This is a genomic window from Xanthomonas translucens pv. cerealis (assembly GCF_006838285.1).
Classification (GTDB): domain Bacteria; phylum Pseudomonadota; class Gammaproteobacteria; order Xanthomonadales; family Xanthomonadaceae; genus Xanthomonas_A; species Xanthomonas_A cerealis.
The window spans coordinates 1-115,343 of record NZ_CP038228.1 but is presented as its reverse complement, the minus strand read 5'-3'; the positions used below and the strand labels follow the sequence as shown (position 1 = coordinate 115,343).

Annotated in this window: 88 protein-coding genes and 9 pseudogenes (1 of these 97 running past the window's edge); 46 read left to right on the top strand and 51 right to left on the bottom strand. The window is 66.3% G+C overall.

What is annotated here, in order from left to right:
* The 4 genes in view from leuC to leuB are tightly spaced (each overlapping or abutting the next) and all read left to right on the top strand, a layout consistent with a single transcriptional unit that may run on beyond the window.
* On the top strand, nt 1-674 hold the end of the coding sequence (gene leuC / locus E4A48_RS00470; RefSeq protein WP_039005942.1) for a 3-isopropylmalate dehydratase large subunit. The gene continues 742 nt to the left of window position 1, outside the view; the window shows 674 of its 1,416 coding nt (coding positions 743-1,416); its start codon lies off the left edge, out of view; it ends in the stop codon at nt 672-674.
* Nucleotides 674-856 carry a hypothetical protein gene (locus E4A48_RS00465; protein WP_039005944.1) on the top strand — a complete coding sequence of 61 codons (183 nt, stop codon included), beginning with the start codon at nt 674-676 and terminating at the stop codon, nt 854-856. Before leuC ends, E4A48_RS00465 begins: the two co-directional genes overlap by 1 nt.
* On the top strand, nt 856-1,434 hold the full coding sequence (gene leuD, locus E4A48_RS00460; RefSeq protein WP_009606967.1) for a 3-isopropylmalate dehydratase small subunit: 579 nt from the start codon (nt 856-858) through the stop codon (nt 1,432-1,434). The genes E4A48_RS00465 and leuD overlap by 1 nt, the downstream gene beginning before the upstream one ends.
* Complete coding sequence (gene leuB, locus E4A48_RS00455) at nt 1,424-2,518, top strand: 3-isopropylmalate dehydrogenase (protein ID WP_039005945.1); 1,095 nt, start codon at nt 1,424-1,426, stop codon at nt 2,516-2,518. The genes leuD and leuB overlap by 11 nt, the downstream gene beginning before the upstream one ends.
* A 375-nt stretch (nt 2,519-2,893) precedes the next feature.
* On the opposite strand, the gene E4A48_RS00450 is transcribed toward leuB, so the two are convergent.
* A complete protein-coding gene (locus tag E4A48_RS00450; protein ID WP_142741677.1) occupies nt 2,894-5,902 on the bottom strand; it encodes a ligand-binding sensor domain-containing diguanylate cyclase in 3,009 nt (1,002 codons plus the stop codon).
* Nucleotides 5,903-6,307: 405 nt separating this feature from the next.
* Between E4A48_RS00450 and E4A48_RS00445 the strand changes: the two genes are divergently transcribed.
* The 3 genes from E4A48_RS00445 (at nt 6,308) to E4A48_RS00435 (ending at nt 9,070) form a co-directional block, all read left to right on the top strand.
* Nucleotides 6,308-6,898: a TetR/AcrR family transcriptional regulator gene (locus E4A48_RS00445; protein WP_142741676.1), complete on the top strand. Its 591-nt coding sequence runs from the start codon at nt 6,308-6,310 to the stop codon at nt 6,896-6,898.
* Nucleotides 6,899-7,027: 129 nt separating this feature from the next.
* Entirely contained in the window at nt 7,028-7,687 is a 660-nt protein-coding gene (locus E4A48_RS00440) for a protein-L-isoaspartate O-methyltransferase family protein (protein ID WP_058197116.1), read from the top strand.
* Nucleotides 7,688-7,705: 18 nt separating this feature from the next.
* Nucleotides 7,706-9,070 (top strand): TolC family outer membrane protein, encoded by a 1,365-nt coding sequence (locus tag E4A48_RS00435; RefSeq protein ID WP_058197117.1) that lies wholly within the window; start codon nt 7,706-7,708, stop codon nt 9,068-9,070.
* A 268-nt stretch (nt 9,071-9,338) separates the two neighbouring features.
* Here E4A48_RS00435 and waaA read toward each other — a convergent pair whose 3' ends face one another.
* Nucleotides 9,339-10,658 (bottom strand): lipid IV(A) 3-deoxy-D-manno-octulosonic acid transferase, encoded by a 1,320-nt coding sequence (gene waaA / locus E4A48_RS00430; RefSeq protein ID WP_039005950.1) that lies wholly within the window; start codon nt 10,656-10,658, stop codon nt 9,339-9,341.
* A gap of 71 nt (nt 10,659-10,729) precedes the next feature.
* On the opposite strand from waaA, the gene E4A48_RS00425 reads away from it, so the two are divergent.
* Nucleotides 10,730-11,674, top strand: coding sequence for an LpxL/LpxP family Kdo(2)-lipid IV(A) lauroyl/palmitoleoyl acyltransferase (locus E4A48_RS00425; protein ID WP_142741675.1), 945 nt, complete (start codon nt 10,730-10,732; stop codon nt 11,672-11,674).
* 119 nt (nt 11,675-11,793) lie between these two features.
* Here the strand turns inward: E4A48_RS00425 and E4A48_RS00420 are convergent.
* The 3 genes and pseudogenes from E4A48_RS00420 to E4A48_RS00410 all read right to left on the bottom strand — a co-directional run.
* Nucleotides 11,794-13,131 (bottom strand): annotated as a pseudogene (locus E4A48_RS00420) (O-antigen ligase family protein); the annotation flags it as partial.
* On the bottom strand, nt 13,112-14,224 hold the full coding sequence (locus tag E4A48_RS00415; RefSeq protein WP_142741674.1) for a glycosyltransferase: 1,113 nt from the start codon (nt 14,222-14,224) through the stop codon (nt 13,112-13,114). The pseudogene E4A48_RS00420 and the gene E4A48_RS00415, both read right to left, overlap by 20 nt.
* Nucleotides 14,225-14,235: 11 nt before the next feature.
* Entirely contained in the window at nt 14,236-14,433 is a 198-nt protein-coding gene (locus E4A48_RS00410; protein WP_039005953.1) for a zinc-finger domain-containing protein, read from the bottom strand.
* A gap of 184 nt (nt 14,434-14,617) precedes the next feature.
* Between E4A48_RS00410 and E4A48_RS00405 the strand changes: the two genes are divergently transcribed.
* On the top strand, nt 14,618-14,878 hold the full coding sequence (locus E4A48_RS00405; protein WP_229017634.1) for a helix-turn-helix domain-containing protein: 261 nt from the start codon (nt 14,618-14,620) through the stop codon (nt 14,876-14,878).
* Nucleotides 14,879-15,024: 146 nt separating this feature from the next.
* On the opposite strand, the gene E4A48_RS00400 is transcribed toward E4A48_RS00405, so the two are convergent.
* From E4A48_RS00400 to E4A48_RS00355, 11 genes and pseudogenes are all read right to left on the bottom strand, one after another.
* Nucleotides 15,025-17,127 carry a peptidase domain-containing ABC transporter gene (locus E4A48_RS00400; RefSeq protein WP_039005954.1) on the bottom strand — a complete coding sequence of 701 codons (2,103 nt, stop codon included), beginning with the start codon at nt 17,125-17,127 and terminating at the stop codon, nt 15,025-15,027.
* Nucleotides 17,128-17,149: 22 nt separating this feature from the next.
* Nucleotides 17,150-17,869, bottom strand: a complete 720-nt coding sequence (locus tag E4A48_RS20765; protein ID WP_260608018.1) for a S49 family peptidase domain-containing protein — start codon at nt 17,867-17,869, stop codon at nt 17,150-17,152.
* A 333-nt stretch (nt 17,870-18,202) separates the two neighbouring features.
* Nucleotides 18,203-18,483, bottom strand: a pseudogene (locus E4A48_RS20760) (hypothetical protein); the annotation flags it as partial.
* A 21-nt stretch (nt 18,484-18,504) separates the two neighbouring features.
* Nucleotides 18,505-19,119 carry a hypothetical protein gene (locus E4A48_RS00390; RefSeq protein ID WP_142741673.1) on the bottom strand — a complete coding sequence of 205 codons (615 nt, stop codon included), beginning with the start codon at nt 19,117-19,119 and terminating at the stop codon, nt 18,505-18,507.
* 76 nt (nt 19,120-19,195) lie between these two features.
* Complete coding sequence (locus E4A48_RS00385; RefSeq protein WP_142741672.1) at nt 19,196-19,942, bottom strand: hypothetical protein; 747 nt, start codon at nt 19,940-19,942, stop codon at nt 19,196-19,198.
* Nucleotides 19,943-20,641: 699 nt separating this feature from the next.
* Nucleotides 20,642-21,697, bottom strand: coding sequence for an MvdC/MvdD family ATP grasp protein (locus E4A48_RS00380; protein WP_142741671.1), 1,056 nt, complete (start codon nt 21,695-21,697; stop codon nt 20,642-20,644).
* 42 nt (nt 21,698-21,739) lie between these two features.
* Nucleotides 21,740-22,996 carry an HlyD family secretion protein gene (locus E4A48_RS00375; RefSeq protein ID WP_142741670.1) on the bottom strand — a complete coding sequence of 419 codons (1,257 nt, stop codon included), beginning with the start codon at nt 22,994-22,996 and terminating at the stop codon, nt 21,740-21,742.
* On the bottom strand, nt 22,993-23,271 hold the full coding sequence (locus E4A48_RS00370) for a hypothetical protein (RefSeq protein ID WP_003477529.1): 279 nt from the start codon (nt 23,269-23,271) through the stop codon (nt 22,993-22,995). The genes E4A48_RS00375 and E4A48_RS00370 overlap by 4 nt, the downstream gene beginning before the upstream one ends.
* A gap of 274 nt (nt 23,272-23,545) precedes the next feature.
* A complete protein-coding gene (locus tag E4A48_RS00365; protein WP_038232512.1) occupies nt 23,546-23,902 on the bottom strand; it encodes a helix-turn-helix domain-containing protein in 357 nt (118 codons plus the stop codon).
* 199 nt (nt 23,903-24,101) lie between these two features.
* Complete coding sequence (locus E4A48_RS00360) at nt 24,102-26,393, bottom strand: NADP-dependent malic enzyme (protein WP_142741669.1); 2,292 nt, start codon at nt 26,391-26,393, stop codon at nt 24,102-24,104.
* 144 nt (nt 26,394-26,537) lie between these two features.
* Nucleotides 26,538-27,875 carry a dicarboxylate/amino acid:cation symporter gene (locus E4A48_RS00355; protein ID WP_142741668.1) on the bottom strand — a complete coding sequence of 446 codons (1,338 nt, stop codon included), beginning with the start codon at nt 27,873-27,875 and terminating at the stop codon, nt 26,538-26,540.
* A gap of 474 nt (nt 27,876-28,349) precedes the next feature.
* On the opposite strand from E4A48_RS00355, the gene E4A48_RS00350 reads away from it, so the two are divergent.
* Both E4A48_RS00350 and E4A48_RS00345 read left to right on the top strand, forming a co-directional pair.
* Nucleotides 28,350-29,519 (top strand): OprO/OprP family phosphate-selective porin, encoded by a 1,170-nt coding sequence (locus E4A48_RS00350; RefSeq protein WP_058359996.1) that lies wholly within the window; start codon nt 28,350-28,352, stop codon nt 29,517-29,519.
* Nucleotides 29,520-29,775: 256 nt separating this feature from the next.
* Nucleotides 29,776-32,424, top strand: a complete 2,649-nt coding sequence (locus E4A48_RS00345) for a hybrid sensor histidine kinase/response regulator (protein ID WP_142741667.1) — start codon at nt 29,776-29,778, stop codon at nt 32,422-32,424.
* Nucleotides 32,425-32,602: 178 nt separating this feature from the next.
* On the opposite strand, the gene E4A48_RS00340 is transcribed toward E4A48_RS00345, so the two are convergent.
* The 5 genes from E4A48_RS00340 to E4A48_RS00320 form a co-directional block, all read right to left on the bottom strand.
* Nucleotides 32,603-32,944, bottom strand: coding sequence for a DUF5713 family protein (locus E4A48_RS00340; RefSeq protein ID WP_039005964.1), 342 nt, complete (start codon nt 32,942-32,944; stop codon nt 32,603-32,605).
* 94 nt (nt 32,945-33,038) lie between these two features.
* Nucleotides 33,039-33,677, bottom strand: a complete 639-nt coding sequence (locus E4A48_RS00335; protein ID WP_058197230.1) for a LuxR C-terminal-related transcriptional regulator — start codon at nt 33,675-33,677, stop codon at nt 33,039-33,041.
* A gap of 178 nt (nt 33,678-33,855) precedes the next feature.
* Nucleotides 33,856-34,956, bottom strand: a complete 1,101-nt coding sequence (locus E4A48_RS00330; RefSeq protein WP_142741666.1) for an ABC transporter substrate-binding protein — start codon at nt 34,954-34,956, stop codon at nt 33,856-33,858.
* Nucleotides 34,953-36,341, bottom strand: coding sequence for a sensor histidine kinase (locus E4A48_RS00325; RefSeq protein WP_039005967.1), 1,389 nt, complete (start codon nt 36,339-36,341; stop codon nt 34,953-34,955). Before E4A48_RS00325 ends, E4A48_RS00330 begins: the two co-directional genes overlap by 4 nt.
* Nucleotides 36,334-37,047 carry a response regulator transcription factor gene (locus tag E4A48_RS00320; RefSeq protein ID WP_142741665.1) on the bottom strand — a complete coding sequence of 238 codons (714 nt, stop codon included), beginning with the start codon at nt 37,045-37,047 and terminating at the stop codon, nt 36,334-36,336. Before E4A48_RS00320 ends, E4A48_RS00325 begins: the two co-directional genes overlap by 8 nt.
* Before the next feature lie 224 nt (nt 37,048-37,271).
* Between E4A48_RS00320 and E4A48_RS00315 the strand changes: the two genes are divergently transcribed.
* The 4 genes from E4A48_RS00315 (at nt 37,272) to E4A48_RS00300 (ending at nt 41,933) form a co-directional block, all read left to right on the top strand.
* On the top strand, nt 37,272-38,471 hold the full coding sequence (locus E4A48_RS00315; RefSeq protein ID WP_039005970.1) for an OprO/OprP family phosphate-selective porin: 1,200 nt from the start codon (nt 37,272-37,274) through the stop codon (nt 38,469-38,471).
* 143 nt (nt 38,472-38,614) lie between these two features.
* Complete coding sequence (locus tag E4A48_RS00310; protein WP_039005971.1) at nt 38,615-39,940, top strand: CitMHS family transporter; 1,326 nt, start codon at nt 38,615-38,617, stop codon at nt 39,938-39,940.
* A 133-nt stretch (nt 39,941-40,073) separates the two neighbouring features.
* Nucleotides 40,074-40,814 carry an acetoacetyl-CoA reductase gene (gene phbB / locus E4A48_RS00305; RefSeq protein ID WP_039005973.1) on the top strand — a complete coding sequence of 247 codons (741 nt, stop codon included), beginning with the start codon at nt 40,074-40,076 and terminating at the stop codon, nt 40,812-40,814.
* Nucleotides 40,815-40,901: 87 nt separating this feature from the next.
* The gene (locus E4A48_RS00300) at nt 40,902-41,933 is read left to right on the top strand and encodes a LacI family DNA-binding transcriptional regulator (RefSeq protein WP_058196501.1); all 1,032 of its coding nucleotides are present in this window, start codon (nt 40,902-40,904) and stop codon (nt 41,931-41,933) included.
* Between the two features lie 63 nt (nt 41,934-41,996).
* Here the strand turns inward: E4A48_RS00300 and E4A48_RS00295 are convergent, their stop codons facing one another.
* A complete protein-coding gene (locus tag E4A48_RS00295) occupies nt 41,997-43,322 on the bottom strand; it encodes an MFS transporter (protein ID WP_039005976.1) in 1,326 nt (441 codons plus the stop codon).
* Between the two features lie 307 nt (nt 43,323-43,629).
* Between E4A48_RS00295 and E4A48_RS00290 the strand changes: the two genes are divergently transcribed.
* The gene (locus E4A48_RS00290; RefSeq protein ID WP_142741664.1) at nt 43,630-46,071 is read left to right on the top strand and encodes a TonB-dependent receptor domain-containing protein; all 2,442 of its coding nucleotides are present in this window, start codon (nt 43,630-43,632) and stop codon (nt 46,069-46,071) included.
* A 78-nt stretch (nt 46,072-46,149) separates the two neighbouring features.
* Entirely contained in the window at nt 46,150-48,015 is a 1,866-nt protein-coding gene (locus E4A48_RS00285; protein WP_142743067.1) for an alpha-amylase family glycosyl hydrolase, read from the top strand.
* Nucleotides 48,016-48,470: 455 nt separating this feature from the next.
* Here the strand turns inward: E4A48_RS00285 and E4A48_RS00280 are convergent, their stop codons facing one another.
* The 7 genes from E4A48_RS00280 to E4A48_RS00250 form a co-directional block, all read right to left on the bottom strand.
* Complete coding sequence (locus E4A48_RS00280; protein ID WP_039005980.1) at nt 48,471-49,151, bottom strand: type 1 glutamine amidotransferase domain-containing protein; 681 nt, start codon at nt 49,149-49,151, stop codon at nt 48,471-48,473.
* A gap of 106 nt (nt 49,152-49,257) precedes the next feature.
* Nucleotides 49,258-50,511: a flavohemoglobin expression-modulating QEGLA motif protein gene (locus tag E4A48_RS00275; RefSeq protein ID WP_142741663.1), complete on the bottom strand. Its 1,254-nt coding sequence runs from the start codon at nt 50,509-50,511 to the stop codon at nt 49,258-49,260.
* Nucleotides 50,512-50,539: 28 nt separating this feature from the next.
* Nucleotides 50,540-51,655 carry a ribosome small subunit-dependent GTPase A gene (gene rsgA / locus E4A48_RS00270; protein ID WP_047325258.1) on the bottom strand — a complete coding sequence of 372 codons (1,116 nt, stop codon included), beginning with the start codon at nt 51,653-51,655 and terminating at the stop codon, nt 50,540-50,542.
* A gap of 234 nt (nt 51,656-51,889) precedes the next feature.
* A complete protein-coding gene (locus E4A48_RS00265; RefSeq protein WP_260608015.1) occupies nt 51,890-56,443 on the bottom strand; it encodes a calcium-binding protein in 4,554 nt (1,517 codons plus the stop codon).
* Nucleotides 56,440-56,979, bottom strand: a complete 540-nt coding sequence (locus E4A48_RS00260; protein WP_142741662.1) for a hypothetical protein — start codon at nt 56,977-56,979, stop codon at nt 56,440-56,442. The genes E4A48_RS00265 and E4A48_RS00260 overlap by 4 nt, the downstream gene beginning before the upstream one ends.
* 111 nt (nt 56,980-57,090) lie before the next feature.
* Entirely contained in the window at nt 57,091-58,512 is a 1,422-nt protein-coding gene (locus tag E4A48_RS00255) for an HlyD family type I secretion periplasmic adaptor subunit (protein ID WP_142741661.1), read from the bottom strand.
* Entirely contained in the window at nt 58,509-60,674 is a 2,166-nt protein-coding gene (locus E4A48_RS00250) for a type I secretion system permease/ATPase (RefSeq protein WP_142741660.1), read from the bottom strand. The genes E4A48_RS00255 and E4A48_RS00250 overlap by 4 nt, the downstream gene beginning before the upstream one ends.
* Before the next feature lie 268 nt (nt 60,675-60,942).
* On the opposite strand from E4A48_RS00250, the gene E4A48_RS00245 reads away from it, so the two are divergent.
* The 4 genes from E4A48_RS00245 (at nt 60,943) to E4A48_RS00230 (ending at nt 64,431) form a co-directional block, all read left to right on the top strand.
* Entirely contained in the window at nt 60,943-62,226 is a 1,284-nt protein-coding gene (locus E4A48_RS00245; RefSeq protein ID WP_142741659.1) for a pyridoxal phosphate-dependent aminotransferase, read from the top strand.
* 76 nt (nt 62,227-62,302) lie between these two features.
* Nucleotides 62,303-62,944 (top strand): SGNH/GDSL hydrolase family protein, encoded by a 642-nt coding sequence (locus tag E4A48_RS00240; protein WP_142741658.1) that lies wholly within the window; start codon nt 62,303-62,305, stop codon nt 62,942-62,944.
* Nucleotides 62,945-63,004: 60 nt separating this feature from the next.
* Nucleotides 63,005-63,676: a methyltransferase gene (locus E4A48_RS00235; protein ID WP_039005986.1), complete on the top strand. Its 672-nt coding sequence runs from the start codon at nt 63,005-63,007 to the stop codon at nt 63,674-63,676.
* Between the two features lie 413 nt (nt 63,677-64,089).
* A complete protein-coding gene (locus E4A48_RS00230) occupies nt 64,090-64,431 on the top strand; it encodes a hypothetical protein (RefSeq protein WP_009606686.1) in 342 nt (113 codons plus the stop codon).
* Between the two features lie 103 nt (nt 64,432-64,534).
* Here E4A48_RS00230 and E4A48_RS00225 read toward each other — a convergent pair whose 3' ends face one another.
* Complete coding sequence (locus E4A48_RS00225; RefSeq protein ID WP_185910688.1) at nt 64,535-65,326, bottom strand: polysaccharide deacetylase family protein; 792 nt, start codon at nt 65,324-65,326, stop codon at nt 64,535-64,537.
* Between the two features lie 45 nt (nt 65,327-65,371).
* Here E4A48_RS00225 and grxD point away from each other — a divergent pair, with 45 nt between their 5' ends.
* Together grxD and E4A48_RS00215 are read left to right on the top strand one after the other, a co-directional pair.
* Nucleotides 65,372-66,298 (top strand): Grx4 family monothiol glutaredoxin, encoded by a 927-nt coding sequence (grxD, locus tag E4A48_RS00220; RefSeq protein ID WP_142741656.1) that lies wholly within the window; start codon nt 65,372-65,374, stop codon nt 66,296-66,298.
* A 100-nt stretch (nt 66,299-66,398) separates the two neighbouring features.
* The gene (locus tag E4A48_RS00215; protein WP_230812649.1) at nt 66,399-66,746 is read left to right on the top strand and encodes a hypothetical protein; all 348 of its coding nucleotides are present in this window, start codon (nt 66,399-66,401) and stop codon (nt 66,744-66,746) included.
* 51 nt (nt 66,747-66,797) lie between these two features.
* Here the strand turns inward: E4A48_RS00215 and E4A48_RS00210 are convergent, their stop codons facing one another.
* Nucleotides 66,798-67,343, bottom strand: a complete 546-nt coding sequence (locus E4A48_RS00210) for a DUF924 family protein (RefSeq protein ID WP_039005991.1) — start codon at nt 67,341-67,343, stop codon at nt 66,798-66,800.
* Between the two features lie 173 nt (nt 67,344-67,516).
* Between E4A48_RS00210 and E4A48_RS00205 the strand changes: the two are divergent.
* The 3 genes and pseudogenes from E4A48_RS00205 to E4A48_RS00195 all read left to right on the top strand — a co-directional run.
* Nucleotides 67,517-68,776 (top strand): annotated as a pseudogene (locus E4A48_RS00205) (amidohydrolase); the annotation flags it as partial.
* Nucleotides 68,773-69,282 (top strand): annotated as a pseudogene (locus tag E4A48_RS00200) (amidohydrolase family protein); the annotation flags it as partial. The pseudogenes E4A48_RS00205 and E4A48_RS00200, both read left to right, overlap by 4 nt.
* A 313-nt stretch (nt 69,283-69,595) precedes the next feature.
* Nucleotides 69,596-71,200 carry a rhamnogalacturonan lyase B N-terminal domain-containing protein gene (locus E4A48_RS00195; protein WP_142741655.1) on the top strand — a complete coding sequence of 535 codons (1,605 nt, stop codon included), beginning with the start codon at nt 69,596-69,598 and terminating at the stop codon, nt 71,198-71,200.
* 100 nt (nt 71,201-71,300) lie between these two features.
* On the opposite strand, the gene E4A48_RS00190 is transcribed toward E4A48_RS00195, so the two are convergent.
* Nucleotides 71,301-72,110: a GH12 family glycosyl hydrolase domain-containing protein gene (locus E4A48_RS00190; RefSeq protein ID WP_142741654.1), complete on the bottom strand. Its 810-nt coding sequence runs from the start codon at nt 72,108-72,110 to the stop codon at nt 71,301-71,303.
* A gap of 315 nt (nt 72,111-72,425) precedes the next feature.
* Here E4A48_RS00190 and E4A48_RS00185 point away from each other — a divergent pair.
* A pseudogene (locus E4A48_RS00185) lies at nt 72,426-72,772 on the top strand (DsbA family protein); the annotation flags it as partial.
* Between the two features lie 75 nt (nt 72,773-72,847).
* Nucleotides 72,848-73,186, top strand: coding sequence for a hypothetical protein (locus E4A48_RS00180; protein ID WP_039008964.1), 339 nt, complete (start codon nt 72,848-72,850; stop codon nt 73,184-73,186).
* A gap of 151 nt (nt 73,187-73,337) precedes the next feature.
* Here the strand turns inward: E4A48_RS00180 and E4A48_RS00175 are convergent, their stop codons facing one another.
* Both E4A48_RS00175 and E4A48_RS00170 read right to left on the bottom strand, forming a co-directional pair.
* Complete coding sequence (locus E4A48_RS00175) at nt 73,338-74,267, bottom strand: DMT family transporter (protein ID WP_058196584.1); 930 nt, start codon at nt 74,265-74,267, stop codon at nt 73,338-73,340.
* Nucleotides 74,264-75,055, bottom strand: coding sequence for a PhzF family phenazine biosynthesis protein (locus tag E4A48_RS00170; RefSeq protein WP_142741653.1), 792 nt, complete (start codon nt 75,053-75,055; stop codon nt 74,264-74,266). The genes E4A48_RS00175 and E4A48_RS00170 overlap by 4 nt, the downstream gene beginning before the upstream one ends.
* A gap of 127 nt (nt 75,056-75,182) precedes the next feature.
* Between E4A48_RS00170 and E4A48_RS00165 the strand changes: the two genes are divergently transcribed.
* Nucleotides 75,183-76,592 (top strand): aminotransferase-like domain-containing protein, encoded by a 1,410-nt coding sequence (locus E4A48_RS00165; RefSeq protein ID WP_142741652.1) that lies wholly within the window; start codon nt 75,183-75,185, stop codon nt 76,590-76,592.
* Between the two features lie 293 nt (nt 76,593-76,885).
* Here the strand turns inward: E4A48_RS00165 and E4A48_RS20755 are convergent, their stop codons facing one another.
* From E4A48_RS20755 to E4A48_RS00145, 5 genes are all read right to left on the bottom strand, one after another.
* Nucleotides 76,886-77,020: a hypothetical protein gene (locus E4A48_RS20755; protein WP_256055989.1), complete on the bottom strand. Its 135-nt coding sequence runs from the start codon at nt 77,018-77,020 to the stop codon at nt 76,886-76,888.
* Between the two features lie 324 nt (nt 77,021-77,344).
* On the bottom strand, nt 77,345-78,175 hold the full coding sequence (gene fghA / locus E4A48_RS00160) for an S-formylglutathione hydrolase (protein ID WP_142741651.1): 831 nt from the start codon (nt 78,173-78,175) through the stop codon (nt 77,345-77,347).
* Between the two features lie 22 nt (nt 78,176-78,197).
* Nucleotides 78,198-78,770: an S-(hydroxymethyl)glutathione synthase gene (gene gfa / locus E4A48_RS00155; RefSeq protein WP_142741650.1), complete on the bottom strand. Its 573-nt coding sequence runs from the start codon at nt 78,768-78,770 to the stop codon at nt 78,198-78,200.
* A gap of 69 nt (nt 78,771-78,839) precedes the next feature.
* Nucleotides 78,840-79,949 carry an S-(hydroxymethyl)glutathione dehydrogenase/class III alcohol dehydrogenase gene (locus E4A48_RS00150; protein WP_039006002.1) on the bottom strand — a complete coding sequence of 370 codons (1,110 nt, stop codon included), beginning with the start codon at nt 79,947-79,949 and terminating at the stop codon, nt 78,840-78,842.
* 42 nt (nt 79,950-79,991) lie between these two features.
* Nucleotides 79,992-80,267, bottom strand: a complete 276-nt coding sequence (locus E4A48_RS00145; protein ID WP_058196790.1) for a metal/formaldehyde-sensitive transcriptional repressor — start codon at nt 80,265-80,267, stop codon at nt 79,992-79,994.
* Between the two features lie 365 nt (nt 80,268-80,632).
* Between E4A48_RS00145 and E4A48_RS00140 the strand changes: the two genes are divergently transcribed.
* The 3 genes and pseudogenes from E4A48_RS00140 to E4A48_RS21510 all read left to right on the top strand — a co-directional run.
* Nucleotides 80,633-81,349, top strand: a complete 717-nt coding sequence (locus E4A48_RS00140) for a response regulator (protein ID WP_058196796.1) — start codon at nt 80,633-80,635, stop codon at nt 81,347-81,349.
* Nucleotides 81,346-81,673, top strand: a pseudogene (locus E4A48_RS21515) (two-component sensor histidine kinase); the annotation flags it as partial. The gene E4A48_RS00140 and the pseudogene E4A48_RS21515, both read left to right, overlap by 4 nt.
* A gap of 274 nt (nt 81,674-81,947) precedes the next feature.
* Nucleotides 81,948-82,904 (top strand): annotated as a pseudogene (locus E4A48_RS21510) (ATP-binding protein); the annotation flags it as partial.
* Nucleotides 82,905-82,908: 4 nt separating this feature from the next.
* Here the strand turns inward: E4A48_RS21510 and E4A48_RS00130 are convergent.
* The 3 genes from E4A48_RS00130 to E4A48_RS00120 all read right to left on the bottom strand — a co-directional run bounded on the left by E4A48_RS00130 (nt 82,909) and on the right by E4A48_RS00120 (nt 85,950).
* Nucleotides 82,909-83,892 carry a hypothetical protein gene (locus E4A48_RS00130; RefSeq protein WP_142741649.1) on the bottom strand — a complete coding sequence of 328 codons (984 nt, stop codon included), beginning with the start codon at nt 83,890-83,892 and terminating at the stop codon, nt 82,909-82,911.
* Complete coding sequence (locus E4A48_RS00125) at nt 83,892-84,446, bottom strand: nucleoid-associated protein (RefSeq protein WP_142741648.1); 555 nt, start codon at nt 84,444-84,446, stop codon at nt 83,892-83,894. Before E4A48_RS00125 ends, E4A48_RS00130 begins: the two co-directional genes overlap by 1 nt.
* Before the next feature lie 139 nt (nt 84,447-84,585).
* On the bottom strand, nt 84,586-85,950 hold the full coding sequence (locus E4A48_RS00120) for a glutamate--cysteine ligase (RefSeq protein WP_039006008.1): 1,365 nt from the start codon (nt 85,948-85,950) through the stop codon (nt 84,586-84,588).
* A 220-nt stretch (nt 85,951-86,170) separates the two neighbouring features.
* Between E4A48_RS00120 and E4A48_RS00115 the strand changes: the two genes are divergently transcribed.
* The 3 genes from E4A48_RS00115 to E4A48_RS00105 all read left to right on the top strand — a co-directional run bounded on the left by E4A48_RS00115 (nt 86,171) and on the right by E4A48_RS00105 (nt 89,006).
* Nucleotides 86,171-86,866: a VIT1/CCC1 transporter family protein gene (locus E4A48_RS00115; protein ID WP_142741647.1), complete on the top strand. Its 696-nt coding sequence runs from the start codon at nt 86,171-86,173 to the stop codon at nt 86,864-86,866.
* A gap of 218 nt (nt 86,867-87,084) precedes the next feature.
* On the top strand, nt 87,085-87,915 hold the full coding sequence (locus E4A48_RS00110) for a helix-turn-helix transcriptional regulator (RefSeq protein WP_142741646.1): 831 nt from the start codon (nt 87,085-87,087) through the stop codon (nt 87,913-87,915).
* 98 nt (nt 87,916-88,013) lie between these two features.
* Nucleotides 88,014-89,006: an MBL fold metallo-hydrolase gene (locus E4A48_RS00105; protein ID WP_142741645.1), complete on the top strand. Its 993-nt coding sequence runs from the start codon at nt 88,014-88,016 to the stop codon at nt 89,004-89,006.
* Nucleotides 89,007-89,408: 402 nt separating this feature from the next.
* On the opposite strand, the gene yihA is transcribed toward E4A48_RS00105, so the two are convergent.
* The gene (gene yihA / locus E4A48_RS00100) at nt 89,409-90,032 is read right to left on the bottom strand and encodes a ribosome biogenesis GTP-binding protein YihA/YsxC (protein ID WP_039006013.1); all 624 of its coding nucleotides are present in this window, start codon (nt 90,030-90,032) and stop codon (nt 89,409-89,411) included.
* 129 nt (nt 90,033-90,161) lie between these two features.
* Here yihA and E4A48_RS00095 point away from each other — a divergent pair, with 129 nt between their 5' ends.
* The 4 genes from E4A48_RS00095 (at nt 90,162) to E4A48_RS00080 (ending at nt 93,441) form a co-directional block, all read left to right on the top strand.
* Nucleotides 90,162-90,983, top strand: coding sequence for a c-type cytochrome (locus tag E4A48_RS00095; protein ID WP_142741644.1), 822 nt, complete (start codon nt 90,162-90,164; stop codon nt 90,981-90,983).
* A gap of 85 nt (nt 90,984-91,068) precedes the next feature.
* Nucleotides 91,069-91,710: a thiol:disulfide interchange protein DsbA/DsbL gene (locus E4A48_RS00090; RefSeq protein WP_142741643.1), complete on the top strand. Its 642-nt coding sequence runs from the start codon at nt 91,069-91,071 to the stop codon at nt 91,708-91,710.
* A gap of 116 nt (nt 91,711-91,826) precedes the next feature.
* Nucleotides 91,827-92,645 (top strand): thiol:disulfide interchange protein DsbA/DsbL, encoded by an 819-nt coding sequence (locus tag E4A48_RS00085; protein WP_039008968.1) that lies wholly within the window; start codon nt 91,827-91,829, stop codon nt 92,643-92,645.
* Between the two features lie 28 nt (nt 92,646-92,673).
* Nucleotides 92,674-93,441 carry an endonuclease/exonuclease/phosphatase family protein gene (locus E4A48_RS00080; RefSeq protein WP_039006016.1) on the top strand — a complete coding sequence of 256 codons (768 nt, stop codon included), beginning with the start codon at nt 92,674-92,676 and terminating at the stop codon, nt 93,439-93,441.
* A gap of 483 nt (nt 93,442-93,924) precedes the next feature.
* Here the strand turns inward: E4A48_RS00080 and E4A48_RS00075 are convergent, their stop codons facing one another.
* Nucleotides 93,925-96,810 (bottom strand): TonB-dependent receptor, encoded by a 2,886-nt coding sequence (locus tag E4A48_RS00075; RefSeq protein WP_142741642.1) that lies wholly within the window; start codon nt 96,808-96,810, stop codon nt 93,925-93,927.
* 654 nt (nt 96,811-97,464) lie between these two features.
* On the opposite strand from E4A48_RS00075, the gene E4A48_RS00070 reads away from it, so the two are divergent.
* From E4A48_RS00070 to E4A48_RS00055, 4 genes are all read left to right on the top strand, one after another.
* Complete coding sequence (locus E4A48_RS00070; protein WP_142741641.1) at nt 97,465-99,420, top strand: transglycosylase SLT domain-containing protein; 1,956 nt, start codon at nt 97,465-97,467, stop codon at nt 99,418-99,420.
* An 88-nt stretch (nt 99,421-99,508) separates the two neighbouring features.
* Nucleotides 99,509-100,744 carry a multifunctional CCA addition/repair protein gene (locus E4A48_RS00065; protein WP_142741640.1) on the top strand — a complete coding sequence of 412 codons (1,236 nt, stop codon included), beginning with the start codon at nt 99,509-99,511 and terminating at the stop codon, nt 100,742-100,744.
* Between the two features lie 173 nt (nt 100,745-100,917).
* Entirely contained in the window at nt 100,918-101,796 is an 879-nt protein-coding gene (locus E4A48_RS00060) for a hypothetical protein (protein ID WP_142741639.1), read from the top strand.
* A gap of 54 nt (nt 101,797-101,850) precedes the next feature.
* Entirely contained in the window at nt 101,851-102,222 is a 372-nt protein-coding gene (locus E4A48_RS00055) for a hypothetical protein (RefSeq protein WP_142741638.1), read from the top strand.
* Nucleotides 102,223-102,355: 133 nt separating this feature from the next.
* Here E4A48_RS00055 and nagA read toward each other — a convergent pair whose 3' ends face one another.
* The 7 genes from nagA to E4A48_RS00020 form a co-directional block, all read right to left on the bottom strand.
* On the bottom strand, nt 102,356-103,501 hold the full coding sequence (nagA, locus tag E4A48_RS00050; protein ID WP_039006021.1) for an N-acetylglucosamine-6-phosphate deacetylase: 1,146 nt from the start codon (nt 103,499-103,501) through the stop codon (nt 102,356-102,358).
* Nucleotides 103,501-104,529: an SIS domain-containing protein gene (locus tag E4A48_RS00045; protein ID WP_142741637.1), complete on the bottom strand. Its 1,029-nt coding sequence runs from the start codon at nt 104,527-104,529 to the stop codon at nt 103,501-103,503. Before E4A48_RS00045 ends, nagA begins: the two co-directional genes overlap by 1 nt.
* Before the next feature lie 8 nt (nt 104,530-104,537).
* Nucleotides 104,538-105,605, bottom strand: a complete 1,068-nt coding sequence (locus tag E4A48_RS00040; protein WP_039008971.1) for a LacI family DNA-binding transcriptional regulator — start codon at nt 105,603-105,605, stop codon at nt 104,538-104,540.
* A 42-nt stretch (nt 105,606-105,647) separates the two neighbouring features.
* Nucleotides 105,648-106,928 (bottom strand): sugar MFS transporter, encoded by a 1,281-nt coding sequence (locus E4A48_RS00035; protein ID WP_039006022.1) that lies wholly within the window; start codon nt 106,926-106,928, stop codon nt 105,648-105,650.
* A 38-nt stretch (nt 106,929-106,966) separates the two neighbouring features.
* Entirely contained in the window at nt 106,967-107,689 is a 723-nt protein-coding gene (locus E4A48_RS00030; protein ID WP_176717096.1) for a GntR family transcriptional regulator, read from the bottom strand.
* A gap of 104 nt (nt 107,690-107,793) precedes the next feature.
* Complete coding sequence (locus E4A48_RS00025; RefSeq protein WP_142741636.1) at nt 107,794-108,948, bottom strand: acyltransferase family protein; 1,155 nt, start codon at nt 108,946-108,948, stop codon at nt 107,794-107,796.
* Nucleotides 108,945-110,642 carry an alpha-N-acetylglucosaminidase gene (locus E4A48_RS00020; protein ID WP_260608014.1) on the bottom strand — a complete coding sequence of 566 codons (1,698 nt, stop codon included), beginning with the start codon at nt 110,640-110,642 and terminating at the stop codon, nt 108,945-108,947. Before E4A48_RS00020 ends, E4A48_RS00025 begins: the two co-directional genes overlap by 4 nt.
* 32 nt (nt 110,643-110,674) lie before the next feature.
* Between E4A48_RS00020 and E4A48_RS00015 the strand changes: the two are divergent.
* The 3 genes and pseudogenes from E4A48_RS00015 to E4A48_RS00005 all read left to right on the top strand — a co-directional run.
* A pseudogene (locus tag E4A48_RS00015) lies at nt 110,675-111,273 on the top strand (alpha-2-macroglobulin family protein); the annotation flags it as partial.
* 404 nt (nt 111,274-111,677) lie between these two features.
* Nucleotides 111,678-114,575 carry a TonB-dependent receptor gene (locus E4A48_RS00010; protein ID WP_142741635.1) on the top strand — a complete coding sequence of 966 codons (2,898 nt, stop codon included), beginning with the start codon at nt 111,678-111,680 and terminating at the stop codon, nt 114,573-114,575.
* A gap of 29 nt (nt 114,576-114,604) precedes the next feature.
* Nucleotides 114,605-115,343: pseudogene (locus E4A48_RS00005) on the top strand (glycerophosphodiester phosphodiesterase family protein); the annotation flags it as partial.

The window sequence follows — 115,343 nt, the reverse complement described above, 5'->3', positions numbered from 1 at the left end:
TCGACTGGATGGCGAACACGCCGCGCGGACCCAAGGGTGCGGAGTTCGACGCTGCCGTGCAGCGCTGGTCGCAGCTGCGCAGCGATCCCGGCGCGCGCTTCGACGTGGACGTGCGCATCGACGCGCGCGAGATCCGCCCGACCCTGACCTGGGGCACCCACCCGGGCACCGCGATCGCGGTGGACGTGCCGATTCCGGCGGCGCAGGACGCGGCGGCGCAGAAGGGCCTGGACTACATGCATTTCGAATCCGGCCACGCGCTGATCGGCACCCCGGTGGACGTGGTGTTCGTCGGCTCGTGCACCAACGGCCGGCTCAGCGACATGCGCGAAGTGGCGCAGGTGCTGCGCGGCCGCCGCGTCGCGCCGACCGTGCGCATGCTGGTGGTGCCGGGCTCGGAGATCGTCAAGCGCCAGGCCGAGGCCGAGGGCATCCACGAGGTGGTGCGCGCCGCTGGCGCCGAATGGCGCGAGTCCGGCTGCTCGATGTGCATCGCGATGAACGGCGACCTGGTCGCGCCGGGGCAACTGGCGGTGAGCACCAGCAACCGCAATTTCGAAGGCCGCCAGGGTCCCGGCTCACGCACCTTGCTGGCCTCGCCGATGACCGCGGCCTGGGCCGCGGTGAACGGCAAGGTCAGCGACCCGCGCACGCTGTTCGCGGAGGTCGCCTGATGGTGCCGCACATCGCCACGTTCGCGGCCACGCTGACCTTCGTGGCCGCCACCACCCGCGCCTTCGCCCATCGCGGCAAGCCGTTGCTGGCGCCGCACTTCCCCACCCCGGCGCTGCCGCCGGCGACGCTGCCCGACGCAGCCGTCGCCGCCCCCGCCATCGTGTCCCAGGAGACCTGCTGATGGCCGGATTCGCCGCCCTCACCTCGGCAAGCGTGGTGCTGCGCCAGACCAACATCGACACCGACCAGATCATCCCGGCGCGGTTCCTGTCCACCACCGAACGCGCCGGCCTCGGCCGCAATGCGTTCAACGACTGGCGCTGGCAGGCCGACGGCACGCCGAACCCGGAGTTCGCATTCAACCAGCCGCAGAACGCCGGCCGCCAGATCCTGCTGGCCGGGCGCAACTTCGGCTGCGGCTCCTCGCGCGAACACGCGCCGTGGGCGCTGACCGACCTGGGCCTGCGCGCGATCGTCAGCAGCGAGATCGCCGACATCTTCCGCAACAACAGCCTCAAGAACGGGCTGCTGCCGATCGTGCTTGACGAGGCCGACGTGCAGACCCTGATGCAGCGCCCGGACGACGCATTGACCGTGGACGTGGCCGCGCGCGAACTGCGCACGCCCGATGGCCGCGTCTATCCGTTCCCGCTCGACGAGTTCTCGCAGACCTGCCTGCTCGAAGGCGTCGACGAGCTCGGCTACCTGCTGCTGCGCCAACCCGCCATCGACCAGTACGAGGCCACCCATGCACGCTGACATCGTCGTCCTTCCCGGTGACGGCATCGGCCCCGAAGTCGCCGCCGCCGCCGTCTCGGTGCTGCGCACCATCGCCCGCCGCTACCAGCACAGCTTCGAGTTCCATGAACACGACATCGGCGGCATCGCCATCGACCGCCATGGCGAGCCGCTGCCGGCGGCGACGCTGGCCGCCTGCCAGCAGGCCGATGCGGTGCTGCTGGGCGCGGTCGGCGGGCCGAAGTGGTCCGACCCCAACGCCAAGATCCGTCCCGAGCAGGGCCTGCTGGCGATCCGTCGCGGCCTGGGCCTGTTCGCCAACCTGCGCCCGGTCAAGCCGCATCCGGCGGCACTGGACGCCTCGCCGATCAAGCCGCACCTGCTCACCGGCGTGGACATCGTGGTGGTGCGCGAGCTGACCGGCGGCATCTATTTCGGCGACAAGACCCGCACCGCCACCGACGCCAGCGACCTGTGCCGCTACAGCGTCGAGGAGATCGAGCGGGTGCTGCGCAGCGCGTTCCGCCTCGCCCAGCAGCGCCGCAACCACGTCACCTCGGTGGACAAGGCCAACGTGCTGGAGACCTCGCGGCTGTGGCGCGACGTGGCCGCGCGCATCGGCCGCGACGAATTCCCGGACGTGCGCCTGGAGCACCAACTGGTCGATTCGATGGCGATGCACCTGCTGGCCAAGCCGCGCGAGTACGACGTGATCGTCACCGAAAACATGTTCGGCGACATCCTCACCGACGAGGCCTCGATGCTGGCCGGCTCGCTGGGCCTGCTGCCGTCGGCGTCGCTGGGCGAAGGCCGGATCGGCCTGTACGAGCCGATCCACGGTTCGGCCCCGGACATCGCCGGCAAGGGCATCGCCAATCCCTACGCCACCATCCTCAGCGCCGCGCTGTTGCTGCGCCACTCGCTGGGCCTGAACGCCGAAGCCGAGGCGATCGAACAGGCCGTGGACGCCGCGCTCAACGCGCACGCCTTCACCGCCGACCTGGCCGCACCCGGCCAGGGCATTTCCACCAATGCGGCCGCGCGTGCGGTGGTGGAACGGTTGCAGGCGCATGGCTCGGTGCCGGCCGAGGAAGCGCACGAGTGAACCGCACGCCGGCCTGCCAGCCATCGGGCTGCGCAACGCCGGATTCGGGAAACGCACCGGCGGCCGCTACGGCCGCCGCCGGGTCCGCAGGCCGCCGGAGTCCGTAAGGACAACCGCTTCGTTCGTCGCGGCTGAAATCGCTCTGCAGGGGACTTGCGGCCTGTCCACCCAGTGCATTGCGGGAGGGAGTGCCGACGCTATCCGATCGCGGCACATCCACTGTGTGGCTCGTGGCGACGATCCCTCAGGGGGTTTGCGGCGCGCAGGCTTTGTGCACTGGGAAGGGACTTCAGTCCCGACAGGATGCAACCGTCGCTTTCTCCCGGTACCGAACAGGCGGCGCGATGCAGCCGCTGCCACGCACCGCCGCTCCGCCTAGCCGATCACCCGATCGCGGCCTTCGTGCTTGGCCTGATAGAGGCGCTGGTCGGCCAGTACCAGCAATTCGCGCCGGCTTTGCAGCGCCGAACCAAGACAGGCGAAACCGACGCTGGCCGTGCACTGCACCATTCGCCCATCGACGTCGTGGACCACCACCGCGGCGACGCGGTGGCGCAGTTGGTCCAGCCGCGCGCGCGCTTGCTCGCGGTCCAGGCCTGGCAACACCAGCAGGAATTCCTCGCCGCCATGGCGCGCGGCGAAGGCATGTTCGCCGAGCGTGGCGCGCAACACCTCACCGACCCGGCGCAGCACCTCGTCGCCGATCTCGTGGCCGTGCGTATCGTTGATCCGCTTGAAGTTGTCGATGTCCAGCAGCGCCACGCACAGCGGCGATTGCGTGGCCCGCGCATGCTCCAGCGCCGCGGTCAGGTGAGGATCGGCAGTGCGCCGGTTCGGCAGGCCGGTCAGCGCGTCGTGGCCGGCCTGGTAGGCGAGCTTGCGCACCAGCTCCTCGCGTTCGAAATCGGCCAGCTTCAGTGCCAGATTCTTCGCGCGCAGCTCGTGGGTGCGCTCGGCGATGATGCGGTTGAGCCGGCGCTGGCGGCGCAGGTGGCGGTGGCTGCGCCCGCGGTACCACCAGAGCAGCAGGCCGCTGAGCGCGATCGCCGCCAGCGCCACGAACGGGCCGCGCAGCCAGAACGGCGGCACCACGTCCAGCTGCAGCGAGGCGCGCCCGACCAGGTCGCTGCGCGACCAATCGGCCGAACTGGTGGTCGCCTGTACCTCCAGGCGATAGGCGCCCGGCGGCAGGTTGGTATAGACCGCCGCCTCGCTGCTGCCGGCATCGATCCACTCCCGGTCGAAGCCATACAGGCGATAGCGGTAGCGCACCTTCTCCGGCGAGCGGAAGCTCAGCCCGGCATAGTCGACGCTGAGCCGGCCGACGCTGCCGGGCAGGCGGTAGTCGCCGCGCAGCGGCTGCGCGTGGCCATCGACCTGCAACCGCTCGATCACCACCGCCGGTGCGCGCAACGCATGCCGGCTGGGCAGCGCCGGGTCGATCAGCGCCAGGCCGGCGGAGGTCGGGATCAGTAGGTTGCCGTCGCGGCTCAACCAGCCGGCCGGCGCGCTGCTGCCGTTGCTCTGGTTGCCGGGCATGCCGTCGCTGCGATCGACCACCTCCACCGCCAGCTGCGCGCGGCGGCCGGCATCGAGCTGCGCGATGCCGGCGCGGGCGATGCGGAACACGCCCTGGTTGCTGGTCGCCCACAGATGGCCACGGGCATCGTCGATGATCCGGAACAGCTTGTCGCGCGGCAGCCCGACACGATGGTCGTAGACGCAGAAGCGGCCATCGCGCAGGCGCAGCAGGCCGCGGTCGCTGCCGATCCACAGGGTGCCGTCGGCGTCTTCCAGGAAGTCGAAGGCATTGTGCGCCGGGAAGCCGGTGCCGGCCGGCCAACGCCGCAGCGTGCCGTTCGCCGCCAGCGCCGCGATGCCGTCGCTGGTGCCGATCCACAGCACGCCGGCGTGATCGCGGTACAGCGCCTGCACCTGCAGCGCCGGCAGGCCATCGGCCAGGGTGTACAGGCGGGTATGGCCGTGGTTGCGGTAGGCCAGACCGGCATTGCTGCCGATCCACAGCCCGCCGTCCGCATCCTGCAGCAACGCGCGCACCATGGCCTGCGGCAGGCCCGCTTCGCTGCCCAGCCGTTGCCGGACCGCGCCGTCGGGTGCCAGCAGCAGCACGCCCTGGTCATAGGTGCCGGCCCACATGCCGCCGTCGTTGGCGGCGGCCAGCGCCAGCACTGACGGATCGCGGCCGCTGGCGGCGATGCGCAACGCCGTGATGCGGCCGTGCTGCCAGCGATCCAGGCCGGCGGCATGGCCGATCCAGATCGCGCCATCGGCGCTCTGCTGCACCACCCGCACATAGTCGCTGCCGAGGCCGTCGTGCCGGGTCAGGCCGCCGGCATCGCCGGCCGCGATGCGGAACAGGCCGTCGGTGCTGCCGGCCCAGACCAGGCCTTCGCGGTCCTCGATCAACGCCGAGCTGACCACGCCGGAGATCGACAGCATCTCCTCATTGGCGCCGCTTGGCGAGCGCCGCAGCAATTGCCCGCTGGACAGGCTGGTCCACAGCTGGCCCTGGCGGTCCTGCAGCGCGGCATCGACCCGCTGGCCCTGGCGCAACCATTGCAATTGGCCGTCGGCATGCAGCCAGAACACGCCGGCGTCGCCGGCCACCAGCAGCCCGCCGTCGCGGTCGTGGCTGAGCCGCCGCACCGCCGCCGTGCGCATCGCCGGCGTGCGGCCCCAGCGCCGCGCGCGGCGCATGGCCGGGTCGAGGCGGAACAATCCCTGCGCGGTGCCGACCAGCACCCCGCCATCAGGCTGTTGCAGCAATGCCGTGATCCGGCCGTTGGGCAGCGCGACGGCGGTGGCGCTCAGGCGGCCATCGGCCTCGATCCGGAACAGGCCATCCTCGCTGCCGACCCACAGCGTGCCGTCGCGGCCGCGCAGCATCGACGCCACCCGCAGGCGCTGCGCACGCGCATCGCCCAAGTGCTCCCAGCGGCCGCCGTAATAGCGGAACACGCCGTCGTAGGCGGTGCCGATCAGCACCCCGCCATCCGCTTCGGGCACGATCGCGAACACGCCGGACATCTCCATGCCGGGCGTGTTCTGCCGGTCGAACACGGTGAAGCTGCGGCCATCGAAGCGCGCCACGCCTTCCCAGGTACCGACCCAGAGCAGGCCGTCGCGGTCCTGCGCCAGCGCGTGCACCAGATTGTGTGGCAGGCCTTCATACGTGGTCCAGCGGGCCAGCGTCGGCCGCTCTGTGACAGCGCGCTCGGACACGGGCAGCGCCGCCTGCGCCAACGGGGCGCCGGTCGCGCAACAGGCGCACAGCAGGATCATCAGCAGCAAAGCGTTGCGCAGACGCCTGCGCAGCACATGCACGCCGCTGGCAACGATGTGACGCTGCTCCCCCTGCTTCATTGCGTTCCGAATCTGGCCCTCGGCAGCGCGTGGCATCCAAACCGTCCAAGAAAACCAATTTATCACTGCGCGTTCGCCGCCGATGTCAGGATGTTCCTTACACCACACGTTGCATAGCAGCCGCCAACAAGGCTAGCCCGAACGTGCGTGGGCGCAGTGTGCACGGGCCGGTATAGCGACCACTGTGACCGCCTTTCCGATGAAGGCAATCCGTCAGAAAGATGCACCCGTTACATTCAGCAAGATAACTGCGAGGCGCGATACTGACACACTAAATAATATACTTCACGGTATATTATATATATCGAACCGACTGGTCTAGTATTGCCCCATGGTCAGCAAACCCTCCGTCGCCCCCCCCCCAAATCCTCCTCCCGCGCCGCCGGGCCGGGCCGTCCCAAGGACATGGGCAAGCGCGCGGCAATCCTGGAAGCAGCCAAGCAGATGTTTACCGAACTGGGCTTCGGCGGCGTCAGCATGGACGGCATCGCGGCCCGCGCCGGGGTGTCCAAGCTCACCGTTTACAGCCATTATGGCGACAAGGAGACCCTGTTCGCCGAGGCGGTGCGCGCGCAATGCCAGGCGCTGCTGCCCGACGACCTGTTCGGGCACGCGCTGAAGGGGCCGCTGCGCACGCAGTTGGTGGAGATCGGCCTGGCGTTCTTCGCGATGATCAGCAGCGAGGCGGCGATGGCCACACACCGCATGATGCTGGCCCCCGGCACCGGCGACGAGTATGTGCGCGAGATGTTCTGGAATGCCGGCCCCAAACGCACCCAGCAGGACCTGGCGCAGCTGCTGCAGGTGCATGTCGCCGCCGGCGCGCTGGAGATCGCCGACCTGGGCCAGGCCGCCTCCCAGTTCTTCTGCCTGGTCAAGGGCGAACTGCACTCGCTGATGATGTGCGGCCTGTGTCGCGATCCCAGCCGCGCGCAGATCCAGGCCCATGTCCAGGCCAGCGTGGACTTCTTCCTGCGTGCCTATGCGGTGCGCTGAACCCACGCCGGCCGGGCGGCCCGATGACTTCCGGCACTGCGCGCGGCGGCAACGCTGCGGCGATGCTGCGGCGTACGCACGGCCCTTGTGCCGGCTAAAATGCGCGACCCACCGCGTTGGATGCCCCAGATGACGATCGACTACTCCCAAGCCCGCGAAAAGATGGTTGAACAGCAGGTGCGTCCCTGGGACGTGCTCGACCTGCGTGTGCTCGACGTGCTGGCGCGGCTGCCGCGCGAGACCTTCGTGCCGGAAAGCCACCGCGCGGTGGCCTATGCCGACCTGGAAATTCCGCTGGGCCACGGCCAATTCATGATGAAACCGGTGATCGAGGGGCGCATGCTGCAGGCGCTGGACCTGCAACCGGGCGAGGATGTGCTGGAGATCGGCACCGGCAGCGGCTTCATCAGCGCCTGCCTGGGAGAACTGGGCCGAGAAGTCGTCAGCCTGGAGATCGAGCCGCCCCTGGCCGCCGCCGCGCGCGCCAATCTGGAGGCAGCCGGGCTGGGCAGCAACGTGCGCATCGAGAGCGCCGACGCGTTCGGCTGGCACAGCGACCGCCGCTTCGACGTGGTCTGCATCACCGCCCCGGTCACCGAGATCCCGGCGCAGTTCCTGGCCTGGCTGCGGCCCGGTGGGCGCCTGTTCGCGATCCGCGGCCGTGCCCCGGTCATGGACGCGGTGCTGGTCCACGCCGAGGCCGGCGCGCCGCGCGTGGAATCGCTGTTCGAAACCGACCTGGCGTACTACCTGCGTGGCGCCGCGCCAGTCCCCCAGTTCACATTCTGATCCATCAAGGAAGCCGCAATGATCCGCCGATCCCTCGTTCTGGCGCTGACCGCCGCGCTGTTTCCGCTGGCCGCCAACGCCACAGACCTGCTGCAAGTCTACGAAATGGCCCGCAATAGCGACCCGCAGCTGGCCAGCGCGGAATCGAACCGGCTTTACGAAAAGGAAGGCGCGGTGCAGGCGCGCGCGGCGCTGCTGCCGCAGATCAACGGCTCCGCCTCGCTGCAGCGCAGCCACAGCGAGATCGAGCGTGGCAGCGGCGAACTCGCCGGCACCGGCAAGAGCCGCAGCTACGCGATCCAGGGCCAGCAGACCCTGATCAACTTCGCCCAGTTCTCCACCCTGCGCGCGCAGAAGGCGCGCAGCCTGGCCGCCGACTACTCGCTGACATCGGCCAACCACGACCTGATCGTGCGCACCTCGGCGGCCTACTTCAACGTGCTGGTCGCGATCGAATCGCTGGTCGCCGCGCAGACCAACGAAGCCGCCGCCAAGAAGCAGTTCGACTACGCCGACAAGCGCCTGGAGGTGGGCCTGGCGCCGATCACCGACGTGCACGAAGCGCGCGCACAATACGATCAGGCGCGCGCCGACACGATCACCGCGCGCAACTCGCTGCAGGACCTTTACCAGGCGCTGACTGAGATCACTGGGCAGCCGGTGCACGACCTGCGCAGCCTGCCCGAGGACTTCCGTCCGCAATTGCCGGCCGACAGCGGCAACATCGACGGCCTGATCGCCTCGGCGCTGGACAAGAACCCGTCGCTGCGCGCCAACCAATACCAGGTGCAGCAAGCCGAAGACAACGTCTCCACCGCCCGCGCAGGACACCTGCCGACGCTGAACCTATCGGCCAGCGCCGGCCGCGATGCCAACTGGGGCGACGGCGTGTCCGGCAGCAACTCGCCGCGCAGCGACAGCAACGTCATCGGCCTGACCTTGAACGTGCCGATCTTCGCCGGCGGCGCGACCCAGTCGGCGGTACGCCAGGCGCTGGCACAGCGCGATATCGCCCAGGACACTTACGAACAGCAGAAGCGCGCGCTCGACCGCAATACCCGCAACGCCTACCAGACCGTCGTCGCCGGCATCAGCGAAATCGAGGCGCGGCGCCTGGCGGTGGTCTCGGCACAGGCCGCGTACGACGCCTCGCAGGTCGGCCTGGAAGTGGGCACACGCACCGTGCTGGACGTGGTGCAGAACCAGCGCACCCTGTACCAGGCGCAGCTGAACTACGCGCAGTCGCGCTACAACTTCCTGCAGAACCGACTGCTGCTGAGCCAGGCACTGGGCACGCTGGACGTGGCCGAGGTGCAGTCGATCAACGCGCTGCTGACGCAGAGCGCCGAATCCAAGCTCAACTCCGGCACCAGCACCCAGTAACGCTGGCGCCGGCGTCGGCGCGACACCGCGAACGGCGGGCCTTCGGGTCCGCCGTTTTTGCATGGGAGCGACCGAATTGCAGAGGGACGCCGCGTGGCAGTGGAACCTTCGATCAAGCCAGGCATCTTCGATCAAGACGAGGCCACTTGTGGGAGCGACTTCAGTCGCGACGGACTTCACCGGTAAAGCCGTCGCGCCTGATGGCCCGAGGCCACCCGAAGCCGACCCCACCACACCCCGCCAACTGCGATACCTGCGTCGAAACGCCCTACTCGTCCGCCTGCGCATCGTGCGCCACCGGCGGCAGATGCTCGGCGATCAGCTGCAGCGCCCGCTGCAGCGCGCCGCGGCCATTGGCGACCAGCGCGCAGCCGGCTTCGGCCATGCGCGCGCGCGCGGCCGCATCGCCCAGCAGCTCGCGCAGCGCCGCGCACACCGCCGCGGCGTCCTCGCAGATCGCCACCGCCCCGGCCTCGCGCATGCGCCGCGAGATCTCGGCGAAATTGTGCAGGTGCGGCCCGCTCACCGCCGGCGTGCCGACCGCGGCCGGTTCCAGCAGGTTGTGCCCGCCGATCGGCTGCAGGCTGCCGCCGACGAAGGCGACCTGGGCGCAGGCGTAGAACATCATCAATTCGCCCAGCGTATCGATCACGAACACGCTGTCCTCGGCGCCGGGCCACTGCTGCTGGCGACGCGTGACCACGCGCCAGCCCTGGTCGCGCGCCAGCGCCTCGACCCTGGCGAAGCGTTCCGGATGGCGCGGCGCCCACAGCAGCAGCAGATCCGGCCAGTGCCGGCGCAGTTGCCGGTGCATCTCGATCACCGCCGCCTCTTCGCCCTCATGGGTGCTGGCGGCGATCCACACCGGCCGCGCCGCGGCCACGCGTTCGCCGAACGCGGCAACGAACTGCGGCAACTGCGCGGGCACAGCGATATCGAACTTCAGGTTGCCCAGCGCGCGCACCTGCTGCGGATCGGCGCCGAGCTCGATGAAGCGCTCGGCATCGGCCTGCGACTGCGCCGCCACGCAGGTCACCGTGCGCAGCGCGCGCCCGATCAACGGTCGCAGCAGGCGGTAGCCGCGCAGCGAGCGCGCCGACAGCCGCGCATTGAGCACATAGACCGGGATGTTGCGGTCGCGGCAGCCGAACAGCATGTTCGGCCATAGCTCGGTTTCCAGGATCAGCGCCAGGCTCGGGCGGAAATGCTGCAGGAAGCGGCCGACGCTGCCCGGCACGTCGTACGGCAGGTAGACGTGGTCCAGCGCATCGCCCCACAGCGCGCGCACCCGCTCCGACCCGGTCGGGGTGATGGTGGTGATCACCCAGCGGATGTCCGGGCGCTGCGCGCGCAGCGCGTTGACCACCGGCGCGGCGACGTTGACCTCGCCCACCGACACCGCGTGCAGCCACACCCGCGGCCGCCCGCGCGCCTGCGGATACGAGGCGTAGCGCTCGTCCCAGCGCTGGAAGTACTGGCGCACGCGGAACCCGCGCCAGACCAGGTGATAGACGGTGACCGGCAACAGCATGTACAGCACGGCCGAGTACAGGCCGCGCAGCAGCCGCTCGATGAAATCGTTGCGCATCGCGAAAGCATAACGCGCGCGCGCCGCCGCCAGGCGACGCCGCCGCGCCCATGCCCGGCTAAACTTGGCGCATGTCCGATTCCGCCCCCACTCTTCCGTCCGCCGCCACCACGGTCGCGCCGCCGCCGTGCTCGCCGAAGCACTGGCCGACCTGGCTGCTGCTCGGCATCGCCGTGGCTGCCGCGCGGCTGCCCTGGCTGCTGCAACGCGCGCTCGGCCGCGGCGTCGGTTGGCTGGCGCTGCGCCTGGCCGGCACCCGCCGCCATGCCGCCGAGACCAACCTGAAACTGTGCTTCCCCGCACAGAGCGAGGCTTGGCGCACGCGCCTGCTGCACGACAGCTTCGATGCGCTGGGGGTGGGCGTGTTCGAGTTCGCGCGCGCCTGGTGGGGCAGCCTCGGCCCGATCCGCCGCCGCACCCGCATCGAGGGCCTGGAGCACCTGCGTGCGCTGCAGGCGCAGGGCCGCGGCGTGCTGTTGGTGTCGGGCCATTTCATGACCCTGGAGATGTGCGGCCGCCTGCTGTGCCAGTACGTGCCGCTGGCCGGCATGTACCGCCGCCACCGCAACCCGGTGTTCGAATGGGCGGTCAAGCGCGGCCGCCTGCGCTACGCCATCGCCATGTTCGCCAACGAAGACCTGCGCGGCAGCGTGCGCCACCTCAAGCGCGGCGGCTTGCTGTGGTACGCGCCGGACCAGGACATGCGCGGCAAGGACACGGTGTTCGTGCCGTTCTTCGGCATGCCCGCCTCCACCATCACCGCCACCCACCAGTTGGCGCGGCTGACCGGCTGCGCGGTGGTGCCGTATTTCCACCGCCGCGAAGGCGCCGACTACGTGCTGCGCATCGCCCCGCCGCTGCAAGACTTCCCGTCGCAGGACATGGTCGCCGACACCGCGCGGGTCAATGCCGCGATCGAGGCCATGGTGCGCGAGGCGCCGGCGCAATACTTATGGATCCACCGCCGCTTCAAACGCCAGCCCGAGGGCCGCAGCGCGTTCTACGAACGCGACTGAGCGCGATATGCGGACGGGCGTAGCCTGGCGCGCTCCAATTCCGCGAGACGCTGCGCGCAGGATCCTCCCCCCAACCCATCTCCCGGTGGGAGAGGGGCTAAGGCAGCAGGCAAAACAGTCCCCGCAGCGCCCTCCGCGTCACCCTCCTCGGCCAGCAGCGCGCCGACATACAGCCCCACCAGCATCAGCGCCAGCGAGCCCCAGAACGACGAATAGAACGCCAGGTGGGTGTTGAACGGGAACACCGTCGCCAGCAGCGCCAGCAGCGCCGGCCGCGCCCGCTCGCGCGCCTGCGGCGAGGCGTAGCGCCACGCGCGCCACGCCTGCGCGGCACCGGCCAGCCACAGCAGCAAACCGATCGCGCCGGTCTCGCTGAGCACTTCCAGCACGATCTGGTGGGCATGGAAGGCCGGCTCGCGGCCCCAGGCACCCTCGTGCGCCGGATCCGGATCGCAGGCGACATAGGCTTCGCGGAAGCCGCGCACGCCGACCCCATTGAACGGATGCTGGCGGATCATGCACCAGGAGGCGTCCCAGATCTGGGTGCGCCCGGCCAATGCCGCGTTCACGTCGGCCGGGCGTCCGCTCAGCGCCAGCGTGGTGCGCGAGAAGCGTTCGCGCACCTGCGGCGAGAGCGCGCCGAGCAGGCCCGCGACCAGCACCGCGGCCACGCCAAGCGCCAGCATCCGGCGCAAGCCCAGCAGCCGCCAGCCCGACAGCAGCAGCACCAGCGCATAGGTGATCCACGACGCGCGCGATCCGGCCAGCACCAGCACCACGCCCACCGCCGCCGCGGCGAGCAGCCAGCCCCACGCGCCGCCGCGACGCCCGGCCGCGAACAGCAGGAACGGCGACAGGCTGGCCAGGACCTGGCCGAACTTGAGGTTGCACGGCCCGAACACGCCGCTGAGGCGGTCGGCCAGGGCGATTTCCTGCGGCGTGCAAAGGCCGTGGTGACTGATCGCCCACTTCAGCTGGTCCATCGACCAGAACAGCGGGCTGGTGCCGCACAGCGCCTGCGCCAGCGCATCCACGGTCCAGAGCGCGGCGATGACCGCCAGCCCGTCGAAGGTGGTGCTGCGCGCGCCTGGCGTCGCCACCGCCATCGCCACCAGCCACAGGAACGGCAGGAAACGCAGGTCCACCGCCGATTCGCGCAAGGCCAGCGGCACGTCCACCGCGTCCAGCGCCGACAGCGGCTGCGGCAGCCAGTAGCTCAGGAACAGCAGTGTGGTCAGCGCCCACGCCGGGCCGCTGAGCAGGCTGGCGCCACCGCGGAAGCGGCTGTGCAGCAGTTGCACCAGGGTCGCCAGCGCGCCCAGCGCGAGCACGCTCGCGGCCAGACCCGGGGCCGGCCACAGCGCCACGAACGTCAGCACCCACACCGGCGCCCAGCGTTCGCTGCACACCGGCGACAGCGGCGCAGGCAGGGAGGAATCAGGACCTGAGTTCGTCATACACCGCCAGGGTCGCGTGCTGCATCGCCTGCAGCGTGTAGGGAATCTGTGCCGGTGATGCCGGCGGTTGCGCCAGCAGGCGCGTCGCCGCCGCGTGCAGGGCCACCGGATCGAACGCCGCAACCGCACCGGACGGCTGCAGCTGCGCCAGCAGTTCGCCGACGCCGCCGTGCGCCCAGCCCAGCACCGGCCGCCCCACCGCCAGCGCTTCGACCACGGTGCGGCCGAACGCTTCGGGCTTGCGCGACAACTGCAGCACCAGATCGCTGGCGGCATAGGCCTCGGCGATGCGCGCGGTAGGCGCAGTGAACGCCACCGCGTCGGCGATGCCCAGCGCCGCGGCTTCGGCCTCCAGCTCCTGCAGGTAGGCCTCGCGCCCGGTCTCGCGCGCGCCCGGCAGCCACAGCCGTGCGTCGCGGCCGTCGGCACGCAGCGCGGCGAGCAGACGCAATGCGTCGGCGTGGCCCTTCAGGCGGGTGCCGCGCCCCGGCAACAGCAGCAGAGGACCGCCGCCCGCCGTGGCCGGCGCCAGCGTCGCGGCCCAGGCGCGCGCGGCCGGATCGGGCTGCGCACGGCGCGGGAACTGCGCCGGGTCGATGCCGCGCGGGATCACCCGCAAGCGCGCCGGGTCGGTGTGCGGGTAGTGGCGCAGCACGTAGTCCCGCACCGTGGCCGACACGCAGATCACCCGTTCGCCGCGGGCCATGATCGCGCTGTAGCGGCTCGGCGAATTGAGCCCGTGCACGGTGGTGACGAAGCGCGGCCGCTGCGCCGCCGGCAGCCCGCGCAGCGCGTGCCAGCCCAGCCAGGCCGGCAGCCGCGAGCGCGCGTGCACGATGTCCACCCCCTCGCGCACGAACAGCCGGCGCAATGCCGGCACGTGGCGCAGGCTCAGCAGCGACTTGCGGCCGATGTCCAGGGCGATGTGCTCGGCACCGGTCTGCGCCAGCGCCGGCAGCAGGCGGCCGCCGGCCGACACCACCAGCGCGCGGTGTCCGGCGGCGACCAGCGCCGCGGCGATTTCCAGGGTGGAGCGTTCGACGCCGCCGGACTCCAGCGCCGGCAGCAGCTGCACCACGGTCAGGCGGTGCATCGACCCGGCGGTCAGTCGACCAGCACGAAGACCGCTCCGCAGTAGGGACACTTGGCCTCGTGGCTGGGTTCTTCCTCCAGCGGCAGATAGACCCGCGGGTGCGAGTTCCACAGCGCCATCTCCGGGGTCGGGCAGCTCAGCGGCAGGTCGGCGCGGTGCACGTTGTAGCGCGTCTCTGTATTGGCGGGCGCGGTGGCGTTATGGCTCATGGCGGTGGGACACGGCGGGAGGAGACAGCCAATTCTAGCAGCCCGTCCCGCGACCGCGCCGGGCCGGCGTCCGCCGCGCCGGCGCTGTCCTGGGCTTGTCCACTCACTGTCCGCTTGATGCAAGGCAATGACATCCACTATGCTCGGGGGGACGCGGTGCCAACATGCCGCTCTGAGGTGTCCCGTGGATATAGGTGTGCGATTGATGCAGGCGCGGCGCAATGCCGGTTTCACGCTGCGCGAACTGGCGGCCCTGCTGGGCGTGGCGCATAGCACCCTGGGTCACTGGGAGAACAATCGTTCCGTCCCCAATGCCCGGCATTTGCTGAAGATTGCCGAACTCACCGGCGTCGATGCCTACGTGCTGCTGACCGGCAAGCCCTCCAAGCTGAACCAGAGCGAGCACGAAAGCCTGCCGCTGCCGATGGGTAAGCGTCTGGCCTGAAGGGTCTGCGGTGCCGGCAGCGCTGCGGCGTACATCCCGCGGCGTTGCTTTTTACGTGTTCATTCCTGGCTCGCGGCACCCGAATCGGCAGGATCTTTTGTCTCGCTCGAATCCGCTGACGCGTCCTAGACAACCGATAGCGACAGTCAGGCGCTGGCTGTTGTCACTTCGGCAGGTGATGTCTGTGGCCGTAGTTCCTGCACGATGCGCCCCTGTTCCATCACCAACACGCGGTCGGCACTGGCGATGGTTTCCGGCCGATGCGCAACGATCACCTTGGTCAGCTTCAACTGCTTCACCGCGTCGTTGACCAGACGCTCGCGCAACACATCCAGATGGCTGGTGGCCTCATCCAGGAACAGCAGCTTCGGTTGCCGGTACAGCGCACGCGCCAGGATCACCCGCTGCTTCTGCCCGCCGGACAGCGAACTGCCCATGTCGCCGATCAGGCTGTGATAGCCCATCGGCATCGCGGCAATATCCTCATGCACCGCCGCCAACCGTGCCGCCGCCTCGACCCGTTCCAGGTCGAAATCGGGATCGAAGAACCCGATGTTGTCGGCGATGCTGCCGGCGAACAATTGATCGTCCTGCATCACCGCACCGACGATCGCGCGCACGTTTCGCGGCCCTAGCTTATGTAGATCGTGACCACCGATGCGGATTGTCCCTTCGCTCGGCTTGAGCAATCCCAGCAGCAGTTTGACCAGCGTCGTCTTGCCGCAACCGGATGCACCGATGATCGCCACCGACTCGCCTGGCTCGATCGCGAAACTGCACTCCTTGACGACCCACGGCTCGCCCGCGGCGTAGCGAAACGACAGCCCCTCGACCTCGATGCGCGGCTCGGCCGGAGGCAACGCCTCGGGCAGCGCGTGGTCGTCCTCGGGCGGCGTCAGCACGATATCCGCCAACCGCTCGCCATGCAGGCGCAGCATGCGGAACTCGACCCACTTGTCGATCAGGCCACTCACGCGCATGGCGAACTGATCCTTGTAGGCCAGGTAGGCGACCAGCATGCCGACCGAGAACACATTGTCCAGCGCCAGCCTGGCCCCGATCCAGATCACCGCGATGCGCTCAATGCCGAACACCAGCTGGCTGGCCGTGTTGAACCCCAGCGACATCCGCGCCAGTTTGACATCCTGGTTGACTGTCTCGTTGAGCAGATTGTCGTAGGTGGAACGGCGCAGCGGCTCCTCACCAGCGATTTTCAGGCTCTGCATGCCGCGCAGCGATTCCAGCAAATGGCTCTGCTGCTTGGCCGCGGCGACGAGCTGCTGCTCAGTGCGATCACGCACCGGCCGGTAGGCGATTGCCCGAATACACAGATAAAGTACTACCGCCAGCAGCGTGACCAGCGCCAGCTTGCAGCTATAGACCAGCATCAAGACCAGCGTGACCACTGCCATCAGTCCGTCGATGATCGCCTCGACGAAGCTGGTGGTCAGTGTGTGCTGGATCGTCTGCACCGATGACATGCGTGAAGTCACATCGCCCAGATGACGCTTCTCGAAGAAATCCAGCGGCAATTTGAGCAAGTGCGCGAACACGTTGCTCATCCATTGCAATCCGAGCCTGGAGGACAGATAGACCACCGACCAGCCGCGCAGCAAGCCGATACCCACTTGCAGCAGCAGCGCCAATCCGAAACCCAAACCGAGTACCACCAACAGGTCGCGATCCGCCGAAACCAGCGCCTGGTCAACCACCCATTGCATGTAGAACGGCGCGAGCACGACAAAAACCTGTAACGCAACCGACAGTAGGAATATTTGAAAAAGAGCGTTCCACAATCCATTGATCGGCCCAGTGAGTTGCCGCGCGGAAATCGTAGGGGACACCTTCTGCGGCTTGAATTCTGCAGCGGGGGTCAATTCTAGCGCCACACCGGTAAAGTGCTGAGAGACTTCATGGATCGACAGCTTTCGCTCCCCTATCGCGGGATCGAGTATAGTGAATTTTGACTTCCCGACCTTTGCAAGCACCACAAAGTGGTTGAGGTCCCAATGCAAAATGCAGGGCAGCTTGAGTTGCCCGAAGTGCTCCATGTCTAGCCGAAGCGCTCGGGTGGAGAAGCCGAGTTGTTGGGCAATCTGAATAAGACCACTGAGCTTAATACCTTTCAGCGACAGTGGAAAGCAACGGCGCATTTCCGGGAGACTGACATGACAACCATAGCCGCTGGCGACCATCGCCAATGAAGCCAGGCCGCATTCGGAGGCCTCGCTCTGTAAATAGACATCCATCAATGCATACCCACGCAACGCCTTACTGATCCAGCACAAATGATGACTTCACACCCGCCTTCTCCATTACATCCTGTACAATCTTAACCGTATATTTCTGGCAATACCGCTCACCATCAACTCCATATTTCTCCAACGTCACACGCTGAGGCACCCAGACAGAAGGCGTACTAGAATACGAATATTCCCCTGTCTTCTCATCAAACGTGTACTCATCCATCTTTCCGGAAATTATTTTCACTTGTTGATTGGCATATTCCAATATTTTATAGTCCACGCCAGCGCGACTGTAAAAACTGTGTTCGTCCGCATGAAACTTCTCCAGCCAATCACGATACTTATCCACCAACGCTTGGGGCCCACCCTCCGCCGCCAGCGAAACAGCTCCTTCTTTCCCAGGCGGCAGCGTTCCATGCCAACCGAGAACAGCGCCGCAATCGACGGTCAGCGATGAAGCAGCCATTGCGATATAACTAGCACACGCCGATAGACATACACCATCCACTTTCACTTCAATCGGACGGCGCCGAACAATGTCTTCGGCAATTCTAAGTGCAACCAAGGGGTAACCTCCTAGACTATGGACGATAATTTTTGAATAACCGTCCTTTGCGATCTTGAAATATTCGACGTCTGAATTCGAATCGATATCGCCACGCAGCTCTATGAGATCCGGGGAAATCCTCCTCCAACCTGCATGCACATTTCCACAAAAAAAAACTGTTGCAAGAAGGGCGATCATCCGGATTGTAGAATTAATCATTCACGTAGCTCTTAATGAATTTCCATAAAATGAGGCATCGGCACCAGACCGATGCCTCATGGCGAATTAAAAATCAGCCTTTTGCGTGACACTCAACCGTTTTTGTGGTCGTCGTGCTGCCATCAGCGTTTTTGGTAACAGTCTTAGTGTATGAGCAACCAGCTTCAAGCCCCCCAGCAACAGCAATTGTTTCTTCAACAGTCAACTCACGCATATATCACCTCTAACAGTCAATTTGACGCACACCCTGCGCCTGGGAAAAAACTTCAGCGTGCTATCAGTTAGAATATCGGCATCTTACGGACTGGATCGCCTGCCCGACTTAGCCATCGTAGTAGCGACCACCCCAGTGCTGGAGCAGTTACGGCGAGTTCACTGTTGGCCTGAACCTCAACCTGCTGCTCCTCCAACGTGGAATTATCGTGCCTATAATCGACCTGAACACTCAAACGCTGCAAGGACAACAACCGCAGTTGCCACTCGATTTGCGCCACATTACGTCGCATCTCGGTCGCTTGTCACTGCAAGGCTTGCATCCGGCTGGTGTAATCCGGCGCACTGGATTCCTGTCGCTTAATCTGTAGCACGCTTAAAATCCATAAAATAATTGGAAGTCATGAAAATCTAGAGAACGCCATCACAATCAAATTAAATGCACTATGAAGCAAGACCGAGGCCAAGAATCCAACTATCCGATCATGGACATTAGCCAATAAACAACAAATTGCAAAAAATACTACGCAAATCGCCATGTAGCGTATCTCCCAATTAAATAAAGAATGAAAGACTCCCGCAATTAGCGATACCACCAACGGCCCTTTCCACCAATGCCACTTTCTATCGGAAAATACAAAACGCAACCAAACAAAACAAATAAAATTCTCCAGTATCGGAGAAATTAGCAAAGGAGAAATCCAGGGCCTTATCGCCTGATCTTCTTTTATAAAATCAAGCCTGCTTGGCATCCCTATAAACGTCAAAATCCAATCCAAAGATGCTTCACACAGATTTTCAAGAGCAAAACAAAAAACTGCCAAGACCAATGCAGCCAAGAACACTTGTGATGCGCCAGCATCCCAAATATTGCGATTTAACCAGTGATATCCGCACATAATTCTCATCAATTTTCTTATGGAATTTTTTTGAGAAGCTAAACGGCATATGCGCGCGATCACCGCCAATGAAGCAAGAGCGCATTCAGAAACTTCGGACTGAATAATAACACGCATCTTTTCCGGAGCCGCTGCTGCCTGCCACTAGCAATTTCCATTATTGATGGTCAAGGCTAATCAGGAATTTTGATGACTACTCGTCCAATGCAAATTTCAACTCGCGCTGATACACGAATTCCCCTTTCCCGAGCGATGGATCGGGAGGGAACAGCGACATATAGCCAGCCACAATTGCACGATCTTCTATTCTCTTACCAACACCTTCAGCCACCTCAACTTCGACCTTGGTGACATCACCACTTGCATTTACATGGATGTTCCAAACCAGCCGCCCCTCCCATTCCGAGGAAGGAATGGAATCATCGTAATTTGGTCGACCTAGGACGTATGGCACCTTTGGATTGGAATAAAATGAGGCTTTTTCGATATCACGAGCAACTTCTATCTGATTTTCATCCACATATTTTTCATTCAAATAGACCTTGTAAGTCCAAACCCCTGGACTAACAGATGAGCCATGAGGAATGGCAGAATAACACTTTTTATCGCCCATAAACCTTTCGTCCGCACGACTGAAAATCAATCTACCATCCTGGCCCAATGCATCAATCCGCAGCTTATAGGGCGGCGACGCAGAAGATTTAAAAACAGCAACGCAGACCTGATGATTTTCCTTCCCATCCAGCAGGAACCCTATGGTCGGCTGCCGCGCTATGGCACCGGCCGGAATCGGCCTCCAGAGAAACTCTATATAAACCTTATCCTGCCCCGCACAAGCCTTGAACCCAAAAAATAAAAATATCAATAAAAACCACTTCATTACCCTAGCCTCCAATTGTACCCCACCCCAACGCTCACCGTATTTATCATAGATCAGCATATCTTTTCGATCCAGATAATAAAAACTTTTACACTAACCACGTGACGAGTAGTTGAATCAATTCACCAGCCATATCAATCATCAATCATCAATCAATAAATTTAACTCGCGCAACGACGAAAACTAAAATTAATTTAAATTAATTCAATTGACCAAAAATCCAATAAACCACAAATACCGCCATAAATATTATGTTCAAGCCAACCAAACGCGCAATTGCAATATAATTCTTAAACTAGCCACTTGGCAGCTTTTATTTTTGGCAAGTTAAAAATCATATAACTGAAGAGCTCCTAGGAAAATTTAAAAATCCGCCTGACACTTAATCGTCAGGCGGAGGTAATCTTTCTAACTAAGACTCTTAATTCTAGATGTCTTAACCCGTAGAGATAGGTGCCCCAGGCTCCCCCTTGTCAGATGTCCTCGTGCATGTACCGTTATCCTTCCAACTGTCCGTTTTTGGCTTATCTTCCCCCCCAGCCACCTGAGAGATCTCTTCCCTTGACAGCAACCTGCCGAGAACCCGGCTTTCGATACTCATTTCTTTTTCTTTCATGCTGACGCTTTTCATCTTACATCTCCTATGCGTGGAGATCACCACGCTCTGACGTATGGCCAATCCATACGAATTCTTCAAAACTAATCACCACGATTGACAGTCTAAATTCATCTAACCTCACTCCATTGAATGGAAAAATCTCAAGAAACGATGCCAGCCTGTGCGGCGAGCTCGCATGCTTTGATATAACTAAATTTATACAAGCCAGGATCATAAACGAAGTCCTCGCTCGCCATTTCTACAAATTGGCAGAATGCATCAAGCAAAGGTAGTTTCTGGCACCATGCTTCGACAAATAGGAATTGACCAGCCTCATTGACTTCCATAAAAAACCAACGACCGCTAGTATCCACGATAAAATCAAACGCCCCGCTGACAATCCCAAGTGCTTTCATAAGGGAACGGCATGATTCAAAAACCTCCTGCGGCAATTGCAGAGGAGCACAAAATGAAATGGAATCTTGATCTATCCTCCAGTCCAGATCTCCATCTCGAAGACTTGAAGACTCGATCCGAATCGCGCCGTAAAAATTTCCAAAAAACTGAACTCTAACCTCAAACGACTTAATTATCTTTTCCTGGAATATACCTGGTGTGGATTGTAAAATTTCGTCTCCCGGCAAGGATTCAACATCAACTTCTGCAGTATATGCATTAAGCAGTCGCCCTCCTTCATTCCATAACCCTCCGCCAAGAGGCTTATAGATGCAAACCTTAACCGAGCCTATAAAATCCCTTATCTCGACAGGATCGTTACTTACCAAAGTGGAAGGAATATTCAAACCAGCCGAAGTCGCAAGATTTAATTGAACCGGCTTGAGGTCACATAGGCTTGCTGAAGAGTGCGTATTTATCCAAAAATAACTTTCAAGAAAATTAAAGTTTGCATAATTAGCCGTGCGTAATTCGCTGGTAGAGAACTCGCTATCGCGCCTATCAACAATTGCCGGCGCTTCGGGCAACATGCGTCGACGAAACCACACAACGTCGACATCATCGCTAGACAATTTAAAATCTGACATTTTCAATATAACGTCAGATTTTTTATCGTGAAACGATATACTCGCAGTAGAACTTTTTGGATACTCCTCACCCACCCACCTGAAAACATGATTACCACGCAATTTCAATGCATTACCAATAACACTAGCGTGGAAATCATTTCCAACCGTATAAACAAGTACATTTCTGCTCATACTTTAACCTGTTGCTCTTGATCAGGATATATAATTCATTAATCATAACTTATGGATTGACAGCAGAGGCTCGAATATCCATTCGATTAAGGTTCTCCGCTCCCCTATTACATCGGCTTGTAGCAACATACCCGGCTTAAGCATCTCGGGTTTGCCATACACTGTTACGCTCTGCCGCGCCAAGACGACAGTTGCACGATAATACTGATCGCCCTGCTGGACACTACTGTTAGCCAATGCCCCCAGTTCCCCCGAACTCAGAGCGCTGCGGGTTATCCGACCCAGGCGGCCTTGCTGATGGCCAAACTTCTGATATGGGAAAGCCTGATAGCGCAGTAATACGGAGTCACCTGTAGCAATAAAACCAATCGCACGACTTGGCACCATCAATTCGGCTTCCAGGCGTCCATCCCCGGGGAGCAAGCTCAGCAGCGGCTGCGCGGCCTGAACAGCTTGTCCCTGCTTGACTGTTTGCGTGGCAATTACGCCGGCCACCGGAGCAGTGACGACCAGCGCGCCATCAGCCTGAGCCTGCACTTGCTGCTGCTCCACGATGGCATTGTCACGTCGATACTCCGCCAGGACGCTCCCACGCTGCCCTGGCAGAACGCTCAGCTGTTGCTGGATCTGCGCAACACTGCGCCGGATCTCGGTAGCCTGCCGTTGCAGTGCCTGCATCTGGCTGGTGTACTCCAACGCGTTAGATTCCTGCTGCTTGACTTGCAGCGCGCTGACGTAGTTCCCGTGCTGCAATTGACGCCAGCGTTGCAGCACTTCGTTGGCAAGCGTAACTTGGCTTCGGCGGGTCGCGATTTCGCCCCCCACCTGCGCCAGCTCCCTTCGCAGAGTGTCCAGTTCCGCATGCAAGCCCCGCTCCTGCGCGTCTAGCTGCAGCAGTCTGGAATGCTCGGAAGATTTCAGACCCTCCCCTTGCTGACGCAATTGGTTTCGCATGGCGGCCTCAGTAGGTCCGCTGGCCAGCGTCGCACGCAGCACAGTTACCACACCAAGCATCTGCCCGGCTTCGACATGCTGGCCTTCGCTGACATCGAGCAAAGTAATCACACCTGTTGCTGGCGCCATTACCGTGGCTAGGCCCTTGCTCGGCACAAGTTGCCCAGTCACGGTGGATCGATGTGTATATGTGCCGACACACAGAAAGGCCAGCACGGAGGCGGCTACGATTCCTGCGGCACTCGTAAGCACCCACATCCGCAACGGCTGCACCAAGGAGATACCACCTAACCAACTGGTGCGGCGAGCCTGCATGACTTCTTCACGGAACAGGCCCTGGCTCATTCCATATCCCCGCGGAATTTGCCGCGCGCCACCCGGCCCTTGGAGCGCGATATCGCCAGCAAGACGCATGGCACGATCAACGCACCGCACAAAACCGGAAAGACCTGCTCGGGCAACGTGACGCCGGCCTGGACGCTGCGCGCGATTGTCAGGCAAGCCAGGATCGCGGCCAGCATCGTCCAATTCAGCTTGCCGCCGCCAAGCGGGACGACGAGCGCGATCGGTATTACGAGCGCAAGGCCGTCGAGAAACTCCTTGTTTATGGGGTGAAGCACGCTGCGATCCTTCGAAACGGGCGACGGGGCTTTAAAGCATCCATGCACACCGGATGTTCCCGCCTTCGCCTCCATTAGGCTGGTTGGTTGTGTGCGATGCAAGCGCGCAGGTGTGCCAGACCTGACATTTTCCAGCCTGCATGTCGGATCAACGCGACATGCGCCATCGCTCCGCGCCACACCCGCACACCCGCACCGCTGGCAATCGCGACACCGAATGACCACAAACAGACAGGGTGACTGACGAACCAAGCTACCGCGCTGGCGATAGCCATCACTCCAGATAAGCGCTGGCGTTCTCCAGGAGCGCAATGACGGTGGCAAGAAAGGACACCGGGACATGCCGTGAGAGCTGTAGCAGGCGCGACTCGAGGTCACGGCGTGAACTTGGCACAGCACTCAACGGCAACACCTTGCCGGCGATACCCCCAACAGCCAGCCATTCGAACTCGACCTGGAGTTCTTCACTGAGGACACGCAGGTTGCCGACGCTGGGCACGCAACCGCCGGCACGCTCCCAATGGGCGATAGTGGTGCGATGCACCCCCAGCCTACTCGCCAGTTCGCATTGCGACAGGCCGAGCGCTTTGCGCGCCGAACGGATACGCGCCGCTAATGCACCATGATCCATATCGCACACCTGTCCTTAGGAGCACCATGGTGATGTACACACCAAACTAATGAATGTGTCGCACGCATTTTGCTCGAATCGGAAGGGCTGTCAATACTTGTCCCAGCGCCTTCGATCAACCGAGGCGAGCGCGCTTATGTGAGCCGTAGACACAGTGGCAGCGGCGCGCTCTGCCGGCGAACGCGCCTCCCAAGCTGGCTCAGCCCGCCTTCTCCGCTTCCAACTGCTTGCGAATCTGCGCATCGACCGCGGCGATGGCGGTCATGTTCATCACCCGGCGCGAGGTGGCGCTGGTGGTGAGGATGTGCACCGGCTTGGAGATGCCCATCAGGATCGGGCCGATCGCCACGCCGTCGGTGAACACGCGCACCAGGTTGTAGGCGATGTTGGCCGCTTCCAGGTTCGGCAGCACGAACAGGTTGGCGCGGCCTTTCAAGGTGCTGTTGGGCATGATCTGCTTGCGCAGCGCCTCGTCCCAGGCGGTGTCGCCCTGCATTTCGCCGTCGATGTTGAGCTCGGGCTTGCGCTTGAGCAGCGCTTCGCGCACCTGGCGCATCTTCAGCGCATCGCGCGAGTCGTGGCTGCCGAAGTTGGAATGCGACAGCAGCGCGATGTTCGGCTCAATGCCGAACAGCTTGAGCCGGTAGGCGGCCTGCAGCGTGGCCTCGACGATCTGCTCCACGCTCGGGTCTTCCTGCACGTGCGTGTCCAGGAAGAAGAACGCGCCCAGCTGGTTGATCACCCCGGTCATCGCCGAGGTCGAGCTGACCCGCGGTTCCAGCGGGATCACGCTGCGCACGTAGCCGAGCTTCTTGTGGAAGCGGCCGACCACGCCGGTGAGCAGCGCATCGGCTTCGCCGCGCGCGACCATCACCGCGGCGATCAGGGTCGGCCGCGAGCGCATCAGCTCCTTGGCCGCGGTGACGGTGACGCCGCGGCGTTCGGTCAATGAATGGTAGTACTGCCAGTAGTCGTTGAAGCGCGGATCGTCGTAGATGTTGGTGATCTCGAAGTCCACGCCGGCAACGATGCGCAGGCCCAGGCGCTGGATGCGCGCTTCGATCACGTCCGGGCGGCCGATCAGGATCGGGAACGCCAGGCCTTCGTCGATCACGCTCTGCACCGCGCGCAGCACCACTTCCTCTTCGCCCTCGGCGTAGACCACGCGCTGCTTGTCGGCGCGGGCGCGGTCGTAGACCGGCTTCATCATCAGGCTGGTGCGATAGACGAACTGGCCGAGCTTGTCGCGGTAGGCCTCCATGTCGGCGATCGGACGCGTGGCCACACCCGAGTCCATCGCCGCCTGCGCCACCGCCGAGGACAGCTCCACCAGCAGGCGCGGATCCAGCGGCCGCGGGATCAGGTAATCGGGGCCGAAGCTCGGGGTCTCGCCGCCATAGGCCGCGCCCAGGTCGGAGGCCTCGCGCCGTGCCATCGCCGCGATCGACTTGACGCAGGCGATCTTCATCGCCTCGTTGATGCCGGTGGCGCCGACGTCGAGCGCGCCGCGGAACAGGTACGGGAAGCACAGCACGTTGTTGATCTGGTTCGGGTAGTCCGAACGGCCGGTGCCGATGATCGCGTCCGGGCGCACCGCCCTGGCCGCCTCCGGAGTGATTTCCGGATTCGGATTGGCCAGCGCGAAGATCACCGGCTGCGCCGCCATCGTCGCCACCATCTCCGGCTTGAGGATGCCGGCGGCCGACAGACCGAGGAAGATGTCGGCGCCCTCGACGATCTCGGCCAGGGTGCGCTTGTCGGTGTCGCGCGCGTAGCGTTGCTTGTCCGGGTCCAGATCGGTACGACCGCTGTGGATCACCCCGTCGCGGTCCAGCGCCAGGATGTTCTCCGGCTTCAGGCCCAGCGACACCAGCATGTTGACGCAGGAGATGCCGGCCGCGCCCATGCCGGTAGTGGCGAGCTTGACGTCCTCGATCTTCTTGCCGGTCACCACCAGCGCGTTGAGCACCGCCGCGCCGACGATGATCGCGGTGCCGTGCTGGTCGTCATGAAACACCGGGATGTTCATCCGCTCGCGCAGTTTGCGCTCGACGATGAAGCATTCCGGCGCCTTGATGTCTTCCAGGTTGATGCCGCCGAAGGTCGGCTCCAGGCTGGCGATGATGTCGACCAGCTTGTCCGGATCGTTCTCGTTGATCTCGATGTCGAACACATCAATGCCGGCGAACTTCTGGAACAGCACGCCCTTGCCTTCCATCACCGGCTTGGACGCCAGCGGGCCGATGTTGCCCAGCCCCAGCACCGCGGTGCCGTTGCTGATCACCGCGACCAGGTTGCCGCGCGCGGTCAGCTCGCTGGCCTGTTGCGGATCGGCGACGATCGCTTCGCAGGCGAACGCCACGCCCGGCGAATAGGCCAGCGACAGGTCGCGCTGGGTCAGCATCGGCTTGGTCGCCGACACCTTGATCTTGCCCGGCGGCTGCTGGCGGTGATAGTCGAGGGCGGCCTGTTTGAAATCGTCGTTTGACATCGAGGCTTCTATAGTCGAAAGGCGCGAGGACCCAGGATTCTACCCCCTGGGCCATGGCCAAGCCTGTCTTGCGGCTGTCGCCGCGCAGGCCGAGGCCGGAAACGCGACGCGCCGGCAAGGCCGGCGCGCGCAGGGTGATGACACTCAGCGGATCGCGGCAGGCTCGGCCCCGACCGCCGGCAGCGCCTCTTCGCCGCCGTCCAGGGCGATGCGCAGGCGGTCGCGGTCCAGCGCGTTCTCCCAGCGCGAGACCACCACGGTGGCGACCGCGTTGCCGATGAAGTTGGTCAGCGAGCGGCATTCGCTCATGAAGCGGTCCACGCCCAGGATCAGCGCCATGCCTGCTACCGGCACTTCCGGCACCACCGCCAGCGTCGCCGCCAGGGTGATGAAGCCGGCACCAGTCACGCCCGCGGCGCCCTTGGAGCTGAGCATCGCCACCAGCAGCAGCGCGATCTGGTGCCACAGAGTCAGTTCGGTGTTGGTCGCCTGGGCGATGAACAGCGCGGCCAGGGTCATGTAGATGTTGGTGCCGTCCAGGTTGAACGAATAGCCGGTGGGCACCACCAGCCCGACCACCGACTTTTCGCAGCCGGCCTTCTCCATCTTCTCCATCAGCGACGGCAGCGCCGATTCGGACGAAGAGGTGCCCAGCACCAGCAGCAGTTCCGCCTTCAGGTAGCGGATCAGCTTGAAGATCGAAAACCCGCACAGGCGCGCCACCGCGCCCAGGATCACCAGCACGAACAGCAGCGCGGTCACGTAGAACGAGCCCACCAGCCAGGCCAGGTTGATCAGCGATTCCACCCCGTACTTGCCGATGGTGAAGGCGATCGCACCGAACGCGCCGATCGGCGCGGCCCGCATCAGGAGGTGCACCAGCTTGAACACCGGCGCGACCAGCGCCTCCAGCAGGGTCAGCACCGGCCTGCCACGCTCGCCGACCAGCGCCAGCGACACGCCGAACAGCACCGCCACGAACAACACCTGCAAGATGTTGTCGCCGACGAACGGGCTGAGCAGCGTCTTCGGGATGATGTCCATCAGGAAGCCGACCAGGGTCAGCTCATGCGACTTTTCAACGTAGCTGTGCACCGCGCTCTGGTCCAGGTCGGCCGCATTGATGTTCATGCCGGCGCCGGGCTGCACCACGTGCGCGACGACCATGCCGACAATCAGCGCCAGCGTGGAGAAGAACAGGAAATACACCATCGCCTTGACGAACACCCGGCCCACCGCCTTCAGCTGGGTCATGCCGGCGATGCCGGTGACGATGGTCAGGAAGATCACCGGCGCGATGATCATCTTCACCAGTTTGATGAAGGCGTCGCCCAGCGGCTTGAGCTTCTCAGCGAAGGCCGGCTCGAAGTGGCCGAGCAGCGCACCGAGCACGATGGCGACCACCACCTGGAAATACAGCTGCCGGTAGAACGGCACGTGCCGATGCACGAGGCCGCCGGCCGGGGAAGTTGGGATATGCATGAGTGCGCTCCGGAGCAATAAGTAGACCAGCAATCAGACGCAGATCGCGGAATGCTGTCTTTGTACGCGGCACCGGCTTCTAAGCAGATAACCCATTGGTAGTAGTCCCCTGGTCGCAGTGCCGTCGACGCAGTTACAGTGTCCCCGCACGCTGGTGGGAAAGACGATGCGACGCGCGACGCCGGCCATGTGCATGGCCCTTCGACGCTGCGTCGCATACTGTCCCGCCGCCGGCGCTGCCGGGGTCGCATGCGTATTCAGGGGCCATGCGCCGTCGCAGGACCGCAACATCGCTGTAAAGAACCGCCGGATGCGTCCGCTATTGCATGCGGGCGGCGCGTTGTTCCGGCGATATGCCCACACTGTGGCCGGGGGACGGTCGCGACACCACGCTGCACCGCCCGCACAAGCCTTGCCGTCCTTTCAGTCGAGTGCCGAAGCGCTTTTTTCCTCATCAAAGAAGACATCACGACCATGCGCCATACCCTCCTCTTCGCTGCGCTGTGCCTGACCGCCGCCGCTCCCGCCGCCGCCAGCGGATTCGACGACTGGCCGACCAAGGTCGCCTTCAACGACGGCACCGAACTGGCCGTGACCGGCAACTACGGCTACGACTGGAACAACTTCTCAAACGACGATGCGCGCCTGGAGGACGACAACACGTTCCGGCGCAAGGAATTCGGCGCCACGCTGAAGAAGAAGGGCGTGTACGACGCGATGGTGTACTTCGACTTCCAGTCCAAGCTGTGGCTGGACGTGTTCTTCCGCTTCGAGACCAAGGCGCTGTTCGGCAGCGACTACGGCAAGGTGCGGCTGGGCTACATCAAGGTGCCGGTCGGCCTGGAAGGCGTGACCAGCTCGCGCGCCGACAGCTTCATGGAAACCGCGCTGCCGATCCAGGCGATCTACCAGGGTCGCCGCACCGGCGTGGAGTGGACCTTCGAGCGCCCGCAGTACCTGCTGCAGGCCGGCGCGTACGGCGGCAAGGATCTGCAGGGCGACAACCCCGGCACCACCCAGGCGGTGCGCGGCGTGTGGACCCCGTTCAAGGCCGACGGCGACGTGCTGCACCTGGGCCTGGCCTACTCGCAGGAAAACCCGCGCGGCTACCACAACGGCCTGGACGTGAGCTTCAGCCCGCGCGTGCGCCTGCGTGCGCGCCCGGAAGCCGGCCTGACCGATGTGCGCCTGGTCGACTCCGGTACCCTGGTCGATGCCGACCAGGTGCGCCGCACCGGCCTGGAGGGGATCTGGATCAAGGGTCCGTTCTCGATGCAGGGCGAAGCGCTGCGCGCCGAAGTGACCCGCGACAACGGCCGCCCCGACTACACGGCCGACGGCCAGTACGTGTTCGCCAGCTATGTACTGACCGGCGAGTCGCGCCCGTACAGCGCCGGCAACGTGGCCAACGTCAAGCCGGCCAACGCCTACGGCGCGGTCGAGGTGCTGGCGCGCTACAGCCGCCTGGACCTGGACGACGGCAGCGTGCTCGGCGGCCGCCAGCACGACTGGACCCTGGGCGCCAACTGGTACCTGACCAGCCACTTCAAGTTCCAGGCCAACTACGTGCGCGCCGATGCCGAGCGCGCCGGCGTGCACACCAAGCCGAACTCGATCGACCTGCGCGCGCAGGTGCAGTTCTGATCGGCGCGGCCTGATCGGCGCCCCGCTCGGCACTGACCGCCCGGGGCGCGTTGGAAAGCAAGACCCGGCGCGGCAGCGCCTGCACACATGGGCAGGCGCTGCCGTTCTGCGTTCAGCCATCCGGCCATCCGTCCATCGCGGCCGCTTGTGCGATCGCAATGCCGCCGCCGAGAGCGCCCGCGCAACCAATTGCCAGCAACGCATGCGCCGCTGCCGCTAAGCTGGCGGGACACCATCCCGGCCGCACCCACTGCGCATGTATCCCGCTTCGCGCTATCGCCACGTCGCCCTGCTCCTGCTCGCCGTCCTCGGCGGCATGGTGCTGGCGATGCTGTCTGCAGGGTATTTCGCCGAACAGCGCGCGCTGCGTGCCGAGAGCCGGCAACTGCGGCAGCAGCTGGAGCTGTACGCGCAGACCCTGCGGCAGCGCATCGACCGCTACCGCGCCCTGCCGCAGCTGCTGGCGCTGGACCCGGAGCTGCGCCAGGCGCTGACCCGGCCGCTGGACCCGGCTGCGCACCAGCGACTGAACCTGAAGCTGGAACGCGCCAACGACGTCACCCGCTCCTCGACGCTGACCCTGATCGATGCCGGCGGGGTGGCGGTGGCGGCCAGCAACTGGCGCCTGACCAGCAGCAACGTCGGTGCCGACTACGGTTTCCGCCCCTACGTGAAGCAGGCGCTGGCGCAGGGTAGCGGTCATTTCTACGGCATCGGCATGACCACCGGCATGCCCGGTTATTTCCTGTCGCAGGCGATCCGCGACAAGGACGGCCGCATCCTCGGTGTGATCGTGATCAAGATCGAGCTGGCGGAACTGGAACGCGAATGGCTGCGCGTACCCGACGTGGTGCTGGTCAGCGACCGCCACGGCGTGGTGTTCCTGTCCAGCCGCGACGCCTGGCGCTATCGCCAGCTGCAGCCACTCAGCGCACGCGAGCGCGAGGAACTGCTCGCCACCCGCCAGTACGCACGGCAGACCTTGTTGCCGGCGCAGCGGCGCCGCCTGGCCACGCTGGATGATGGTGGCCAGGTGATGCGCATTGCGGCGCCGGCACAGCGCGCGCCGCTGCTATGGCAGAGCATGGCGCTGCCGGAGAGCGGTTGGCGCCTGCACCTGCTGCACGACATCGGCAGCAGCCGCGCCGCCGGCCGTGCCGCCGCGCTGGCCGCGGCCGGGATCTGGCTGGCGCTGGTGTTCCTGGGCCTGCTGTTCCAGCAGCGCCAACGCCTGACGCGGCTGCGCCAGCGCAGCCGGCGCGAACTGGAATCGCTGCTGCAGCAGCACGCGCAGGAGCTACGCACCGCGCAGGACGGCGTGGTGCAGGCCGCGCAGCAGGCCGATACCGGCCTCAGCCGCAGCCTGGAGCATCTGCCGCAGGGCGTGGTCATCATCGACGCGCAATTGCGCCTGGTTGCGTGGAATTCGCGCTACCTGGAGATCTTCCGTTTCCCGCCGGAACTGATCCGCATCGGCCGCCCGATCGAGGACGTGTTCCGCTACAACGCGCGCCGCGGCCTGCTCGGTCCCGGCCCGGTGGAGGCGGCGATCCAGCGCCGCCTGGACCATCTGCGCAGCGGTCGTCCGCACATGCGCGAGAGCGAGAAGGACGACGGCACGGTGCTGGAGATCCGCGGCAACCCGCTGCCCGACGGCGGCTTCGTCACCAGCTATGCCGATATCACCAGCTACAAGAACGCCGCGCGCGAGTTGCGCTCCTTGGCCGACGCGCTGGAGCACCGCGTGGCCGAGCGCACCCGCGACCTGGCCGACGCCAAGCGCGAGGCCGAGAACGCCAACCGCTACAAGACCCGCTTCGTCGCCTCGGCGGTGCACGACCTGCTGCAACCGCTCAACGCCGCGCGCATGTTCGTTTCGGCGCTGCGCGGCAAACTGCACGATGACGACGCACGGCAGATCGCCGGCCATGTCGACAATGCGCTGGTCGCGCAGGACGCCATCCTCAACAGCCTGCTGGACATCTCGCGACTGGAAGCGGGCACCCTGAAGACGCAGGTGCGCGACTTCGCGCTGGGGCCGCTGCTACAAACCCTGGCGCACGAGTTCGGCATCGTCGCGCAGGACCGCGGCCTGCGCCTGGACTACGTGCCCACCGGCGCCACGGTGCGCAGCGACGAGACCCTGCTGCGGCGCATCCTGCAGAACTTTCTGTCCAACGCGGTGCGCTACACCCCGCGCGGACGCGTGCTGCTGGGCTGCCGACGCGACGGCGCGCACCTGCGCATCGAGGTCCACGACCAAGGCCCTGGCATCCCCGAGGCGCTGCAGCAGGAGATCTTCGAGGAGTTCCGCCGGCTCGGCGACGGCGTCGCCCACGACCGCGGCGCCGGGCTGGGCCTGGCGATCGTGGAGCGCATCGGCCGCCTGCTCGGGCACCGCATCGAGCTGCGCTCGCAGCTCGGCCGCGGCAGCGTGTTCGTGGTCACCGTCGCGCTGGGCGACGCTGCCGCCGCGGCGCAGGCGCAAGCGCCGACCGCGGTGGCCAGCGACAACGGCGACGACCCGATCCTGCACGGCTGCCGGGTGTGGTGCATCGACGACGACCCGCGCGTCTGCGAGGCCAGCAGTGCGCTGCTGGAACGCTGGGCTTGCCGGGTAGAACTGGCGGCCGGCCCGGAGCAGGCGCTGGCCGCGGCGCAAGCGGCGCAGGCGCCGGAGCTGGTGCTGCTGGACGCGCGTATGGGCGAGCGCGCCGGCCCGGCCCTGTTCGCCCAGCTGTGCGGGCGCTGGAACGCAGAACCGCGGGCGATCCTGGTCAGCGCCGAACCGGATCCGGCGCTGCGCGCGCTGGCCCAGGGCCAGGGCTGGGGCTTCCTGTCAAAGCCGGTGCGCGCGCCGGCGCTGCGCGCGCTGATGACGCAAATGCTGTTGCGCCGTGGCTGAGTTTCTCTCCTGCCACGGCATTAGCCCCTCTCCCGCCGGGACACGGGTTGGGGTGAGGGTTGGCGCGAAGCGACTTGCGGAGTTTGGGCGCACCAGGCTGCGCCCGTACCCTCATCCGACCCTACGGGCCACCTTCTCCCGGTGGGAGAAGGGAACAGCTCGTGCGGGGCCGCCTCGCTCACCACTCGCGCGGCGCGATCAACTCCTCGGCATCGGCAGCATCGAAGCCATAGGTCTTGGCGATGTACAGGAAGTCCACGCCGATGTTGTCGCGCGCGGCGGTCTCGATCTCGCTGTCGTGCGCCTCGAACTCCAGCGCCAGCGCGTTGAATTCCTCGGTGGCGGCGTGGGTGAGCCGGTATAGCGCCGGCAGGTCCGGCGGTGCCTGCGCCTCAATCGCCTCGCACAGCCGCAGCAGGATCTTTTGGCCCTTGCCGACCAGGAAGGGAGGAAAATACGCGTCGTCCAGCATTTCCTGCAAGAACGGGTAGTAGGCGATCTGCTCGTTGCGGATAGGCATGGTTGGGGATCCCTTTCCGCCCGCTGGAAGCGCGGGCGCCAGTGCATAGCATCGCGTATCCGGGCGCGGCAGCAAATGCTCCCGCCGCGGCGGTTCACCCATCGCCTTCCGGCTCCAGTGCCTTGACCAGCACCGCGGCCTGGGTGCGGCTGTGGCATTCGAGCTTCTTCAGGATTGCCGTCACATGCACCTTCACCGTGTTCTCGGCCAGGCCCAGTTCGTAGGCGATCTGTTTGTTGAGCAGGCCGTCGGCCAGGCACAGCAGTACACGGAATTGCTGCGGGGTCAGCTGCGCCAGGCGTGCGGCCAGTTGCGCATCGGCCTCCGAACGCGCCGCGGTCAGCGGCGGGAACCAGGTGCCGCCGTCGAGCACCGCCGCCACCGCGATGCCGATGGTCTCGGCCGGCGACGACTTGGGGATGAAACCGGCCGCGCCGAACTGCTGCGCGCGGCGGATCACCCGCGGGTGGTCGTTGGAGGAGATCACCACCACCGGCACGTCCGGGCGTTCGCCGCGCACGTGCAGCAGCGCCGAGAAGCCGCGTGCGCCGGGCATCGCCAGGTCCAGCAGGACCAGGTCGACGTCGGCCTGCGCGGCCAGTGCGGCGTCCAGCGTGGCGGCGCTAGCCGCTTCGGTCACCCGCGCGCGCGGCAAGGCCTGGCGCAACGCGTGCAGCACCGCGGCGCGGAACAGGGGATGGTCGTCGGCGACCAGAATCGTAGGCGCATCCATCCCTACAGTCTGGCATGCGCGGCCGCCCGCGTGCCGCTGCGGTGCCGTTGCACGCTGCTGGCGGCGCTGCCGACGCCGCGCATGGCCGTGGCCTGCCGGCAGCCAATGCCAGCGCCGCCGCGGCCCCAGGCATGCGCAGCCGCCCACTGCCGCTTGCTCCTGGCGGACCCGGCGCCGCCTACTTGGGAACGGCAGACACGCCCTGGCGCGGCGGATGGCGGCGCATGCTGCTGCGCCAGGCATCCAGGAACTGGCGGCGCTTGAGCGCATCCAGGTACACCAGCAAACCCGGCCCCAGCGCGATCGGGCGCAACGCTGGCGGCGGGGCCGGCGCTGCGCCAGCGCCGCCGGGCATCGGCAGGATCGGCTTGAGCTGCGCCTCGCGCGACAGCACCTGCTGCCCGCGCGGCGACAGCAGATAGTCCAGGAACCGCCGCGCCTCGGCCGCGTGTGGCGTATCGCGCGGAATTACCGCGGTGCGCAGCGCGACCAGGGTGTAGTCCTCCGGTTGCACGATCGCCAGCGGCGCGCCGGCGTCGATCCGCGCCTGCGCGTAGGAGCCGAGCACGTTGTAGGCCAGCAGCAGTTCGCCGCGGCTGACCCGGTCCAACAGCACGCCTGTGCGTTCTTCCAGCACCACCTGGTTGTCGCCCATCGCCGCCAGCAGGGCGCCGGACATGCTGCCGATCTGGCCGTCCTGGGTCGCGAACAGATAGCCCACGCCGCTGCGCTCCACGTCGTAGGTGCCGATCCTGCCGCGCAGCGGCAGGCCAGGCGCGCGCAGCAGCTCCAGCAACTGGCGGCGCGTGCGCGGCACTTGCGCCGCCGGCAACCGCGCCTTGTTGTAAACGATCGCCACCGGCTCGTAGCTGATCCCGAACGCCTCGTGCCGCCATTGCGCCCAGGCCGGCAGCGCCTCGGTCTGCGGAGAACGGTGCGCGAGCGCGTGGCCGTCGTTCACCAGCTTGGTCTGCAGGTCCATGCTGACGCTGATCAGCAGGTCGGCGCAGCGCGCGCCAGGCCGTGGATGCAGGTAGCGCTGGTACATGTCCCAGGCGATCGCGTCCTGATACACCACCTCGGTGCGCGGGTGCAGCCGCTGGTAGTCGCCGATCACCGCGGCGAACACCTCGATGTCGGTCGACCCCTGGATGCACAGCTGCGCTGCGGCGCCGCCCTGCGCCGGAAAGCGGCGGATGTCGCCGGGCGCGGCCAGCGCGTCGTGGAACAGAACGCAGCCCAACAGCAGCGCGGCGCGAAGCGATCGAAGCGGGGTCATGGATGCAACCTGGGCAGGTGCAGGCTGGCGATCAGGCCGCCGCCGACGCGGTTGGACAAATCGATGCGCCCGCCGTGGCTGTCGACCACGCGTTTGACGATCGCCAGGCCGAGCCCGGCGCCGCCGGAGGCCGCGCCCTCGCCGCGCACGAAGCGCTCGAACACGCGCTCGGCATCGGCGGCGGCGATGCCGGGACCGTGGTCGGCCACGGTCACCACGCAATCGCGCGCCGCGCAGGTCAGCGCCACCTGCAGCGCGCCGTCGCCGCCGTACTTGCAGGCGTTGTCGATCAGGTTCTTGATCGCCTCGCGCAGCAGCAGCGTATCGCCGCGCACCAGCGCCGACTCGCTGGCGATGGCCAGCTGCACGCGCTGCCGCGGTTGCGACTGCGGCAGCGCCTCGTGCAAGGCCTGGTGCACGACTTCGGCCAGATCCACGCTGGCGTAGCGCTGCATGTTGGCGCGGTGGATCACGCTGGCATCGCTGAGCAGCTGGTTGAGCAAGCGGCTCATGTGCGTGGCGTTGCGCTCGATCGCCTCCAGGCTGCGACGCATGTCGCGCGGGTCGTCGTCGTCCAGCGCCAGTTGCGCCTGCGCGCGCAATGCGGCCAGCGGCGTGCGCATCTGGTGCGCGGCCTCGGCCATGAACGCGCGCAAGGTCTCGTTGCTGCTCGCCAGGCGCGCCATGAAGCGGTTCAACGCCGCCACCATCTGGTGCATTTCCTGCGGCGCGGCCACCGCCAGCGGCTTCAGTTCCGACGGCTCGCGCCGCGACAGGTCGCGCTCGATCCGGTGCAGCGGGCGCAACGCGCGATACACCCCCAGCCAGACCAGCGCCAGCGACAACAGCGACAACACCGCGATCGCGACCAGCGCGTGCAACACCACATCCTGCGCCAGCGCTTCGCGCGCACGCCGGGTCTGCCCGACCTGCACCCACAGCTCGTCCTGCGCCGCGGCCGAGGACACCCGCCGCGCCACCACCGCGAAGCGCACCTGCTCGCCGCTGTAGTACGCATCGAACAGCTGCGGCGGCGCGCTGGCGCGCGGCAGCGACGGCGCCTTCGGCAGATCGCCGTAGCCGGTGATGGTGCGCCCGCGCGCATCGAACACGCGGTAGAACACCCGGTCTTCCGGCGCCATCGCCAGCAGGTCCAGCGCCGCGTACGGTAAGTCCACCTGCCATTGACCCCCGGCCAGCGCCACCGAATCGACGATCGACAGCGCCGAGGACACCAGCAAGTGGTCGTAGGAACGGTTGGCGGCGCGCTGGCCGTAATCGCGCGCGGCGAAGAACAGCGCCACCGCGCCGAGCAGCGACAGCCCGCCCAGGTACAGCAGCAGCGTGCGCCGGATCGACGGCGCCGGCAGCGCGGCCTCAGCCATCGTCGCCAGCCTCTTGCGGCGTGGCTGGCGAGGTATCGATCGCGGCCGCTTCCAGCTTGTAGCCGACCCCGCGCACGGTGACAATGCGCAGCGGCGCACCGACCAGCTTCTTGCGCAGGCGCCCCACGTAAAGCTCGATCGCATTCGGCCCGGCCTCGTCGTCGAAGCCGAACAGCCCGTTGCCGATCTCGTCCTTGCCCACCACCTGGCCGAGCCGCCCGATCAGGATCTCCAGCAGGCGGTATTCGCGATTGGGCAGTTCGATCGGCATCCCATCCAGGCTGACGGTGTGTGCGGCGTTGTCGAAGGCGAACCCCCCCAGTTGCAGCACCTCGCTGGCGTTGCCGCGGTTGCGCCGCAGCAGCACCCGGCAACGCGCCTCGAACTCGCGGAAATCGAACGGCTTGCCCAAGTAATCGTCGGCGCCCACGTCCAGCGCCTGCACCCGGTCCTCGATGCCGTCGCGCGCGGTCAGCATCAGCACCGGCGTGGTGTCGCCGCGCTCGCGCAGCCCGGCCAGCACGCGCAGCCCATCCAGCCCGGGCAGGCCGATGTCCAGCACCACCAGATCGAAGCTCTGGTAGCGCAGCACGCTGGCCGCGCCCAGCCCATCGCTCTGCCAGTCCACCGCGTGCCCGCTGCGGCGCATGCGCCGCACGATCGCATCGGCCAGATCGGCGTTGTCTTCGACTAACAAGAGACGCATTGAGGATTCGGGATTGGGGATTGGCAAAAGCGATTCGGCCGGCGGATGCTAACCCGCCGACGGCAAAGGCGACAGCGACGCAACCCGCTTTTGCCAAGCCCCCATCCCGGCTCCACCGACAGGTCGATGACAGCTACGTCGCACTAGGCTGCAGCCACGCCGGCCCGCGCCTTCCGCTGCGAGCCACCGATTCATCGACGCGCTACGCGCACCTGGGAGGGTACGTGAACCTGAAGAAATTGAGCCTGTGCGGCGCCTGCGCCCTGCTGTCGCTGCCCGCGCTGGCGCAGGCCGCCGACGGCGACGACGGCGACGCAGGCCCGGTCACCGCCAAGATCGGCGGCCGCCTGCACTGGGACTTCGCCCAGTTCGACAACGACAATCGCGGCACGCCCAATCCCGACGACACCGAGATCCGCCGGCTGTGGATCGACGTGTCCGGCAAGTTCTTCGGCTTCGGCTACAAGGTCGAAGGTGATTTCGCCGGCTTGCAGGACGATTTCAACGGCAAGGGCATCGAGGCCAAGGACGTCTACCTGACCCGCACCTTCGACGCCGGCACGCTCAGCGTCGGCCAGTTCAAGCAGTATTTCACGCTGGACGACCGCACCGGCTCCAACTTCGGCCAGTTCCTGGAGCGCAGCGGCGCGGCCAGCACGCTGGCGCCGCTTTACCGCAAGGCGGTTTCATGGCAGGCGGCCGGCAAGGACTACACCTGGGCCGCCAGCGTCTACAGCCTGGAAAGCATCGACGTGTCCAACATCAAGGGCGATGCGTTCGGCGGCCGCGGCACCTGGGCGCCGGGCGCGCGCGAGGGCGACGTGCTGCACCTGGGCCTGTCGCTGGCGCACGAGCGCTACGACCACCCGGGTGCCAACGGCGCACCGGCGCTGAGCATCCGTCCGCGCCCGGCCGGGCACCTGTCCGACGACAGCCGCATCACCCTGGCGCGCTTCGCCGATGGCCGCGATACCGACGTGGACAAATGGTCGCTGGAATACGCGCAGGTGCGCGGCCCGCTGTCGTGGCAGAGCGAGTTCAGCGGCGGCCTGTTCGACGACGGCGCGCAGCGTGCCGACGTGATGTCCGCGTATGGCTTCGTCAGCTGGTTCGTGACCGGCGAATCGCGCCGCTACGACAGCAAGACCGGGCGCTTCACCCGCATCAAGCAGGTCAACAACCCGCGCGGCGCGTTCGAACTGGCGCTGCGTTACGACCGCATGTGGGGCACGCAGCACCTGGATGGCCAGGCGGATTTCCTCGACGCCTCCACCGCGTCGTGGACGCTGGCCGGCAACTGGTATCTCAAGCCGAACCTGCGGCTGATGCTGAACCTGATCGACAGCCGCAACCGTGATCATCTGGCCGGCATTACGCTCGATCACACGCGTGCGGTTACTGGGCGTTTTCAGTATGACTTCTGATTTGCGGGACTCGGGACTCGGGACTCGGGACCCGAAGAACGGAAGTCGGTAACGCTTCAGACCGCGACGTCGCGCTTTTCCGGGTCCCCGGTCCTCGGCCCCCGGTCCCGGCCCTTTTTCCCGCACCACCCAAGGAACTCCCCATGCTGACCGCGCTCGGTTTCGGAATGGTCATCACCTTCATGTACCTGATCATGAGCAAGCGGCTGTCGCCGCTGGTCGCCCTGATCATCGTGCCGATCACCTTCGCGCTGGCCGGCGGCTTCGGCACCGGCATCAACGACATGATGCTGGAAGGAATCAAGAAGATCGCGCCGACCGGCGTGATGCTGATGTTCGCGATCCTGTACTTCGGGGTGATGATCGACGCCGGGCTGTTCGATCCGCTGGTACGGCGCATCCTGCGCCTGGTCAAGGGTGACCCGATGAAGATCGTGGTCGGTACCGCGGCGCTGGCCTTTCTGATCTCGCTCGACGGCGACGGTTCGACCACGTACATGATCACCGTGTCGGCGATGCTGCCGCTGTACCGGCGCATCGGCATGAACGCATTGAACCTGACCTGCGTGACCATCCTCGCCGGCGGGGTGATGAACCTGACCCCGTGGGGCGGGCCGACCGCGCGCGCGGCCACCGCGCTGCACGTGGATCCGGCCAACGTGTTCGTGCCGCTGGTGCCGGCGATGGCGCTGGCGATCGCCGGCATCCTGCTGCTGGCCTGGTACTTGGGTATCAAGGAGCGGCGCCGGCTCGGCGTGGCCGCGCTGCCGGGCAACGCCTGGCTGGACAGCAGCATGGCCGACGATGGCGATGCGCTGCCGACCGTGGAGGACGCCGAGGAAACCAAGCGGCCGAAACTGCTGTGGGTGAACCTGGCGCTGACCCTGGTGCTGATGGCGGCGCTGGTGGTCGGCGTGCTGCCGATGCCGGTGCTGTTCATGATCGGTTTCGCGCTGGCGCTGCTGATCAACTATCCGAACCTGGCCGAACAGCGCCGGCGTCTGGTCAACCACGCCGGCAACGTGCTGTCGGTGGTATCGCTGATCTTCGCCGCCGGCGTGTTCACCGGCATCCTCTCTAACACCGGTATGGTCGAGGCGATGTCGCGCAGCTTCCTGGCAGTGATCCCCGACGCGTGGGGCCCGCACCTGGCGGTGATCACCGCGCTCGCCAGCATGCCGTTCACCTTCTTCATGTCCAACGACGCGTTCTATTTCGGCGTGCTGCCGATTCTGTCCGAGGCGGCCAGCCACTACGGCATCACCCCGGTGGAAATGGCCCGCGCCTCGCTGGCCGGGCAACCGGTGCACCTGCTCAGCCCGCTGGTGCCATCGACGTATCTGCTGATCGGTTTGGCCAAAGTCGATTTCGCCGACCACCAGCGCTTCACCCTGAAGTGGGCGGTGCTAGTGTCGTTGCTGTTGATGGGCGGCAGTTTGTTGTTCGGATTGTTTCCGTTGGCAGCTTGATATGCCGGGACCGGGGACCAGGGACCCGGAAAAGCGCAGCGATCTGAAGCGTTACCGACTTCCGTTCTTCGGGTCCCCGGTCCCTGGTCCCGGATCCCCGGCCCCGCCTCCAACCAAACCACAGAGGTTACAGATGACTCTAAGAATCGCCTACGTCACCAGCGGCATGGGCAGCATCGGTACCGCGATCTGCCAGAAACTGGCGCGCAACGGGCATACCGTGGTCGCCGGCTGCGGCCCCAATTCGCCGCGCAAGTCGGCGTGGCTGCGCGAGCAGCGCGAGCTGGGCTTCGACTTCGTCGCCTCCGAAGGCAACGCCACCGACTGGGACTCCACCGTCGCCGCGTTCGCCCAGGTCAAGGCCGAGGTCGGCGAGATCGACGTGCTGGTCAACAACGCCGGTGGCAGCCGCGACACGCTATTCCGGCAGATGAGCCGCGAGGACTGGCAGACGGTGATCGGCAGCAATCTCAACTCGCTGTTCAACATCACCAAGCAGGTGGTGGACGGCATGACCGCGCGCGGCTGGGGCCGTATCGTCAACATCGGCGCGGTCAGCGCACAGAAGGGCCATATCGGGCAGATCAACTACGCCACCGCCAAGGCGGCGATGCAGGGCTTCAGCCGCGCGCTGGCGCAGGAAGTGGCGTCGCGCGGGGTCACCGTCAACACCGTGTCGCCCGGCTACATCGCCAGCGCCGCGATCAGCAGCTTCCCTCCCGACGTGCTCGACCGCCTGGCCACTTCGGTGCCGCTGCGCCGGCTCGGCAAGCCAGAGGAAGTGGCCGCGCTGTGCGGCTGGCTGACCTCCGACGAAGCGGCCTACGTCACCGGCGCCGACTACGCGGTCAACGGTGGCCTGCACATGGGCTAGGCCAGCACTGCCTCAGGTGTTGGCGCTCACGTGGCAGCGGCTGGCATACACTGCCGGCTCCGCTCCCTGCGCCAGCGCCTACACTGCATGCCCGACAAACCCGACCGCGCCGCGCCCGGCGCGCGCCTGCAGATGGCCGACATCGCGCGTATGGCGGGCGTGTCCGAATCCACCGTCTCGCGCGCGCTGTCCGACAACCCGGTGGTCGCCGAACGCACCCGCGCCTACATCAAGCAGCTGGCCAGCGAGGCCGGCTACAGCGTCGATCCGGTCGCGCGCAGCCTGCGTTCGCGGCGCTCCAACATCGTCTGCGTGGCGGTGCCGCTGATGCACGCGCACGAGCAGCCGCTATCGGACCCGTTCATGATGACCATGCTGGCGCTGCTCGCCGACGCGCTGACCGCGCGCGGCTACAGCATGTTGCTGTCCAAGCTGGACCGGCACCAGGACCATTGGGTCGAAGACTTGGCGCGCGGCAGTCGCGCCGACGGCGTGATCATGCTCGGGCAGAGTTCCGAGCACGCCGCACTGGACGCCGCCGCACGCGGCGGCCTGCCGATGGTGGTCTGGGGCAGCCGCATCGACGGCCAGGCCTACGTCAGCGTCGGCAGCGACAACCTGCGCGGCGGCGAGCTGGCCACCGCGCACCTGATCGAGATCGGCCGCCGCCGCATCGCTTTCCTCGGCGACGAGCAGCTGCCGGAGGTGGCGCCGCGCTTCGCAGGCTACCGGCGCATGCTCGAGCGCCACGGCCTGGAGTTCGATCCGCGGCTGCACGCGCGCAGCCGCTTCCTCAGCGAGGACGCCTACCGGTTGACGCGGGCGATGCTGAAGAAGGCCGATCCTCCCGACGCGGTGTTCGCCGCCTCCGACGTGATCGCGCTGGGTGCGATCCGCGCGCTGACCGACGCCGGCCACCGCGTGCCGCAGGACATCTCGCTGGTGGGCTTCGACGACATCGCGCTGGCCGCCTACAGCCAGCCGCCGCTGACCACGGTGCGCCAGGACCTGGCGCAGGCGGCGACGCTGCTGGTGGATGGCGTGCTCGGCCTGATCGCCGGGCAACCGCTGCAATCGTTGGAACTGGCGGTACGCCTAGTGGTGCGCGATTCGGCGTGAATTATCGGGACCCGGGACCCGAAGAACGGAAATCGATAAAGCTTCAGATCGCGGCGCAGCGCTTTACCGGGTCTCCGGTCCCCGGCCCCCGGTCCCAAGCCGCACCAACAACATCGCCCCCGCCGCCATCACCATCAACGCGCCGGCCAGGCGGATCACGTTGCGCGGGTCGCCGCGCAGCCAGGCGTCGAAGTACAGCGGCAGGGTCACGATCTGGATCAGCATCGGCAGCACAATGAACAGGTTGAACAGGCCCATGTACACGCCGGTGCGCTCGGGCGGGATGCTGTCGGCCAGCATCAGGTACGGATTGCCCATCATGCTCGCCCAGGCCAGGCCGATGCCGATCATCGGCAACAGCAGCAGCCAGCGGTCGTGAATCGCCGGCAGCAGGCACATGCCGATGCCGGCGGCGAGCAGGCACGCTGCGTGGGTGACCTTGGGGCCAACGCGGCGCGCCACCGGCACCATCGCGAACGCGGCGACGAAGGCGACGAAGTTGTAGAAGCCGCCGATCTGGCCGTTGACCAGGCCGGCTTCGCGGAAGCCGTGCGAATCCGGCTCGGTGGTGCCGAACAGCGTGGTCGACAACGACAGCACGATGTACTGCCAATAGCAGAACATCGCATACCACTGGAACAGCATCACCGGCGCCATCTGCTTCATCGTCGGCGGCATGTGCCGCACTGCATCGGCGATCTCGCGCAGCGTGGCCAACGGCCCGACCGGCGCGGCGCGCAAGCGCTCCAGCTCCAGCGGCGGCGGCACCGGCTCGCGCACGCTGCGCGCGGTGAGCAGGATCGAGGCCGCGGAGAATCCCGCGCCGATCGCAAACGCGGCGATGGTGACGTAGGGAATGTGGTGCGCATTGGCCGCGTCCTGGTTCATGCCGAACCACACCAGCAACGGCGGGGTCACGTAGGCCAGGGTCTGGCCCAGCCCGGTGAACGCGCTCTGGGTGAGGTAGCCCAGCGGGCGCTGACGCGGCGCCAGCACGTCGCTGACCAGGGCGCGATACGGCTCCATCGCCACGTTGTTGGCCGCGTCCAGCATCCACAGCAGGCTAACCGCCATCCATAGCGCCACGCTGAAGGGCATCAGCAGCAGGCACAGGCTGCACACCAGCGCGCCGACCAGCATATACGGCATGCGCCGACCCCAGCGGGTGACGGTGCGATCACTCAGCGCGCCGACCACTGGCTGCAGCACCAGCCCGGTGATCGGCCCGGCCAGCCACAGGTACGGCAGGCTGGCGTGATCGGCGCCCAGGTAGTTGTAGATCGGGCTCATGTTGCTTTGCTGCAGGCCGAAGCTGTACTGCACGCCGAAAAAGCCGGCGTTGAGCGCCAGCACGCGCGACAGAGGAAGCAAGGGGCGATCGGAGCGCATGGGCATCAGCCTGACAGGAAGCCAAGGGCACCGCAGGCGGCGTGCCACCGCGGCGGAGCGGATGTTCGGAGTAATGCAATCGATTGTAACGCTGCGCTGCACCATTACCTGCCGGGTGAAAACTGTATTTAAACGTTGTCTACAGCGAAAGCAGCAATTTGCTGCAATGCAAATTGCAATCGATTGCAGAACGCCGTATCACTGCGCAACCCACCGTCTGTCCGGCATGGGCGCCGCGCCGGTCGATGCCGTCGCACGCTGCATGCAGGGCCTATCCGCGTCACCCCTCGCTTCGGGAGAGATAGCGATGCACCCCCCTTCGATCCGCCTGCATACCCTGACCTGGGCCGTCGCCGCGGCCCTGGCCGCCCCCGCCGCCTTCGCCCAGGACGCCGCCGCGCCCGCGGCCCCGTCCACTCCCGCGCAAGGCGACGTGGTCAGCCTGGATTCGGTGTTCGTGACCGGTACCGCCAGCGCCAAGAGCAAGCTCAAGTCCAGCGTGTCGGTCAGCACCGTCGGCGCCGAAGCGATCGAACAATCCACGCCGCGCTCGACCGCCGAGATCTTCCGCAACATCCCCGGCATCCGCTCCGAATCCAGCGGCGGCGAAGGCAACGCCAACATCGCGGTGCGCGGCCTGCCAGTGGCCTCCGGCGGCGCCAAGTTCCTGCAGTTGCAGGAAGACGGGCTGCCGGTGCTGGAATTCGGCGATATCGCCTTCGGCAATGCCGACATCTTCCTGCGCGCCGACTACAGCCTGGAGCGCATCGAGGCGATCCGCGGCGGCTCGGCCTCGACCTTCGCCAGCAACTCGCCCGGCGGCATCATCAACTTCATCAGCAAGACCGGCGACAGCGCTGGCGGCAGCGTCGGCCTCAGCCGCGGCCTCGGCCGCTTCGACAACACGCGCCTGGACTTCGACTACGGCGCGCCATTCGCTGAGCACTGGCAGTTCAACGTCGGCGGCTACTACCGCCGCGGCGACGGCGTGCGCGACGCCGGCTACGCCACCGACAAGGGCGGCCAGCTCAAGGCCAACCTGACCCGGCTGTTCGACAACGGCTACGTGCGCGTCTACGCCAAGTACCTCAACGACCGCGCCGCCGCCTATACCCCCGTGCCGACCCTGGTCAGCGGCAGCGACGGCGCGCCGCACTTCCACGACGTGGGCAGCTTCGACCCGGGCCGCGACACCCTGTACAGCCCGTATTTCCGCAGCAGCAACGGCCTGGACGGCAGCAACCTGCTCACCCGTGTCGAGCTCGGCGACGGCATGCACCCGGTGTCGCGCGCGATCGGCGCCGAGGCGCAGTTCGACATCGGCGGCGGCTGGACCCTGACCGACAAGTTCCGCATCGCCGACACCTCCGGCCGCTTCGTTTCGCCGTTCCCGGCCGAAGTGGCCGACGCCGCCAGCCTGGCCGCGCAGATCGGCGGCGCCGGCGCGAGCCTGCGCAATGCCGACGGCCAGACCTATAGCGGCCAGGCGGTGCGCACCCACCTGTTCAACACCCGCATCAACGACCTCGGCAACGCGGTCAACGACCTGAGCCTGGCGCGCGACTTCGGCAACGGCGATGGCGGCAACGTCAATCTCAAGGCCGGCCTGTACAGCTCGCGCCAGGTCATCGACATGGACTGGACCTGGAATTCCTACGTGCAGTCGGTGTCCAGCCGTTCGCGCCTGCTCGACGTGGTCGCGGCCGACGGCAGCCTGCTCTCGCAGAACGGCCTGTATGCCTACGGCGTGCCCTCCTGGGGCACCGACAACACCCGCCACTACGATGTGCGTTACACCATCAACGCGCCGTACGTGGCGCTGGGCTGGGACCAGGGCCCGCTGAGCGTGGACGCCAGCGTGCGCTACGACATGGGCCGCGCGCGCGGCCACACCGCCGGCGGGCTGCTGGTCGACAATCTCGACGTCGATGGCGACGGCATCATCCAGGCGCCGGAGCGCAGCGTGGCGACGATCGACTACACCAACCGCAAGCCCGTGGACTACGACTGGAACTACCTGTCGTACTCGCTCGGCGGCAACTACATGCTCAACGACGATCTGGCCGCGTTCGCCCGCTACAGCCGCGGCGCGCGCGCCAACGCCGACCGCCTGCTGTTCGGCGTGGTGCGCGACGACGGCTCGGTGTCCTCCGACGAGGCGGTGAACTTCGTCAAGCAACTCGAGGGCGGACTGAAGTGGCGCGCCGGCGGCCTGAGCGTGTTCGCCACCGCCTTCGCCGCGCGCACCCAGGAACAGAACTACGAGGCCACCAGCCAGCGCTTCTTCAACCGCACCTACAAGGCGCACGGGCTGGAACTGGAAGCGGCCTACCGCGCCGGCAGCTTCGGCATCAACGGCGGCGCGACCTGGACCGATGCGACCATCGACAAGGACCAGATCACCCCGGCCAACGCCGGCAACACGCCGCGCCGCCAGGCCAGGTTCGTCTGGCAGCTGACCCCCAGCTACCGCGGCGATCGCTACGAGGTGGGGGTCAACGCGATCGGCACCAGCTCGGCCTACACTCAGGACAGCAATCAGTTGAAGATGCCCGGCTACACGCAGGTGAACCTGTTCGGCAACTACCGCGTCACCGACGCGCTGACCGTGTCGCTGAACATCAACAACCTGTTCGACGCCTTCGGCCTGACCGAAGCCGAGGACGCGAGCATTCCGGACAACGCCATCATCCGCGCCCGCTCCATCCCCGGCCGCACCGCCAGCGTCAGCGTGCGCTACGATTTCTGATCCCAAGGAGCCCGCCGCGCCCGGTCGCCGGGCGTGGCCCATCATGAACGCCGCTTCCCCCCCTTCGATCACGCCGGCTTGCAGGCGGCACTGGCCGCCCAGCCCGGCGCGCACGCGCGTTACCGCGCCCATGGCGCACGCCTGTTCGCCGCCCTGCACGCCCTGTACGGCGCGCATCCGCACTACGCACAATGGCTGCCGCGCTGGCTCGACACGGTCGCCGCCACGATCCGCGCACGCCCGCCGGCACTGGCCGAACTGGATGCGGCGCGCGCGCCGGACTGGTTCGGCGATCCATCGATGCTCGGCTACAGCGCCTACGCAGACCGCTTCGCCGGCACCCTGGCCGGGGTCGGCGAACGCGTGCCCTACCTGCAGGAACTGGGCGTGCGCTACCTGCACCTGCTGCCGTTCCTGCGCATGCGCGAAGGCGACAACGACGGCGGCTTCGCGGTCAGCGACTACGGCCAGGTGGAGCCGCGGCTCGGCGACAACGCCGATCTGCTCGCCCTGACCGCGCGCCTGCGCGACGCCGGCATCAGCCTGTGCGCCGACTTCGTGCTCAACCACACCGCCGACGACCATCCCTGGGCGCTGGCCGCCAGACAGGGCGACGCGCGCTACCTGGACTACTACCACCACTTCGCCGACCGCGACCTGCCGGACCGCTACGAACGCACCCTGCGTGAAGTGTTCCCACACACCGCGCCGGGCAACTTCACCTGGGTCGAGGACGCCCAGGCCTGGCTGTGGACCACGTTCTATCCCTATCAATGGGATCTGGACTGGAGCAACCCGGCGGTGTTCGGCGAGATGGCATTGGCTCTGCTGCACCTGGCCAACCTGGGCGTGGAAGTGTTCCGGCTGGATTCCACCGCCTACCTGTGGAAGCGCGAAGGCAGCGACTGCATGAACCAGCCCGAGGCGCACACCATCCTGGAGGCGCTGCGCGCGCTCACCGACATCGCAGTGCCGGCGGTGCTGCTGAAGGCAGAGGCGATCGTGCCGATGGCGCAGCTGCCGCCGTACTTCGGCAGCGGCCAGGCATGCGGCCACGAATGCCACCTGGCCTACCACAGCACGCTGATGGCAGCCGGCTGGGTGGCGCTGGCCGCGCAGCGCGGCGACATCGTGCACGGCGTGATCGCGCAGACGCCAGCGCTGCCGCCGGCCTGCGCGTGGCTGAGCTACGTGCGCTGCCACGACGACATCGGCTGGCACGTACTGCAGCACGAAGCGGCCGGCGGCGGCGGCGGCAGCGCGCCGTTCGACCTTGCCCAGGCCGCACGCTTCTTCGCCTGCGAGGTGGCCGGCAGCTACGCGCGCGGCGAAGCGTTCCAGAGCAGCGGCGACGGCGTGCACGGCAGCAACGGCATGAGCGCCGCGCTGGTCGGCATCGAAGCGGCGCTGGCCGACGGCGATGCCGAAGCGCTGGAACTGGCGATCCGGCGCCTGTTGTTGCTGTATGGCGTGGCGCTGGCGATGCCCGGCATCCCGTTGCTGTACATGGGCGACGAACTGGCGCTGGGCAACGACGCGGACTATCGCCGCGACCCGCTGCGCCGCCACGAAGGGCGCTGGCTGCAGCGTCCGGCCATGGACTGGGAGCGCGCCGCGCGCCGCGGCGACCCGGACAGCGTTCCCGGCCAGGTCTACACCCGCCTGCGGCGGCTGATCGCCGCGCGTGCGGCGACCGCCGCGCTGGGCGCCGGGCAACCACTGCGGGCGTTGCCGCTGGGCCATCCGGCCCTGCTCGGGATCGCCCGCGGCACGGACTTTGTCGCGGCCTACAACTTCAGTGAGCAAGCGGTGGCGGTGGAGCATGCCGCATTGGGCGATGGCGACTGGCAGGCCATCGCCGACGGCGGGCGCGACGACGCCGCGCTGCAGGAATGGGATGGCCTACTGCCAGCCTACGGCCTGCGCTGGTGGCGGCGCGGCTGAGCGCCGAGGCGTCCTGGCGGCGTCGCGAATTCGCGAAAGATCTGCACGGGAGCAGCTCTTTCGAGGATGCGACCGCACCGCACGAAACCGCAGCCTCGGATTCAGCTCCCATGCCGTCGGGACTGAAGTCCCTCCCACAAAAAGCAGCGATGCCTACCCGGCAAGGCCCCCTGTAGGAGCGGCTTCAGCCGCGACGAACGAAGCCGCAACCTGGCCGATCCAGGAAGCGGTCGGGACTGAAGTCCCTCCTACACAAAGCAGCGATGCCTGCGCGGCAAAGCTCCCTTGTGGGAGCGGCTTCAGCCGCGACGAACGAAGCCGCAAGCTAGCCGATCCGGGAAGCAGTCAGGACTGAAGTCCCTCCGACAGAAAGCAGGCAGGCGCCTTGCCTCGGCATCGAGCCAGCATCGCGACGCGCGTCCAGCATCCGCCGACAAACGCGCGCCGCAAACCCTTCACTTGCGCAACAACCCCAGCAACGCCTTCGCCGCCTGCTCGGACGAAGCCGGGTTCTGGCCGGTGACCAGGTGGCCGTCCACCACAACGTGCACGCCCCAATCGGCGCCCTTCTCGTACAGGCCGCCGAGCCGCTGGAACTCGTCCTCGATCAGGAACGGCACCACGTCGGTCAACCCGACCGCCGCCTCTTCGCCATTGGTGAAACCGGTGACGCGGCGGCCCTTGATCAGCGGCGCGCCATCGGCGGCGCTGACCCGGCGCAGCGCGCCTGGCGCGTGGCAGACGAAGCCGATCGGCTTGCCGGCGCGATCGAACGCCTCGATCAGTGCGATCGACGTACGGTCCTCGGCAAGATCCCACAGCGGGCCATGGCCGCCGGGGTAGAAAACGCTGTCGTAGTCGGCCATCTGCATCTCGGCCAGCGGCCGCGTGCTCGCCAGCTGCCGCTGCGCATCCGCATCGCCTTTGAAGCGCTGCGTGGCGGCGGTTTGGGCGTCGGCCGCATCGCTCTTCGGGTCCAGCGGCGGTTGCCCACCCTTGGGCGAAGCCAGCGTGATCTCGGCGCCGGCGTCCTTGAACACGTAGTACGGCGCGGCGAACTCCTCCAGCCAGAAGCCGGTCTTGTGGCCGCTGTCGCCGAGGCGGTCGTGCGAGGTCAGCACCATCAGGATCTTCATGCGGATGTCCTTCTTTTGCGTGGAAACGGCGGCCATGCGCAGGCAGGCCAGGCGCGCAGTATCGGCACGCGCGCATTCGCGACAAGTGAGCGCGACGCGGTGGCGTTCAGGCGCCTTCGGCGCTGTCCAGCTGATCCATGCGGATACGGTTGGCGAACAGCGAGAACGCCAGCATGCCGGCCAGGCCGCTGGCACGCGCGACCCAGGTCGGCAGCCAGCGCGGCGGCGCCAGCACGCCGGCCTCGAACAACGGCGCGAACGCGGCCACATCCTCCAGCGCCATCTTGCCGGCGAACAGCCAGCGGCACAGCGGCAGGCGATCGCGCTGCAAGGCCTGGCGGAAGAAGGTGTGCACCGAGACCAGCCCGCGCAGATACACGGTGTCCTTGGTGAAGGCGGCACCGCCGCCGGTCGGCACGCCGCGGAACACCCGCTGCGCCGAAGAGAAGCTCTCCGCCGGCGACTGCCCGGCCGCATCGAAATAACGGAACACCTCGACGAAATCGGCACCGCCGCGCGCCAGCGCGATCGCCTCGATGCGCAGGCTGATCCGCTTCATCCGCGCAATGTCGATGCTGCCGGTGATCTGCTCGGCGAAGGTCGCCAGGCCCTCCTGCGTGGCGGTGACCCGCGGCGACGACAAGGCCAGGCTCGGCAGGTGCGCCTGCTCGCGGCCGTTGAGCGCGGTCAGCGAATGCACCAGCGCCTCGTGGTGGAACAGCTGCGCGCGGTCGTAGTCGCTGAACGATGCGCCGGAGCGCAGGCGGATGCGGTGGGCGCCGGCCGCGGCCTTGGCCAGCAGTTCCGGATCCAGTTCGACCGCGATCACCCGCGCGCCGAAGAATTCGTCCAGGTCGCGCTGCAGCAACAGGCGCAGCGCGCTGGCCGACACCGGTACCTGCTCTTCGGCCGACAGCAGTTCGCGATCCAGCTCCTGTGCGATCCGGATGAAGTGACCGGCGGCGTCGCGGGTGGTCGGGCCATGCCCGGGCATAGGGTCCTCCGGCACGCCGAACAACTGCGCCGCATACGTGCCGACCGCCGCCGTGCCCAGCGACTCCAGCAAGGCCGCGGCCAGGTCCCAGCTATGCGCAGAGGCTTGCAGATACGCGCCCAGCGGATGCGTCGGATCGGCCGCCTGCGCGATCGCCGCCAGCTCGCGGCGCGTGTCGGCGAAATCCAGCCGCGGGTACGGCACCTGCGGCAGCTGCGGCTGGCCGCGTGCCACGCTGTCCAGGAACGGCGCCTGCACTGCCGCCGGCCAGCTCGCCAGCGCCAGCAGGCGGATGCCGCGCACCGCCTTGACCAGGCGCGCATCCAGCGCGGCGTGGTGCAGGATCTCGGCAGGCAGCGCGGTCATCGCGAGCGTGGCGGGCGGACGCGGCCGGTCAGCGGCGCTGGTTGCGCGGCGTCGGCCGCTTGCCGCCCGGCTTGCCCGCGCCGGGCCTGCCCGACCTGGCCGCGTCCGCGTTCTGCGCCTGGCGCTGCGCCAGTTTGGTGGCGGCGCCGGCGACTTCGTCGCGCAGCTTCATGTAGTTGGCCAGCCGCGCCTCCTCGATGTCGCCGCGCTCGATCGCCGCCTGCACCGCACAGCCCGGCTCGGCCTGGTGCGCGCAATCGTTGAAGCGGCACTGCGCGGCCAGCGCCTCGATGTCGGCGAACCCGCCTTCGGCCAGGTCTTCCTCGCCGGTGGGCTTGAGCTCGCGCATGCCCGGCGTATCGATCAGGCAGGCGCCGGACGGCAGCGGCAGCAGCGCCCGGTGCGTAGTGGTGTGGCGGCCGCGCGAATCGTTCTCGCGCACCGCCGCAGTGCGCATCTTCTCCACCCCAAGCAAGGTGTTGGTGAGGGTGGACTTGCCGGCGCCGGACGAGCCGACCAGCACCGCCGTGCGCCCGGCCCCCAGCCACGGCCGCAGCGCCGCCACGCTGTCGGCGTCCTTGGCGTTGACGGTCAGCAGCGGGATCGACTGCGCGGCCAACTCCTCCAGCACCGCCAGCGCATCGTCGGCGTACTCGGTGAGATCGGCCTTGGTCAGGATCACCACCGGCTCGGCGCCGCCGCCGCCGACCAGCAGCAGGTAGCGCTCGATGCGCCGCGGATTGAAATCCGCATCCAGGCCGCAGACGATGAACACCGTATCGATGTTGGCCGCGATCACCTGCTGGTGATAGTGCTCGCCGGCCGCGCCGCGCTTGATCGCGGTGCGCCGCGGCAGCAGCGCCACGATGCGCTTGTCGTCCTCCAGCAGCACCCAGTCGCCGACCGCGGCGCGCTCGTGGCTGGGGAAGCGCGGCCGCTGCCATTCCGGCAACGACTCGACCTTGAAGCCGGCGTCCACCGCATCGGCCACAACATAGCCGGTGCGGTGCTGCTCGCTGACCCGGGCCGGCCGCGCCAGCGGGTGCGCGGCCATCGCCGCCAGCCAAGTTGGTTCTTCCGGCATGCCGGGCCAGGGCCAGCCGATGGGGCGCAGCGCGTCGAAGTCGATCTGGGGGGAAGTCATGGGCGGATTCTAGAGGGTGTCGTGTGCTTGTGGTGCTATCGAGACTCGAAGACCGCCGGAATCGTGAATCGGGGAGGATCACGGCAATGGCAAGAATCCCTGGCGAAAAGCTTGTTATCCGTGATTGCTTACCGCGGATGCCGATCCCAGTAGAGGAAGCATCCATAAAAAAGAGGCCCCGCGTCAGCAGGGCCTCTCTAGATACAACTCAAGCAAGGACTAAGAAAAGCAGTTTCAAACTATTGAACTGGCAACCAACAGCTTCGCTTCTTGAGAGTTGGAAGATACCAACGGTGCGGACGAGGAACTGGTGGTCGCCATTGCAGCGATCAAGGCGGCCACTTCGCTAGACGCGACAGTCTTGTCCTTGAACTGCAGATACTCGACCTGGGAGGAGCTGGAAGCAAACCAACCAGATACGGTCAGCTGATCGTCGCTTCCCCGAATGGCGATGGACAGATCGTCGCCTGACCTACTGAAAAATGTGTCGTCTACAGCGAGATCCTTGTCAAATACAATACGATCCTTAGCACCACTGTACGTGGAGGTCTCCAATACCGTGTCGCGACCGTCTCCCTTGTTGAACAGGTACGTGTCCGAGTTGTAGCTACCGGAGAGCGTGTCGTTGCCCGTTCCGCCAGCTAGCACGCTATTTTGTGCATCCCCAGACACGCTCAATACATCATCACCCGCACCACCTTCCAACCGATCCGTACCCGTGCCGCCGCTCAGTGTGTCGTTGCCGGCACCGCCAAACAGGATGTCGTTACCGTTCCAGCCGGTCAGCTTGTCATCTCCGCTCGTACCCAGCGTCGTCAGGCCCTTCGTCTTCAACGTCGCAGGCGTCCAGATCGTGCCATCGGCAAAGACGAACTGTTCGATACTCACGGAACCGTTCTCTGCACCACCGCTCGTCAACCAGTTCTTCAAGCGCACCGAGTCTGCGCCATCGCCGATGGACAACACCACGTCCAGACCCTCGCGGAAAACCTGCACCGTGCTGGCCAAGATCCCTTCGCCGAATACCACCTTGTCCACTGCACCGCTGTTGTAAGAGGTCTCCACCACGGTATCGTGACCATCGCCCTTGTTGAACAGGTACGTGTCCGAGTTGTAGCTACCGGAGAGCGTGTCGTTGCCCGTTCCGCCAGCTAGCACGCTGTTTTGTGCATCCCCAGACACGCTCAACACATCATCACCCGCACCACCTTCCAACCGATCCGTACCCGTGCCGCCGCTCAGTGTGTCGTTGCCGGCACCGCCAAACAGGATGTCGTTACCGTTCCAGCCGGTCAGCTTGTCATCTCCGCTTGTACCCAGCGTCGTCAGGCCCTTCGTCTTCAACGTCGCAGGCGTCCAGATCGTGCCATCGGCAAAGACGAACTGTTCGATACTCACGGAACCGTTCTCTGCACCACCGCTCGTCAACCAGTTCTTCAAGCGCACCGAGTCTGCGCCATCGCCGATGGACAACACCACGTCCAGACCCTCGCGGAAAACCTGCACCGTGCTGGCCAAGATCCCTTCGCCGAATACCACCTTGTCCACTGCACCGCTGTTGTAAGAGGTCTCCACCACGGTATCGTGACCATCGCCCTTGTTGAACAGGTACGTGTCCGAGTTGTAGCTACCGGAGAGCGTGTCGTTGCCCGTTCCGCCAGCTAGCACGCTATTTTGTGCATCCCCAGACACGCTCAATACATCATCACCCGCACCACCTTCCAACCGATCCGTACCCGTGCCGCCGCTCAGTGTGTCGTTGCCGGCACCGCCAAACAGGATGTCGTTACCGTTCCAGCCGGTCAGCTTGTCATCTCCGCTTGTACCCAGCGTCGTCAGGCCCTTCGTCTTCAACGTCGCAGGCGTCCAGATCGTGCCATCGGCAAAGACGAACTGTTCGATACTCACGGAACCGTTCTCTGCACCACCGCTCGTCAACCAGTTCTTCAAGCGCACCGAGTCTGCGCCATCGCCGATGGACAACACCACGTCCAGACCCTCGCGGAAAACCTGCACCGTGCTGGCCAAGATCCCTTCGCCGAATACCACCTTGTCCACTGCACCGCTGTTGTAAGAGGTCTCCACCACGGTATCGCGGCCATCGCCCTGATTGAACAGGTACGTGTCCGAGTTGTAGCTACCGGAGAGCGTGTCGTTGCCCGTTCCGCCAGCTAGCACGCTGTTTTGTGCATCCCCAGACACGCTCAATACATCATCACCCGCACCACCTTCCAACCGATCCGTACCCGTGCCGCCGCTCAGTGTGTCGTTGCCGGCACCGCCAAACAGGATGTCACTGCCGTCACCGCCGAAAAGTGAGTCATCGCCTGAACCACCAAACAACCTATCGTTTCCAGTGTCGCCGTATAAGGTATCGGATCCAGCACCGCCGCCGATAAGATCGTTACCCCCGCCACCATGGATGATATCGTTAACCGACTCTCCCCAAACCAGATCATCTGCAGACGTGCCTGTAAAACTTCCTGACACCGTCTTGATGCCCGCGAACGCGATGGCTTCGAGTCCGGCAGAGGTCGTACTGGCGCTTTCGATCCAGTCGTTCAGCAACGCCGGGCCATCCCAGCCAGCCTCGGCGAGAAAACTTCCCGCATATTTATAGAGATCAAGAGCGTCCTGAAGCCCCTCTCCGAGATTACTCCGGGCCTTACTTTCTAGCATGGCAGCTAGACCAGAAATATCGAATTGCAATTTTCCATCGACGACGCGCATGGCCAGACTATCAACGTAGTCATGAAGACGAGTCTGCGTCACGAGCCCCGCATACACAGACTCCTTCAAATTGGCGTAAGCACTGAGCAGAGCACTGATCTGCTCGGGCTGTAACACGACATTCATCACCTGCTCAACACTACCGTCGGCTCGCGTAACATTCTTCCAACTGTAGGTATTGCCACCCGTCGAAACCTGGTCGTTCTGGTAGCTGATCAAACTTGAGCCATTGAACTTTTCCAGAATCGCGACGATCGATGCCAACTGCGCATGCTGCTGCTTCTCCCATGCTTCGACTGCGGCAGCGCCCTGGGCGGTTACGGAAGCTGGTACCGCGCCATGGTAATAGACGGTGCGTTTTGTCGAGCTAGAAGTTTCGAGAATATCCTCACTGCTCTTCATGGTCGACGTACCTGCCCAATCCGCAAGCATCGTGTCCAGTGCAGCTCGCATTGCCTCGCGTGAAGTACCAGGCGTCAATGCTTGGACATCAGCCAGCAAATCCTGCGACAGGCTTGCGGCTTCTTCCAGATCGCGCACAGCGCCGCTTCCCTTGAGATTAGGCAAGTGCGCTGCTTCGTCCGTGACCGTCACCGGATCCAACGAACCGCTGAAATCACGGAAGAAGTTGTTCACCGCCAGCTGCAAGTCGCCGGCCAGACCCGTAGTGCCGTCAAGCCGGGTGTAGGCGCCGCGGTTATCAACAACATTTCCGTTACCTAGATCAAGATCTGCTGTCGTAGTGGGTTTCAAAGTGATCGAGGCAATTCCGAGCTCAGACAGCCGAAACAGCTCTCCTGCCTGGGAAATGCCATCTTGGTTCAAGTCACGCCAAATTCTAACGTCGTTAAAATGCGCATCCGTCTTACTAAATATACCATCACCATTTTCATCCAAATCTCGCAAGGCCTCGAAGCCCGAACCAGCCTTACGCCCGTCTGCAAGAATGGTATCAGCGCCAAACAGCTCTCCACCACCGTCTATGGTGCCGTTTCCGTTGCGATCCATGACAAGGAGCCCGTCATCAGCCGCAACCCACCCAGACCCACTCTTTACTCCATCCCCATCATGATCGAACAACACACCATTATTTGCCGATACAGTTTCAATTCCATCCCCATCAAGGTCAAGCGTCAATGGGTCTCTGCGCGGCACAAAATTAGCGGCGTTACGAAAATTTTCATTGACATTATTCGCAACGCCATTCTGAGATGGATGTAGTAGATCGTATAGCTCAATTCCTAGCCAACCTCCGAATTCACCAAGGCCTTGTATAAAGGCGCCAAGCCCGTTATCCATGGCTTTCTCAATCAACCAATTTAGGCCGATCGCTTCGGTCAGACCGCTTTCATAGGCAGCCGTACCAAGTAGCCCTCCTACAAATCCCGCAGCGATAACGGCTGCACCAGCTGTCATACCGGCTGTAGTTGCACCAACTCCCAAACCCGCCATATAAGACGTAATTAGCGGCGCAACATAAACTTCCGCCAACGCTCCAGCAGCCAAACCACCTAATATGTTCGCACCGCCTTCACCAACGCCCTGGAGCCCATCGTTAATACCACCCATCGCCAGCCCGTAAAGGGCAGCTGCAGCACCAAGCTTTTCGCTTACGGCCCTAATTGCCTTTGCTGATGAGCCACTATCCAATGCATTGCCTATATAACCATTCGCTTCAGCCAACAAATTATCTGCCCGCCGAAGATTACCAATTATCATTGATTCTTGCGCAGTAGACGCTCCGCCTGATTGGGCGATAGCATCAGACATCCTATTGGCGAGACTCCGCATGAAAGCTGCCGATTCACTGGTCTGGGCCGCCATTTTGGACCAACGGGTCTTTTCAACCAAGGCCGCTTGCTCCGGAGATAGCAATGCAGCTTGAGCAAGCGATGCTGCACCATCGGAATATGCACCACTTATTTTTTCTTTTATGTATTTCTCAACGTCTTTTGGATCTTGTCCCGGCGTGACACCGGGATCCACACCAGTAGCGCCCTTATATTCAATGACGACTGCCGAGTAAACTTCATCTCTAACCGACGCATTAGAAGTCATTCAAATCCCCTTAGTTTAAAATAGGCCACAAGCCAGAATAAAGCACAACCATTGCAGATATAAACAAGGCAGAGCAGCATGTTTTGCGAAATAATAAACATCCAAGGATCTCTTGAAATACATAAACCACTAGAACACATTATCCCCATATCCACTGGACCGAAAACGAAGACAGCGATCGTCGTCAAAGAAAATAAAATAGCCATTGCCAATGGGCCAAACCTGTATGGCCGCCCTTCCTTGTGAATCGACCACATTACTGAATCTCTAAATATTGCAAGCTTATCCATAGAGACCTGCAAAATTCCAAAGACAAGTGGAACATGTGAGATCAACAATGCCAGTAATCCAAAAAAGATGAAAAGCGATGCGCTTTTCGGGAAGCTTGTCCTCAATGCTCTATCGATGAAGGCTGATTCAATCAATCCATCGCCCCAAAAAAAAGAACATAAAAATGCCACAGTTGGGAAAGTTACCACCACAAAAAGTCCGCAAATAAATCCTCTATTTACGCGAGAAACATTATCCAAATCCATTTCGCACCCAGGCTAGTTATTGATTGCTTACATTAATGCCATGTTATATTTAAAAATATTTTGATATTTCTTATTGCCCCAAAAATACCAAATAACGATGCTGACTAGAAATTAGCGCTCACGTAGTGACTCAGAAGCATGCCGCCTTAAGGGACTAAACAGATAGTCGATCACCCTTCGCTTTCCGGTCTTAACCTCGGCACTCAAACTCATCCCCGCACTCATCCGAACTTTCACTCCCTCGATCTCCAACATACTACCATCGAGCTTGATTCGCGCAGGAAATACCAAACCAAGCTTTTCATCCTGCGCAGCATCATGCGAAACGCTCGCTACGCTCCCAGTCAAATAACCATAGCGCGTGTAAGGAAAGCTATCGATCTTCACCGTCACGGGCTGCCCAGGACGCATAAATCCGATGTCCTTGTTCAACACGGTGACTTCCACCTCCAACGCCTCCTCGGCCGGAACCACGACCAGCAAGGACTGCGCCGGCGTCACCACACCGCCAACGGTGTGCACCGCGAGCTGCTGGACCGTTCCATCCACGGGAGCTCGTAATGCCATCAACTTGTCGCGTTGACCCGTCTTTGCCACATCCTGCGTCAGCTGCCCGACTTGCTCGTTCGCCTGGCGCACAGCGTCCAGCGCCTGTTGCCGGGTCTCTGTCACCAATACCCGTAGTTCCTCTTGCGCAGCGCTGATGGCTGAGCGGATCTCCTGCAGGCGATTGCGCTGAGTCGCGAGCTGGCTTTCCGCAGAGATGCGTTCCTGTTCGCGCAGCAGGTACTCATGGCGCCCCACGTACTTGCCCTCTAGCAGACGGTTGTAGTCCTCCGCGCGGATTTTGGAAATGCGCGCAGACTCAGCCAACGGGCCGATCTCATCTTGTACGGTGCGCAGTTCGGCCTGCCGTTGCGCGATGCTGGCCTGCAGGTTGTGACGGCGAGCCTGGAAGGCATCGAACTGGCTGACGACCAGCTGCTGTTCGGTTGCTACCCGCTCGGCGTTCAAATCGGACGCTGCATCCAACTTCGGCGACTGGCCATCGGCGATCGCACGGGCAAGTGCCGACTGCCGTAGAACCGTGAGACGCGCATTGACCAGAGAGTCGCCAGCCTGAACGAACTCCGCTCCGGTTGCCGTGGCATCCAGCTCGACCAGAAGCTGGCCCCCCTTCACTGCCTGCCCATCGCGCACCAGAATCCTGCGCACCACGGCTGTTTCCGCCGTCTGCACCACCTTGGTCCTCGAATCGACCACGGTCTTGCCCGGCGCGACTGCCACGATATCCAGCTTGCCCAGGCAGGCCCACAGCAACGCAACGCAAAAGAACGCGATGATGATGCGCATGGTCCAGCGTGCAGTGGGCGATGTCGGCGACTCGATCAGTTCAAGATGCGCGGGAAGAAAAGCGCGCTCGTCTGCCGTCCTGTCCAGCGCATCGAGTTGCTTCCGCACGGACCAGACAGACTTGAAAACATTGAAGTAGCGAAGGAAAAAATCGCGCCATCCCTGCAGCAAATGCTTCATGGGGTTCCCTGCTGAAGTCGAAATAGATGTGCATAGTGGCCGTCTGGACGATCCACCAATTCATTGTGCGATCCGCTTTCGACGATGCGTCCTTTTTCAACGACGACGATTCGATTGGCCTGGCGTACCGTCGATAGCCGATGGGCAATGATCAGGACAGTACGGCCCTTGCAAATGGAACGCATATTGCTCATCACCGCATGCTCGGACTCATAGTCCAGGGCGCTGGTCGCCTCATCCAGGATCAGGATCCGTGGATCACCGATCAGCGCGCGCGCAATTGCGATTCGCTGGCGCTGGCCACCGGACAGGCCCGCACCGTGCTCGCCCACCTTGGTGTCGTAGCCTTCCGGCAACTCGACAATGAAATCGTGTGCACCCGCCAATTTGGCGGCATTGATCACCCGATCCAGCGACATGCCAGGGTCGGATAGTGCAATGTTCTCGCGAACACTGCGGTTGAACAGGAAGTTTTCCTGCAACACAACACCCAGTTGCCGACGCAGCCAAGCGGGATCGGCCAACGCTAGGTCCTGACCATCGATCAGCACTCGGCCACGCTCGGGCGTGTAGAGCCGCTGCACCAATTTGGTCAAGGTGCTCTTGCCGGACCCGGATCGCCCTACGATACCGATGACCTCGCCTGGGCGGACGTCCAACTCAATGCTGTTCAGCACTTCCGGCGCATCGGGGCGATAGCGGAACGTCACGCGTTCGAACGTTACCTGCCCGCGTATCGGGGGCAACGCCAGACGGCTACCGGGTACTTCGGTACGCGTATTGAGGATATCCCCCAACCGCTCGACCGAGATGCCGACCTGCTGGAAGTCCTGCCACAGCTGAGCCAAGCGGATGATCGGCGCAGTTACCTGACCGGACAACATATTGAATGCGATCAATTGCCCGACCGACAGCTTGCCTTCGATGACCAGCTTGGCGCCCCAGAACAACACGGCGACCGCAGTCAATTTCTGCACTATTTGTACGCTTTGCTGACCGAGCGTGGCGATCCTGGTAACGCCGAAGCCCGCATTGACATAGCCGGCGAGTTGATTGTCCCAGGTGCGAGTGACGCGCGGATCGACCGCCATTGCCTTGACTGTACCGATGCCGCTGATGGTTTCCACCAAAAAAGATTGGTTGTCCGCACCGCGGGCGAACTTTTCGTTCAGGCGGGTGCGCAATACCGGGGTCACTAGTGCCGAGATCAGTGCGTAAAGCGGCAAGGACAGCACTACGATCAAGGTGAGCCAGCCGCTGTACCAGAACATCACCGCCAGGAAAACCACGGTGAATAACAGGTCCAACAGCGAGGTAAGCGCCTGCCCGGTTAAAAAGTTACGGATATTCTCCAACTCACGCACGCGTGCGATGGTGTCGCCTACACGCCGCGATTCGAAGTAGGCCAGAGGCAGGGCGAGTACGTGACGAAACAGACGCGCCCCCAGCTCCACGTCGATCTTGCTGGTCGTGTGGGCGAATACATAGGTACGCAAACCCGACAGTAATACCTCAAACACGCCCATCGAGACCAACCCGATCGCGATGACGTCCAGCGTGGTCAATCCATGGTGCACGAGCACCTTGTCCATCACGACTTGATAGAACAAAGGTGTTACCAGCGCGAACAGCTGGATGAAGAACGAGACGATGAATACCTTGAGCATCAGCTTCCGGTATTTGACTACCGCAGGAATGAACCAGCTGAAATCGAACTTGGCCAAGTCGCCGAGCACAGAAGCGCGAGATGCCACCTGCAATAACCGGCCTCGATAGCGCGCCTCGAATTCGGCAATTGAAATCGAACACGGCCGTTTCTCGACCAGATCATGGATCAGGATTTGCTCGCCATTGATCTTGGCGACAATGAATGACTCAGCGTCCGGCACCAGCGCAAGCGCCGGAAGTGGTGCCATGGCGATCCGCGAAGCAGGTTGCGCCACGACCTTGGCTTTCAGCCCAAGTTGTTTGGCCGCCAATAGCAGCGTCGTTTCGTCGAACGGTTCGCCGACGCGTGCGAAAGAGTGCGCGAGCTGTGCAGCATCTGCCGCAACCCCGTGAAACTGCGCCAATAGCACTAATCCATGCAGCCCCAGATCCGGACGATCTTGCACCGCATCACCGCCCTCGACGACCGAGAGCGACGCCATTCCCCCTGACATAGCACAATCCTTTGCGTGTGGACCCAAGTTAGGTCTAATTCCCTGCCTAGGATCCTTCGGCCCGAACGCTTCGTCAATCCGGCTATCGCCATATCGACTCGGTTTTGCCTCTCCCTACCGCCGAAGATAAAGCGTGGCAAATGCTTGAGCTCCTAGCGGCTGGTACCCAATGCCCCCAGGACATCTCTCTGCTGGAGAGTCACTGCCTGCGGCACAACCACATTTCCGTTACCATGCCAAGTCCAACGCCTGCCACCGGCTCACCGCAATGCCTACGCCCCCGATCAAGCCGCTCGCGATCCGCGAACGCCTGTCCGAAGTCCGCTACGAAATCCGCGGCGAACTGGCGCGGCGAGCCCGGGAGCTGGAGGCGCAGGGGCGCAAGCTGATCAAGCTCAACATCGGCAACCCCGGCGCGTTCGGGTTCCGCGCGCCGGAGCATCTGCAGCGCGCGATCGCCGACGACATGGGCCGCACCGATCCCTATACCCACCAGCAGGGCCTGCCGGAGGCGCGCGAGGCGATCGCCGCGGCCTATGCGCGGCGCCAGCACCCGGACGCGCATCCGGACCGCATCTTCATCGGCAACGGGGTCAGCGAGCTGATCGACCTGTCGCTGCGCGCGCTGCTCAATCCCGGGGACGAAGTGCTGGTGCCCTCGCCCGACTACCCGCTGTGGTCGGCCGCCACCATCCTCAACGACGGCAGGCCGGTGTATTACCGCTGCGCGCCGGAGAACGGCTTCCAGCCCGATCCGGTGGAGATCGAGACGCTGGTGTCCTCGCGCACCCGCGCCATCGTGCTGATCAACCCGAACAACCCCAGCGGCGCCAGCTATTCGCGCGAACTGCTGGAGAAGATCGTGGCGATCGCGGCCAAGCACAACCTGCTGCTGATGGTCGACGAGATCTACGATCAGGTGCTGTACGACGGCGCCGACTTCGTGCCGGTCGCGCCGCTGGCCGGCGAGCACGCGTGCATCAGTTTCGGCGGCCTGAGCAAGGTGCACCGCGCCTGCGGCTGGCGGGTGGGCTGGGCGCTGCTGTCCGGCGCCGCCGAGCGCGTCACCGAATTCCGCAACGCGATGGACCTGCTCGGCGCGCTGCGCCTGTGCGCGAACGTGCCGGGCCAGTTCGCGATCGACGCCGCGGTCAACGGCCCGGACACGATCTCGCCGCTGTGCGCGCCGGGCGGGCGCCTGTACGAGACTCGCCGCGCGGTGATCGATGCCTGCGCTGCTAGCGAACACCTGGGGCTGGTGCAGCCGGCCGGCGCGCTGTACGCGTTCCCGGCGGTGGTCGGCGCGGCCGCGCGCAGCTTCGACGACCACGATTTCGCGCTGGAGCTGATGAACGACGAAGGCGTGCTGGTGGTGCCCGGTTCCAGCTTCAACGTGCCCTACCGCCACCATTTCCGGGTGACCCTGTTGCCGGAAGCGGCGGTGATGCGCGAAGTGTTCGCGCGCATCGACCGGGTGCTGGCGCGCCGCGCCGAGGCGGCGACCAAGGTGGTGCCGCTGAAGCCGCGCAACGCGGCGGCCGGGGGGCGGTGAATCGGGAATGGGCAACGCGTGAGGCGTTGCTGCGATTTCCGGTACCGGTGACCCGACCGTCTTCGGTGCCGTCGCGATGAGCCCGACCGGCGCCGCCACGTCGCACCATGCTCCGCTGCGCTATCTGGCGCTGGGCGATTCCTACACGATCGGCGAAGGCGTGGCCGACAGCGGGCGCTGGCCGCTGCAACTGGCCGCAGCGCTGCGCCAGGACGGCATCGCCATCGCCGATCCGCAGATCGTCGCCACCACCGGCTGGACCACCGACGAACTCGCTGCCGGCATCGATGCAGCCACCCCGCAAGGCCCGTTCGCGCTGGTGACGCTGCTGATCGGGGTCAACAACCAGTACCGCGGGCGCGCGCTCGACGCCTACCGCGAACAATTCGCCGCGCTGCTGCACCGCGCGCTCGGCTTCGCCGACGGCCAGCCGCGGCGGGTGCTGGCGGTGTCGATCCCGGACTGGGGCGTGACCGCGTTTGCGCAGACGCCCGAACACGATCAGGCACTGATCGGCAAGCAGATCGATGCGTTCAATGCCGCCGCGCAGGCCTGCTGCCAGGCGCGTGCGGTGCGCTTCGTGGATATCACCGCGGCCAGCCGCGAAGGCGGCGGCAGCGCCGCGATGCTCGCCGCCGACGGCCTGCATCCCTCCGCGGCGATGTATGCGCGCTGGACCGGCCTGCTGTTGCCTGCGGCGCGCGATGCGTTAGCCTAGCCGGGTACGACGCCCCGCTGCCAAGGACCGACATTGCGCGACGCCAGCACCATCCAGCCCATGACCCGGCCGCAGGCCCTGGCCATCGCCCGTGCCTTCCTGCCGACGCATCCGCTCGGCAATCGCTACGACTACTACTACACCCGCACCAAGCTGCGCACCGATCCGCTCTACCCCGGCGTGCTCGCCGCGCTGCGCGGCACCGACGCGCCGGTGCTGGACCTGGGCTGCGGCCTGGGCCTGCTCGCGCATGCGCTGCGCGCCGACGACCAGCGCCAGCGCTACCACGGCGTGGACATCGACGCGGCGAAGATCCGCCGCGCGATCCGCATCGCCGCGCGCAGCGCACTGCACGACACCCGCTTCGAGGTGGTCGATCTGGGCCTGGCCTGGCCCGAGCACAGTGGCAGCGTCGCGATCCTGGACGTGCTGCAATACCTCGACGCCAGCATGCAGGCCAGCCTGCTGCGCAGCGCGGCGAAGATGCTCACGCCCGGCGCCAGGCTGGTGATCCGCAGCGGCCTGGGCGACAGCAGCGGCCGCGGCCGCACCAGCCGCATCACCGACGTGCTTGCGCACCTGGCCGGCTGGATGCAGGAAGTGCCCAAGTGCTATCCCACCCGCGACAGCCTGGAACGCCAGCTCGGCGACGCCGGATTGCGCGCCACGTTCGCGCCGCTGTACGGCAACACCCCGTTCAACAACTGGCTGGTCGTGGCCGAACCGCGTTGACGCGGCCGGCCCCGCGCCGCTCTCGCCCACAACAATCAGGACAGCGCCACCTGGACCGCACACGCAATGCCGTCGCCAGACGCCGGCCACCCGGCGATGCGAAAACGCCGTGCATGCACGCGCCGCATTCCAGGACCAATGCCGGTGGCAGATGCGCACGACGTTTATACTGCCGCGCCGTCGCTGGCGCAGCGGCAGCGCCGAGCGCAGTCCACGGATGGAAATACAGGACTCGGCGAGGTGTTGCGCCCCTCGCATCCAGCGCGAACGCGCCGACCTGCCCGACCGCATCCGCCGCTGCGACCACCGCCGCGGCACGGCCTGCCGACGCGGCCAGCGCAACGCAGGCAAGCCACATCGCCCCGGTCCTGCGCCCAGCGGCGACGAAACCATCCTGCCCCCTCGGAGTCCCCATGACCGCCCCAACGCTCCCGCCCTATTCCGGCCTCGGCATCGCCTCGTTCGCGGTCAGCCTGATCGCCGCGGTGCTGACGCTTGTCCTGGTCGGCATCTGCGCGGCACTGGTCTATTCCCAGCCCGGTAGCCTGGACGACGACTCGCCGCTGGCGATGCTGGTCGGCATGGCGATGCTGATCGGCATCGTCGCCGAGCTGGCCGCCGCGGCGCTCGGCATCGGCAGCCTGTTCCAGCGCGACCGCAGGAAACTGTACGGCGTGCTCGGCCTGATCTTTGCGATCGCGACCCTGCTCGGCGTCGCCGCGCTGATCGTGTTTGGACTCATGCAAGGCGGCTGAGCCCTGGCGGGAAGATGCGCCACGGCCTCGCACCTAGATTGCACAGCTGCCGCCATGCCGCCATCCCGCGCGCGGTGGGTCCGGCAAGGGCAGTTGGCAGGAATCAGTGCGGCAGGATGCCGACCAGGCCCTTCTGGCGCATCGCCTGCAACACACCTTCCACGATCGCCACGTTATGCCCATGCGCCGCGCCCTCGTGCAGCAGCACGATCGCGCCGGGCGTCAGGTCGCGCACGATGCGCGCCACGGTCGCGGCGGGATCGCAGTGCACGCCGTCGAAGCCGCGCGCGCTCCAGGCGACCCGGGTCAGGCCATGGGCGCGCAGCGGCGCGGCGACGAACGGATTGGTCATGCCCACCACCGAGCGGTACCAGCGCGGCGCGGTGCCGGCGATGGCGGCCAGCGCCTGCTGCGCCTGGCCGATCTCGCGCGCCATGCGCCGCGGCCCCAGCGCCCAGAACCAGGCCTGCGGGTGGCTGTGGCTGTGGTTGCCGATGCCGTGGCCGCGACGCAGGATCTCGCGCACCAGCGCCGGGCGCGCGGCGGCGCGGGCGCCGACCAGGAAGAAAGTGGCCTTGGCCTGGTAGCGGTCGAGCACCTCCAGCAGCGGCGCGGTGTCGTCGGAAGGGCCGTCGTCGATGGTCAGCCACACCTGCGGCGCGGTGCCGGGCAGGCGGCTGAGCACCGGCGCGTACAGCCAGGCCCGCGGCAGGAACACCGGCAACACCAGGGCCGCATGCGAGGCCAGCAGCGCCGGCAGCCCGATCCGCCAGCCCCAGTTCCACCAGATCGCCGCGACCAGCGCCTGCGAGGCCAGCGCCAGAGGCAGCCAGCGGTACGGGTGGCGGGGGACACGCTGCAGCGTTTCCGGAACTGTCATGCCCCATGATGCCATGCGGCGTAGAATGTCCGGTCCGACTCAGCGACCGAAATCACTGCCATGTCCCTCGATCCCGCCCTGCGTTCCCGCATCGAAACCTTGCTCAGTTCCAACCGCGTCGTGCTGTTCATGAAAGGTCAGCCGAGCATGCCGCAGTGCGGCTTCTCCGCCAAGGCGGTGGGGGCGCTGAACGAACTGGGCGTGGATTTCGCCCACGTCAACGTGCTGGCCGACCAGGACATCCGCGAAGGCATCAAGGCCTATGGCGACTGGCCGACGATCCCGCAGCTGTACGTGGACGGCGAACTGGTCGGCGGCAGCGACATCATCCTGCAGATGGCCGGCAGCGGCGAGCTGAGCGAGCTGCTCGGCGTGCAGGCGCCGGACCGCACCCCGCCGTCGATCACCATCACCGACGCTGCCGCGGACATGCTGCGCGGCGCGCTGGCCGACGCCCCCGGCGCAACCCTGGCGCTGGCGATCGATGCGCAGTTCCAGCCGAACTTCCAGCTGGCGCCGACCGACCCCAACGCCATCGCCGCCGAGTCCAACGGCCTGCGCGTGCAGTTCGACCTGGCCAGCGCGCGCCGCGCCGAAGGCATCACCATCGACTGGGTCGACGACCTGCGCGGCCGCGGCCTGGCGATCGACAACCCGAACGCGCCCAAGCCGGTGCAGGACATCGGCCCGCGCGACGCCGACGACCAGGTGCGCGCCGGCGGCCTGATCCTGGTGGACGTGCGCCCGCCGGAAGAGCGCGCGATCGCGTCGCTGAACGTGCCGTTCCGCACCCTGGACGGCGACCAGCGCACGCAGCTGGAAGCGCTGCCGAAGGACACCGCCCTGGCGTTCCTGTGCCACCACGGCGGGCGCAGCGCGCAGGCCGCCGAGCAGTTCCGCGCGCTCGGCTTCAGCCGCGTGCACAACGTGGTCGGCGGCATCGATGCCTGGGCCAACGACGTGGACAGCGGCGTGGCGAAATACTGAGCCAGCGGCACGCGGCGCAGCGCCATCACGGCGGGCGATCCAGAGGGTCGCCCGCTTTTTTTGCGATCCGGTTTTTGCGCTTCCGCGGAGGAAGCAAGCCATGGCACGCACGCTGAAATGCTGGGGCGCGGTCCTGATCGGCCTCGCCGCCCTGCCTGCCGCAGCCGCACCGACGCCGCAGACGGTGCTCCACGTCGCCGCAGTCTCGGACGAGGCGAAGGTGATGGGCTACAACGCGCCATCGGAAGAAACCGAACTGGGCGCCTGGCGCGGGCTGAAAAGCCGCTGCGGGTGTTCGACACAGGTGCCGGGGACGGCGTGGCGACGCCGCTGGCGTTCTCGGTGCACCTGGTCGATGGCCAATGAGGCGGCTGAGCGCCGTCAGGCGCGGGAACGCTCCGCCCCACCCTGTAAGAGCGGCTTCAGCCGCGACAAACGCTACGGGTAGAACCTGCCGCGGCTGAAGCCGCCTACAAGAGCGCGGCCACCGGCAGGCTACTCAACCTGCGAAACCGCCCTCGTCCAGAAAACGCTGCTCGTCCGGCGTGCTGTCCCGCCCCAGCGCCGCATTGCGATGCGGGAAGCGCCCGAAGCGCTGGATGATGTCCTCGTGCTGGGTGGCCCACTGCAGGCTGTCGGCATCGCCGAGCGCACTGAACAGTTCCACCGCCTCGCGCTGCAATGCCGCGTCTTCGGCGTGCTCGTACGGCAGGTAGAAGAACATGCGCAACGCCGGCTCGACCTGCTGGTCGTAGCCGCACGCCAGCGCCCGGTGCGCGTAGCGCCGGGCCAGGCCATCGGTGGCGTAGGCGTGGGCGCTGCCGCGGAAGGCGTTGCGCGGCACCTGGTCAAGCAACACCAGCAGCGCCAGCGCGTCCTCGGCGCTGTCCATCCACACCGCGTATTCGTCGCGCGCCGCGGCGTGATGCGCGTCGAGGAAATGCTGGCGCACGTTCGCGTCGAACGATTCGTTGGCGGCGAACCAGCGCTCGCGGCCGGCGCTGCGCCAGAACTCCACGACATCGCACGGCAGGGTCTGGGTCATTAGCAGTTCCATCGATCGGCAATGGGCCTCTATACCCGATCCGGCGTCGCCATACGGTGTGCGTCGCGGCACCGCCGGCGCGCGACGGCCGCCACGCACTTGGCAAGCGCGCCGGCTCGGACTAGCGTGCGCAGGCGGCGCCAACCCTGCAGCCAACTTCCGGGGAAAAACTGATGCGTCATCTGTTGCTCGCCTGCCTGGGCGTGGCGCTGTGCCGCCCTGCCGCGGCCGCCTCGCGCTTCGTCGAAGACCCGTATCCCAGTACCTACCGGCCGCTGGCGTCACGCCGGTGCTGATCGAGCACGCCACCGTGCTCACCGGTACCGGCGAGCGCCTGGACGATGCCGACGTGCTGCTGCAGGACGGCCGCGTGCAGGCAGTGGGCCGCGCGCTCGCCGCCCCGGCCAACGCCACCCGCATCGACGGCCACGGCAAGTGGGTCACGCCCGGCATCATCGATGAGCACTCGCACCTGGGCGTGTACGCCAGCCCAGGCGTCAGCGCGCACAGCGACGGCAACGAGATGACCGCGCCGGTGACGCCCAACGTCTGGGCCGAGCATTCGATCTGGCCGCACGATCCTGGCTTCGGCACAGCGCTGGCCGGTGGCGTCACCTCCCTGCAGGTGCTGCCGGGCTCGGCCAATCTGGTCGGTGGCCGCGGCGTGACCCTGAAGAACGTGCCGGCCACCACCTACCTACCAGGCGATGAAGTTCCCCGGCGCGCCGTGGCGCCTGAAGATGGCCTGCGGCGAGAACCCCAAGCGCGTATATGGCGAGAAGGGCGGCCCGGCCACGCGCAAAGGTAACGTCGCCGGCTACCGTGCCGCGTTCATCGACGGCAGCGAATACCTGCGCAAGAACGCGCCGAAGAAGAAGGCACCGGAAAAGCGCCATTGGTGGAGCCGCGGCGCCGGCGATAACGACAGTTCCGGCGACAGCGGCGGCAAGCGCGACCTGAAGCTGGACACCCTGGCCGGCGCGATCAATCGCGACATCCGCGTGCACATCCACTGCTACCGCGCCGACGAGATGAGCACCATGCTCGACCTGGCCAAGGAATTCGGCTTCAAGATCGCCGCCTTCCACCACGGCGTGGAGGCCTACAAGATCGCCGACCGGCTGGCACAGGAAAACGTCTGCGGCGCGCTGTGGGCGGACTGGTGGGGCTTCAAAATGGAGGCCTTCGACGGCATCCAGGAGAACATCGCGTTGGTCGATCGCCCGGCCAACGGCTGCGCCATCGTGCATTCGGATTCGGTGGAAGGCATCCAGCCGCTCAACCAGAAAGCGGCCAAGGCGATGGCCGCCGGGCGCCGCGCCGGCATCGCCAGCGCGCCCGAGCGCGCGACCCGCTGGCTGACCAGCAACCCGGCCAAGGCGCTGGGCGTCGAGAAGCAGACCGGCTCGCTGGAGCCGGGCAAGATGGCCGACTGCGCATCGCCATCGCCGACGGCGACGAGGCGGGGAAACTTGCGCCGGCGCTGGCCAAAGCGCAGGCGCCGGTGTTCGTCAACGCGCTGGACGACCTGCCGGCCAGCTTGGACCAGATCGGCGCCACCCTGGAGAACGCCGCACGCCTGCACGCGGCCGGCGTCGCGGTGAGCTTCACCCAGGGCAGCGACAACTCGCCCAACACACGCAAGCAGCGCCAGCTGGCCGGCAACGCGGTAGCGCACGGCCTGCCCTGGGAAGACGGCCTGGCCGGCCTGACACCGGTCCCGGCCGAGGCACTGGGCGTGGGCGACAGGCTGGGCAGCATCGCCCCCGGCAAGCTCGCCGACCTGGTGTTGTGGGAAGGCGATCCGCTGGACGTAGCCCACTAGGCCGAGCAAGTCTGGCTGGGCGGCCGCGCAATGCCGATGCGTTCGCGCCAGACCGAACTGCGCGACCGCTACATGCAGCGGGCCGGCGCGCTGCCGCGGGCATACACGCAGTAACCCGGCACCGCCGCCGCGACTCGCCATCGGGCCTGCGCGCGCTGCATGGCGCTGCCGATTCGGGCAGCGCCATGCAGCGCACCACAGCGGCCGCAGCACAGGCCGCGCGGCGCAAACGCCGCGCGCCGATGCCGCCAGCGTGAACCCTGCCGCGCACGGCGAACGGCCATCGCCACAGCGCGAAGGTGAACGTCTTGGCGGATGCATGCAGGGTCGCCTGCCGAGCGCTGAACACGTGCGCCGCGCCACATCCAAACGCCATGCACGGCGTTAGCCTTGCGCACGCCCTCCCCGCCTCGATGTGAACGCCTGCATGCAACGCCTGCTCTCCCTGCTCCTGTGCTGCTGCGTTTTCTGCGGCGCCCTGCCCGCCGCGGCGCAAAGCGGAAACTTCGGTGTCACCCACAGCGGCAAGCGCATCGTCGTCGATAGCGGCGCCCACCTGGTGTTCAGCGTGGACACCGGCAACGGCGACATCGTGTCGATGCGTTACGACGGCAGCGAGCTGCAGAGTCCCGAAGGCAAAGGTTCGCAGATCGCCTCCGGCCTCGGCACGGCCGCGGTCGCGGCACGCACCATCGGCGACACCATCGTGGTCTCGGCCAAGGCCGGCGACCTGACCCAGTACTACATGGCGCGCAAAGGACGCGACGCGCTGTACATGGCGACCTATGCGCCCACGCTGCTGCCGATCGGCGAACTGCGCTTCGTCACCCGGCTCGATGTCGCCAAGCTGCCGAACGCCGAGCGCGAACCCGACTGCAACGTCGGCGAGGCGATCGAGAGCCACGACGTGTTCCTGCTCCCCGATGGCCGCACCAGTTCCAAGTTCTACTCGGCGCGGCGCGCGATCGACGACGCCATGCACGGCGTCAGCGGTCCCGGCGTGGCGGTCTACATGCTGATGGGCGATCGCGAACGCAGTTCCGGCGGCCCGTTCTTCAAGGACATCGCCACGCAGAAAACCGCGGCGACCCACGAACTGTACAACTACATGTTTTCCAACCACACCCAGACCGAACCCTACCGCGGCGGCCTGCATGGCGTGTACGCGCTGCTGTTCACCGATGGCGGCGCGCCCTCGGCTGCGGCCACCGATCTGGGCTTCGTCGATGCGACGCTGGGGCTGCAGGGCTTCCTGGACGAAAGCGGCCGCGGCGCGGTGTCCGGCCGCGTGTCCGGCGTCGCCGCCGGGCAACCGGCGCGGGTCGGCCTGAGCAACGACGACGCGCAGTACTGGGCCGCGGCCGCGGCCAACGGCACGTTCCGGATCGACGGCGTGCGACCGGGACGCTATCGCATCACCCTGTACCAGAACGAGCTGGAGGTGGCGCAGAACACGCTCGAGGTGTATGCCGGCGCGACCGCGCAGGCGGCCTTGCAGGCAGCGACGCAACCAGGCCAGATGCAGTGGCAGATCGGCGTGCCCGACGGCACCCCGAGCGGTTTCCGCAATGCCGCCCTGCTCGCCAGCGCGCATCCTTCCGACACGCGCATGGCGCCCTGGGGTCCGCTGGTGTACCGGGTCGGGAGCAGCGCCCTCGGCGATTTCCCGGCCGTGCAGTGGCGTGGGGTCAACACGCCCACCCGCATCGAATTCGTATTGGCCGCCAAAGACGTCCGCGACTACCGCCTGCGCCTGTACATCCCGCTGGCGCAGGCCGACGGCCGCCCGCAGGTGCGGGTGAACGGGCGCTGGAACGGGCCGCTGCCATCGGTCCCCACGCAGCCGGACAGCCGCGGCATCACCCGCGGCACCTACCGCGGCAACAACACCGTGTACGACATCGACATCCCGGCCACGGCATTGCAGGCCGGGGTCAATGCAGTGCAGATCGACATCGCCTCCGGCTCGCCCGACAACGGATTCCTCGGCCCGGCGCTGGTCTTCGATAGCGTGCAGTTGTTGGTCATGTAGGCCGCGCGGCGATTCATGGCCCAGAGCGCATCGACCGCCACGCGCAGCGGTTTTCGCTGCGCCGCACCGACATGGCGAGTGCGCGCGCGGCATTGCCCGCTCAATGCGCGTCGATGGCCGCACTGACCTTGGCCCAGCCGTTGCCGCGTATCACCTCGAAGCCCGCCTCGACGACCTGCAGGTACAGCGCATTGCTGTAGCGGCCGTCTTTGCTGCGGTTGGCCTGCAGCCAGTTCAGGAACGGCTTGACGTCGACGTTGAGCTTGCCGCTGGTGGGCAGATTGGGCTGCCCGGCGGTGCCGTGCGGGATGAAGGTGTAGACGTAGTAGCCGGCGGCACTGTTATCGCCTTCCCACAGGTCGAAGCTATCACCGCCGGCAATGAGCACGTTGCTGGCGCTGGGCAACCCGACCGGATAGGAGTTGTTTCCGCCCCAGATCATCACTTCCAGCTGCGGCACGCCCTTGTTGGTGTCGCGGCGGAAGAACAGGTCGTAGGCGAAATCACCGTCCAGGTTGCTGCCACCGGCGCTGTAGGTGAACTTGACCGGGATCGTGCTCAGCGACGCCACCTGCCGCGGGAACAAGGTATCGCTGGTCGGGTTCCAGTCGTAGTGCCAGCCGCGCACGATCGCCGGATACCCGTACAGGCTGGAATTGGGGAAATTGAAGGCCACCGTCAGTTCCGGGGTGCTGCCGGTGCCGAACGTGCCCTGGATCCCGTTGTTGGGGTCGTTGAAATCATTGACCCACGCGTAATGCTTGCCGAAGATCTTGTAAGGCGCGGCCAAGGCCAACGGCACGGCAGCCAGGCACGACACCGCGAACAACGCCTGCAAAAGGCGTCGGCGCAACGGCGCGGCAGCGCGCGGGTGCAGTGCGGTAATCGGAGAGATCTGGACATCATGCATATTCGGTTTTCCCAGGAGGTAGGCGGGCACGGCAGCGCAGGTGCTGCCGCGGCGGACGCTAGCAAGAGCCTCGTGGCGCGAGCTATGCGAAGAAAACGTCGCGGCATGCGCTGCGAAAATAGCGCTACGCGATCGATGCCTGCAGCGTGTGCGCGCTCGCAGTTGCAACGCACCGTCCAGGTCGGCGGCGACGCTTTGTCTACCGAAACGTCCAGCACCTCGGCCGCGGCATGCGCATGAGCGCGGCATGTGCTGCAGTGCAACACGCTGCGCCGCATCCATGCCGGCAGACGCATGCCCGACCGGAGTCCGCGCATGCGCTTGCGCTGGTATTTCGATTTCGTCTCGCCGTTTTCCTATCTTCACTGGCACAAGCTCAAGGCGCTGCCCGAGGTCGCGCGGATCGCGCCGGTGCCGATCGTGTTCGGCGCGGTGCGGCAGCACCTGCACACGCGCAGGCCGGCGGAGATCCCGCACAAGCGCCGCCGCTTCACCTACCAGTTCGTGCAGTGGCAGGCGCAGCAGGAAGGCGTGCCGTTGCGCTTTCCGCCGGCGCATCCGTTCAACCCGCTGGCGGTACTGCGCCTGTGCATCGCCGCCGGCAGCACGGCGCAGGCGATCGACATGCTGTTCGACCGCTGTGGCGCCACGGCCACACCGGCGGCGACGCCACGACAGCCCACTCACGCCGCCGCCTGCTAGGCTGCGCCGCACCGCTCCACACAGAGACCCTAATGATGACCGTGACCTATTCGATCAGCTTGCCCGATCCCGCCCGCGCACGCGGCAGCGAACCCACGCTCAGCTTCAGCGCCAACGGTGCCGACGCCTTCGCCGAGCAGTTGCAGCAGGCCTTGAGCAGCCCCGCCTGGTTCGAGCGCTGGCGCGCACTGCAGCCGGAGCCGGACGAGGTGGATCCGTCGCTGGGCGTGGTCGATCCGGCCGCCACGGTCAGCGGCAAGCAGGACGACCTGCGCATCGACCTGATCGCCACCACCAGCATTCCCGGCGACCTCCTCAAGCAGCGCATGCGCCTGCTCGCCGGCAGCGGCTGGGAACTGCGCAACGTGCGCTGAGCGCAGCGCCGCCGCGTATCGCGACGACATGGATCGGCCAGAACATCCATAGTGCCAGCGATGACACCTGTGGGACTTCAGCCAAGACGGGCTTTACCGACCGACTGCCGCTCCCACAGCGCTTCGCCTACTGCAATGCCTGGGCGAGCATCTAGCGCGCAGCGCCACCCGCCACCGGGCCTGCAGCGCGCCGTGGCCAGCGCCATTTCAGGTTCACCGCCAGCGTGCCGAGCACGATCAGCGCCAGGCCCAGCCATTGCACCGGCACCAGCCGGTGGCCGTACAGCAGGTAGTCCAGCAACAGCGTGACCAGCGGGTACACGAACGCCAGGATCGCGATCGTCGCCACGTGCAGATGCCGGTACGACGAATAGAACAGCACGTAGACAATGCCGCTGTGGATCACCCCCAACCCCACCAGCCACAGCCAGTGCATGCCCGGATGCAATGCGCTGCCGCTGGAAAATCCCGCCAGCAGCAGCGTGCCCACCCAGCACTGCACCGTCACCACCGCCAGCGGCCGCTCGCGGCCGATGCGCCGCGACATCAGCAGCGACGCGCCGCACAGCAGCGCCGCCAGCAGGGTCAGCGCGATGCCGAGCAGATAGCCGCGATCGGCCGTCTGCCACAGCCGCGCCGGGTCCGCCGAACAGGCAACGCCGACGAAGGCCAGCAGCGTCCAGCCCAGATCGCTGCGGCGCGTGCGCTCGCCCTGCAACAACGCCGCCAGGATCAGCATCACGAACGGGAACACGTGGTAGACCATCGTCGCCACGCCGATCGACGATCGCGCCATGCCGGCGAACAGCGCCACCCAGTTCAACACCAGCAGCAGGCCGCTGACCGCAGCGTCGCGCAGCAGCCTGCGCTCGCGCCACAGCCCGCGCAGCTGGCCGCCGAGCAGGCCGCACAGGGTGAGGAACAGCGCGCCGAACAGGCAGCGGTAGAACACCGCGGTCACCGGGTCCTGCCCGCTCTCGTGCACGAACACGCCGACCGAGCCGATCAGCACTTCGGCCAGCAACAACTGCCACAGCGCGCGCCGCGCGGCGCCGACGGGAGCGGCGACGGTCGCGCTCACAACGCGATCGTCCCGTGAAGGTACTGCACCGCGCTGCCGCGGACATACACGTAGAGCGACTCGACCCGGCAGCCAAGCACCCCCCCACGCGCCGAGGCCTGCAACGCGGTCAGCTGCGGCTTGCCCAGCGCCTGCGCCCACAACGGCGCCAGTGCGGCGTGGATGGAGCCGGTCACCGGATCCTCGGCGCCGCCATTGGCCGGCCAGAAATAGCGCGATACGAAGTCGTGGCTGCTGCCGGGCGCGGTCACCGCGACATCGCGCGGCGCCAATGCCAGCATCCGCGCCAGATCCGGTACCAGCGCGCGCACCTGGCGCTCGTGCGCGTACACCGCGATATACGCCTGCTGGTTGACATACACCGCCTGCGGTGCGATCGACAAGGCATCGCGCAAGGCCTGCGGTACCGACGCCAACAAGGCCGGCGCCTGATTCGGAAAGCGCATCTCGAAACTGCCGTCGTCCAGCCTCTCCACCCCCAGTTCGCCGACCGCCGCCGCACGCAAGCGCAGCGGGAACGGCGCCAGTCGCTGGCTGGCGATCACGTAAGCGCTGGCCAGGGTCGCATGGCCGCAAAAGGCGACTTCTTTCAGCGGCGAGAACCAGCGAATATCGAACACGCCATCCGCATCGCGCACGAAGAATGCGGTCTCAGACAGATTGTTCTCGCTGGCGATGGCCTGCATCAGCGCATCCGGCAGCCAGGCTTGTAATGGCACCACGGCGGCCGGATTGCCCTGGAACGGGACCGCGGTGAAGGCATCGACGATGAACACGGAAAGCGGCATGGCCGGCCTCGCAGCGGTCGCGGAAACGCCGGCGCAGCGGCCAGCACAGCAGCAGTCTGCAGCGCGGTGGCCGACCAGTACAGATTCAGATACGCTGCAAATGGACCGATACAGATAAGGCACCCGCATGCTCCTGTACGAAGCGCTCGCCACGCAGCTGCGCCAGCAGATCGAGCGCGGCACGCTGCATGCCGGCGAACGCCTGCCGTCGATCCGGCAACTGGCAGCGAACCACGGCATCAGCACCGCCACCGCGGTGCAAGCCTGCCTGCAACTAGAACGCGAAGGACGGGTGCAGGCACGGCCGCGCTCGGGCTATTTCGTGCGCGCGGCCGCGGCGCCACTGCCGGCCGCCACCGCGCCGGCGCGGCGGCGCACGCCTGGCGTGGTCGACAACCCGGCGCTGCAAGGCGTGCTCGACATGCTCGCGCGCTCGGACCTCGTGCCGCTGCACACCGCCACCCCGGCGCCGGCGCTGCTGCCGGCCGCGCAACTTGCTGCCGCACTGTCGCGGCAACTGCGCCGCCATCGCGCCGTCGCACTCGACTACGCACCGCCGCAAGGCCACGCCGCGCTGCGCCGGCAGATCGCACAGCGCTACGCGCACTGCGCGACCACGGTGGCGGCTGACGAAGTGGTGGTGACCGCCGGCGCGATGGAGGCGATCAGCCTGGCGCTGCGCACGCTCACCGCGCCAGGCGACGTGGTGCTGGTGGAAACGCCGACCTACCACGGCATCCTGCAGGCCGTCGCAGCGCTGCGGCTGAAAGTGCTGGAAGTACCCACCCGCGCCGGCCACGGCATCGACCCCGCGCGCCTGGACACGCTGCTGCAACGCACCCCGGCGCGCGCGGCGGTGCTGGTGCCCAACTTCAACAATCCGCTCGGCAGCCTTACCCCCGACAGCGCCAAGCGCGCCCTGCTCGACAGCTGCGCGCGCCACGGCACCGTGGTGATCGAGGACGACATCTACGGCGAACTGGATTGGTCCGGGCAACGGCCGCGCCCCCTGCGCCACTTCGACACCCACGGCAACGTGATCACCTGCGGCGCGTTCTCCAAGGTGCTGGCGCCGGGCCTGCGCGTGGGCTGGCTGCTCGGCGGCGAATGGAGCGACGCGCTTGTCCGCGCCAAGTATTTCTCCACCGTCGGCAGCGCCAGCCTGCCGCAGCTGGCGCTGGCCGATTACCTGGAACGGCACGACCTGGAACGGCACCTGCGCAAGCTGCGCCGCACCCTCGCCGACAACGGCCAGCGCCTGCGCGAGGCGATCGTGCGGCACTGGCCGGCCGACACCCGGATCGGCGATCCCGCCGGCGGATTGTCGTTATGGCTGCAGCTGGCCGACGGCAGCAGCGGCCAGGCCTTGTTCGAAGCGGCGCTGGCCGCAGGCATCGGCACCTCGCCCGGACACCTGTATTCCAGCCGTGGCGACTACGCCGATCATCTGCGCCTGAGCTGCGGTCAGCCGTGGAACGATGACCTGGACGCGGCCATGCGCCGGCTAGGCGCATTGGCTGCGCGGCTGCCGCGCTGAGCCGCTATGCCGGGCTGCGCCATGGATGTAGCCGTGCCTATGGCAGGCGTGGCCGCGCAGCGAACATCGCACTGCAGTCCCGCAGGCGGTGCAATCGACACCGGTGATCGCATCCAACGTCGAATGCAGACCATCGCGTCGCTGCATCAGGCCAGCGATGCGCCAAGCGTCTCTCCAGTCCAGCAGGCGACCAGTGCCGTGGCAGCAACGCTCTCCACCATGCCGCCATCGAGAACGACCGACGCCACTGGTCGGCCTGCAGTGCGCCCAGGATCGCCCGTGCATGGCGCCGCTTACGGCATCGCCGCGCCGATCGCCAACGCCGCACAGGCGCCGAGCAGGGTGCAGGCGCACATCGCCAACGCGCTGAGCGGGCTGCGCCAACGCTGCCGCGGCAACGACAACTCAGGTTTGCGGCAAGCGAGCATGGCGCGACTCCAGTCCGGGAAGACACGATGGCGAAGGCCGAGGAATCTAGCTGCGCCCGGTCTCAGCCGGCGCGACCGCATTCGCACAATCGCGCATTGGACGATGCGCCGCGCATTTGTTTACCAGCAACACCGGCACGCGAGCGGATTGCCATGCAATTGCCACTGCAGCGTCATCGTGCCGCAGCGATCGCGATGGCTTGGCAGCGGCGAGCACTGGCCGGCGCCGTCATGGAAACGCCGCCGCAAGACGGCGCCATCCACCGATGCCACGCATGCGTCAGGCGGCGCCCGACATATCCGGTGCGCCGCCGCAGTCGCCGCTCAATCCTGCAGCGCGCGCGCGTGGTGGGCGATGTGCTCGCCGATGAAGCTGCCGATGAAGTAGTAACTGTGGTCGTAACCGGGCTGCAGGCGCAGCGTCAGCGGATAGCCGGCGGCATCGGCTGCGGCCTGCAGCAATTGCGGCTGCAGCTGCTTGTCGAGGAATTCGTCGCCGCCGCCCTGGTCGATCAGCAACGGCAAGCGCTCGCTCGCCTCGGCGATCAGCGCCGTGGCGTCGTAAGCCTTCCAGCTGGCGCGATCCTCGCCCAGGTAGGCGGCGAACGCCTTCTCGCCCCACGGCACCTGGCTCGGCGCCACGATCGGCGAGAACGCCGACACGCTGCGATAGCGGCCCGGATTCTTCAACGCGATCACCAGCGCGCCGTGGCCGCCCATGGAATGACCGCTGATCGCGCGCCGGCCATTGTGCGGGAACTGCGCTTCGATCAACTCAGGCAGTTCCTGCACCACGTAGTCGTACATGCGGTAGTGACTGGCCCACGGCTCGCGGGTCGCGTTGACGTAGAAACCGGCGCCCTTGCCCAGGTCGTAGCCGTCGGCGTCGGCGACGTCGTCGCCGCGCGGGCTGGTGTCCGGCGCGACCAGGATCACTCCGTGCTCGGCGGCATAGCGCTGCGCGCCGGCCTTGGCGATGAAATTCTGCTCGGTGCAGGTCAGTCCGCTGAGCCAGTACAGCACCGGCAGCGCGGCGTGCTCGGCCTGCGGCGGCAGGTACACGGCCACGTTCATCGTGCAGGCGAGCACGGCCGAGTCGTGGCGATAGACGTCCTGCCAGCCGCCGCAGCAGGCATGGTGTTCGATGCGTTCCATGGAATGGGATACCGGATAGGTTTCAGTGCAGCACGCCGCTCTTGCGCGCGAAGTGGGTGGCGATCGCGCCCATCAACGGCGGCGACAGGCAGTCGTGCGCCTCCAGCTTCAGTTCGCGCAGCCGGCTGCGCACGCCGTCCATCGCTTCGGGATGGGTGCCGCTTTCGATGATCGAGGACACGAACGCCGCAAAGCCCGGTGCCGACCAGCCCTGCTGCGGCGACAGCTCGGTATGGATGAAGTCCAGCCCATGGAACGCATGCTCGGTGTTCTCGATGCGCCCGTATATGTGCACGCCGCAGCCGGTGCAGGCATGGCGCCGGATGGTCGCGCGCTCGTCGACCACCTTCAGTTTCTCCTCGTGCGCTGTGACCTTGACTTTGTCGCGGCCCACCACCGCCATCACCGGGAAGGTCGCGCCTTTCGGCTCCCAGCACTTGGTGCAACCGCAGGCGTGGTTGTGGGCGGTCTGCGCTGCAACCTCCACGGTCACCTTGTCGCTGGCGCAGTGGCATTCCAGGGTGCCGCCCTGGAAATTCTCCGCACCCGGGTGTACCCCGCTGTCCACCGACGGATGAATCGTTACGGCGCTCATCATGCCCCTCCCGGGTTCGTTGCGTACCTGCATGCGCGGAAGCAGCCGCGCGCCAGACTGACCGTCAGGTCAAAAATGGATCACGGTGCGGATCGACTTGCCTTCGTGCATCAGGTGGAAGGCTTCATTGATCTCTTCCAGCGGCATGGTGTGGGTGATGAACGGATCCAGATCGATCTCGCCATGCATCGCCTGCTCCACCATGCCCGGCAATTGGGTGCGGCCCTTGACGCCGCCGAACGCGCTGCCACGCCACACGCGGCCGGTGACCAGCTGGAACGGACGCGTGCTGATCTCCTGGCCGGCGCCGGCCACGCCGATGATGACGCTCTCGCCCCAGCCCTTGTGGCAGCACTCCAGCGCCGAGCGCATCACGTGCACGTTGCCGATGCACTCGAAGCTGAAGTCCACGCCGCCATCGGTCAGCTCGACGATGAACTCCTGGATCGGCTTGCTGTAGTCCTTCGGGTTGATGCAATCGGTGGCGCCCATGCTGCGCGCCAGGTCGAACTTGCCCGGGTTGGTGTCGATGGCCAGGATGCGCCCGGCCTTGGCCTGCACCGCGCCCTGGATCACCGCCAGGCCGATGCCGCCCAGGCCGAACACGGCCACCGAGTCGCCCGGCTTGACCTTGGCGGTGTTGTGCACTGCGCCGATGCCGGTGGTGACGCCACAGCCGAGCAGGCACACCTTCTCCAGCGGCGCCTCCGGATTCACCACCGCCAGCGAGATCTCCGGCACCACGGTGTATTCGCTGAAGGTGCTGCAGCCCATGTAGTGGAAGATCGGCTGGCCGTTGTAGGAAAAGCGCGTGCTGCCATCGGGCATCAAGCCCTTGCCTTGGGTGGCGCGCACGGCCTGGCACAGATTGGTCTTGCCGGACAGGCAGAACTTGCACTTGCGGCATTCCGCTGTATACAGCGGGATCACGTGGTCGCCGACCTTGACACTGGTCACGCCCTCGCCGATCGCCTCGACGATGCCGCCGCCTTCATGGCCGAGCACGGCGGGGAAGATGCCTTCCGGATCTTCGCCGGACAGCGTGAACGCATCGGTATGGCAGACGCCGGTGTGGGTGATGCGGACCAGCACCTCGCCCTGACGTGGCGGTTCGACGTCGATCTCCACGATCTGCAGCGGCTGGCCGGCTTCGAAGGCGACGGCGGCACGGGATTTCATCAGGTTTCTCCTGGAAGAACGGGGTGGGTCGTGGGGTTCGGATCACTTCAGATAGGAGCGCACCAGCATGCCCATCTCGCGCACGCGCGCAGCGCGCTGCGTCTCCGAGGCGGCGGGGTGGCCGAATTCTTCGCGGATATGCGCCTGCATCACTTCCGACATCAGGCCGTTGACCGCACCGCGGATCGCAGCGATCTGCTGCAGCACCGCCGCGCAATCGGCGCCGCCATCCAGGGCGCGCTCCAGCGCCTCGGCCTGTCCGCGCACGCGGCGGATGCGGGCCAGGACGCGTTTCTTCTCGTGCGGCGTGTGCGGCATGCGGCGACCTGGAAACTATACTGGGGGACAGTATATGCCTCTTCCGGCAAAAGAGAACGCCCGCACCATCCTGATCGCATGAACGGTCGGGAACTTCCTCATCCTGGCCCCACCTTCTCGAACGAAGCAGTCTCCTCGAAAGCCAGGACGGTCCACCTCCAAACCGGATGCAACGTCAGCACTTTGTGTCTGCACGTGTCTGAATACGCCACAAACCGGCCATGAGTCCACTGCAGACGCTGCCTATCATGCTCCCGCGATCACGCGCCGCCTTGCCCCAGCAGCGATGGCCTGCCCGCACCGGTTCCAGGCGGCAGCGGCCGCGCCTAGACTGGCTGTACTCCGAACGGCCGCCCTTCAAGATCATGGATATGCAATCGTTCATTCTGGTGGTCGACGACGACCCCGATCTGCGCCGGCTTATCAGCGAGTTCCTGCAAGAGCACGGCTACCAGGTGGAAGCGGCGGAAAACGTCGCCGACATGCGCAGGCTGATGGCGATACGCCAACCCGACCTGGTGATCCTGGACGTGATGATGCCCGGCGAAGACGGCCTCAGCGCCGCGCGGCAGCTGGCCAGCGAGCGCGGCGCGCCGGCGGTGATCATGCTCAGCGCGCTGGGCAGCGACACCGACCGCATCATCGGCCTGGAAGTGGGCGCCGACGACTACCTGGCCAAGCCGTGCAATCCGCGCGAACTGCTGGCGCGCGTGCGCGCACTGCTGCGTCGTAGCCAGGCGGCGACGCTGCTGCCGGAGGCGCGCGGCAACGTCTACGAATTCGCCGGCTGGCGCCTGGACGTGATCCGCCGCGACCTGCGCGACCCCACCGGGATCTTCATCAACCTCTCCGACGGCGAGTTCGCCCTGTTGCGCACCTTCGTCGAACATCCGCAACGGGTGCTCAGCCGCGACCAGTTGCTCGACTACGCGCGCGGCCGCGACACCGAGGTCTACGACCGCGCGATCGACAGCCAGATCAGCCGCCTGCGCCGCAAGATCAACGAACGCGTGCAGACAGAACTGATCCGCACCGTGCGCAACGAGGGCTACATGCTGCTGCCGAGCGTCGCCCGGCTGTGAGCACGCCCAAGCAGCGGGGTCGCCGCGGCGTCTCGATCTTCGCCCGCACCTTCCTGCTGCTGCTGGCCGCCCTGCTGACCGCGCAGCTGATCGGCATCGCCTTGCTGGTGCTGCGCACGCCGGTCTACGAAATGCCGGTGCATCCGCCGGAAGTGATCGCGCTGCTGACCACCAAGATGCCGGCCGGCACGCAGACGTTGAAGGTGCACGCCTCCAGGCAGGCGCCGCTGCCGGCGCCGGGGCAGGTCCGCGACCGCTTCGCCGAATTCATGCTGACCAACTGGCTGGACGTGGCGCCGGAACAGGTGCGCTTCTATCGCAGCGGCGACGAGAAGTTTCCTAACCGGACCTTCACTCCGGAAGAACGGGTCCGCCTGCGACCACGCTTCGGCCCGCCCGGCGACGCGCGCTTCCTGCACGATGCAGCGCCATCGTTTGCCAACGCCGACGCACCGCCGCAGGCGCCATTCGACCCCGGCACAGATCCAGGCGCAGACGCACTGCCGCCGGCTCCGCCGCCAAACAGCAACGCCCCCCCGGCGGTCTCGGTACCGCACTGCGCGCAGCCGGTTCGCGCTGGCGCGAGCGCGGCCTGGCCCCTGCATCGCCGTTGCTCGGCGGCTTCACTGCCGCATTGCAGCAACCCGACGGCCGCTGGCGCAGCGTGGTGTCGCCGCCGCGGCGTTTCTCCGCCGCGTTCAAGACCCAGGTCGCGCTGCTGTTCGTGGCCGGCCTGCTGGCGATGTTGCCGCTGGCGTGGTGGTTCTCGCGCGCGCTGGCCGCGCCGATCCGCCGCTTCGCCGAAGCCGCCGACCGGCTCGGCCGCAATCCCGATGCGCAGCCGCTGCAGCGCAGCGGTCCCAGCGAAATCGTGCAGGCCGCCGACTCGTTCAACGCCATGCAGGCGCGCCTGAACCGCCTGATCAACGAGCGCACGCACATGGTCGCGGCGATCGCCCACGACCTGCGCACCCCGCTGGCGCGCCTGGCGTTCCGCCTGGAAGGCCTGCAGCCGCCGCTGCGCGACAAGACCATCGCCGACATCGATGAAATGAAGGCGATGATCTCCGCAGCGCTGGACTTCATCCACAACGAAAGCCGCCGCAGCACCCGCGCACCGCTGGATTTCCGCCTATTGGTGGAGAGCGTGGTCGACGACGCCAGCGACACCGGCGCCGAGGCGAGCTTCGTCGCTGGTCAGGCCATCACCCTCGATGGCGATCCGTTGTCGCTGCGGCGGATGGTGATGAACCTGCTCGAGAACGCACTGAAGTACGGCAAGCGCGCGCGCCTGCAACTGCACCGCGACGGCACCGACTGCGTGCTGTGGATCGACGACGACGGCCCCGGCATCGACCCGACACAGCACGAGAAACTGTTCCTGCCGTTCTTCCGCGGCGAGAACTCGCGCAACCGCGACACCGGCGGCATCGGCCTGGGCCTGTCGGTCGCGCACAGCATCGTGCTCGCCCACGGCGGCGAGATCACCCTGACCAACCGCCCCGAGGGTGGGCTGCGGGTGCGCGTGGAGTTGCCGTGCCAGGCGGTGGCGTGAGCATTCAGGGCAAATGGCCTGCAAGCGCCGCGTAACCCCGACCGTGGTGCTCTGGCACGGCTGCAGGCCCGCTGCGCTGCGCGTGCCTTTCCCGCTGCAGCGCGGCCTTCATCCGGGCAAGACCGGTGGGATTGGGCCACCCTGTGAACGTATCGAGAATGGTGTCGCCACGCATCAGATAGAACGTCGGCGTATCGATACTTTTCAGAAACTTCCAGTCGTTGCGTCGATACATCAGATGCATCGGCAAGGTCGGCTGGCCCCGATTCCACGCCAGGATCCCATCGACGGGCGGAGTCGGGCCAGGCGCGACAAGCAACACGAGCACCTCCCGCAACCAACGGTCGTCCTCGTTGGCGACGATCTCAGCGAGCCCGTTCACCGAGAAATGGCAATCCGGATGGACAACGGCGAACACGGCCAGGCGACGCTCGCGCGATGCGAGAGAGCGCACCACGGCATGCGTCGGCGAGTCGATGTCGATCACACGCCGGGAATCGGCCTTCTGCGCAAACGAAAGCGCGGGCAAAGGCGCGACCGGCCGAGTGGGCAATGACGCCAGTATCCGGTTCGCCTCGTCGAAGCGGCTAATCGAAGCCAAGGCTTCGGCATAGGAGATGACATGCCAGCGGGTAATCCGCCCTTGCGCTTGCAGCCGCCGGTACAGACAACCGATCTTGCGCACATGCCTGGGGTCGAACGAATACCCCTCGGCAAGCACTGTCGCCCTGAACAGATCGTCGTCGTGGATAGGGGCGCCAGCCTTGCCGCAGGGATCGATGGCGCCGGCGATGCGTTCGTACCTGTCCACGACCGCCTCGGCTCGCTGCGCACCGGACTGATCGCGCAGACTCTCGTTGTAGTCCGCCAGCGCATCATAGAGCGAAGGCTCAGGCACCTCTGGTGCCGCTGCAGCACAGACCAAAGGCGCCACCATCGCAAGGATGGCGGCGCCGACAAGACACCCCAAGGGGCGCGACAAGGGCATCAGCAAGCACTCATGCAAATGGTACCCACACTCTCCACGCAGTTGTGCGGGCTTTCACATTTGTAATCGTTGTGATCCTCATCTGGCCCCCTTCCAGGAGTCGGGAAGGCCCGATTCACGTTTATATCCTCCTCCCCATCAACACGCATCTTGTGCATGGAGGAAATCGTGCTCTCCAGGCCGAATAGCGACAGCAGACGATAGGCCTGGCTTGCAGAAAGTTCCGCTTCGATATCGCTGTAAGTGAACGATGTCACGCCTGTCTCATTGAACCTCAACGACTCGACGAAGCGTTTCTTTGCAGCAGGAGAAAGCAGGTTGAGCGGGCTGGACGCATCCTCTTTCGCCAGGTATTCCTTGAGCAATGCGGCAGAATGGATCGGCGCGGTTCTCAACCGCAATGCCTTTTGCTCGGCCTGCGCATCCGTCAACTCGGCAGCCATCTGTTCGGCAGCGGCATCAAGCGGATGATCTTTGGCTTTGCCGCAAGGACTCAGAAAAAGTCCCGCGCAAAACAACAAGGCGACGAGCATCCCATTTATCTTCTGGCTCATAAGTACCCCTTAGCGAATTCAATTCCCCCCTGTGACGGGTACTCTACCCACCCATTTTTTTGGCTTCAACTCTTACCGCTGAAACAGGAGCGTGATGCTGCGCATACCGCCGAACCGCAGCGGCGCAGATCCGCTCAAGTCAGTACGCGAACTCGGAGAACACCGGATCCACATCCCCCTGCCACGCACCGTGATACAGCGCCAGCTTGCGCTCGGCCGCGGTCTCGCCGGCGTGCAGGATCTCCACCAGCGGTTCCAGGAAGCGCGATTCGTCCTGGCCGTCGCCGTTCAGGCGGGCGCGGCGGCGCAGGCCGTTCAGGGCGATCTTCACCGATTCGGCGGCGAGGTCCTGCACGCTGCCGTTGCGGAACGGCAGCTTCAGCGCCTGCTTCGGCACGCCGTCGCGCAGCGCGTGGCGTTCGACCAGGCTGAAATCCTTGACCAGGTCCCAGGCCGCGTCCAGCGCGGCATCGTCGTACAGCAGGCCGACCCAGTACGCCGACAACGCGCACAGCCTGCCCCACGGGCCGGCGTCGGCGCCGCGCATTTCCAGGTATTTCTTCAGCCGCACTTCCGGGAACGCGGTGGTCATGTGATCGGACCAGTCGCGCAGCGTCGGCAGCGCACCCGGCAGCGCCGGCAACTTGCCCTGCATGAAGTCGCGGAAGCTCTGCCCGCTGGCATCGACGTAGGTGCCGTCGCGGTAGGAGAAGTACATCGGCACGTCCAGCAGGTAGTCGACATAGCGCTCGTAGCCGAAGCCGCCCTCGAACACGAAGTCGAGCATGCCGGTGCGGTCGGCATCGGTGTCGGTCCAGATATGCGAGCGATAGCTGAGGTAGCCGTTGGGCTTGCCCTCGGTGAACGGCGAGTCGGCGAACAGCGCGGTGGCGATCGGCTGCAGCGCCAGCGACACGCGGAATTTCTTGATCATGTCCGCTTCGCTGGCGTAATCCAGGTTGACCTGCACCGTGCAGGTGCGGGTCATCATGTCCAGGCCGAGCGAGCCGACCTTGGGCATGTAGTGTTTCATGATCTGGTAGCGGCCCTTGGGCATCCACGGCATTTCGTCGCGGCGCCACTTCGGCTGGAAGCCCATGCCGAGGAAGCCCAGGCGCAGTTCGTCGGCGACCTGCTTGACCTCGTTGAGGTGGCTGCCCACTTCCACGCAGGTGTCGTGGATGGTCTCCAGCGGCGCGCCCGACAGTTCCAGCTGCCCGGCCGGTTCCAGCGTCACCGAGGCGCCGTCGCGCAGCAGCGCGATGGTGTGTCCGCCTTCGCGTACCGGCTCCCAGCCGAAGCGGGTCAGGCCGGTCAGCAGGGCCTCGATGCCGCGCTCGCCGTCGAAGGTCGGCGGGCGCAGGTCGTCCAGGCGGAAGCCGAACTTCTCGTGTTCGGTGCCGATGCGCCACTGCGCTTCGGGCTTTTCTCCGGAGGCCAGCACCTCGACCAGTTCGGTGCGATCGGTGATCGGCGTCTCGGCAACGTGGCTGGGGCTCGACAAGGGCAGGCTCGCACGGAAGAGGGGGCGATGTGGGGATGGCCCGCCAGCATCGCAAGGGCCGCACTATAGCGTGACCGGCGCGAAGCCCACATCGCTACCGGCGGTGCTGCAGCATTCCACGATCCGCGTGCCTGGCAGCGGCGAGAGTGAGACGCAGCAGCGCCGGCCGCGCAGCGCTGGGCTAGGCTGCAGGCCTGTTCCCCCACCGTGCAGGCATCCAATGCGCCCCTCCCATTCCGAACTGCATCGCGGCGACCGCGCCGGCTGGCTGCGCGCGGCGGTGCTCGGCGCCAACGACGGGATCCTGTCGGTGGCCGGGCTGGTGGTCGGCGTAGCCAGCAGCGGTGCGCCGGCGCCCGCCGTGCTGGCGACCGGCATCGCCGGCCTGGTCGCCGGCGCGATGTCGATGGCCGCCGGCGAATACGTCTCGGTGCAGTCGCAGGTGGATACCGAACGCGCCGACCTGGCGATCGAGCGCCTCGAACTGCGCGAGGATCCGCAAAGCGAGCTGGACGAACTGTCCGGCATCTACCGCCAGCGCGGGCTGGACGCGGCGCTGGCGCGCCAGGTCGCCGAGCAGCTGACCGCGCACGATGCGCTGGGCGCGCATGCGCGCGACGAACTGGGCATCACCGACACCCTGCGCGCGCGGCCGCTGCAGGCAGCGCTGGCGTCGGCGGCCGCGTTCTGCTGCGGTGCGGCACTGCCGATCCTGGCCGCGCTGCTGGCGCCGGCCGGCAAACAAGTGTGGGTGACCGGCGCGGCGACGCTGCTCGGGCTGTCGCTGACCGGCGCCTTGGCGGCACGCGCAGGCGGCGCGTCCGGGGTGCGCGGCGCGCGGCGCGTGGTGTTCTGGGGTGCGGCGGCGATGCTCGCCACCGGCGCGGTCGGCCGTCTGTTCGGCGTGCAGATCTGATCCGACGCTGCACAGCCTGCACCAAGGCGATTCCTTTCCGGCATTGCAGCGCGCCAGACGGCCTCCATCCAGCGGTGGCGACACGGACCACGGCGCCACCCCCATCGCGACTGCAATCACCTTCGGCCGCTTCGGATCGGAAATACGCCGACCGCGGGCCGCATCATTTCAGCGACGCCGCGCATGCGCCGCTACGCACTGCGGTAGCACCGCCAGCGATGGCCGACACCCACGACCCCGAATTCCTGCTGCTCGCGCGACTGGCGACGCTGGTGGAGTGCGAACGCGCCGAAGGCTACGCCTGCATCGCCGCGCGCCGCGAACACGGGGCGCACTCGGTGGACATTCTTCGGCCGCAGCTGGCGATCCTGCTGCAAGGCCGTAAGCAGGTGCGCACGGCGACGCAGGCGCTGGAGTTCGCGCCGGGCGATCTGTTCCTGATCACCCGGCGCTGCCGCATCGACGTGGTGAATATCCCAGACCCGCACAGTGGCATCTATCTGAGCGCGGTGATCCCACTGTGCGAGGAAGCGCTGAGCGCCGCACGCATGCTGTGGAACGAGCCACTGCCCGCGGCCGGCGCGGAACTGGCGCGGCTGCGCGCGGTCGAGTTCGGCAGCGCATTGCTGCAGTGGCGGCAGGCAATGCAGCAAGGCCACTACACCGAAGCCAGGCTGGCGCTGGCGTCGCTGGTGGTGGCGTTCTGCCGCCGCGGCCATGGCAGCCTGCTGCTGCCGCCGGCACCCAGCATCGCCGCGCAGGTGCGTGAGTTGATCGCAGCGCAGCCGCAGCGCGCATGGCGAGCGCACGATCTCGAAGACAGCCTGGGCCTGAGCGGGGCGACCTTGCGCCGGCATCTGGCCGGCGAGCGCACGTCGCTGCGCGAACTGATCACCGACGCGCGCCTGGCGCATGCGATGGAACTGCTCTACACCACGCGCTGGCCGCTGAAGACGGTGGCCGCGCGCGCCGGCTACCGTTCCACGCGCAACTTCAGCCAGCGCTTCCAGCAGCGCTACGGCCTGGATCCGGCGCGCTTCGGCAATTAGGACTGAGCGCCGCACGCAGCCGAATGAGCGAATCGCGCCGCCCCGCACGCGCAGCATGCAGGCACCGCGGCGAACGCCGCTTCCGCTGGAATCTCTCGATGCCTGTTTCCATCTCGCGCCCGCTAGCCCTGCTGGCGCTGGCCGCCGCGATCGCCTTGCCGCTGCTGCCGGCCGCCCGTGCCGCCGCGCCGGCCGCACCCGTCCAGCAAGTACCCGGCGTCTACCGCCAGGCGATCGGCAGGCTGCGCGTCACCGCGCTGTTCGACGGTACGGTGCCGCTGCCGCGCGCGCAGTTGTCCAATCTGGACAGCGGCGCGATCGCGCGCCTGCTCGACCATCGCTACATGCCGGAAACCGCGAAGGGCCTGCAGACCGCGGTCAACGCCAACCTGATCCAGGACGGCACGCACCTGACCCTGGTCGATACCGGGACCGCCACCTGCTTCGGTCCCGGCCTGGGCCAGGTGCTGACGAACCTGCGCGCGGCCGGCTACGCGCCGGCGCAGGTGGACGACGTGCTGCTGACCCACGCCCACCCGGACCACTTGTGCGGCCTGCTCGATGCGCAGGGACAGGCGGCCTACCCCAACGCCACGGTATGGCTGAGCGCGGCCGATGCCGCGTACTGGCTGGATCCGGCCAGCGAAGCGAGCGCAGCGCAGATGCTGACGTTCGCGTTCCCGCTGACGCGCGCGGCGGCAGCGCCGTACCAGGCCAAGCACCGGCTGCGCCGCTTCCGTCCCGGCGATGCGTTACCCGGTAATGCGGTGGCGCTGGATACGCATGGGCATACGCCCGGCCACGTGTCCTACCGCTTCGACGGCGGCAGCGGCCAGCAGTTGCTGGTGTGGGGCGATCTGGTGCACTACCACGCGGTGCAGTTCGCGCAACCGCAGGCATCGTACGAGGCCGACAGCGACCGCGCGGCGGCGATCGCCGCACGCAAGCGGACCATGGCCCAGGCCGTCGACGGCGGCTGGTGGGTGGCCGGCGCGCATCTGCCGTTCCCGGGCCTGGGCCACGTGCGCCGCGACGGCGACGCGTTCGCCTGGGTCCCGGCCGAGTTCGCGCCGTTGCCGACGGCGCCTTGAGTGCGACCTTCTTCCCGATGGGAGAAGGAAGAACAGCCGCAGCGCGCCTGAGCCCCTCCCCCACCAGGAGAGGGGTTGGGGTGAGAGTCCAGCGCGAAGCGTCTCGTGGAGTTTGGGTGCACGAGGCTGCGCACGTACCCTCATCCGGCGCTACGCGCCACCTTCTCCCGACGGGAGAAGGGAACAGCCGCTAGCCCCTCTCCCGCCGGGAGAGGGGTTGGGGTAAGGGTCCGGCGCGAAGCGACTCGCGGAGTTCGGGTGGACGAGGCTGCGCCCGTACCTTCGGGCGCCCGGTATTGCACATGCGATGCAGCCAACCCAGATAGAAAGGCCGCGTCTGCTGCTCGCGATCGATCGCAAGCAGCGCGGGCACAAGACGCCGGAGGTCCGGCGCCGGCGCGCTCATTCCGCTGCGTTCGGCTCCACGTCCAGACCCAACCAGCCGCCGACGATGCCACGCGCCTCGTCCACGCCCTGGCGGGTCTCGCCGGAAAACAGCTGCACGCTGACCGTGTCGCCGAAGGAACTGGACAGGTCCTTGCGCACCTGCTGCAGCGCCTGCGCCTGCTGGCCGCGGCCGAGCTTGTCGGCCTTGGTCAACAGCGCATGCGCCGGCAGGCCGCGCTGCACCGCGTAGCCGAGCATCTGCCGGTCGTAGTCCTTCAGCGGGTGGCGGATGTCCATCACCACCACCAGGCCGCGCAGGGCCTCGCGGGTGCGGAAATACTTGTCGATGAACGACTGCCAGTGCGCCTGCAGCTCCAGCGGCACCTTGGCGTAGCCGTAGCCGGGCAAGTCCACCAGATAGCGCTCGGGCTGGATCTGGAAGAACACCAGCTGCTGGGTGCGGCCGGGGGTCTTGGACACGCGAGCCAGCGCGTTCTGCCGGGTGAGCGCGTTCAGCGCGCTGGATTTGCCGGCGTTGGAGCGGCCGGCGAAGGCCACCTCCCAGCCCCCGTCCTCCGGCAGTTGCCGGGGGTTGTGGGCGGAAAGCAGGTATTGGGCACGTTCGATGAGGAGCGACATGGCGCTAGGATCGCACGTCCGCCGGCCCCGGCGGGGTTCGTTGACCGCCAGGGCGCCACGCGCGGATAATCGCGCGAGTGCGGTCGCCGGCCTGGCAGCCGCGGGTTGGGTCACACGGAGCTTCAGCTAATGCGCCACGCTCGCGTTCTTGCCTTTGCCGGTCTAGCCGTTTCCGTCGCCGCTGCGGTGGCGTTCGCACAGACCTCGGTGGTTCCCATTCCCGACAACGCGCCGGTGCGCACCGCGCCGCTGGAAGGAGATGTCGGCAAGGTAGCGTGGGGCGATCCCAAGGCCGGCCAGAGCAAGGCCACGGCGTGCGCCGCCTGCCACGGCGCCGACGGCAATCCGGCGCTGGCGATGTATCCGCGCATCGCCGGCCAGAGCGAGCGCTACAGCGCGCGGCAGATGGCCTTGATCGCGCACGGCGAGCGCACCTCCGGCGCGGTCGCGGCGATGCTGCCGTTCGTGCAGCCGCTCAGCGCGCAGGACATGCGCGATATCGGCGCCTACTTCGCCACGCAGAAAGCCGGCGCCGGTATCGCCGACGACGCAGTGGTCAACGAAGGCCCGTACGCTGGGATGAAGTTCTACGAGGTCGGGCAGCAGCTGTACCGCGGCGGCGATCCGGCGCGCGGGATTCCGGCGTGCATGGGCTGCCACGGCCCCACCGGCGCCGGCAACCCCGGTCCGGCGTATCCGCATCTGGGCGGCCAGCACGCCGACTACGTGACGCGGCGCCTGCAGGAATACCAGTCCGGCACCACCCAGGAACGCGATCCGACCCTGTTCAAGATCATGGCGCAGGTGGCCAAGCCCTTGACCGAGCAGGAGATGAAGGCGCTGGGCAGCTACCTGCAGGGCCTGCACGATCGCGCCAACGATGCGGCCGCGGCGCAGCCCGCGCCGGCACCGGCCGCGCCGCAACCGGCGGCGCCTGCGCAACAATCCTGAGCGCGCGCAGCCGCCGCAGCGCCGCACCGCTTCCCCCCCGCGCCGGTCGTCACGACCGGCGTGCTTTTTTTGCCATGGAGATCGCATGAACCGTCTGCCGCGCCTGCTGCTGTGCCTGCTCACCCTGTTGCCGCTGAGCGCCTGCGCGCAGCCCAAGACCGCCGCCCTGATCGAAAGCGAGGACTACACGCTGATCGCCGAACCGCAGCCGTTCGCGCCGCTGGCCGGCAAGATCGAAGTGGTGGAGGTGTTCGGCTACACCTGCCCGCACTGCGCGCACTTCGAGCCGACCCTGGACGAATGGACGCGCAAGCAGGGCAAGGACGTGCGGGTGACCCTGGTGCCGGCCGCGTTCGGCGGTTTCTGGGACAGCTTCGCCAGCGCCTTCTATGCCGCACAGAAGCTGGGCGTGCAGACCCGCAGCCACCACGACCTGTTCGAGGCGATCCACGAAAAGCACAGCGTGCCGGTGCAGAACGTGGCGCCTGAGGAACTGGCCGCGTTCTATGCCGCGTACGGGGTCAAGCCGCAGGATTTCATCGCCACCTACGAGAGCCCGCAGGTGGCCGTGCAGGTCAAGGCCGCGCGCGACTTTGCCGCGCGCAGCGAGATCCCCGGTACCCCGGCGCTGGTGGTCAACGGCAAGTACCTGGTCAAGGGCAAGAATTTCACGGACATGCTGCGCATCGCCGATGCGCTGGTCGCGCGCGAGCGCCCCGGCAAGTAATCCCGGCCGCACCCGCCACACGGCGCTTCATCCACGCCATGGCATCATGATGGGGTTGCCAGCCGCGCTTCCGGCGCGCTTGGCGTTCGCCCCCCATTCTGCTGGAGATGCCGCCGATGAAGACCCGCTTCGCCCTGACCCTGATGGCCATGCTGCCTATCCTGGTCGCATGCAAGGCCCAGGACGGCACCACCAATACCGTCGCGCCTGCCGCCGCCACGGCGACACCCGCTACCGGCGCCAACGACACCGCCTCGGCTGCCGCTGCCGGGAACGCCGCTCCCGCGACCGACACCACCGCGCAGCCTGCTGCTGACGCTGCGGCCGCACCGGTCGCGGCCCGGACCCCGAACGGCGCCGAACCGGTCGCCGGCACCGACTACATCGACATCCCCGGCGGCCAGCCGTTCCAGCCGACCAATGGCAAGATCGAAGTGGCCGAAGTGTTCGGTTACGTGTGCCCGGCCTGCGCGCGCTTCCAGCCCCAGATCGGCCCGTGGAAGGCCGGCCTGGCCTCGGACGTGCATTTCGTCTACGTGCCAGCGATGTTCGGCGGCACCTGGGACGACTACGCGCGCGCGTTCTACGCCGCCGAAGCGCTGGGCGTGCAGGAAAAGACCCACGACGCGCTGTACAAGGCGATCCACGTCGACGAGACACTGAAGGGCGAACGCGGCCGCGACTCGGTGCAGGACATCGCCGGCTTCTACGCCAAGTACGGCGTGGACCCCAAGCAGTTCGCCGACACCATGGGCAGCTTCGCGGTCAGCACCAAGACCAACCGCGCCAAGCAGTTCGCCATGCGCAGTGGCGTCACCGGCACGCCGTCGCTGATCGTCAACGGCAAGTACCTGGTCAAGGGCAAAAACTACGACGACATCCTGCGCATCGCCGATCACCTGATCGCGCGCGAGCGTGCGGCGCTGGCCAAGTAAGCTCCCGCCCCCACCAGGCCGCGCCGCCGTGACCGTCCCCGCCACCCGCACGCTGCGCGTGCTCACCGCCAATATCCAGGCCGGCTCCAGCACGCGCCGCTACAGCGACTACGTGACCCGCAGCTGGTCGCATGCGCTGCCGGCGGGGAGCAAGCGCAGCAGCCTGGATGCGATCGCGCAGCTGGCCCGCGCGCACGACATCGTCGGCCTGCAGGAAAGCGATCCGGGTAGCCTGCGCTCTGGCTTCACCAATCAGACCCACTACCTGGCCGAGCGCGCCGGCTTCAACTACTGGAGCCACCAGCCGAACCGGCGCATGGGCGGCGTGGCGTCCAGCGCCAACGGCCTGCTCAGCCGGTTGGAGCCGGTCGAAGTGCAGGACCATCCCCTGCCCGGCCGGCTCGGCGGGCGCGGCGTGCTGCTGGCCAAGTTCGGCGACGGTGCGGAAGGGTTGGCGATCGCGGTGGCGCACCTGTCGCTGGGCGCCAACTCGCGCGCCTCGCAGTTGGCGTTCATCGCCGAACTGCTGTCCGAGCATCCCAACGCGGTGCTGATGGGCGACTTCAACTGCGTCGCCGACCGCCCCGAGATGCAGGCCCTGTACAAGCGCACCCGGCTGCAACCGCCGGGCTGCGTGGTGCCGACCTTCCCCAGCTGGCGCCCGCAGCGCGCGATCGACCACATCCTGGTCAGCGACGGCCTGCGCTGCAACGAACAGCGCGCAGTGCCCGCCGCGTTCTCCGATCACCTGGCGGTGGCCACCGAGATCGAAGTGCCGCAGGCGCTGCTGCGCTAGTTAGCTGCTGCGTTTTCTGTGCGGAATGCATTCGCTGTGCTGCTGCGTTCCCTGTAGGAGCAACTGTCTTCAGCCGCGACGAGCGCCGTGCTGAATGTTCCCAACCGGCATGCCGTCGGGACTCACGTCCCTCCCACAAGCGGCCTCGCAACTCCAAGGCGCCGGTGACGCCCTTGTGGGAGCGACGTCAGTCGCGACGAGCGCAGCGGCGGGCCTTGCGGCTTGGGACGTTGTCGCGGCGGAAGTTGCTCCTACGGTGCACCCAGCAAGCGATCCGCAGGCCGTGTAGGGCTTGAGCCGCGACAGGCCTTATCGGTAAAGCCGTCGCGGCTGAAGCGGCTCCTACAGAAATGCGGCGGCTCGCAAAGAATTGGGAAAGTGACTCCGGGTGGCCTCGGGCCATTCGTCGCGACGGGATTTCTCGGTAGAGCCCGTCACGACTGGAGTCGCTCCCACATTCGGCTTCAGGCGAAGCGAAAGCGACTAGAACTTCAGATCTGCACGCACGTACAGATAACGGCCGCCGGGGATGTCATAGGTGGACGCGTCGTAGCCGTTGAGCGAGCACGACAGGCAGATCGGCGGATCCTTGTCGAAGACGTTGTTGACGCCGCCGCTGACGGTCAGGCCTTTCATCCAGTCGAAGCGGTAGCCCAGTTGCACGTCGTGGTAGGTGATCGCATCCAGCGTGTTGCTGCCGGCGGCCTGGTTGCTGCACACCGGGAACGCCACCGCGTCGCCGCACTGCTCAGTCAATTCGGAAATGTGCCGCACCGTCCACGAGGCGTTCCAGCGGTGCAACGACCAGTCCAGCGTCAGGTTGCTGGTCCACTCCGGAATCGAACTGTCCACCACTTCCACGCCCGGTTGCTGAGGCTGCACCTGGCCGGCGGCGCCGGTGGCGACGTAGCGGGTGACGAAGGTGTTCTGCAAGCCGATCTTGAAGCGCCCGGCCGCGGTCTGCGGCGAGGTCCAGAACAGGTCAACGTCCCAGCCGTCGGTCTTGATCGAGCCGAGGTTGGTCAGGCGGTTGTTGAAGCCGTTGATGCCGCCGGTGGAGGCGCGGGTGATCCCGTCGCAATAGGTCGCGTCCAGCGTGTCCGCGCACAGGTCGAGCTGGGTCTGCGCGTTGATCGCCTGGATCGCGCCGTCGATGTCGTGGCGGTAGAAGGTCACTTCGACATCGAAGCGGTCCGACCACGGCACGTTGCTGGCGAACCACGGGCTCCACACGAAGCCGGCGCTGAAGCTGCGTGCCTTCTCCGGCTCCAGCGCGCGGTTGCCGCCGGTGGTCACCGAGATCTGCGAGTTGGCCTGCTGGTAGCCGGCCGGCACGCCGAGCGCGGCGCAGTTGTCGGCGTTGCCGCGCGGCGCGGTGCCGCCCAGGCCGACCGAGCATGGATCGGACAGGGTCAGGTCGGCGCGCGCCGCCGAGCCGTACAGCTCGCCGATGGTCGGGGCGCGGAAACCTTCGGCATAGCTGGTGCGCAGCACGAAGTCCGGCGACACCTGCCAGCGCAGGCCGTACTTCGGGGTGAACTCGCCGCCGAAGGTGGAGTAATCCGAATAACGCCCGGCCAGGCTCAGGTCGAGTTTGTCGCCCAGCGGCGAGTCGGCGAAGATCGGCACGCTCAGTTCGAGATAGGCTTCCTTGACGTTGTAGCTGCCCTCGGTCGGCAACGACGGCACGCCGTTGTAGTGGCCGATCACGGTCAGCGGATCGGGCTGATAGAAGCCCTCGTACTTGCGGTACTCCACGCCGGTGGCGAAGGACACCGCGCCGGCCGGCAGGGTGAACAGGTCGCTGCTGAGGTTGGCGGTGAACTGGGTCAGCTCGTTCTGGCTGCGGTCGCGCACCACCGGCTGGATCCAGCGCAGCATCTCCGGGGTAATGCTGCCGGCGCCGCCGAAGAGGTTCAGCGGCACGCAGCCGGCCACCGCCGCGCAGGCCGCCGGGTCGCCCAGCGCCAGATTGATGTTGTAGATGTTGTAGCTGCCGTAGTTGGTCTGCTCGGCCTTGTTCTTGCTGTAGGCGCCGTTGACGTCCCAGAACCAGGTGCGGTCGGCGCTCTCGAAACTGCCGATGAAGCCGGTGCCGACGTACTGGGTGTCCACGCGCTGCTCGAACACGCGCGCGCCGCCTTCCACCGGCCGCCGCCCGATCATGATCAGGTTGCTGGACGAATCCAGGTCGAAGCCGAACGGGTTGTACGGATTGGCCGCGGAAATGACGATGTTGTCGGCCAGCGGATTGCCGGTGCCGGCATCGGGGCCGAGGAAGATCGGCTCTGGCCCGGCCTGGTTGGTCGACTCGCGGCGGTTGCCGAGCAGCTTCAGGTACCACTGCACGTCGTCGTTGAAGAAGTAGCGGAACTGGCCGAACACGCCCTTGCGCTCGGATGGTGTCAGCAACAGGTTGGAGGCGGCGAAGTTGTAGCGGTCGCTGCTGCCGAAACAGTGGTAGCCGTCGCTGCGCGTGCAGCCGGCGCTGCCGTCGTAGGTCGGGGCGCCGGCACCGCTGTTCGGCGTCAGGTCCTGCTCGGCGCCGGTGATCGGATCGACGAAGATGAAGCGGCCGTCCGGCGTGGCCGAGCTGCCGAAGCTGAGCCCGGTGCCGGGTACCGGATACAGCGACTGCTTGCGATCGCGCGCATAGATCGGATCCTGCTTGGTGTAGCTGGCACCCAGGAACACGCTGGTGTGTTCGGTGCTGTGGCCCCAGGCCAGGTCCACGCCCTTGCTGGCGCCGTCGCCCTTGTCGAACTGGCCGTAGTTCAGCGTGACCTGGCCGCCGTCGAACTTGCGCCGGGTGATGATGTTGACCACGCCGGCGATCGCGTCGGAGCCGTACAGCGACGAGGCCCCGTCCTCCAGCACCTCGATGCGCTCGACGATGGCCAGCGGGATGGTGTTGAGGTCGGTGGCCGCGCCCACGCCGGACGCCGACGACTCGTTGACCCAGCGCATGCCGTCGACCAGCACCAGCACGCGTTTGGCGCCGAGATGGCGCAGGTCCACCTGCGCCGAGCCGGCACCGACGCCACTGCCGTCGGGTGGGAAACCGAAATTGCCGGAGGAGTTGAACTTCGTGTTCAACGCCGAGCCTGAAGCGGTGAGTTCCTGCAGCACGTCGCCGATCGAGGTCAGGCCGGTGCGTTCGATGTCGGCGCGGCTCAGCGTCTGCACCGGCACCTGGCCCTCCAGCTCAGCCTTGCGAATGCGCGTACCGGTGACCTGCACGCTGTCCAGAGTGGTGGCGGGCTCGGGGGCAGCGGGCGCGGCCTGCTGGGCGATGGCCAGCGCGGGCGAACCGGCCAGCAAGCACAAGGGAACCGCGAAAACCAAAAGATGGCGGTGCAGGCAATTCATCCGTCTCTCTCTCCAGAAAGGATGTGGGTCGGCCGCTGCGCCCCCCTGCACCGCGACGGCGTGGTTTACTTTGTAAACAAAACGTAAACCCTAAGCAAGCAATCGGACTGCGATTCGGACCGTCCTGGAGCGACTGGACGATTTCGTAGACATGGCGACAGCCCATCCGGATTCCGATCCCGGCCGGCGCAGGACAGCGCACGCCAAGTGAACCATTGCCGGGACATGGCGCAAGACAACGCTATGCGGATCGTGCCGACCGGTTTGTCAAGGTGCGGGAAATCCAGTGCTCGGTGTGCTTGCCGGCATGGCCGCTGCACGGACGCTGGCGGCGACATGGCGGTACGCATCGCCGCAGTGCGCGCGGTCGCGGCAGCGCATCACGGCCTGCGACAGTGCGCGGCGGACACGGCTCGATACAGCGCCAAGCGCGTGGCACGCATAGTGCATGGCAACGGCCACTGCGCCGGCGCCAAGCGCAGCGGATGCTGGATCCAATCAGCGCCCATGCCGCACCCGGCAGCGCTGCGCAGGCTACGCTGGGCCGCAGCGCAGCCCCCCCCCCCTGCACGCCCTTGCCCCGCTGCGCTCGCGTCGCCGTGGCTGCCAAGCCCTTGCCACGTCGATTCATCGGCGTTCGGTATAGTCCGGCGCATGAAATTGCGCACGTCTGTCCTGCTGCTCGCCGCCGCGTTGTGCGGCTCTGCCCCTGCCCTCGCCCAGACCCTGGACGCACAGCGTCCGGCGCTACGCGCGGCGATCGACGCCGCCGAGCGCGGCCAGTTCGATCCCGTGCAGGCGGCCGCCTTCAAGCAGCACCCGCTGTACGGCTGGCTCGAATACGCCAACCTGCGGCGCAATATCGACCGCGTCTCCGATGCGCAGGCGCAGGAGTTCCTCAAGCGCTACGCCGGGCAACCGGTGGCCGAGAGCTTCCGCACGCTGTGGCTGCCGGCGCTGGCGCGGCGCCAGGATTGGCCGGCGCTGCTGGCCAACTGGAAGCCCACCGACAACGCCGGCCTGCGCTGCGCCCAGCTCAACGCGCGCCAGGCCACCGGCCGCGCCGATGCGCAATGGATCGACGAGGCGCAGGCGCTGTGGCGCAGCAGCGGCAAGTCGCTGCCGGATGCGTGCGATGCGGTGTTCGCGGTGGTGCAGGCGCGCGGCGGCATGAACGACACGCTGCGCTGGGCGCGGGTGGAAGCGGCGGCCGATGCGCAGCAGCCGGCGGTGATGCGCGGCGCCGCGCGCGGTTTGCCCGCCGTCGAACTGGCCCTGGCCAACGACTACGCGGCGTTCCTGGACGCCGTGCACATGCGCGCGCTGACCTGGCCGAAGACCGAGCGCAGCCGCAAGGTAGTGGTGGACGGCCTGGAGAAAGTGGCGAAAACCGATCCGGACGCGGCCGAGCGGCAGTTGCCGCTATTCGCCCAGGCGCTGCAGCTGAGCGAGGCGCAGCGCGGCGAAGTGCTGTACCAGATCGCGTTGTGGACGGTGGCCTCATACGGGCCGGATTCGGCGCGCCGGCTCAACGCCGTGCCCGACAGCGCCTACGACGAACGCCTGCACGAATGGCGCACGCGCGAAGCGATGGCGCGCGGCGACTGGCCGGCGGCACTGGCGGCGATCCGCAAGATGGCCCCGGCGCAGCGCAACGATTCGCGCTGGCAGTATTTCGAGGCGCGGCTGGCGGAGAAGACCGGCAATGCCGGCGAGGCGCAGCGGCTGTACCGCGAGGCGGCCAAGTCCGCCACCTTCCACGGCTTCATGGCCGCCGACCGGCTCAAGCAGCCCTACGCGCTGTGCCCATGGGAACCCAACGACAGCGCGCAGGCGCAGGCCGCGGTGGCCCGCGATCCGGCGCTGGTGCGAGCGCTGGAACTGTTCAAGATCGACCGCGCGGCCTGGGCGGTGGCCGAATGGAACGACGCGCTGACCCGCTTCGACGATAACCAACGGCGCATGGCGGTGGAAGTGGCGCGCGACAACGGCTGGTTCGACCGCGCGGTGTTCTCGCTCGGCAAGCTGCCCGACGAACAGCGCCTGTATGCACTGCGCTTCCCGCTGTCCCACGACGCCACGATCCGCCGCGAAGCGGGCAAGAACGCGATCGACCCGGCCTGGGTCGCCGCCGAGATCCGCGCCGAGAGCATCTTCAATCCGAACGCACGTTCGCCTGCCAATGCGATGGGCCTGATGCAGGTGTTGCCGGCCACCGGCGCCAGCGTGGCCAGGAACCTCGGCCTGGCCGGTTATGGCGGCGCCGCCAGCCTGTACGACCCGGACACCAACATCGCCATCGGCACCGCCTACCTGCGCCAGCTGTTGAACACCTACGGCCTGCCCTACCTGACCATCGCCGCCTACAACGCCGGCCCCGGCCCGGCGGCGCGCTGGCAGACCCAGCGCCCCGGCCACGACGCCGACTTCTGGATCGAGACCATCAGCTACAAGGAAACCCGCGAGTACGTCGCACGCATCCTCGCCTTCAGCGTGATCTACGACTGGCGCCTCAACGGCGACGCGCTGCCGGTCAGCGACCGCATGCTCGGCACGCTGGACGCGCCGCGCAAGAAATTCGTCTGCGCAGGCACCGGAAACGCGCAATGAATCCCTGCCGTTTCGTTGCGCAGGGAAAGCACCGCGCCGACGCAGCCGCTTTTCCGGGTCCCGAGTCCCGAGTCCCGAGTCCCGAACGATGAAGACCTACCTGGTCGGCGGCGCCGTCCGCGACAGCCTGCTCGAACAACCGCCCGGCGACCGCGACTGGGTCGTGGTCGGCGCCACCCCGCAGCAAATGCTGGACCTGGGCTATAAACAGGTCGGCCGCGATTTTCCCGTCTTCCTGCACCCGCACAGCGGCGAGGAATACGCGCTGGCGCGCACCGAGCGCAAGTCCGGGCGCGGCTACCACGGCTTTGTGGTCGATGCCGACCCGTCGGTGACGCTGGAAGAAGATCTGCAGCGGCGCGACTTCACCATCAACGCGATCGCCCGCGACGAGGACAGCGGCGCGCTCGTCGATCCGTACGGCGGCGTGCGCGACATCGAACGGCGCGTACTGCGCCACATCGGCCCGGCCTTCGGCGAAGACCCGCTGCGCGTGCTGCGCGCAGCGCGCTTCATGGCGCGGCTGGCGCCGCTGGGTTTCAGCGTGGCGCCGGAAACCCTGGCGCTGATGCGCGCGATGGCGGCCAGCGGCGAACTGGACACGCTGGTGCCCGAGCGCGTGTGGCAGGAGCTGCGGCGCAGCCTCGCATCGGCACAGCCCTCGGCGTTCCTGCGCACCCTGCACGACGCCGACGCGCTGCGCAGCGTGCTGCCGGAACTGGAGGCGCTGTACGGCGTGCCGCAGCGCGCCGACTACCATCCCGAGATCGATACCGGCCTCCACCAGGAACTGGTCAGCGACATGGCCGCGCGGCTGGCGCCGGGCGACGCGCTGATCGGCTTCGCCGCGCTGACCCACGACCTGGGCAAGGCACTGACCCCGCAAGCGGAATGGCCGCGACACGTGATGCACGAACAACGCGGCGTGGCCCCGCTGCGCGCGCTGTGCGAACGCCTGAAACTGCCGCAGGAGCACCGCCAGCTGGCCGAGATCGCCTGCCGCGAGCACTTGAACGTGCATCGCCTGGCCGAACTACGCGACCGCACTGTGCACGAACTACTGCAGCGCTGCGACGGCTTCCGCAAGCCCGAACGCATCGCGCAGCTGGCGCTGGTGTGCGAAGCCGACAAGCGCGGCCGCCTCGGCAGCGAAGACGCCGACTACCCGCAAGGCCGCGCACTGCAGCGCCTGCACGCCGCGGCGCTGACGGTCAACGCCCGCGATCTGGCCGCGCAGGGCCTGAGCGGCCCGCAGATCGGCGAGGCGCTGGCGAAGGCGCGGATCGCCGCGATCGCTGTAGCGCGCAGCAAGACAGCAAACTGAAGTAATTGCGAAGAAAAGCGAATAAAGGCGTTTTTTCAACGATAAAGCCCAAGCGGCGCATTGACCATGATAATTCCATCACAATACGCTAGACGGCATTAAAAGGAGTCGTTGAAATCCGAGCGATAGCCAGCGTTTGAATTTCACTTCTTATTCCACTCCGAAGGGCTGAAATGAAAAAATACTTAACTCCCGTCGCAGTGGGAATTTCTATTCTTTTTGCTGCAATCTATTTTTCCGCATTTCACCTAAAAAAAATAAACAATGAAACCCATCCAGACAAAAAGAGCGCTGACCTAGAGATTTCACCCGACATCCAAAATACAGAAAAAAATAAATTTGATTCAGGCAATGCCAACCAAATCAAAGCATCGCGCTCCACAGAATATTACCTGAAATTCGAAAGCATAAAACACAAAGCAACCGAAGGGGATCCCAAAGCGCAGTTCGAGTTATCTAAAATTTATGGCCGATGCTTTCCGGTAAGTGTTTCATCAACGAAATTCTTATCCGGCATAAAAGCCATGGCTGCCCAGGCCGGCAATGCTGCAAGCGCCATGAACGCAACGGCAAAACGCATTGCAGATGACTGTGCATTAATCGAAGGGGGATCAATAATTCCACTCGAAGCACAGATAGAATGGCTGAAAGCAGCTGCCGCATCAGGAGATATTTCCGCAAAAATAAAATTGCGCAATATATACCCTGCCGAATCGAAAGAAAATATATCCGAACTGATAAATGAATCCATAAAAAGCAAGGATCCCGAAGCAATATTCGAACTCAGAGAGTTACTCTCACAACCACAGGAATCGGACCTTGGAGAATTTGAACCGGTTTCCGGCGATGCCATATCAGCATATGCCTGGGGCATCGTTGCATGCCAAATGGGTGCGGAATGCGGAGCTGAATCTGCGATCGTTGGTGGGTATTGCTTAAACGGTGCTTGCGGCTCCAATTATGAGCAATTGGTTCGCAATTATTTACTACCGAACGACGCAACAAATAAACTAAACAAAAAGATAGATTACATTAACCGCATAATTAGATAAAATGGGGATTTTGATATGCACACTGCAAAGCGCACTTGACTTTCCATCTTTCTGTTGACCGCAAGCCTTACAGCAATAGCAGCAATCGTTAGCATAGACTCAAGAAAGGCACCATATAATCAAGTAGCTCCGGCGCAAGGGGTCGGCGCATCTGATATTCCCGAAGTACGTCAAGCTGGCATGTTGGGCTTGCTAGGAATGTATCGAATTCCCAAAGGCATTACTTTATTGCAGAATAGATCTATTGCGAAAGTAATCTGGAATGATGATTCCACTGAAAAAACAACCATCGTTTGCCAATCGTGCACACCATGTGTACACCCCATTCCTGGCTCTTTGACGCGTGGCGGTTACGGTGGTGGTGGTGGTGATCTATCGCCAGGCTGCATCGGCAACTGCGGTGTTGTGACTGTCGGTCAGCCGTGACCAACGCATAGTCAACTATAAAATCAATCCGCCTGCATATCTAGCGGCTTACACAGGAACCACGCCCACTTAATCCGCGCATGCGCGGATTAGTTTTTGCCTGCACTCAAGATATATGCTTGGTGCATCCAGGCTACTCCACCGCCCCCGCGATCCAGGTCTGCCGCACTTGCAGCGCGTCGTCGAGCAGCACCAGGTCGGCCTGGTAGCCGGGTGCGATGCGGCCGTAGCGATCGTCCAGACCCAGGCATTGCGCCGGATACAGCGAGGCCATGCGCGCGGCTTCGTCCAGGCTCACGCCCAGCCACTGCACGCTGTTGCGGACCGCGCTGGCCATGTCCAGCGCCGAACCGGCCAGCGCGCCGGCGGCATTGCGCACCACGCCGTCCACCGCGGTGATGGTTTCGCCGTACAGGTCGAAGCTGGGGCTGTCGGCGCCGACCATCGGCATCGCGTCGGTGACCAGGAACAGCGTGCCGCGCGGTTTGGCCGCCAGCGCCACGCGCAGGCTGGCCGGGTGCACGTGCACGCCGTCAACGATGATGCCGCACCAGGCAGCGCGGTCTTCCAGCGCCGCGCCGACCACGCCGGGATCGCGTCCCTGCAGCGGCGACATCGCGTTGTACAGATGGGTGAAGCCGCACACGCCCGCATCCAGGCCGGCGCGGATCTCGTCGTAGCTGCCGGCGGTGTGGCCGGCGAACACGCGCGCGCCGGCGCCCGCCAGGGTGCGGATACTCGCGGCCGGCAACCGTTCCGGCGCCAGCGTGATCAGGGTGACGCCGTTGTCCAGCGAGGTGGCCAGCGCCAGTTCGGCGGCATCGGGCACGCGGAACTTGTCCACGTTGTGGGTGCCCTTGCGCGCCGGCGCCAGGTACGGCCCTTCCAGGTGGATGCCGAGCACGCCCGGCACGCCTGCGGCGATGGCCTGGCGGGTCGCGGCGATCGCCGCGCGCATCACCTCCAGGTCGTCGCTGATCAGCGTCGGCAGGTAGCCGGTGGTGCCGTAGCGGCGATGCGCCTGGCCGATGCGGCGCAGCGCGGCGACGTCGGTGCTGTTGTTGAACAGTACGCCGCCGCCGCCGTTGACCTGCAGGTCGATGAAACCCGGCAGCAGCGTGCCGCCGCCCAGGTCCAGTTGCGTCGTTGCCGCAGCCGCGCGCGCGTCGCCGTCGTCGAGCACGGCGGCGATGCACCTACCGTCCAGCAGCACGCTCACGCCATCGAGGAAGCCGTCCTCGCCGAGCACCCGCGCATTGCGCAGCGCCGTCGTCGTCATTACACCGTCTCCGTCACTTTGTTCAGATGCGGCGGCAGGTCCGGGTTGTAGCCGCGGCGCAGCGCCAGCGCGTTGATCGCGCGGTAGAAGCTCTGGATGGTCAGCAGCGGCGCGCACACCGGGTGCGGCGCGGCGACCAGCGGCAGATCGCCGTCGGCACTGGCCAGCCATACCTGCGCGCCGCGGCCGCGGAATTCCTCGGCCAGGCTGCGGGTGCCGGCGCCGGTGTCGTCCGGCTGGGCGAAGGCCAGCACCGGGAAGCCGGGGCCGACCAGCGCCATCGGCCCGTGCCTCACTTCCGCCGAGCTGTAGGCCTCGGCATGCAGGCCGCAGGTTTCCTTGAACTTGAGCGCCGCCTCCTGCGCCGCGGCCAGGCCAAGGCCGCGGCCGAGCACGAACAGGTTGTGCGCATCGACCAGGCCGTCGGTGAGCGGGCGCCAATCGGCCTGCCACGCGGCACGCAGCGCCTGCGGCAGCGCGTCGAGCGCGGCGAGCAGCGCCGCATCGTTCTTCCAGTGCGCGCCGAGCTGCAGGATCGCCGCCAGCGACGCCAGGTAGCTCTTGGTCGCAGCCACGCTCTTCTCCGGGCCGGCGCCGAGCGCGATCACCGTGTCGGCCAGCTGCGCCAGCGGCGAATCCTCGACGTTGACCAGCGCCACCACGCGCGCGCCGGCGGCCTTGGCGGCCTCGGCGTTGCGCAGCAGGTCCGGGCTCTTGCCGGACTGCGAGATCACCACGTACAGCGCGCCGCGCAACTGCAGCGGCGAGGCGTACACCGAGCCCACCGACGGCGAGGCCGAGGCAGTGACCACGCCGAGCTGGGTCTCGAACAGGTACTTGGCGTAGGTCGCGGCATGGTCGGAACTGCCGCGCGCGCAGGTAACCACGAACGGCGGCGGATCGGCGCGCAGCGAAGCGGCCAGCGCGCTCACCACGTCATGGTTGCGGGCGAACTGCGCGGCGACGACGTCAGCCGTTTCCGCGGCTTCGCGGAACATCAGGGTTTCGGTTTCGGTGGGCAATGCCATGGGCAGGGTCATGTCGGATCGGGGGAAGGAGGGCGGCGGGAATGCGGCTGCATCGGCGCGGTGGAGCCGCGCACCACCAGCTGCGGCACGAAGCCCTGGTTGTGCATCGGCGCCGGATGCTCTTCGTAGGCGTCGCTGCGCAGCTGGCTGATCAGCAGCCGTGCGGCGTGGCGCGCGATGTCTTCGGTGGCCTGCTTGGCGGTGGTCAGCGCCGGCCACGACTGGCGCGAGAACGGGCTGTCCTCGAAGCCGGCGATGGACAGGTCGTAGGGCACGTTCATGCCCGCCGACTTGGCCGCGGCCAGCACGCCGGCGGCGATCTCGTCGTTGGAGCCGAAGATCGCGGTCGGCGGCTCGCGCAGCGCCAGCAGCCGCCGCGCGCCGCGGAAGCCGTCGTCGAAGGTGTAGTCGCCGGGCACCACCAGGTGCTTGTCCAGGGTGATGCCGTAGTCCTTCAGCGCGGCCTCGTAGCCGGCGTAGCGCTCGCCGCTGGAACGGTGCGAAGTGCCGCCCCACAGGAAGCCGATGCGCTGGTGGCCGAGCTGGATCAGGTGCTCGGTAACCTCGTAGGCGGCGTCGCGGTCGTCGACGTAGACGCACGGGCCGTCCTTCGGATCCTCGGTGGCGGCGATGATGCGCACGGTCTTGATCCCGCGCGCGGTCAGCGCCGCGACCAGTTCGGCGCGCTCGGACATCGGCGCGGTCAACACCAGCCCGGCCAGGCGCGAACGCTGGGTCCACTCGGCCAGTTCCTCGGCCAGCATCGGCGAGGTCGAATCGCAGGGATGGATCTGCAGGCCGAAGCCGGTCTCGCGACACGCCGCCAGCACGCCGTTCTGCACGCCGATGATGTGGTACGGATTTGGGTTGTCGTACACCAGCCCGATCACGAACGGGGTGCCGCTGCGCAGGTTGCGCGCCGACGGATCCGGTTCGTAGTCCAGCTCGGCGATAGCGTGCAGCACACGCGCGCGCGTGGCCTGCATCACCGACGGTTCGTTGTTGATGACCCGCGACACGGTCTTCAGCGACACCCGCGCCCGTTCGGCGACGTCTTTGATGGTGGGTCTACGCATGCTGCGGTCCTGCACGTCGGGAAGTACGCCCATGATGCGCGATCACGCGCGGGCGGAGGCATGACCGGCACGGTGGCCGACCAGGGAATAAAACAGGATGTACAGGTAGCACGGCACCATCAGCAACAGGAATACCAATTGGAAATCGAAGTGCTGCTTCAGCACCGCGAACAGCTGCGGGATGATCGCGCCGCCGGCGATGCCCATCACCAGCAAGGCCGAGCCGATCTCGGTGTGTCGGCCCAGGCCCTTGATTGCCAGCGGGAAGATCGCCGGCCACATCATCGCGTTGGCGAAGCCGAGCGCGGCGACGAAACCCACCGACACATAACCGTGGGTGACGTAGGCGCCGGCCGAGAACAGCACGCCGAGCAGCGCCGAGATGCTGAGATAGCGCGCCTGCGAGATCAGCGTGGGAATCAGCAGCAGACCGGCCACGTAGCCGGCCAGCATCGCCGCCAGGGTGTAGGAGGTGAACAGCTTGGTGTGGTCCAGCGGCAGGTGGAAGCCGTTGCCGTAGGTGCCGATCGCATCGCCGGCCATCACTTCCACGCCCACGTACACGAACAGGCACAGCACGCCCAGCCACAGGTGCGGGAACTGCAAGATGCTGGTCTTCTGCGCAGGGCTGCCGGCACCGACCGGCGCGGCGTTGACTTCCGACGCCTTCAATTCCGGCAGCGGCGAGAACAGCACGCCGATCGCCACCACCACCAGCACGCCGGCCATCACCAGGTACGGCAGGTGGATCTTGGCGGCGAACGCGGTCAGCAGCGCTTCCTTGGCCACCGGCTCGGCGGCCTGCACCTGCGTGGCCAGATCGCCGACGCCGTGCAGCACCAGCGTGCCGATCAGGAACGGCGCCAGGATGCCGGCGATCTTGTTGCAGATGCCCATCACCGCGATGCGCCGCGCCGCGCTCTCGATCGGGCCGAGGATGCTGATGTACGGGTTGATCGCGGTCTGCAGCAGCGCCAGGCCGCTGCCGATCACGAACAGACCGGCCAGCGCGCCGGGATAGAAGCGCTGCGTGGCGAACTGGCCGAACGCCGCCGCGCCCGCCGCCATCACCACCAGGCTAAGCGCCAGGCCCTTCTTCATGCCGGTGCGCTTGAGGATCCACGACGACGGCAGCGCCAGGAAGAAATACGACAGGTAGAACACCATCAGCACCAGGAACGCATTGACCTCGTTGAGGTCGAACGCCAGCCGCACGAAGGTGATCAGCGGGCCGTTGATCCAGGTGAAGAATCCGATGATGAAGAACAGCAAGCCGACGATGGCGATCGAGGCGTAGGGACTGGCAGGCCGTGCGGTGGTCATGGGCGGGCGGGCTCCGGAAAGGCGCGTGGGTCGGTCGATCAGCGTCGCAGTTCGGCGACGAAGTCGTAGTAGTCGTTGTGGCAATAGGTGTCGGTCAGCTCGATCGCGCTGCCGTCGCGGGTATAGCCGACCCGCACCACGTGCAGGATCGCCTCGCCTTCCTTCATGCCCAGGTGCCCGGCCAGCCGCGCCGGCAGGTTGATCGCGCGAAAGTACTGCAGCGCGCGCACCACCGGGGTGCCCTGTGCATCCAGGTAGGCGTACAGCGAATCGCCGATCGCCAGCGGATCGGGCACGGTGCGCTGCGGCAGCACCGCCTTCTCATAGGCCATGACCCGGCCGTCGGCGCTGCGCAGGCGGGTCAGCGCCGCCACCACGGTGTCCGGCGACAGCCCCAAGCGCAGGATTTCCTCGCCGTGGGCGGGGCGCACGCGCCGTTCCAGCCAGCGCGTGCCCGGCTCCAGGCCCTTCATGCGCAGGGTCTCGCTGAAGCTGGCCAGACCACTGAGCTGATGCTGGATATGCGAGGTGATGAAGGTGCCGGCGCCCTGCCGGCGCGACACCAGGCCCTGTTCGACCAGCGCATCCACCGCCTGGCGCAACGTCACCCGCGACACCTGCAGTTGTTCGCACAACTGGCGTTCGGCCGGCAACGCCTCGCCCGGCCTCCACTGGCCGCCCTTGATCGCCTCGACCAGCTTGCTGGCCAGTTGCAGGTACAGCGGGGTCGGCGCACTCGGGTCCACGGCCAAGCCCGCCAGCCTGGGGTCGACCTCGGGCTTGAGCTTGGTCATCGTGCTGGCTCCGGACCGCATGGATTCATCATGTCCAATATAGTACCAATTTGCGACATGTGCACGCCGGGTCAGAGCCGCAGGTACAGCCGCCGCCGGTCCATCCACCAGCCCACCGCCCAGCACACCAACGTGTAGGCCAGCGCACAGGCCAGGCTGCCCCAGGGACCGGGCAGCAGCCGCTGGAACACCGCGATGCCCAGCCATTGGTACAGGTCCATTCCACTGGCGCCGGCCGGGACCAGCCGCAGGCTGATCACGAACAGTTCGGAGAACAGGTAGATTGCCAGCGGATTGCGCCCGAGCACGGTGAAGAAGCCGCTGCCCGCCTGCCACCGGCGCACCTCGATCGCCCACAGCAGCGCGCCCAGCAGCAGCAGATCCAGGCCCACCGTCAGCAGCACGAACGAACCGGTCCACAGTTTCTTGGCCAGCGGAAACCACGGCTGCCAGGCCAGGGCCAGCAGGGTCAGCGCGATGCCGGCCAGCAGCAGCCAGCGCACCGTGCGCGCCTGCTTGCCGACGCGGCGCACGTACAGGCCGGTCAGGTAGCCGGCGATGACATTGACCGTGGCCGGCAGCGTGCCGAGCAGGCCTTCCGGATCGAAGCCGCCGTCCTTGCGGTACAGCTGCGCCGGATCCAGCAGCCACAGGTCCAGGCGCGTGGCGGCGTTGCCGAGCTTGCTCAGTTCCGCACCCGGCTGGCCCCACAGGTACAGCGCCGCCCAGTGGCCGAGCAGCAGCGCCACGCAGGCGCCGAGCAGCCCGCGCGGCGGCAGCCAGCGGCACAACAGCGCGGCGAGCGCGTAGCACAGCGCGATGCGCTGCAGCACGCCCGGCACCCGGGTCTGGTCGATGGCGATGAAGCTCCAGCTGCCGTCGGCGCCCTGGTGCACGAACGGAAACCAGTACATCAAAAAGCCGAGCAGGAAGATCAGCGCGCTGCGCTTGCCGACCCGGCACAGGAACGCGCCGAGCGGCTGGCTGCGATCCAGCGCGAAGCTCATCGCGTTGCCGACCACGAACAGGAACGACGGGAACCCCACGTCGGCGGCGGTGAAGCCGAGCCACGGTGCGTGCCGCAGCTGCACGAACGCGTCGGCGCCGGCGCCCGGCGTGTTGCCCAGGATCATCAGGAAGATCATCAGGCCGCGGAACACGTCCAGCGACACGAAGCGTTCGCGCGATGGCGCGGCGGCGGGGATGCTCATGGAAGCGGCGCTCATCGGGCATCCACCTGTTGCAGCAGGGTGCGTACCGCGGCGACCGGATCGGCCGGGGCTTGCCGCGTGTAAGCTGTCTCGCACTTCACCCAGTCCAGCTCCCAGGCGCGCAGCCGCTGCTGCAACGCCGCCTCGTCCACGCTGCCGCCGCCGACCGCCGCCGCCCGCAGCGCCTGCATCGCCAGCGCCCAGCGCGGCAGGTAGTAGTCGGCGTACATGCCCTGCCAGGCCTTGGACGCATAGTCGCCGAGATTGCCCTCGCCGCCCCACACGCTGACCTGCGCCTTGGCGTCGCGCCGGTAGTAGGCCGCGTCCTGCGGCGTCTTCGCATAGCTTTCGGCATCGCCGAGCCAGCTCGACAGGGTTTCCTGCTGGCCGCCGACCAGGCCGTCGAGCTGCCGCACCGCCGCCTGCACGCGGGCGAACGCGGCATCGCCGGCGGCGACGTCGCCGCGCTTGTAGGCGGCCACCGCCTGCTGCAATTGCGCATCCACGCGACCGGTCGCGTAGTGGCGGGCGAAGTCCACCAGGTCGTAGCGGTACAGCGGCGCGTCGGCGTACTCCGGCGCCAGCGCCAGCAATTGATCCAGCGCACGGCGCAAGCGCGGCGGGTCGCCGGGCGCACCTTCGAATTCACCGATGTCCAGCGTCGGCCGCTTGAACAGCAGGTAAGCGCCGGCACGGCTGCGCCACCAGCGCGGCGTCCAGTAGCGGGTGGACAGCACTGCGGCCTGCAGGTCGTCCCAGGCCGCACGCAATGCCGGCGAAGTATGTCCGTAGCGGGCGCGGGTGTAGTCGCCGAGCCAGTCCTGCAGCGAACGCTGCTGCTCGCCCCAGGCCAGCGCGTACATGTATTCGTAGACCACCGAGTTGGTGTGCAGGCCTTCCGGGAACGCGCCGAAGCCGACCAGTTGCTGCTTGTCCTTGTCCGCGAGCAGCGCACGCAGGTCGTCGCGGTAGAACGCCAGGTCGCCGTACACCGGATTGCTGCCGCCGTAGTTGTGCACGTAGCCGTAGATCCACTGCTTGCCGTCGAACGCGTCGGACAGCTTCCAGGTGCCTGGGTAGCGATCGTTGCCGATGTCCAGCACCAGCAGCTTGTCGTTGGGCACCTCGCGCAGGAACGCGGCGATCGCCTGCGGCGTCCAGAAGTGGCGGTCGGCGCCGAACAGCCAGCCCTGCATCACCCATACCGCGTCGGGATTGGCGCGATGGATCGATTCATACAATGCGCGGCCGTACTCGGCCAGGCGCTTGTCGCGCTGCGCCGGCGACACCTCGGGCGGCGTGGTCTTGGCGGTATTGGCGGTGCTGTCGCCGTAGCTGGCCAGGCGCGCGTCGCTGCCGTCGGCGGCGATCGGCGGCAGCATTTCGTTGAACGCATCGGCCAGGTAATAGGTGCCCTTGCCGTACGTGCGGTCGTAGAGCTGGATGAAACGCTGCGCGATCTTGGCGAACAGCGGATCGGCCGGATCCAGCCAATAGGTCTCGTGGAAGCCTTCCCAGGCGCGCATGCGGTAGATGCGCGCCTGCGGATGCGCCTGCGCGAACGCCTTCGGCACATAGCCGGCGAAGGCCGGCAGCACCGGCTTCATGCCCAGCGCGCGCATGCGCTGCAGGATGCGCTGCTGCAACGCGTGCTTGTCCTCGATCCACTGCTGCGGCAACGGCGCATCGTAACCTTCGATGTTGCCCATGCGCTGCCGATCGGCGACGGGCAGCGAGGCGATCGCCGCGGCCGGCGTTCGGCCGCCAGTTCGACGAGGCCGAACTGCGCGCGGGGTCAGTTTCGTGCCGCAGGGCGAGGCGCCGCTATACGCCAGCCTGGAAATTGCCGGCATCCCGCGCAAGGCGCCGAAGGTGGATGAGAGCACGTTGAAGGTGGAACGCGCGTGGTACGGCACCGATGGCAAGCCGTGGACGCCGCGGCCGCTGAAGGAAGGCGAAGCGCTGATCGCGCGCGTCACCATCACCTCCAACGTGGGCATGCCCGACGCGCTGCTGACCGACCTGCTGCCGGCCGGCCTGGAAATCGAGAACTTCAACCTGGGCGATGCCAAGCAGTGGGCCGACGTGGTGGTGGACGGCATCGAGATCAGCGACCGTTCCAACGCCGCCGACGTCAAGCACGAGGAGTTCCGCGACGACCGCTACGTGGCCGCGCTGAGCCTGGCGCAAGGCGGCAAGGCGCAGGTGTTCTATCTGGTGCGTGCGGTGACGCCGGGCACCTACACCGTGCCGCCGCCGCTGGTCGAGGACATGTACCGTCCCGACCTGCGCGGGGTGGGACGCAGCAACCCGGGCACGATCAGCGTCGTGCAGCCTTAAGGCGTGCCATCATTTTCCGAGCAGGCCCAACCGGTCGGCCTGTTCGGGGAGTGAGGACAGGCCGTAGCGGATCCGGCCGCAGCCAATGCATGGAACGATAGGGCCCTTGCGGCCTATCGTCGTTTTTGGGGTGAAAGCATGGTTCGCCGCGGCGGTTCGATGGCCAGACAGCGGCCGTCTCGCTGCGGCGCCTGCCATCGCCGCGCCTGGGCAGCGCAACGGCGCATCGCCGTCTCGCCCGCCCTGCTGCGAACGCGGTAGTCGTAGTCAATGCCGGACCCGGAGCGAATGCGGCGTCGCGCACAACAGGCACCCGCTGACATGGGTTTGTCATAGACCCCCGGATAAAATTAACTACTTTTAAGTTATTAATTTCATTTTTGAAGTTTTTCAGGGATCGTGAAATGACGCAATCGCACCGCCGCCACTCCCGCCACCAGCGCGCCTTGCTGGTCTGCATGCTCGCCGCCAGTTGCCAGGCCGCCCTTGCGCAGCAGGCGGCCAAGCCGATGCCGGCGCCTGCAGCACCTGCGGACACCGGCGATACCGATGCCGGCGCCGCCTCGGCCGCCGTTGCCGGCGACGCCGGCGCGCCCAAGACCATGGACAGCGTGGTCGTCACCGGCGTGCGCAAGGCCAATGCCGCGGCGATCGAGAGCAAGCGCGCGGCGACCAACATCACCGACGTGATCAGTTCCACCGACGTGCGCGCGCTGCCGGACACCACCATCGTCGAAGCGCTGCGCCGCATCCCTGGCCTGTCGGTGCTGCCGGCGACCGACAACGAACATCCGCGCGACGAGGCCGCCACGCCGGTGCTGCGCGGCCTCGGCCCGTCCTACAACAACGTCACCATCGACGGCCTGACCGTGGCCTCGCCGGGCACGCCGAACGGCACGCTCGGCTCGATCACCCGCGGCGTGCGCCTGGACATCCTGCCGGCCTCGATGGTCAGCGAGTTGCAGGTGGTCAAGACCTTCACTCCGGATCTCGATCCCAACGCCACCGGCGGTGCGATCAACCTGCGCACGCGCAGCGCGTTCGAGAACGGCGGCAAGCCGTTCTTCACCAGCGAAGCCTCGCTGGGCCATGCCAACGACGTCGGCAAGCCGCGCGACCAGGACGATCCCGGCTACCGCCTCGGCGCCACCGGCAGCACCACTTTCGGCAGCGACCGGCAGTACGGCCTGACCCTGTCGGGCAACTACCAGACGCTGAGCAGCTACACCGAAACCCATATGACCACCGACACGGTGCACTACGGGTTCTACGACGGCAACGGCGTGCTGCAGAGCGGCAGCCTCGGCAACGGCTGGGCGGTGCCGCAGCAGGACAAGTACTGGTACGTGATGGACAAGCGCGACCGCTACGGCCTGACCGGCAAGTTCGAGGCGCACCCCAGCGCCGACCTGCAGGCCTACGTCACCGCGGGCTACTACTATTTCAAGGACGACATGCAGCGCAACGAACTGCTGATCGATCCGCGCAACCGCAACCGCGTCGTCAACCAGACCGCGACCTCCGGCAGTTACCCGGCCGGCGACATCGAGGTCGGCTATTCCAACCAGGTCACCACCACCCGCACCAAGCTCGGCCAGGCCGGCATGGAATGGCGGCCGGACGATCACCAAGTGCTGTCCGCGCGCGGCTCGTGGTCGGATGCGACCTACGACGAACCGATCCAGATGTTCAAGTACGTCACCGGCGCGTCGCGCCCGGCGCCGGTCCCGGTCGGCCAGACCGGCGCCGGTGTCAGCGTCAATCCCACCGCCAACTACGCCTTCAACTACGACACCTCGGCGCTGAACCAGCGCTTCCCGGTGGCGCCGCAGGCGTACTACGACTACGACAACTACAGCCTGTTGTACTGGCGCCCGGACTACAAGCGCAGCGCGCGCGACCGCATCCTCACCGGGCGCCTGGACTACGCCTTCAACCAGGGCGAGCAGGACCTCGGCCTGGGCTTCGGCGCCGGCCTGTCGTACACCACCGACAAGCCGTCGTTCAACATCTACCGCGACGAATACCAGCCCAACAGCAGCGCGCCGGCGTTGAACATCGCCGACGTGCTGGCGCCTTCGAACGCGCCGCTGCGCTATCTCGGCCTGAACCTGATCACCATCGATCCGAACAAGGCGCGGCGTGTGCTGCAGTCCACGCCGCGCAGCGCGTTCAACAGCACCGACCAGTCGGCCTTCAGCAACCAGGACAACTTCAGCCACACCGAAAATATCTTCGGCGCCTACGGCCTGGTCAGCTACCGTGCCGAGGCATTCAACGTGGAGGCCGGCCTGCACTACGACAACACCGACCAGTCCACCATCGGCCGCCAGCGCCAGCTGGATACGGCCAGCGGCAAATACGTCTATGTCGACGCGCCGACCGATTCGCACTACGCCAACCTGCTGCCATCGGCGATCATGACCTACCACCTCAGCGACCGCCTCGACCTGCGCGCCGGCGCCAGCCGCACGCTCGGCCGCCCGCCGTACGACGCCTACGCCGCGCGCACCTCGATCGGCTTCGTCAACACCACCGATATGGGCAACCCCAATGCGCAGGGCGTGACCGTGACCGTGGGCAATCCGGACATCAAGCCGCGCGTATCGACCAACCTGGACCTGTCGCTGGAATGGCGCCTGCCGGACGATTTCGACGGCATGCTGGCCGCGGCGGTGTTCAACAAGCGCATCCAGGACGAGATCTTCACCCTGTCGCGCACCGACCAGTTCAGCTACAACGGCACCACCTATTCGAATGTGCTGATCAGCACCCCGGCCAATGCCTCCAATGCGCATATCCGCGGCCTGGAACTGAGCGCGGTGCTCAATACCTTGCTGCCCGGCGTGCCGGCACTGTCCGGGCTGGGCGCCAGCGCCAATCTGGCCTTGCTGGACGGCGGTATGGACGTGCCGTATAGCGTCGGCACCGCGCCGAACGTGAGCCAGCGCGAGCGCAGCGTCGATCGCCTGGTCGGCCAGCCGGGCTACACCGCCAACGCCTCGCTGTTCTACAACGTCGGCGGGCTGGAACTGCGCGCGGCCTACAACCGCCAGGGCAAGGCGCTGCGCGGCATCGTCAGCAACATCGACTGGCAGGACCTGTACTGGGCGCCGCGCTCGCAGCTGGATCTGTCGGCGACCTATGCGATCAACAAGCAGGTCAGCGTGGTCGGCCAGGTCAGCAACGTCACCCACAGCCGCATCACCAGCGTGACCGGACCGGGCGAGAACCTGCTGAAGGACACCTACTCGGTGCCGACCACGTACTGGTTCGGCATCCGCTTCACGCCTTCCCTTTGAACCTCTCAAACCTGCGGATTGCCACTTCCATGAAATCTTCCCTGTTACCGCTGCTGTTGCTGGGCAGCGCCCTCGCCGGTCCCGCCGCTGCAGCCCCCGCCGGCAGTGCCGTCAGCCAGGCGCGCCTGGCCGATCCCGCCGGCGGCATCTTCGTCGTCGCCCATCGCGGCTGCCACAATCCGGCGCCTGAGCATGGTTTCGCCGGCCATGCGCCGGAGAACTCGCTGGCCGGCCTGGAGCGCTGCGTGGCACTGGGCGTGGACATGCTCGAAACCGACATCCGCCGCGCCGCCGATGGCACCCTGGTGATGTTCCACGACGCCACCGTCGAACGCACCACCGACGGCAGCGGCAAAGTCGCCGAGATGACCTGGGCGCAGCTGTCGCAGTTGCGGCTGCGCGACGACGAGGGCGGCGCGATGCGCCGCTCACCGACCAGCATCCAGTGACCCTGGAGCAGATGCTGGCCGCGGCCAAGGGCCGGATCATGCTCAATCTCGACGTCAAGGCGCCGATCTACTCGGAAGTGGCCGACGCGGTGCGGCGCGCGGGCATGCAGCGCCAAGTGGTGCTCAAGACCGAGGTCGGCGTGCACAGCCAGTCGCTGGCGTCGCTGCCGCCATTCGACCAGGTGAACTTCACCCGGTACTGCTCAATCCGCCGGGCAGCGACGACCTGCTGCAGACCGCGAGCACCCAGATCGGCGGCAAGGTGCTTCCGGTCGCGATCGAACTGCCGCGGATGCGCGCCGAGCAGTTGCCGGCGCTG

Excerpts from the sequence above, each read along its gene's own strand:
- E4A48_RS00465 (WP_039005944.1), top strand. The coding sequence starts at position 674 with ATGGTGCCGCACATCGCCACGTTCGCGGCCACGCTGACCTTCGTGGCC.
- leuD (WP_009606967.1), top strand. The coding sequence starts at position 856 with ATGGCCGGATTCGCCGCCCTCACCTCGGCAAGCGTGGTGCTGCGCCAG.
- leuB (WP_039005945.1), top strand. The coding sequence starts at position 1,424 with ATGCACGCTGACATCGTCGTCCTTCCCGGTGACGGCATCGGCCCCGAA.
- E4A48_RS00450 (WP_142741677.1), bottom strand. The coding sequence starts at position 5,902 with ATGAAGCAGGGGGAGCAGCGTCACATCGTTGCCAGCGGCGTGCATGTG.
- E4A48_RS00445 (WP_142741676.1), top strand. The coding sequence starts at position 6,308 with ATGGGCAAGCGCGCGGCAATCCTGGAAGCAGCCAAGCAGATGTTTACC.
- E4A48_RS00440 (WP_058197116.1), top strand. The coding sequence starts at position 7,028 with ATGACGATCGACTACTCCCAAGCCCGCGAAAAGATGGTTGAACAGCAG.
- E4A48_RS00435 (WP_058197117.1), top strand. The coding sequence starts at position 7,706 with ATGATCCGCCGATCCCTCGTTCTGGCGCTGACCGCCGCGCTGTTTCCG.
- waaA (WP_039005950.1), bottom strand. The coding sequence starts at position 10,658 with ATGCGCAACGATTTCATCGAGCGGCTGCTGCGCGGCCTGTACTCGGCC.
- E4A48_RS00425 (WP_142741675.1), top strand. The coding sequence starts at position 10,730 with ATGTCCGATTCCGCCCCCACTCTTCCGTCCGCCGCCACCACGGTCGCG.
- E4A48_RS00415 (WP_142741674.1), bottom strand. The coding sequence starts at position 14,224 with ATGCACCGCCTGACCGTGGTGCAGCTGCTGCCGGCGCTGGAGTCCGGC.
- E4A48_RS00410 (WP_039005953.1), bottom strand. The coding sequence starts at position 14,433 with ATGAGCCATAACGCCACCGCGCCCGCCAATACAGAGACGCGCTACAAC.
- E4A48_RS00400 (WP_039005954.1), bottom strand. The coding sequence starts at position 17,127 with ATGGATGTCTATTTACAGAGCGAGGCCTCCGAATGCGGCCTGGCTTCA.
- E4A48_RS20765 (WP_260608018.1), bottom strand. The coding sequence starts at position 17,869 with ATGATCGCCCTTCTTGCAACAGTTTTTTTTTGTGGAAATGTGCATGCA.
- E4A48_RS00390 (WP_142741673.1), bottom strand. The coding sequence starts at position 19,119 with ATGCGTGTTATTATTCAGTCCGAAGTTTCTGAATGCGCTCTTGCTTCA.
- E4A48_RS00385 (WP_142741672.1), bottom strand. The coding sequence starts at position 19,942 with ATGCTGATCTATGATAAATACGGTGAGCGTTGGGGTGGGGTACAATTG.
- E4A48_RS00380 (WP_142741671.1), bottom strand. The coding sequence starts at position 21,697 with ATGAGCAGAAATGTACTTGTTTATACGGTTGGAAATGATTTCCACGCT.
- E4A48_RS00375 (WP_142741670.1), bottom strand. The coding sequence starts at position 22,996 with ATGAGCCAGGGCCTGTTCCGTGAAGAAGTCATGCAGGCTCGCCGCACC.
- E4A48_RS00365 (WP_038232512.1), bottom strand. The coding sequence starts at position 23,902 with ATGGATCATGGTGCATTAGCGGCGCGTATCCGTTCGGCGCGCAAAGCG.
- E4A48_RS00360 (WP_142741669.1), bottom strand. The coding sequence starts at position 26,393 with ATGTCAAACGACGATTTCAAACAGGCCGCCCTCGACTATCACCGCCAG.
- E4A48_RS00355 (WP_142741668.1), bottom strand. The coding sequence starts at position 27,875 with ATGCATATCCCAACTTCCCCGGCCGGCGGCCTCGTGCATCGGCACGTG.
- E4A48_RS00350 (WP_058359996.1), top strand. The coding sequence starts at position 28,350 with ATGCGCCATACCCTCCTCTTCGCTGCGCTGTGCCTGACCGCCGCCGCT.
- E4A48_RS00345 (WP_142741667.1), top strand. The coding sequence starts at position 29,776 with ATGTATCCCGCTTCGCGCTATCGCCACGTCGCCCTGCTCCTGCTCGCC.
- E4A48_RS00340 (WP_039005964.1), bottom strand. The coding sequence starts at position 32,944 with ATGCCTATCCGCAACGAGCAGATCGCCTACTACCCGTTCTTGCAGGAA.
- E4A48_RS00335 (WP_058197230.1), bottom strand. The coding sequence starts at position 33,677 with ATGGATGCGCCTACGATTCTGGTCGCCGACGACCATCCCCTGTTCCGC.
- E4A48_RS00330 (WP_142741666.1), bottom strand. The coding sequence starts at position 34,956 with ATGACCCCGCTTCGATCGCTTCGCGCCGCGCTGCTGTTGGGCTGCGTT.
- E4A48_RS00325 (WP_039005967.1), bottom strand. The coding sequence starts at position 36,341 with ATGGCTGAGGCCGCGCTGCCGGCGCCGTCGATCCGGCGCACGCTGCTG.
- E4A48_RS00320 (WP_142741665.1), bottom strand. The coding sequence starts at position 37,047 with ATGCGTCTCTTGTTAGTCGAAGACAACGCCGATCTGGCCGATGCGATC.
- E4A48_RS00310 (WP_039005971.1), top strand. The coding sequence starts at position 38,615 with ATGCTGACCGCGCTCGGTTTCGGAATGGTCATCACCTTCATGTACCTG.
- phbB (WP_039005973.1), top strand. The coding sequence starts at position 40,074 with ATGACTCTAAGAATCGCCTACGTCACCAGCGGCATGGGCAGCATCGGT.
- E4A48_RS00300 (WP_058196501.1), top strand. The coding sequence starts at position 40,902 with ATGCCCGACAAACCCGACCGCGCCGCGCCCGGCGCGCGCCTGCAGATG.
- E4A48_RS00295 (WP_039005976.1), bottom strand. The coding sequence starts at position 43,322 with ATGCGCTCCGATCGCCCCTTGCTTCCTCTGTCGCGCGTGCTGGCGCTC.
- E4A48_RS00290 (WP_142741664.1), top strand. The coding sequence starts at position 43,630 with ATGCACCCCCCTTCGATCCGCCTGCATACCCTGACCTGGGCCGTCGCC.
- E4A48_RS00280 (WP_039005980.1), bottom strand. The coding sequence starts at position 49,151 with ATGAAGATCCTGATGGTGCTGACCTCGCACGACCGCCTCGGCGACAGC.
- E4A48_RS00275 (WP_142741663.1), bottom strand. The coding sequence starts at position 50,511 with ATGACCGCGCTGCCTGCCGAGATCCTGCACCACGCCGCGCTGGATGCG.
- rsgA (WP_047325258.1), bottom strand. The coding sequence starts at position 51,655 with ATGACTTCCCCCCAGATCGACTTCGACGCGCTGCGCCCCATCGGCTGG.
- E4A48_RS00265 (WP_260608015.1), bottom strand. The coding sequence starts at position 56,443 with ATGACTTCTAATGCGTCGGTTAGAGATGAAGTTTACTCGGCAGTCGTC.
- E4A48_RS00260 (WP_142741662.1), bottom strand. The coding sequence starts at position 56,979 with ATGGATTTGGATAATGTTTCTCGCGTAAATAGAGGATTTATTTGCGGA.
- E4A48_RS00255 (WP_142741661.1), bottom strand. The coding sequence starts at position 58,512 with ATGAAGCATTTGCTGCAGGGATGGCGCGATTTTTTCCTTCGCTACTTC.
- E4A48_RS00250 (WP_142741660.1), bottom strand. The coding sequence starts at position 60,674 with ATGTCAGGGGGAATGGCGTCGCTCTCGGTCGTCGAGGGCGGTGATGCG.
- E4A48_RS00245 (WP_142741659.1), top strand. The coding sequence starts at position 60,943 with ATGCCTACGCCCCCGATCAAGCCGCTCGCGATCCGCGAACGCCTGTCC.
- E4A48_RS00240 (WP_142741658.1), top strand. The coding sequence starts at position 62,303 with ATGAGCCCGACCGGCGCCGCCACGTCGCACCATGCTCCGCTGCGCTAT.
- E4A48_RS00235 (WP_039005986.1), top strand. The coding sequence starts at position 63,005 with ATGACCCGGCCGCAGGCCCTGGCCATCGCCCGTGCCTTCCTGCCGACG.
- E4A48_RS00230 (WP_009606686.1), top strand. The coding sequence starts at position 64,090 with ATGACCGCCCCAACGCTCCCGCCCTATTCCGGCCTCGGCATCGCCTCG.
- E4A48_RS00225 (WP_185910688.1), bottom strand. The coding sequence starts at position 65,326 with ATGGCATCATGGGGCATGACAGTTCCGGAAACGCTGCAGCGTGTCCCC.
- grxD (WP_142741656.1), top strand. The coding sequence starts at position 65,372 with ATGTCCCTCGATCCCGCCCTGCGTTCCCGCATCGAAACCTTGCTCAGT.
- E4A48_RS00215 (WP_230812649.1), top strand. The coding sequence starts at position 66,399 with ATGGCACGCACGCTGAAATGCTGGGGCGCGGTCCTGATCGGCCTCGCC.
- E4A48_RS00210 (WP_039005991.1), bottom strand. The coding sequence starts at position 67,343 with ATGACCCAGACCCTGCCGTGCGATGTCGTGGAGTTCTGGCGCAGCGCC.
- E4A48_RS00195 (WP_142741655.1), top strand. The coding sequence starts at position 69,596 with ATGCAACGCCTGCTCTCCCTGCTCCTGTGCTGCTGCGTTTTCTGCGGC.
- E4A48_RS00190 (WP_142741654.1), bottom strand. The coding sequence starts at position 72,110 with ATGCATGATGTCCAGATCTCTCCGATTACCGCACTGCACCCGCGCGCT.
- E4A48_RS00180 (WP_039008964.1), top strand. The coding sequence starts at position 72,848 with ATGACCGTGACCTATTCGATCAGCTTGCCCGATCCCGCCCGCGCACGC.
- E4A48_RS00170 (WP_142741653.1), bottom strand. The coding sequence starts at position 75,055 with ATGCCGCTTTCCGTGTTCATCGTCGATGCCTTCACCGCGGTCCCGTTC.
- E4A48_RS00165 (WP_142741652.1), top strand. The coding sequence starts at position 75,183 with ATGCTCCTGTACGAAGCGCTCGCCACGCAGCTGCGCCAGCAGATCGAG.
- E4A48_RS20755 (WP_256055989.1), bottom strand. The coding sequence starts at position 77,020 with ATGCTCGCTTGCCGCAAACCTGAGTTGTCGTTGCCGCGGCAGCGTTGG.
- fghA (WP_142741651.1), bottom strand. The coding sequence starts at position 78,175 with ATGGAACGCATCGAACACCATGCCTGCTGCGGCGGCTGGCAGGACGTC.
- gfa (WP_142741650.1), bottom strand. The coding sequence starts at position 78,770 with ATGAGCGCCGTAACGATTCATCCGTCGGTGGACAGCGGGGTACACCCG.
- E4A48_RS00150 (WP_039006002.1), bottom strand. The coding sequence starts at position 79,949 with ATGAAATCCCGTGCCGCCGTCGCCTTCGAAGCCGGCCAGCCGCTGCAG.
- E4A48_RS00145 (WP_058196790.1), bottom strand. The coding sequence starts at position 80,267 with ATGCCGCACACGCCGCACGAGAAGAAACGCGTCCTGGCCCGCATCCGC.
- E4A48_RS00140 (WP_058196796.1), top strand. The coding sequence starts at position 80,633 with ATGGATATGCAATCGTTCATTCTGGTGGTCGACGACGACCCCGATCTG.
- E4A48_RS00130 (WP_142741649.1), bottom strand. The coding sequence starts at position 83,892 with ATGCCCTTGTCGCGCCCCTTGGGGTGTCTTGTCGGCGCCGCCATCCTT.
- E4A48_RS00125 (WP_142741648.1), bottom strand. The coding sequence starts at position 84,446 with ATGAGCCAGAAGATAAATGGGATGCTCGTCGCCTTGTTGTTTTGCGCG.
- E4A48_RS00115 (WP_142741647.1), top strand. The coding sequence starts at position 86,171 with ATGCGCCCCTCCCATTCCGAACTGCATCGCGGCGACCGCGCCGGCTGG.
- E4A48_RS00110 (WP_142741646.1), top strand. The coding sequence starts at position 87,085 with ATGGCCGACACCCACGACCCCGAATTCCTGCTGCTCGCGCGACTGGCG.
- E4A48_RS00105 (WP_142741645.1), top strand. The coding sequence starts at position 88,014 with ATGCCTGTTTCCATCTCGCGCCCGCTAGCCCTGCTGGCGCTGGCCGCC.
- yihA (WP_039006013.1), bottom strand. The coding sequence starts at position 90,032 with ATGTCGCTCCTCATCGAACGTGCCCAATACCTGCTTTCCGCCCACAAC.
- E4A48_RS00095 (WP_142741644.1), top strand. The coding sequence starts at position 90,162 with ATGCGCCACGCTCGCGTTCTTGCCTTTGCCGGTCTAGCCGTTTCCGTC.
- E4A48_RS00090 (WP_142741643.1), top strand. The coding sequence starts at position 91,069 with ATGAACCGTCTGCCGCGCCTGCTGCTGTGCCTGCTCACCCTGTTGCCG.
- E4A48_RS00085 (WP_039008968.1), top strand. The coding sequence starts at position 91,827 with ATGAAGACCCGCTTCGCCCTGACCCTGATGGCCATGCTGCCTATCCTG.
- E4A48_RS00075 (WP_142741642.1), bottom strand. The coding sequence starts at position 96,810 with ATGAATTGCCTGCACCGCCATCTTTTGGTTTTCGCGGTTCCCTTGTGC.
- E4A48_RS00070 (WP_142741641.1), top strand. The coding sequence starts at position 97,465 with ATGAAATTGCGCACGTCTGTCCTGCTGCTCGCCGCCGCGTTGTGCGGC.
- E4A48_RS00065 (WP_142741640.1), top strand. The coding sequence starts at position 99,509 with ATGAAGACCTACCTGGTCGGCGGCGCCGTCCGCGACAGCCTGCTCGAA.
- E4A48_RS00060 (WP_142741639.1), top strand. The coding sequence starts at position 100,918 with ATGAAAAAATACTTAACTCCCGTCGCAGTGGGAATTTCTATTCTTTTT.
- nagA (WP_039006021.1), bottom strand. The coding sequence starts at position 103,501 with ATGACGACGACGGCGCTGCGCAATGCGCGGGTGCTCGGCGAGGACGGC.
- E4A48_RS00045 (WP_142741637.1), bottom strand. The coding sequence starts at position 104,529 with ATGGCATTGCCCACCGAAACCGAAACCCTGATGTTCCGCGAAGCCGCG.
- E4A48_RS00040 (WP_039008971.1), bottom strand. The coding sequence starts at position 105,605 with ATGCGTAGACCCACCATCAAAGACGTCGCCGAACGGGCGCGGGTGTCG.
- E4A48_RS00035 (WP_039006022.1), bottom strand. The coding sequence starts at position 106,928 with ATGACCACCGCACGGCCTGCCAGTCCCTACGCCTCGATCGCCATCGTC.
- E4A48_RS00025 (WP_142741636.1), bottom strand. The coding sequence starts at position 108,948 with ATGAGCGCCGCTTCCATGAGCATCCCCGCCGCCGCGCCATCGCGCGAA.
- E4A48_RS00020 (WP_260608014.1), bottom strand. The coding sequence starts at position 110,642 with ATGGGCAACATCGAAGGTTACGATGCGCCGTTGCCGCAGCAGTGGATC.
- E4A48_RS00010 (WP_142741635.1), top strand. The coding sequence starts at position 111,678 with ATGACGCAATCGCACCGCCGCCACTCCCGCCACCAGCGCGCCTTGCTG.